Below are 114073 nucleotides of genomic sequence, written 5' to 3'. Positions count from 1 at the left end.
TGTCGCACGCACAGCGCATGCTGGATCTGCGTACCGAGATGCTGCGCGCCGCCAAAGAGCAGAACGCCATCCGCGGCCTGCTGCGTCTGGGGGTGGCTGAAACCATTGTGCAGACCTGGCTGCATGAGCTGATCGACAAGCTGCATCAGGAATACCCGGCTTTGGTCATCGAGATTCATGTCGACACCACCAGCGTGCTGCGCCAGCAACTGGCCAGCTTCCAGATTGATATGGCCATGATTGTGGGCGTAGGCCAGGATCCCAAAGAACAATGCATTCGACTGTGCGCTTATCAGTTAGGCTGGGTCGCCAGTCCCGAATTGAAGTTGCATGGCCGCAAAGTCAGCGTTTCCGAGCTAGGGGTTTACCCTGTAATCACCTATCCATCCGGTAGCGTTCCCTACCTCGCCACACGCGAAGCTTTGCTGCGTGCCGGCGTCAAATCCCCACGTATTTTTGGCAGTGCATCGCTAAGCACAATCGTGCAAATGACGCGTCATGCCATGGGCCCCAGCGTGCTGGCTCCCGAGGTCATAAAAGACGAGCTTTCCGAGGGAAAACTGCGCCTTTTGAAGGTGGATCAACCCCTGCCGGCCATCGAATTTTTTGCCTGCTGGATGGATTCTCCGGACAGTCATATTGCCCGCGTCGTGGCCAATCACGCCCAAGAAATCGCCCAGCAATACGTGCAGTCCGATAAGTAATCGTTATGGCCTAGGATTCAAACATACGATTGGACACAAATTATCTGATCGGTTGCAATCCGAGGCTGTGATCAACCCCCTTTGTGCGAGTGGTCATCATGAACCTGCAAACCCTGCCTGTGCTGGCGCCCGAGGCTGAAAAATGCCGCGAGCTGATCCGTCAAGAAACTCATACTGGTCCTACCGCAGGACTGGCCGCAGGCTATGTGCAGGCCAACCTGATGATTCTGCCCAAAGACTGGGCCGATGAGTTCCTGCTGTTTTGTCAGCGCAACCCCAAACCCTGCCCTTTATTGGCCGTGACGGAACCCGGTCAGTTTCAGGTGCCAACCTTGGGTGGCTCGATTGATCTGCGCACGGATTTCCCTCGTTACCGTGTCTGGCAGAACGGCGAGCTCAGCGCCGAGCCACTGAACATCGAAGATGTCTGGCGCGATGATCTGGTGTCCTTTCTGATTGGCTGCTCCTTCTCCTTTGAAGAAGCGCTGCTGGCCGACGGGATTGATGTGCGCCATATCAGCGCGGGTGTGAATGTGCCCATGTATCGCAGTTCGATCCAGACCCAGGGCACACAGCGCCTGTCTGGCCCGCTGGTGGTATCGATGCGCCCCATGCGTGCGGCCGATGCCATTCGTGCCATTCAGATCACCTCGCGCTTTCCGTCCGTGCACGGTGCCCCGGTTCATATCGGCGACCCGTCCCTGATTGGAATCAGCGACCTGCAACAACCCGACTATGGCGATGCAGTGCCAGTCGGCCCCGACGAATTACCCGTTTTCTGGGCTTGCGGCGTCACCCCTCAAGCCGTTGCTGCCCAGGCCAAGCCGCAGTTTTGTATCACGCATGCCCCTGGCCATATGTTGATTACCGATCTGCCCAACACACGGCTGGCCGCGCTTTAAGCAAGTTTTGACCGACACAAAACCGGTCACCCCTTTGGTTTCAATATGCAGCCCCTGCAAACAGGGAGCGCACTCTATCAACCATACAGCTGGACCGCTATTAGGAGCACCTTATGAAAAAAATCGTACTGACCTCCCTGGCTTTGGGCTCGCTGGCCCTGGGCTCTGCTGCCATGGCCCAGGAACTGCCCAAGACTTCTTTGAAAGTTGTCGGTGGCTTGAGCAACCTGACCGCCTACCAGAACACCGAGCAACCCTTCTGGACCAAGAAAGTACCTGAGCTGTCCGGCGGCCAGATCACGGCCGATATCAAGGGCTTTAACGACATGGGCCTGAAAGGTCCTGAAATCATGCGCTTGATCAGCCAAGGTGTGATTCCTTTCGGTACCGCCACCCTGGCTTACTTTGCCAGCGACAACTCCATTAACGAAGCGATCGACCTGGCGGGCCTGGCTCCCGATATTGAAGTGGCCAAGAAGCTGACCGACGCGTTCACTCCCGCCTACGAACAGTTCTACGCCAAGAGCAACGTCAAGGTTCTGGGCTTTTCCACCTACCCTGCCCAAGTTCTGTTTTGCAATGGCAACTTCAATGGCCTGAGCGACCTGAAAGGCAAGAAGGTGCGTACCAGCAGCCGTACTCAGGCTGAATTCGTTCAGGCTCTGGGCGGCAACAGCGTAACCATCCCATTTGGTGAAGTGGTTCCTGCCCTGCAAAACGGTGTGGTCGATTGCGCCATTACCGGCTCCATGTCCGGCTACTCGGCCAAGTGGTACGAAGTCAGCTCCAAGCTGTACGAAATGCCCATCAACTGGAACCAGCAGATTCACGCAGCCAACCTGGGCACCTGGAACAAGCTGGACCCCAAAGTTCAAGAGTTCCTGGCCAGCAACATCAAGGCCATGACCGAAGAAATCTGGGTTGCCGCTGCCAAGGAAACACAGGAAGGCTATGACTGCAACACGGGCGCCGACGCTTGCACGCAGCCCGTCAAAGGCAAGATGACTCTGGTCAAGCCTACCGACGCTGACCGTGAACTGCTCAAGAAAGTCATGAGCGAGACCGTGGTTCCCAAGTGGGCCGAGCGTAGCGCCGCCGACACCGTGGCTGCATTCAACACCAGCCTGAGCCCGATCCTGGGCTTCGAAGCCAAGAAGTAAATCTGTACGTCCTGCCTGCCACCAGACTCACGGTGGCAGGCTGCCTGTACCCCAGGCCCCTCCCTCCTAGACCCTGTACGGGGTAGACATCATGGAAAATACCGAAAAATTCGCCATGCTGAACCGTTTGCTGTCCGCCGCCACATCCCTGTCGCGCGTCGCCATCTGGTTCGCAGGCAGCCTGACATTGATCAGCGCCCTCTACATCACCGCGGACGTCCTGTTCCGCAAATTCAGTGGCAGCTCTCTGGGCGGCTCGGATGAACTGTCCGGCTATGCCTTTGCCATCAGCATTTCATGGGCACTGTCCTTTGCCACCCTGCAACGGGCCAATATCCGTATCGACGCCATCTACCAGCACTTACCTGTTCGTCTGGCTGCCCTGCTGGACTGGATTGCTCTGGTGGCCCTGTCTGTTTTCATTGTCTACCTGACCTTGTACGCCACCGACGTGGCCGGCCTGTCCTGGACCAACCAGTCCACCGCCAACACCGCCATGGGCACTCCCTTGTGGATTCCCCAGTTCCTGTGGGTGGGCGGCCTGATCTGGTTGTGCGTCGTTCTGGCCTTGATGCTGCTGCGCTCCAGCCTGGCCCTGATTACAGGTGACCTGGCCGGTATCCAATCCCTGTGCGGTATCCGCAGCACCCAGGAAGAAGCCTCTGAAGAAGCCGAGGCTGGCAAACGCATGGTGCAAGGAGACGCCAAATGATTACAACCGCACTGACTCTCTTGCTCGTTCTGATCGGACTGAGCATTCCCGTGGGCGCTGCCCTGGGTGTTTTGGGCCTGATTCTGGACCCGCTGTACTCCATGCTGCCCCTGACCGGCGCATTGGGTGAAATTTCCTGGGGCACCAGCAACGAGTTCCTGCTGGTGGCCATTCCCCTGTTCATCATGCTGGGCGAGATCCTGCTGCGCTCGGGCATGGCTGAACGTATGTACAACGCCATGAGCCTGTGGCTGTCCTGGCTGCCCGGCGGCCTGATGCACGCCAACATTGGTGCCAGCGCCCTGTTTGCCGCCACCTCCGGTTCCAGCGTGGCCACTGCCGCCACCGTGGGCACCGTGGCCCTGCCGCAAATCAAGAAACAAGGCTATAACGAGCCTCTGTTCCTGGGTAGTCTGGCCGCTGGCGGTACCTTGGGCATTCTGATTCCGCCTTCGATCAACCTGGTGATCTACGGCGTACTGACCAATACTTCTGTGCCCAAGCTGTACTTGGCCGGCATCATCCCCGGTTTGGGTATGGCCTTGCTGTTCATGTTGGCAATTGCTGCTGCATGTATGGTCAAACCCAAGTGGGGCGGTGCGAAGATCAAGGCCTCCTGGGGACAGCGTTTTGCCAGCCTGGTGCATCTGGTTCCACCACTGGGTATTTTCCTGCTGGTCGTGGGCTCGATTTACGCCGGGATTGCCACTCCAACCGAGGCTGCTGCCCTGGGTGTGGTCGGCGCCTTGATTCTGGCTGCCTTCTCGGGCCGCATGAGCTGGAACATGATCAAGGAAGTGCTGGAAGGCACCATGAAAGCCACCGCCATGATCATGCTGATCGTGATCGGTTCGGCCTTCCTGAACTTTGTCATGGCCGCCACCGGCCTGACCAACGCACTGACCGATGCCATCACGGGCCTGGGTGTCTCGCCCATGGTCATGCTGCTGATCATTGTGGTGTTCTACCTGGTGCTGGGCTGCTTCATGGAAACCCTGTCCATGATGATCACCACCATCCCTATCGTGGCTCCCATCATGATCGCCCTGGGCTTTGATCCGGTGTGGCTGGGTATTGCCATCATCATTCTGGTGGAAGTGGCGCTGATCACTCCGCCTGTTGGTCTGAACCTGTTTGTGGTCCAGAGCCTGCGCAAGAGCGGCAGCATGAATGACGTCATGATTGGCAGCCTGCCCTTTGTGATCATGCTGCTGGCCATGGTGGGCCTGCTGGCTATCTTCCCGGATCTGGCTTTGTGGCTGCCACGCCTGTTCGGTTAATCCCAATCTGTCTTTGAGTAAACGAGTACTGCTATGCGTTTGACCTTTGAACTGGCCCAGGCCACCCACACTGAAATCATCGAAGCTGATTTGCAGCACTGCATCGTGGCCGGCTGGGCTGGCCGCGATCTGGCTGCCATCGAGCACCACATTGAAGAGCTGGCCGAACTGGGCGTACCACGCCCTAGCTCGGTGCCTTTGTACTACCGCATCGCCGCCAACCAGATGATCCAGGATGCCGACATCCAGGTCGTGGGCTCCGGTTCGTCCGGCGAGACCGAAGTGTTTGTGTTCAACCACCAGGGCCGCCTGCTGGTCAGCCTGGCCTCGGACCACACGGACCGCGTGCTGGAAGCCCACAGCGTGGCCCTGTCCAAGCAGATCTGCGCCAAGCCCGTTGCCCGCGAAGCCTGGTTGTTCAGCGATGTGGCCGACTACTGGGACGAGCTGATCATCCGCGCCTACATTCAGGAAGACGGCAAGGAAGTCCTGTACCAGGATGGTCCCTTGTCCACCCTGAAGAACCCGCTGGAGCTGATCGAAGGCTACTTCCAGTCCACCACCATGCCTGAAGGCTTTGGCATGACCTGCGGTACCGTGGGTGCCATTGGTGGCATTCGCCCTGCTACCCAGTTCACCATGGAACTGTATGACCCCCGCCGCGAACGCAGCATCCGTCATACCTACGTAACCGAAATCCTGCCTGAAGTAGCCTAAACTGGCCCAGCCCGCCCCACCCATTTATTTTGCGAGTGACCCATGCTAGCGACTATTACCGAACTGCAACGTGCTCTTGATCGTGGCGAAACCACCTCGGTCGAACTGACCCAGCAAGCCCTGGACCGTATCCAGGACGAAAGCCGTGACGGCGCTGCCACGTTCATCGAAGTGTTTGCTGAACAGGCTCTGGCCGCCGCCAAAGCCTCCGACATTTTGCGCGCTGCCGGTTTGAGCCGCTCGCTGGTTGAAGGTCTGCCCATGTCGGTCAAGAACCTGCATGACATCGCAGGCTACATCACTCTGGGTGGGTCGGCTGTACTGAAAGACGCCGAACCGGCCGAACAGAACGCCACCATTGTGGAGCGCCTGCTGCGCGCCGGTGCCATTCTGATCGGCTCCACCAATATGACCGAGTTTGCCTTCTCCGGTCTGGGCATCAACCCCCACTACGGTACGCCTCGTTCCGTCTGGGACCGTGACAATGCCCGCATCCCGGGTGGTTCGTCCTCCGGCGCCGGTGTCGCGGTTGCCCAGGGCATGTCGGTTTTCTCCATTGGTACCGACACGGGCGGCTCCATCCGTATCCCTTCGGCCTTTAACGGCCTGACCGGTTTCAAACCCACCGCCGAGCGCGTTCCCAGCGAAGGCACCATGCCTTTGTCGCGCAGCCTGGACTCCAATGGCCCTCTGGCTGCCTCGGTAGAGTGTTGCGCCATTGTGGACTCCATCCTGACCGACCAGCCTTACGTGCCCGTGGCAACGCCTGCCCTGGACACCTTGCGTCTGGCCGTGCCCAAGACCTTTGTCTTTGACGGCATTGATGAAACCGTGCGTGCTGCTTTTGACCGCGCCATCGCCCTGCTGCGTGAGCAAGGTGCTGTGGTTGAGGAAATCAACTTGCCCGAGTTTGACCAACTGCCGCAAATCAACCGCAAAGGCGGCTTTGTCTGCGCCGAAGCCTGGTCCGTGCACCGCGACACCCTGCAAAGCAAGGGCGAGCAATATGACCCACGCGTGGCCTCCCGCATCCTGCGCGGCAAGGACATCGATTGCGCCGACTACATCGAACTGCAAGACACCCGCCAGGCCTGGATCAGCGCGGTGGAAAGCCGTCTGGAGCGCTACGACGCCGTCCTGATGCCTACCGTGCCCGTTGTCGCTCCCCGCATTGCCGATCTGAAAGAGTCGGACGACGTCTACTTCGCCACTAACGGCCTGGTCCTGCGCAACCCCACCCTGATCAACTTCCTGGACGGCTGCGCCCTGTCGCTGCCTTGTCATGCCGCTGATGAAGCCCCTGTGGGCCTGATGGTGGCAGCCCCTGCCTACCACGACGAACATCTGCTGGCAGTAGGTTCAGCAATCGAACGGGTATTACCCCTGCGCAAACGCTAATCCAGTAAGATTTACGTTCCTTCCAGGACGGCCATCCGGCCGTCCTTGTGCTTTTCGTCAGGAGCCTGTCATGAGCACACCCCAGTCCTCCTCCTTGCCCCAGACCCTGACACCCACGGTCTTTCCCTTGGCGGGGGTGCTCATTCTGATTCTGTCTTCCTGGGCCCTGTCGGGTCTGGATGCCAGCGGCAAATGGATCATGGGCTTTGGCGTGCCCCTGCTGGTGATGTGCTGGTTTCGCTACGTCATCCATCTGGGATTAGTGCTGGCGCTGGTCTTGCCGGTCAAGGGCCGCAAGATCCTGCGCAGCTCCCGCCCCAAAGCACAAATTTTGCGTGGCACAGTGATGATGCTGTCCACCTTCTCGTTTTTCAACGCCTTGAGCTATCTGCCTCAAGCCGAAGCCACCTCCATCAACTTTCTGGCCCCTTTGCTGGTGCTGTCTGTCGCCCCCTGGATTCTGAAAGAGCCACCGCGCATCAGTCGCTGGGTAGCTGCCGGAGTCGGCTTTCTGGGCGTGCTGATCATCATCCGGCCTACCGCTGGCCTGCACCCAATAGGGGTGCTGTTTGGCTTGATGACCGCCTGTCTGTTCGCCACGCAATTTATCGCAACACGTCGCGTGGCCGTGGACAATTCGCTGACCACCCTGATCTGGAGCGGTGCAGTCGGCAGCATCTGCTTGACCATTGCCTTACCCTTTTTACTGCCCGCCGCCCTGCCTGCCTTAAAAGAGCTGAGCTTTTTCCAATGGTTGATTCTGATTTCGACCGGACTGTGGGGTTGTCTGGGCCACCTGCTGCAAATCCAGGCCTATCAACGCGCCTCGGCGTCTTTGCTGGCCCCGTTTGTGTATCTGCAAATTGTGGCCGCAGCCGCGCTGGGATGGCTGATCTGGGGTCAGTTCCCGGATGTCTTTACCTGGATCGGGATTGCTGTGGTGTGTACCAGCGGCATTGTGATTGGGACTCTGGAGTGGCGGCGCCAGAACAGATCTGGCGCCTGAGTCCAGGCGGCAAGGCTTAGCGAGACTGCCAGCCCTGCACAAAGACGGCGACGGGCTGACGCTTGGAACCGGCTTTTTGCAGCTCCAGCAAACGCAACACACCTTCCCCGCAAGCCACGTCAATGCCTTGGGCACTGACGTTCAGAACCTCACCAGGTTCTGCTGAATGCTTTTGCTCTAGCGCCTGAGCGCGCCAAACCTTCACGGGCTGCTCCAAACCGGGCAGGGACAGGGTGGAGCCAGGCACTGGGTCAAACGCGCGAATACGGCGCTCCAGTTCCTTGGCCGGTTGGCCTAAATCCAGCACCGATTCGGCCTTGGACAGTTTCTCGGCGTAGGTCACGCCTTCTTCTGGCTGGGGAGTCGCCTGCAAGGTGCCATCACGCACTTGCTGCAAGGCTTCCAGCAAGGCCTGTGCACCTAGCTGCGCCAAATCGTCATGCAGGGTTGCGGCACTGTGATCATCACGAATCGCCAGCTCGCTGCGCACCAGCATATCGCCGGTATCCAGGCCTTCATCCATCTGCATGATGGTAATGCCCGTGGCCGCATCACCCGCCTGAATTGCACGCTGAATCGGTGCCGCACCGCGCCAACGAGGCAAGAGGCTGGCATGAATATTGAAGCAACCATAGCGCGGCAGCTCCAAAGTCCACTTGGGCAAAATCAGGCCGTAGGCTGCCACCACCATCAGGTCCGGCTGTAAATCCAGCAAGGTCTGGCGGGCCTGGGCTGCTTCCTCGGGATACTTGCCATCCAGACGCAAGCTATGCGGCTGCAGCACCGGGATATTAGCGTTCACAGCGGCTTGCTTGACCGGGCTGGGACTGAGCTTCATGCCACGGCCAGCTGGACGGTCTGGCTGCGTCATGACCAAAGGAACATCAAAGCCCTGCGCTAACAGAGCTTCCAGGGCGATACGGGCAAAATCCGGGGTGCCGGCAAAAACAATACGCATGGCGACTATTGCCCTGCCTTCAGTGCTTCACGCTGCTGCTTGCGCAGACGGCTGCGGATACGCTCACGCTTGAGCACGGACAGGTACTCCACAAACACCTTGCCATCCAGGTGGTCCAGTTCATGCTGAACACACACGGCCAACAGGCCATCGGCTTCTTTCTCGTACCACTCGCCTTTTTCATTCTGGGCCTTGAAGCGAATATTGGCGGCGCGCTCAACCTTGTCGTAGGTATCAGGTACAGACAGGCAGCCTTCTTCGTAAACCTTCAGCTCTTCGCTTTTCCAGGTGATCTCAGGGTTGATCAGCACCAGCAATTCATTGCCGCTTTCCGATACGTCAATGACCACCACGCGCTCGTGCACGTCAACCTGCGTCGCGGCCAGCCCTACGCCGGGTGCGTCATACATGGTCTCGGCCATATCCTTGACCAGTTTGCGAATACGGTCGTCGACCTCCTGCACGGGTTTGGCAACCGTGTGCAGACGTGGGTCAGGAAATTTAAGGATAGGAAGCAAAGCCATTGTCATGTCCGAAGAAAAAGCGATAAGTCGATATAATAAAACAAGTTTCAGGGCGGCACCCGATTGCCCCGGCAGCATATGAAGCCCTAGCCCACAAAGCGGCAGTCACACTGGATACAAACGTCCGGGCCACACAGAACAAAGATCGGTTTCGTGCCACACTACCTTATGCCTGATCATTTTAGCTCGGATGAAATCTCGGAAGAATTGCGTGCCTGGTTGCGCCTGTCGCTGGAGCCAGAGCTTGCGCCCGCCCAGGCCCGGCAATTGCTGGCTGCCTGTGGACTGCCACCGCAAATCTATCAAAGCTCGGTTCAAACCCTGTCGCGCCATCTTCCGGCCGAACTGGCCGTGCAACTAAGCCAGGAACCACTGGACGAGCTGCAGGCGCAGATTGAACAAGCGGTGGCATGGCTCAAGCAAGCCAATCACCATATCGTGACGCTGGCTGACCCCACCTATCCCGCCTCCTTGCTGGACCTGCACGACGCACCTCTGCTGCTTTATGCCAATGGCGATCTGGGAGCCTTGCAACGCAAAGGACTGGCTATTGTGGGAGCCCGCAATGCCACCCAATCCGGCCAGGAAATCGCGACAGATTTTGCAGCTACTCTGGCCGCCAGAGGCTGGTGTATCATCAGCGGCCTGGCTAGCGGCATCGACCAGGCGGCACACAAAGGAGCGTTAAAAGCCGGCCCTTCTTCCGCAGGCACTATTGCCGTGATGGGGACGGGGCTGGACTTGGTCTACCCGGCAGCACACCGCGATCTGGCTCATCAGATCAGCGCTCAAGGTCTCTTGCTGAGCGAGTTTCCTTTGGGCACCCGGGCCATGCCCCATCACTTCCCACGCCGTAATCGCATTGTGGCTGCCTTGGCCAAAGGCGTACTGGTGGTTGAAGCGGCCAAACAAAGTGGCTCCCTGATCACGGCCCGTCTGGCCGGAGAATTAGGCCGAGAAGTTTTTGCCATTCCCGGCTCCATTCACTCCCCTTTGGCTCGCGGCTGCCATGCCTTGATACGCCAAGGTGCCAAACTGGTGGAAAGCGCCCAGGATATTCTGGATGAACTGGGCAATGTGCAAGGCGACTTCAATCTGGATACGGCTCCACAAACTGGTTCAAAACCCAATCCTTATGAAGCCTTGCCCGAGGAATTACGCCCTATTCTTGAGCGCATTGACTTTGCGCCCCTCAGCCCCGAACAGCTGATGCGGCGCACAGGCCTGCTGGCGACCGAACTGCCCGCCGTTCTGGCTGAACTGGAGCTGGCAGGCTGCATCGAGCCCCTGGCAGACGGACGCTTTCAACGCTTGAAACCTTAAAGACCATAGGGCAGTTCCTAGGACGCCAGCCCTGGCCTTCAAGAGGTATCATGACGATTACGTAAGGGCCTTCCAGCCCCAGCCATCTACCCCTTCAGGAAACTTCATGTCATACCCATCGCGCGTCAAGATTGTGGAGGTCGGTCCTCGGGACGGCCTGCAGAACGAAAAAGAATTCATCCCCACCGACATCAAGGTCGAACTGGTCAACCGCTTGTCCCACGCCGGTTTTGTGAACGTGGAAGCCGCGTCCTTTGTCTCGCCCAAATGGGTGCCGCAAATGGCGGACGGCGCAGATGTAATGGCTGCTATCGACCGACGTCCCGGTACGATTTATTCGGTTCTGACCCCCAATATGCGTGGTTTTGAAGGTGCCCTGGCCGCCAAGGCTGACGAAGTGGTGATCTTTGCCGCCGCCAGCGAGGCATTTTCCCAGCGCAATATCAATTGCAGCATCGAAGAATCGCTGGAGCGCTTTGCCCCGGTTGCTCAGGCTGCCAAAGAAGCCGGTTTGCGTCTGCGCGGCTCCATCAGCTGTTCTTTCGGCTGTCCCTATGAAGGCGCTGTGGCTCCCTCCAATGTGCTGAAAGTGGGCAAACGCCTGATCGAATTGGGCTGTGACGAGATCGACGTGGCCGACACCATCGGCGTAGGCACGGCCCGCCAGGTGTATGACGTCATGCGCATGGTAACCGAGCACATTGACCCGGCTCATGTGTCCGGCCACTTCCACGATACCTACGGCCAGGCCATCGCCAATATCGTTGCTTCCATGCAAGCTGGCATCCATATTTTTCACAGCTCCGTAGCCGGTCTGGGCGGCTGCCCCTACGCCAAGGGGGCAACCGGCAACGTCGCCACTGAAGACGTTCTGTTCCTGATGCAAGGCCTGGATATTGAAACCGGCATTGATCTGAACGCCGTGGTAGACACGGGACAATGGATTTCGGCTCATTTGAAGCGTAAATCGGCCAGCAATGCCGGTAACGCCCTGGCCGCCCGCAAGCAAGGGGCCGCCGCGTGCTGATGAGCCAAGCTCCCTCGAAAGAGGAAATTGACGCTATGTTGAAGGATCTGGGCTCGCTCCCCATTCAAGGCCGTTCCTGGCCCAAATGGGTGGCGGCCAGCGCCTGGATTGTGCTGGCCCTGATCGGCGTGCGTTTCGCGCTGGTGGCCAGCTCCCCACAAGGCGCTGCCATCAGCCCCGTCCTGGCAGGCTGTCTGGTCCTGCTGTTTACCGGCCTGATTCTGATTGCCTGGCATATGTGGCATGGCATCACCACGATTGATCAGAACGGTATACGCCAGAACTGGATCATGAAGCGGGAAGTGCAATGGCAAGACATCCACTTTGCCAAGTTTGTGCCGTTGTTCAACTCCAAGCGCCTGATCTGCTTTACCCGGCGTGGCCGCCCTGTGATTTTCCAGGGTGCCACACAGGATCTGCAAGTGGCCTTTGCCAAGATCTCGCTGGTATTGCGGCGCAAGAGCTAAGTCTCCCTGTTTGCCCCATACGGCTTGCCATATCGGGGGAAACAATGCTGGACGTCTCCCATCCGAAAACCGTGTACTGCAGTTACGTAGCCTATCTATCGCCGTGTTCCAATACACGGCGATACATGCACCAAGGGTTCAGGGCAGCCCATATCGCCAGGGGGCAAAAAGCACAAAGCTCATCAACGTCATAACCCCCAGATCGATCAGTAAATAAAAAAGCAGCCCTCAAAGAGAGCTGCTTTTTGCATATCGCGAATCCCGAAAGGATTAACGAATCGGCAGACCGTAGATCAGGCCACCGTCAATCCACAAGGCGTTCAGGCCACGTTCGATTTGCAGGGGGCTGCCTTTACCCACGTTGCGCTCGAAGGACTCGCCGTAGTTACCGACTTGCTTGATGATGTTGTAAGCCCATTTCTCGTCCAGGCCCAGGTTTTTACCAGCACCGGGAGTCACGCCCAGCAAACGCTGGATGTTGGGGTTGTTGCTCTTGAGCTTCTCGTCCACGTTGGCAGCGGTTACACCCAGTTCCTCGGCGTTGAAGCTGGCCTGAATGGACCATTTCACGATATTCAGCCAGGCATCATCACCCTGACGGACGAATGGGCCCAGTGGCTCTTTGGAAATGATTTCAGGCAGTACCAGGTAATCATCGGGGTTCTCCATTTTGGAGATACGGATCGACGCCAGACCGGAAGCGTCGGTAGAGAACACATCACAGCGGCCAGCCACGAAAGCGTTAACCACTTCGTTGAACTGCTCGATTACTACAGGCTTGTACTCAACCTTGTTGGCACGTGCCCAGTCAGCCATGGTGTTTTCGTTAGACGTGCCAGTCTGCATACAAACCGTGGCACCGTTCAATTCCTTGGCGCTGGATACGCCCAGTTTCTTGGACACCAAAAAGCCCTGACCGTCGTAGAAGTTGATACCGGCGTGGATCGCACCGACAGCGGTGTCACGCTGCTGGGTCACGGTGGTGTTACGAGCCAACAGATCAATCTCACCGGACTGCAGAGCCGTAAAGCGCTGCTGCGAGTTCAAGGGCACAGCCTTGAATTTGCTGGCGTCGCCCAGGGTGGCGGCGGCTACCGAGCGACACACGTCGATATCCAGCCCCGTCCACGTGCCCTTGTCATCAGGGGCAGAAAAACCGGCAAATCCGGTGGTCACACCACACAGCACGTGACCGCGCTGTTTGACGTTGTCCAGGGTGTCGGCCTGGGCAGCAGGCATGCTGGCCATCAAGGCCAGGACTACAGCAGAAACTGGCACAAAGCGCATCGGGCTCTCCTCAAAGATATAGGTATTGACTATTTTCCAGCATAGTACCGCAGCCCGACTGCTACTTGTGTGCATATCTACATGGCTAATTAATCGTAGCTGCGTTGGTCCTCGATGACTTTACCATCCCGAGGCAAGGCTCCTGGCTCCATGAACTCCACCTGAGCACGCAATTTGGTAATTTCACGAATCGAGTCGGCCAAAGCGCTTTCCAAGCCCTCAGGCTTGGCGGAGACTTCAACTTGGAACACCATCTGATCCTGGCCGCTGGCACCACGCACCACCAAGCGCGCCTGGCCCAGTTCCTTGTGACGCAGACGAATCTGCTCCACCTGCCCTGGATGCACAAACATGCCGCGCACCTTGGTGGTCTGGTCAGCCCGCCCCATCCAGCCGCGAATACGCTGGTTGGTACGACCGCAGGGAGACTGGCCGGGCATGACAGCAGACAAGTCCCCTGTCCCGAAACGCACCAGCGGATAGTCGGGGTTAAAGGAGGTCACGACGACTTCGCCCACTTCACCTGGCGCAACAGGCTGGCCGGTGCCGGGACGCACAATTTCCAGAATCAGGTTTTCATTGAGCACCAAGCCTTCGCGGGCCTGTGTCTCATAGGCAATCATGCCCAGATCAGCGCTGCCGTAGGCCTGATAGCCCGCCACGCCGTGCTCGCTGAACCACTTTTGCAAGGAAGGCGGATAAGCTTCGCCAGAGAACAAGGCCTTGCTCAGCCCAGGCAGTGCAATCTGCATGGACTGGGCTTTTTCCATGATGATCTTCAGAAAACTGGGTGTGCCGGTATAACCATGCGGGCGCAAATCGGCCATGGCCTGCACTTGCTGTTCGGTTTGACCTACGCCACCTGGAAATACCGTGCAGTCCAGGGCATGCGCAGCGGTCTCCATCATGGAACCAGCCGGGGTGAAGTGGTAGGAGAAGCAGTTAAAAATCAGTTCCTCGCGGCGGAAACCAGCCGCGTACAGTGCGCGCGCAAAGCCCCAATAATCCGGGCGACGGCTTTCTGGCTCGTACATGGGACCGGGCGAGGCAAACACCTTGCGGGCCGCACCCCAGGCAATGGAGGAAAAGCCCCCGAATACAGACTGCGCGTAATCAGCCGATGGCCCGCCCGAGCGAGCCTGCTCGCGCGCTTCCAGCTGGGCTTTCAGCAGCTCGCTTTTACGAAACACCGGAATGGCCAGCAGATCCTCGCGGCTGCGCACGGCGGCCAGATCAACCGAACCCAGTTGCTTGGCAATCGCAGGGGCTCCTTGCGCGGCCGCTTGCAAGACCTGCGGCAAACGGGACAGTAAATCGGCTTCGCGCTCGTCCGGTTCCAGGGTTTCGCGCTCGTCGTAATATTCGCTCATCTCTCCTCCAGTGGGATGAATTGGCATTCAAACACTCCCGCGCCCAGCCGACGTTCTGTCCGCAGACAGACGGATGTCGATACCAAGCTCTGCTACCACACCCCGTGTAGCCAGAAGCTGCCCAAAACTAAAAACGTCAAAAGGGGTCAGGGCGGCACCTTGTGTGCATCCCGATCGATGGCCTGCTCCTGTGCTGATCCTGCTACTTTCAATACAGGCCAGGCCCTGCTGATACATTGGAAATCCTTGGGAGTTAAGCCAGCCAGCGCTTGCGTCGTCGATAAAATTTATTGTCGCGAAAGCTCTTGCGCTCGCCCCCGGACACACCCAGATAGAACTCCTTGACGTCTTCGTTCTCGGCCAAGGCCTGGGAGGGTCCATCCATCATGACGCGGCCGTTTTCCAGGATGTAGCCGTAGTCGGCATACTTCAGGGCCACGTTGGTGTTTTGCTCGGCCAGCAAGAAGCTGACGCGCTCGCGCTGATTCAGGTCACGCACGATCTCGAAAATTTCTTCCACCACCTGCGGTGCCAGGCCCATGGAGGGTTCATCCAGCAAGATCATGCCCGGGTCGGCCATCAAGGCACGGCCAATGGCACACATTTGCTGCTCCCCGCCCGAGGTATAGCCGGCCTGACTGGTACGGCGCTGCTTCAGACGCGGAAAATACTGGTACACCTTGTCCAGCTCGGCGCTTAAATCGCCGCGTGACAAGGTACGGGTATAAGCCCCGGTCAGCAGATTCTCTTCAATGCTCAAGTGCGCAAAACAGTGGCGCCCTTCCATCACCTGCACCACGCCGCGCTTGACCAGATCAGCCGGAGTCAGTTGGTCAATACGTTCGCCACGCAGATGGATCTGGCCTTTGGTCACATCGCCGCGCTCGGCACGCAGCAAGTTCGATACGGCCCGCAAGGTCGTGGTTTTACCGGCACCGTTGGCGCCCAGCAAGGCAACAATCCGCCCTTCCGGCACGCGCAAGGACACACCCTTGAGCACCAGAATGACGTGGTTGTAAATCACTTCGATGCCATTGACGTCCAACAAGATGGGCGTCTCATCCACTTGGCCTACGGTCTCACTCATAATCTTCCCCACGCAATGCAGTGCCCAGGGCGAACCCTGGGCGCCTGGGTTTAGCCTTCGCAGGTGCGAGGCGTAATTTTCTTCTCGGCGGCGTATTTAGCCGACATTTCCTTGACTAAAGGATCGACAAACTTCTTGTCGGACTGATACCAGTCGGACACGACGTCGAACTTGCTGCCGTCCCACTGCACAATACGGGCCCAGTCATCACCCATGTGGTTGTTGCACGAGGTTTTGACGGGACGCATGATGCCTTCAAAGCCCAGCTCTTTCAGACGTGCTTCGTCCAGATTCAGGTTCTCGAAGCCCCAACGCACTTGCTCGGGGGTCATGTGCTGACCTTTACCGAACTTCTCTTGTGCGGTGCGAATCGCTTCAACCTGCATCATGGAAATCATCATGCCGCGGGTGTGAGCCAGCGTGCCGACGTACTTGTCACCGTTTTCAGCGCCTTTGCCTTTGGCGTGCATCTCGCGCACAGCGTCATGCACCGGACCGTCCCCAGCACTGTTGTGAATGGTGATGCCCTTGTAGCCCTTGGCGGTCTGGCCCAGATCGACCACATCGCTCTCGGAAGCTGCCCACCAGATGCCGTAGATCTTGTCGCGTGGGTAACCCACAGCCTGAGCTTCACGGATGGCGGTAGGCGTCATGATCCCGGCGCTCCACAGCAGGACGAAGTCAGGACGGTTCTTGCGCACTTGCAGCCAGGTGGATTTCTGTTCCACGCCAGGGGCGGTCACAGGGTACAGATCCAGCTTGAAGCCTTGTTCCTTGGCACGGGCCTGCAACAGGGCGATAGGCTCCTTGCCGTACGGCGAATCGTGATAAACCAGAGCAATGCGCTGGTCCTTCAGCTTGTCCTCGCCCACTTGCTTGGCGATGTCCTGGATCATGACGTCAGCCGCAGTCCAGTAGGTACCCAGCAGCGGGAAGTTCCACTCGAATACCGCACCGTTCGCCGAGTGCGACAGGCCGTAGCCCATGGTCTCAATGGTGACGCCATCCACAAAGGCCTTGTCGGTCAGGGCGAATGTAATGCCCGTGGACTGGGTGTCAAAACCAGACGCCCCCCCGTTCTTGCCTTTCATGCGCTCGTAGCACTCTACGCCGCGGTCCGTGGCGTACGCCGTTTCACACTCCTCGTATACCAGCTTGACGCCATTCACACCGCCGTCACGTTCATTGACCAGAGCCAGATAGTCCAGCTTGCCATCGGCCCATGGAATACCCAGTGGGGCAAAGGAGCCGGTGCGGTAGGTCAGCAAGGGAATGTACTGTTCCTCGGCTGCTACAGCGGCTGTACTCATGGTCAGCATTGCAGCGCAAGCACTCAAACCGAGCACAGCGCGTTTCAGTCGTGTTGTCATCTCCTGGTCCTCCGATAAGTACCATTTGTCTAAGTACCCCGTCCCGATTGGCGGGGCTGTTGTTGTAATGAACTGCCTACCTGCTGTTAATGGGGGAAGGGCCACAAGCGCAGCTTTTCCTTACCAATACTCCAGAGTCGAGCCAAACCGTGCGGCTCCACAATCAAGAAAAATACGATCAGGGCACCGAATACCATGTGTTCAATATGCGAGGCGGTATCCACGCCAATAGACACACCAAACCAGTGCGGCACGTTGGTCAGGAACACGGGCAGCAAGACCATGAACGCGGCACCGAAAAAGCTGCCTACGATCGAGCCCAGACCACCGATGATGACGATGAACAGCAACTGCAAGGAGCGGTTCAGGTCAAAGGCCAGCGGCTCCCAGGAACCCAGGTGCACAAAGGCCCACAAGGCACCGGCCACACCGATGATGAAAGAGCTGACGGCAAAGGCGGTGAGCTTGGCGTAGACCGGACGAATACCAATCACTTCTGCGGCCACGTCCATGTCACGAATAGCCATCCATTGGCGGCCAATCGCACCACGCACCAAATTCTTGGCCAGCAGAGCAAACACCACCACGAAGATCAGCACGAACAGGTACTTCTGCATGGGGGTTTGAACCGGCAAGCCAAAGGCGCTCAAGGCAGGCACCGACACGTTGCCCGAGGGCGAGTAGTTCGTGAAGAAGGCAATACGCAGGAAAGCCCAATCCACAAAGAACTGTGCGGCCAGGGTTGTGACGGCCAGGTACAAGCCACGGATACGCAAGCTGGGAATACCGAAAGCCACGCCCACCAAGGTGGCGAACACGCCGCCCAGCAGGATCTGCAGGACCAGTGGCAGCTCCGGAATACGGACACCAAAGTTCCAGGCGGCATACGCGCCCACAGCCATGAAAGCACCCGAACCGATGGAAATCTGGCCGCAATAGCCCACCAGAATGTTCAGGCCAATCGCTGCCAAAGACAGGATCAGAAAGGGGATCAGAATAGCTTGCAGGAAGTAGTTGGATGCCATGGCTGGCACCAGCAGGAATGCCACCAGCAACAAGCCCAACACCACATAGCGATCCTGGCGGATGGGAAAAATCTGCTGGTCAGCCCGATAGCTGCTTTTGAACTGACCATTTTCGCGGTAAATCATATCGACTCCACCTCAGACGCGATCAATAATCTTCTCGCCGAACAGACCTTGTGGTCGGAACAGCAAGAACACCAGGGCCAGCACATAAGCAAACCAGATCTCGATGCCGCCACCTACATAAGGGCCCAGGTACACCTCGGACACCTTCTCGCCCACACCAATAATCAGGCCACCCACAATAGCGCCGGGCACCGAGGTCAGACCACCCAGAATCACCACCGGCAAGGCGCGCAGCGCTGCGGTCGACAAGGTGAACTGCACCCCGTATTTGGAGCCCCAGATAATGCCGGCAACCAGAGCCACCAAACCGGCTACGGTCCAGACCACCACCCAGATACGGTTCAAGGGGATACCAATGGATTGCGCTGCCTGATGATCGTCCGCCACCGCACGCAGGGCGCGGCCCACGCTGGTGTATTGGAAGAAGATGGCCAGGGCCACAACCAGCAAGGCCGCCACCACGGCCGAGCTCAAGTCTTCCAGACTGACCAGAACACCGCCTTCAAACATGGACTCCAGAATGAAAGCCGGGTCTTTGGGCATGCCCACATCAATGGAATACACGGAGCTGCCAAACACGATCTGACCCAGACCGTCGAGCAGATAGCTGATACCGATCGTGGCCATCAGCAAGGTTGTGCCTTCCTGATTCACCAGATAGCGCAGCACCCAGCGCTCAATGACGACGGCCAGCACAAACATCAAGATGGCCGAGACAATGAAAGCCAGCACATTGCCCAGGATGCCCGGCTCCATGCCCAGCAACTGCGGAATCCACTGGGACAGACGGGCCATGGCCAGCGCGGCCACCAGCACCATAGCGCCCTGTGCAAAGTTAAAGACACCCGATGCTTTGAAGATCAGCACAAAGCCCAGCGCGACCAGGGCGTACAACATCCCGCTCATCAGGCCGCCCAGCAAAGTTTCAAGAAAAAATGCCATGTCCGTTCCCCTCAATGGCCAGCGCCAAGATAGGCGCGGATGACATCCGGATTTTGTCGTACTTCGTCCGGTACTCCGTCACCAATTTTCTTGCCATAGTCCAGGACCACCACACGGTCCGAAATATCCATGACCACACCCATATCGTGTTCAATCAAAACAATCGTGGTGCCGTACTCTTCGTTCACATCCAGAATGAAACGGCACATATCCTGCTTTTCTTCGATGTTCATGCCCGCCATGGGCTCATCCAGTAGCAGAATGCTCGGTTGCATCGCCAGTGCCCGCCCCAGGTCAACCCGCTTTTGCAGGCCGTAAGGCAAGCGTCCTACCGGCGTTTTGCGGTAGGCCTGGATTTCCAGAAAGTCGATGATGCCTTCCACATATTCACGGTTGCGAATCTCTTCACGCTCGGCACCGCCCAGTCGGAAAGCCTGGGCAAACACCCCGCTTTTCATGTGCAGATTGCGGCCGGTCATGATGTTGTCCAGCACACTCATGCCCTTGAACAGAGCCAGGTTCTGAAAGGTGCGGGCAATGCCCTGCTCGGCGGTGTGACGCGAGTTCATGCGGGCATAACTCTGGTCACGCAAGACAATCTCGCCTTGTTGTGGTGCATACACGCCATTGATGACGTTCAGCATGGAGCTTTTGCCTGCGCCGTTCGGGCCAATGATGGAGCGGATCTCGTGTTCACGGATGTTGAACGAGATGTCGGTCAGCGCTTTCACACCACCAAAGGACAGCGAAATATTCTTCAAATCCAGTACCACTGGGCCAATGCGACGGCCCGGCATTTGCGCCTCACTCATCATGCGCTCCTTGCTGCTGCGTCTGTCATGCGCTCAATGTGCAGGTCTGCCGAAATGCGACCGCTGCGCCCATCCTCAAACTTCACTTCTGTCTCCACAAACTGCCTGTCCAGGCCATTGAACAGGGCGTCGACCAGAACCTTGTACTTTTGCGCGATAAAGCCGCGACGTACTTTGCGGGTACGGGTCAGTTCATCGTCATCGGGGTCCAGCTCTTTATGCAGAATCAGGAAGGCACTGATGCGCGATCCGGCCAGCTTGGGATCATTAGCCAGATCAGCATTGACCTGAGCCACACAATCCCGAATCAGGGCATAGACCTCGGGTTTGCCGGCCAGATCGGTGTAACCGGCATAGGGCAGGTTGCGACGCTCGGCCCAGTTGCCCACGGCTTCCAGATCAATATTGATAAAGGCACACACTTCCTCCTGACCATCGCCAAAAGCCACGGCTTCCTTGATGAAGGGGAAAAACTTGAGCTTGTTCTCGATGTACTTGGGTGCAAACAAGGAGCCATCGGCCAGTTTGCCCACGTCCTTGGCACGGTCGATGATCTTTAGCTGACCATCGGTGTCCAGATAACCGGCATCACCCGTGTGGTACCAGCCGTCCTCGGTAAAGGACTCGGCGGTGGACTCGGGGTTGCGGTAGTACTCCTTGAACAGGCCGGGGCTGCGCACCTGAATTTCACCGTTATCGGCCACACGAATTTCCACGCCTTTCACAGGTGGGCCTACGGTGTCGGCACGCACATGGCCGTCTTCCTGGACGCAGACGAATACCGAGGTCTCGGTAGCGCCATAGAGCTGCTTCAGGTTGATGCCAATGGAACGGTAAAAGTCGAACAGATCGGGTCCGATGGCTTCACCAGCGGTATAGGCCACACGCACGCGGCTCATGCCCAAGGCATTACGCAAGGGGCCGTAGATCAGGATATTGCCCAGGCCATAGCACAGGCGATCCCACATCCCCACGCCGGGACGCTTGTCCAGAATCTTCACACCCACACGATGCGCCAGAGACATGAAACGCTTGTACAAGGCGCGCTTCAGGGCACCGGCATCTTCCATGCGGATAGTCACTTGCGTGAGCAAGCCTTCCAGCACGCGGGGAGGCGCAAAGTAATAGGTCGGGCCAATATCATGCAGGTCGATGGACACGGTTTCGGGTGACTCAGGGTGATTCACCGTAAAGCCCGTGACCAGGAACTGCGTGTAGGAAAACATGTTCTGCCCGATCCAGGCGGGAGGCAGATAAGCCAGCACTTCCTCGGCATCGGTCAGCGATTCCAGTTCCTGAATGGCCAGGCCACGATCCACCAGAGCGCCGTGAGTCAGCACCACCCCCTTGGGCTTGCCGGTGGTGCCGGAGGTGTAGAACATGGCGGCAGCATGGTCAGGCGTAATAGCCTTCCAGATACGTCGCACACAGTCCGGATCCCGCGCCAATTGCAGGCGGCCCTGCTCCATGACCTGCTCGATGTATTGCAGCTGCTCTTGCTGATAATTGCGCAGACCGCGTGGGTCGTCATAGATCAGCGCATCCAGATCGGGGCACTGATCCCAGACTTCCAGCAGCTTGTCGACCTGCTCCTGGTCCTCGACCACGGCCACGCGTATGCTGGCATCCAGCAATACGTGCAGCATTTCCTGGGCTACCGCATCCTGATACAAAGGCACGGGCACAGCGCCCAGCATTTGCGCCGCCATCATGGCCAGGTACAGGCGCGGGCGGTTTTCACCGATCACCGCGACGTGCTGACCGTCTTTGACACCCAGCCCGGCCAGGCCCGCAGCCAGTTGCTCGGCCTGTTCGGCCAGCTCCTGCCACGTCCAGGTCTGCCAGATTCCCAGGTCTTTTTCGCGCATGGCAACTTTGTTGCCGCGCACCTGGGCATGGTGTTCTATCCAGGCTGGGAAGGTGCCGGGTAAACCCGCTACCTGCTCTTTATCCATCCGCACAACCATGTCTCCTCCGAATTTTCCCGGCTTGTTATGGTCCAGGAGGCTGCTTATGATTGCGGCAGAAGGCAGATGTTATGCCCTCAAGCTATTTGCAGCCTGTTAATAATCAAGTTATCGGCTGCCCGTCCCGAAGATTGTCACGGACATGACATTCGACCTTTATCGAGGGTTAATCCTCATGCATGTTGTAGATGCTTTATCGGAGCGAGCCGCCTGGTTTCGCTTGTTGACACCCGAGCTGCAAGAGCGTGTCCGCCGCGACACACTGATCACCGCATACGAGGCCGGGGCCATCGTCGAACGCAAGGGAGAACGCGCCACCGCGTGGATTGGCGTGCTCTCGGGTTTGCTCAAAGTGTCGGTAGGAAATTCCGAAGGCAAGATCGCTTCCATGACCGGGGTACCTGCCGGTGGCTGGATAGGCGAAGGCTCCTTGCTGAAAAACGAAGAGCGCAAATACGATGTGGTCGCCTTGCGCGACAGCCAGGTGGCCCGCTTGCCCGTACACAGTTTTAACGATTTGCTGGACCAGAGCATTGCTTTCAACCGCTACCTCCTGCATCAGCTCAATGAACGTGTGGCGCAATTTATCGGCAAGGCGGAATACAACAGCCTGTCTACCCCCGATGCCCGCGTGGCACGCTGTCTGGCAGAGCTGTTCAACCCGCTGCTCTACCCCGGAAAAGGTCTGCGCCTGGACATTACCCAGGAAGAGATCGGCTACCTGGCGCGTGTGTCGCGCCAACGAGCCAACCAGGCCCTGCGCCAACTGGAAAACGAAGGGCTGTTGTTGATCAAGTATGGTGGCGTCCAGGTGCTGGACCTGGACGGCCTGAAACGTTACGGCGATGAATATGCCGCCTGATTATGCGGCCACTGTGGGCCGCATCAAGGTCAATCCATACGGATGCCCGCACGCTCGATAACCGTGGCCCATTCAGCCCGTTCACGCTGGGCGTAAGCCTGGAATTCATCGGGCGTCATGGGCATGGGTTCCACCCCCATCTCGCGAATACGCTGGTCCAGCTCGGGCGTTTTCAGGGCCTGCATCAAGTCCTGGCTCAAGCGTTGACGGGCGCCTTCGTCCATCTTGGGTGGGCCCACCAAACCTTGCCAGGCATAGGCATAGAAGTCGGCAATACCCGCTTCGGCCATGGTTGGCACATCAGGCAACAGACTGCTACGCTCGGGCGTGGCAACCGCCAGCACTCGCAGTTTGCCGGCCTTGATGTTGGATAGCGCTGCGGCGGAATCCACAAAGGACATATCCACCTGGCCGCCCAGCAAATCCTGAATGGCGGGTGCAGCTCCCTTGTAAGGAACGTGCACGATCTTGGTATCCGTGCGCTGCTTGAACATCTCCAGAGCCAAATGGTGTGGAGAGCCACTGCCAGCGGACGAGGACGTCAGCTTTTCAGGTTGTTTACGCGCTGCTTCCAGCAGATCGGCCACGGTTTTATAGGGCGACTCCTGTGGCACTGCCAGCATCAGGGGGAAGCGGGCCAGACCGCCCACATAGGTGAAGGCAGCCGGGTCGTATTGCAGCTTGCTGTACAAAGAGGAGTTAAAGGCCAGCGTGCCTGAATCAGCCGTGCCTACGGTATAGCCATCGGGCTTGGCATTGCTGACGTAGGTTGCGCCAATAATGGTGGCGGCCCCCGGTTTGTTTTCCACAATCAAGGTCTGGCCCAGGCTGCTTTCCAGCTGCTTGGCGACCAGCCGGGCAATCACATCTGAACCGCCACCTGCGGGATAAGGGACTACCCAGGTGACGGCAGACTGGGGCCAGTCTGCTGCCAAGGCCGTTCCTGTCAGGCTGGCGCTTAGCAACAGCACACCGGCTCCAAAGTTCTTCCAATGCATGATGTCTCCTCCATGCGTGTAGACAGCGCTTTTGGCGCTATTTTTTTAAGTTTTAAGCATCCCGTCCGGGATGCGCAGAGACATTATGCGCGGACAGCCCTGCACAGGGCATTAGTAACGATGCGGATATCGATTAGCTGTAATCGCGTGCGCCAAACAGGGCCGAACCCACTCGCACTTCAGTGGAACCTTCCTGAATCGCCAGCTCGAAATCCCCGCTCATGCCCATGGACAGGCCTTGCACCTGTTCATGGCCCAACTCCACCAGACGATCGCGCCACTGGCGCAGGCTGGCAAAGCAGGCGCGAACTGCCTGGGGGTCATCGCTATTGACGGCCATGGTCATCAGACCGCGGACCTTCAAGGTATCGAGCGAACGCAGGGACTGCATGAAAGCGGGCAGTTCTTCAGGTGCCAAACCAAATTTGCTGGGCTCGGGCGAGGTCTTGACCTGGATCAGCACGTCCAGGCTACGCTGCTCGTGTTGCAGGTGTCGATCCAGGGCCTGAGCCAGGGACAAACGGTCCAAAGACTGTACTTCGCTGGCTAAGCGTGCAATATCTTTGGCCTTATTGCTCTGCAGATGGCCTATCATCACCCACTGCACCGCGCGATCGGCCAGCTCTGCCTGCTTGTCTCGAATCTCCTGAACCTTGTTCTCGCCCATTCGCGACAGGCCCAAATCCAGGGCTTGAGCCAGCACGGGCACAGGAAAGGTTTTGCTTACCGGTAAAAGAGCCACCGCATCCGCAGGGCGGCCGGCCTGCAAGCAAGCCTGTTCGATACGTTGGCGCAATTGCGCCAAGCGACCAGAAAGGGAAGAGTCAGAAGAAGCCATCAATGCACACGCACCCAGATAAAACCATCGCAAACGCTGCAAACACAACAGCGGCCATTTCCGATAGCATAACTGTTGCACACGGCCACCGCTAAGCCCATCCACAGCGTGTTTGCCAGGTTCTGCGTCTGTGCGCAATCACACGTCTTCACTGTGTACTCGTATCCCGTTTCCCCAACCTTATCGAGGAGCTCATGACAGATCGTCCCACCCATGCTTTGCCGTCATACCTGAACGCCGACGACGTCGGCCCGTGGGGTATTTATCTCGAACAAGTGGAGCGAGTCACTCCGTATCTGGGCAAACTGTCCCGATGGGTTGAAACACTCAAGCGCCCCAAGCGCACGCTGATTGTAGACGTACCCATTGAACTGGATAACGGCACCGTGGCCCACTTCGAGGGCTACCGCGTTCAGCACAATACTTCCCGTGGCCCAGGCAAGGGCGGCGTGCGCTACCACCAGGATGTCACCCTGTCCGAAGTGATGGCTCTGGCTGCCTGGATGTCGATCAAATCGGCTGCCGTGAACCTGCCATTTGGCGGTGCCAAGGGCGGTATTCGTATCGACCCGCGCAACCACTCCCAGGCCGAACTGGAGCGCATCACCCGCCGCTACACCAGCGAAATCGGTGTGATTATTGGCCCCAACAAGGACATTCCAGCCCCGGACGTGAACACCAACGCCCAGACCATGGCCTGGATGATGGACACCTACTCCATGAATGTCGGTGGCACCAGCACCGGCGTGGTCACCGGCAAGCCTGTCTCCCTGGGCGGTAGCCTGGGCCGTGTGGAAGCCACTGGCCGCGGCGTGTATACCGTGGGTTGTGAAGCGGCCCGCGACGCCGGTATCGACCTGAATGGCGCCCGCGTCATTGTGCAAGGCTTCGGTAACGTGGGTGGGACCGCTGCCCGCCTGTTCCAGGAAGCCGGTGCCAAGGTGCTGGCCGTACAGGATCACACCGGCACGGTATACAACCCCAACGGTCTGGACGTACTGGCCTTGCTGAACCACATGGAACAGCACAAAGGTCTGGCCGGAGCGCCCAATGCCGAGGCCATTTCCAACGAAGACTTCTGGCATATCGAAACCGATCTGCTGATCCCGGCCGCTCTGGAGGGTCAGATCAACAAGAACAATGCCGACCGCATCCGCGCCCGCATCGTGATCGAAGGCGCCAACGGCCCCACCACCCCGGAAGCCGACGACATCCTGAACGACAAGGGCGTGACCATTGTTCCGGACGTGGTGGCCAACGCCGGTGGCGTGACCGTGTCCTACTTCGAGTGGGTCCAGGACTTCTCCAGCTTCTTCTGGACCGAGGACGAGATCAACAACCGTCTGGAAATGATGATGCGCTCGGCCTACACCACGGTGGCGGCGGTTGCCAAAGAGCACAACGTCACCTTGCGTACGGCTGCCTTTATCGTAGGTTGCGCCCGCATTCTGGAATCTCGTCAGGTACGCGGCCTGTATCCATAAGGTCATAAGGCGGCGTACCCGGTTTATGCCGCTTTTTATGAGCAAAATACAGCGCTTGTGCAAAAAAAACAGGGGGAAAGCGGTAGAATCGGGGCATCCAGGATATGACACCCGTATGAAACCCTTACCCCCTTTCTCTTTGACCGCAAGGACGTTGCTGTGAATAACAATGACCTGAACGCGGCGGTCCAGGTACGCGACATCCACAAACGCTTTGGCACCAACGAGGTGCTCAAGGGCATTTCCCTGCAAGCTCACAAGGGCGACGTGCTCTCCATTATTGGAGCCTCCGGCTCGGGCAAAAGTACCCTGCTGCGCTGCATTAACCATCTGGTCGTCCCCGATCAGGGCGAAATCCAGATCGGCAATGACATTTTGCGCAGCCATCGCAATCGCAAGGGCATTTGCCAGACAGACAATCCGCGCCTGTTGGAACAAGTCCGCGCCCGCTTGGGGATGGTGTTTCAGAACTTCAATCTGTGGTCGCACCGCACGGTGCTGCAAAACGTCACCGAAGGCCCCATCCATGTCAAAGGCCGCCCGGCCCGTGAAGCGGCGGAATACGCCCGCGAACTGCTGGGCAAGGTGGGCCTGAGCAACAAATGCGATGCCTACCCGGCCGAACTGTCCGGTGGTCAGCAGCAGCGCGTGGCCATTGCCCGTGCGCTGGCCATGGACCCGGATGTCTTGCTGTTTGACGAACCGACTTCGGCGCTGGACCCGGAAATGGTGGGCGAAGTTCTGCGTGTGATTCGCCAACTGGCCCAGGAAGGCCGCACCATGATCCTGGTCACCCACGAAATGAATTTTGCGCGTGACGTCTCTTCCGAGACCATTTTCATGCACAACGGCCTGATTGAAGAACGTGGCCATCCCAAAGATCTGTTCGATAGGCCACAATCCGAGCGTCTACAGCAGTTTCTACAACCAATGCAGTAAGATCATCGCTTCGTGAATACGACACCGGCTGGAAAACCAGCAGGGCCAATACGGCTCTGACCAGCCTATCCACAAAGGAGAGCCAGACCATGAGTTTCCTCAGCAAGACCCTGATCTGTGCCAGCCTGGCCCTGTTGGGCTCCCAGGCTGCAATGGCAGACACCCTGAAAATCGGTACCGAAGGCGGTTACCCACCATGGAGCATGGTGGACGCAGCCGGTAAAGTCACCGGCTTTGACGCCGACGTGGGCGCTGCCCTGTGCAAGGAGCTGAACAGCGATTGCAAATTCATCGTGCAAGCCTTTGACAGCCTGATTCCTTCGCTGGATGCCAAACGCTTTGACTTGATCATCTCGGGCATGTCCTACACCCCCGAGCGTGCCAAGCGCGTGAATTTCAGTATTCCTTACGCCGTTGAAGACGCCATTTTCGTTCTGCCCAAGAACAGTGAACTGGTCGGTGCCGACAACGAACAAGCTATTTTTGATGGTCTGGCTGGCAAAACCATTGGCGTTCAAGGTGGCACCACTCACGGCGCTTTCCTGTCCAAGAAAGCCCCCAAGACCACCGTCAAGAACTACGAGACCCTGGACCAGATGCAAATCGATCTGGACGCCGGTCGTCTGAACGGCACCTTTGCCGACCTGACCTCCCAGTCCAAATTCCTGCATAAAGTCGGCGAGGACAACTTTGCCCTGTCCAAGCTGGTCATCAAAGGCTCTTCCGACCCTGAAACTCTGGGTTATGGCATTGCCGTCGGTATTCACAAAGACAATGCAGAACTGAAAGCCAAGGTTGACGCTGCCCTGTGCAAGCTGATCGACGATGGCACCGTCAAGACCGCCAGCGAAAAGTGGTTTGACATCGACATCGCCAACTACGAGATCTGCAAGAAATAAGTCGAGAAGTACCACTTGATGCTAGAGACCATTTTTAATGTGCTGCGCGAAGGCTGGGGCTGGATGTTCCTTCGCGGAGCAGCAATGACCTTGCTGATCTCCGTTTTGGGCATGGCCCTGGGCGTAGTCATTGGGATTACAGGAGCCAGCATCAAGACCAACGGGCCACGCTGGCTGCGTGGCCCCGTTAGCCTGTACACCACGGTTGTTCGCAGTATCCCCGAGCTGCTCATCATCTACCTACTGTTTTTTGGCTCGGTCCAAGTCGTCTCCGATCTGGCCGATTTCATGCGCATGGAAGATGTGATGACGCGCTGGTTCCCCGCACTGGTCGGCATTTTGGCCATTGGCCTGATTGCAGGCTCGTACAGCGTGGAAGTGTTTCGCGGTGCCTTGCAAGCCATTCCCGAAGGCCAGATCGAGGCCGCCAAAGCCATTGGCATGTCCCCCTGGCAGCGCCTGCGCCGCATTATCCTGCCGCAAATGTTCTGGTACGCCCTGCCCGGCGCCAATAACGTCTGGCAAACCGCACTGAAAGACACGGCTCTGATCTCCCTGGTGGGTCTGGTCGAGATCATGCGGGCCGCGACCCTGGGAGCCGCCAACACGCGCGAACCCATGGCCATGTACCTGATTGCAGGCGTGCTTTATTTTCTGATTGGTGCCTGTAGTCAGGCCCTGTTTTTGCTGGCCGAACGCTATACCGGCAAAGGCATGAGAGCCCAGGCATGATTGATCTGGAATTATTCAATACCACCGTCGAAACCCTGTTCAAAGGGTTTGGCATGAGCGTGTATATCGGCCTGTGGGGCATTGTGCTGTCGCTGTTCATCGGCCTGTCACTGGCCCTGATGCGCCAGTCTCATAGTCGCATTTTGCGCAGCTTTGCCTTTAGCTACAGCACGGTATTTCGTGGCACCCCATTGCTGGTGCAGTTGTTCCTGCTGTACTACGGTGTGGGCACCCTGAGTTTTGTAAAGGACTCACCCACGTTGTGGTGGCTGTTCAGCGACGGCATGCGCTGCGCGATTCTGGCCATTGGCCTGAACAGTGGCGCCTACGTCAGTGAAGTCTTCCGGGGCGGTTTTCAGGCTGTGCCAGTGGGCCAGATCGAGGCAGCCAAGTCCATCGGCATGTCCGCCTGGATGCGCTTTCGTCGCGTGGCGTTTCCTTTGGCGATTCGCCAGGCCTTGCCCGCATACAGCAATGAAATTGTGCTGGCCATCAAAGGCACCAGTCTGGCCTCGACCATTGCCGTCATGGACCTGACCGGTCATGCCAAACGCTTGATGAACCAGAACTACGCCATCATCGAGACCTTTGTTATTGCGGGTCTGCTGTACCTGCTGATCAACTTTACCCTGCTATCGGTGGTGCACCTGGTCGAGCGCTGGTTGAAAGTGCGCCGTTAAACCGGCGCCACCCCAGGCTCTCCGCACCCCCTAGCGCAACAACTGGACGCGGAGCACCCTCACATGCCGACTCGCCCCAAACTGGCCCTGGTAGGCACCGGCGGCACGATTGCCGCCACAACCCAATCCAATCTTGGTCTGACGGACTACGACATCACCCAGGGCGTAGAAACGCTATTGCAAGCCGTGCCCGGTATCACCGAGCTGGCCGATCTGGAATGCCATCAGATTTTCAACGTGGACAGCCGGGCCATGGGCTCGCTGATGCTGCTGGAGCTGTCCCACAAGCTCAATGCTCTGCTCGCACGACCGGACATCAACGGCGCGGTCATTACCCACGGCACCGATACGCTGGAAGAAAGCGCTTTTTTCCTGCACCTGACCCTGAAAACCGACAAGCCTGTGGTCATGGTCGCGGCCATGCGCCCGGCTTCGGCCTTGAGTGCCGACGGTCCACTGAATCTGTATCAGGCCGTGCAAGTAGCCTGCTCTTCGCTGGCACAGGATCAAGGTGTACTGGTACTGCTGAACGACCAGATACACAGCGCCCGTTTCCTGAGCAAACAACACACCACTCAGACCAGCGCCTTCGGTTCACCCGATGCCGGCCCCTTGGGTCTGGTTGCAGGCGGGCAGCCGCGTTTCATGATGCGTACGCTGCTGCCCCATACGCACAGCAGCCTGTTCGATGTGCGCTCTTTGCACAGCCTTCCTAAAGTGCAGATTTTTTACGATCACCCCGATACTTTGGCCGAACTGTACCGCCACGCAGCACAAAGCGGTGTGCAAGGCATTGTGGTGGCGGCGACTGGCAACGGCAGCCTGACCCCCGGAGCCTTGGAAGGTGTCAGCCGGGCACACCGACTAGGCGTGGTGTGTGTGCGGGCTTCTCGCATCCATGCAGGACCTGTGACAGACAGTGCGTATGACCAGGATCACAACACCATTGCCGCGCATTACTTGCCTGCTCAAAAGGCCCGAATTTTATTAATGCTGTGTCTGGCTGCTCAACTGGAGCACGATGAGATAGAGGCGGCTTTCCGCAACTATTAAGGTTCGGGCTTTCGCCGTCGTCCCTTGGACTAGCTGGCTAGATAAAGGGCACCAGCAGCAAGACTGGCTGTGGCTGTGGCTGTTCGACAATAGCGTACTCAAGCGCAATGCCAATAGGCTCAAGCCAATTCCAGCTGCCGCTGACTGCTGAAGCGTCTTTGCTCACCCGTTATGGGGTCCACAAAGGCAATGTGCCGAGCCAGCAACTGCAAGGGCTGGCTGAAATCGTCCGCGTCACGCTCCGGCAAAAGCTCAGGGTAGAACACATCATTGATAATAGGTGCCCCCAGGCTGCTCAAATGCACGCGTAACTGGTGCTTGCGGCCACTTTTGGGACGCAGGCGGTACAAGGCCAGCTCCTGACCCTGCTCATCCTGCCAGTGGCGTTCGCAAATAATTTCGGTGCTGCTATTGGCCTCGCCCTCAACCTCACACATGACAAACTTGCCGGGCACTTCTTTCATGCAGCTGCTGTACAGCAGCCCATTTGCCAGCTTTTCCTGAAACGGCGCGACCGCTTCATATTCTTTCTCGATCCCGCCCTGCTGAAACAGGGACTGGTAGGCCCCGCGAGCCGCAGGATCACGACAAAACAGCAAGATACCCGCCGTTTCCCTGTCCAGCCTGTGAATGGGGCTGATGCCATCCTCTCCGAAGTCCCGCCGCAGACGAGTCAGCGCGGTTTCGTACAAGTAGCGACCGCCCGGCGTTGTAGCCAGAAAGTGCGGCTTGTCCACAGCAATCAGACGCTCATCCGCGTATAGAACGGGCATATCGAAAGGGACGACCGCTTCGTTTTCCACCATGCGGAAGTACCATAACCAACGATCGGGCTGATAAGGCGAACCAAAATGTTGCGGCACCCCGTCCTGATCCAGAATGTCGCCTCGTGCCAGCCTGTCCAACAGAATCTCGGGGCTGACATGGGGGAAGCGTTCCAGCAAGAACTCCTCCAGCAAGTTCCAGTGCCCGCGCGGGCACCATACTTTGCTGGGGCTGACCCCACCGCGCGAAGGGACAGGCGGCGCACTTGTTGTTGGTGTCATTACAAAAACCAAATAGAAAATGGCCCGCTATTGCAGCGGGCCAGACATCCAGAGCCATCAGTGTACTACCAGCCACCCTCAGGGCGGCTGGCTCGCTCAGCTCTGGACTGCAGCTTGTGGGATGGCATCAAGACGCATCCGCCGGCCTTGCCTTAGCCACAGCCAGAGCAAAATCAGGAACGCGGGAATATAGACCCAAAACTCGGACGGTCGATCTGGATGAGGCACTTTCACCTCCAGAATATCCCAGCCCTGCTCCCACCCGGCTCTAAGCGCTGAACTGCCAAAAGCGACCGATGCCACTTGCGCCGTATCTCCAAAAGCCATCACCGTCAGCCCTGCCTGAGACAAGCGCTTGCTGGCCGCTGCCAAGCCGGTCGCCTCATCTCCTTGCGGCAAGCCGGGCAATGATACAGCCACTGTTTTCTGCAAGTCTTTACCCTCCAGATTCATCCCCGCTAGTTGCACCACCAGATTGCCTCCGTCCGGCGTGTTCTGAACAATCTGCATCAATTCTGATGGGGGACGACTCTGATACTTTTCGCTGATATGGTCCATGAACCAATCGGGTCGGAACAGCATGAACGTCACCAACAAGAGCAAGACTGTCTCCAGCCAGCTTGTTTTGATGCGCAGCCATCCCATGGTTGCCGCTGCAAATGTCAGGGAAGCCACGGTCGCACCCACCACGACCATAATCAACTCCCAGACACTATGTATGCCAATCAACAAGAGCATGGGATTGAAGATGAACATGAAGGGCAGCACGGCTGTACGCATGGCATAGGTCACGCCCTGCACCCCTGTCTTGATCGGGTCCTCCCCTGAAATGGCAGCGGCTGCAAAAGTGGCCAAGCCCACAGGCGGGGTGATGTCCGCCATGATCCCGTAATAAAACACGAACATATGGACGGCAATCAGCGGAATGATCATGCCGCTTTGCGCCCCCAGCTCCACCACCACCGGCGCCATCAAGGTAGCCATCAGAATGTAGTTGGCAGTGGTAGGCATACCCAGGCCCAAAACCAGACACACCGCAGCGGTAAAAAACAGCATGACCAGCACATTGCCCATGGAGACCAGCTCCACAAAGGCTGTCATGCGCAGGCCCAGACCCGTCAAGGTGATAGCACCCACAATCAAGCCGGCCGTCCCGCAAGCAATACCGATGCCCACCATATTGCGGGCACCTTCCTGCAACCCCACCCAGACTTCACTGACGCCTTGGCGCAATGGCTGAGCCGTCGCCTGCTTGCGGAACCAGGCAATGATGGGACGCTGGGTTGCCATCTGGAACAACATGGCCACAACGGCCCAGAAGGCCGACAGGCCCGCGGACATCACTTCTACCGTCAGGCACCAGACCAAAATGCCGATAGGGATCAGAAAATACAAACCGGCTCGCACCGTTGGCCAAGGCTCGGGGCGCACCGGTGTGTTGACATTGATATCGGTGGGCAGGTCCTCGTGGTCTGCGGCCACTTTCAGCAAGAACACGTACAGCACCAGCAGCAGGAACAACAGGATCCAGATAGCGGCGGCACCAGCTACCGCCTGAACCCCTACGCCTATCCAGTACACCAGTCCCATCACAATCAAGGTGCCCGCCGTACCCATGCCCCAGCCGGCTAGCTTCTGCATGAACGTTCTGGGTTTGCCCGATGCCATCATCGGTTGTATTCCCAGCTTGAGCGCTTCCAGATGCACGATATAAAACAACGCGATATACGAAATGACCGCGGGCAGCAGCGCATGCCGAATGATGTCGGTATAGGGAATGCCAACATACTCAATCATCAGGAAGGCCGCCGCTCCCATGACAGGCGGCATGATCTGGCCATTGACGGAAGACGCCGTTTCAATGGCCCCGGCCCGAATACCGCCGTAACCGGCTTTCTTCATCAGGGGAATCGTGAAAATACCGCCCGTCACCACATTAGCAACGGAGGAAGCAGACACAATGCCATTCACCGCCGAGGACACCACGGCAACCTTGGCAGGCCCCCCACGCAAATGCCCCAGCAAGGCAAACGAGACCTGCATCATGTAATTGCCCGCCCCGCAACGATCCAGCAAGGAGCCCAGCAATACAAAAATAAAGATATAAGAAACCGAAACGCCCAGTGCGACCCCATAAACCCCTTCGGTAGTCAGCCACATATGCGAGACCAGGCGCTGCAATGAAGCACCGCGATGAGACAGCGCATCCGGCAACCAGGGGCCGAGAAAAATATAAGCGATAAAGATCAGTGCCAACACGGCCATCGGCGCGCCCAAAGAGCGACGTGTAGCCTCCAGCAACAACACCAGGCCAACACTGGCCACGACCACATCCATTGTGGTCGGGATGCCGGGGCGCATGGCCAGTTCTTTATAGAAAAAGAACAAATATGAGCCGCAAAAAGCAGCGATCAGGGCCAGGACCCAGTCATGAATTGGAATACGATCCCGAGCCGACGTTTTGCGTGCAGGGAAAGCCAGATAGGCCAGAAACATGGCAATGCCCAAATGCAAGGCACGCGCCTCAGTGTCATTGAAAATGCCCAGATTCAGGGCAAAGGGCAGCGGGGAAGCGTACCAAAGCTGAAACAAGGACCAGCCTATGGCCGCCAGAAACAAAACCATGCCCGCTGCGCCCGCAACAGTGCGCCCGCCCCTGTCTACGTCTGCAACCAGCTTTTCCAGTTCTGCCGTTTCATCCTGTGTCAGGGCAACGTCCGGCCCCATTTTCTTCTGTTCTTGTTGTGTCATTTGCATATGTCTCCAGGAAAGTCTGGTTTGAAGCGCCGATGCAGCCGGGTCAAACGACCAAGCACCGATCACCTGGGCCAGGCAGCCCAGGAACTCCAAACCAGAAGCAAGACCACTGCCGGTGCGGTGGCACTTGCGACCAGGCCAGCGTAGCCAGCCTGGCCAATATCAGGCCGCCTTACAGCAGCCCTTTTTCCTTGAAGTACTTTTCAGCCCCTTTGTGCAAAGGAGCAGACAGACCGTTCTTGACCATGTCTTCTTTTTTCAGGTTTGCCAATGCAGGATGCAAACGCTTGAAATCATCAAAGTTGTCGAACACGGCTTTGACGACGTTATAAACGGACTCTTCAGGGACATCCTCCGACGTCACAAAAGTCGCTAAAACACCGTAAGTTTGGACATCGTCTGGGTTGTTGGGGTACAGACCACCCGGAATGACGGCCTTGGCATAGTAAGGATAGGTTTCGACCAGTTTTTCTACAGCAGGCCCCGTCAGAGGAACCAGCTTGGCGCCACAAGATGTGGTCGGGTCCTGAATATTGGCCGAAGGGTGCCCGACTCCATAGATGAACCCATCAATCTTGCCATCACACAGGGCTGGACCATGTTCGTCCGGGCGCAGTTCGGAGGCCAGCGAGAAAAAGCTGTTATCCAGGCCCATTGCCTGCAACAACTGATCCATCGATGCTCGTGTGCCCGAACCCGGATTGCCTACGTTAAACCGTTTGCCCTTGAAGTCGTCAAAGGTACTGATATTGGCTTCTTTGCGCGACAACACCGTAAAGGGTTCGGGATGGATGGAAAACACCGAGCGCAGCTTGGTGTAGGCACCGCCGTCCTTGAACTGCCCTTCGCCGTTATAGGCGTTGTAGCCCACGTCGGACTGCACCACCCCCAGATCCAGTTCGCCCGCCTTGATGGTATTGACGTTAAACACCGAACCGCCGGTAGACTCGACAGAGCATCGCACGCCATCGGTCCCACGGTCTTTATTCACCAACCGGCAAATAGCTCCGCCGGCCGCGTAATACACCCCTGTCACCCCACCCGTTCCAATGCTGACAAATTTTTGCTGGGCACTGGCCGGCAAAGGGCTCAATAACATGGCACATAAAGCGGCGGCTGTGCTTGATGCCAACACCAGTTTCTTACCTGTTTTCTTTGCAGTGTGCTTCATCTTTTGTCTCCCTTGGGGTGGACCCCATTTGAATTGCCGGAATGTCCGGTTTACTTTCTATCGTGGTGCTCAAGGCGGATTGGTGACAGCAACATCACCATCCTGCCAATAAATCTCCTGACGGCGAAATGAGGACTCCAGCTGCGCAAGACGCTCTACCACTGTCTTGCCGCCCTGTGCAGCGATACGAGCCAGCAGATGTTCGGCTACGGTCACAGGCCCTACCAAGGAATGAAAAAAGCTGGCCATGGGCTGCTTGCCCGTATGAGGATCAAACAGCAATACATGCTTGGCACCTTGTGCAATGGGTGACAAGACGCTATCGGTCAGGGCCACCACGGTCGTGCCACGCTCCACCGCAGAGCGAACGCTGTTCACGACGGCCTTCACATACGGAGCCTGGCTGATCACAAGCAGCACGCCACCACTTTCCAGGCCAGTCTCCAGCTCCACCAATACATCTGCGGCACGGTTAAGCAACACCCCGTTGCCACACATCAGTTGATAGGCGTAATGCATCTGGAAGGCGCAGGCAAAGCTGGCGCCCGCTCCTAGAAAGCCAACCTTGGGTGCCGCCAGAATGGCTTTGGCACACGCATCCAGGCTACCTGCCGGATTAAGCCGAAGGACAGACTCCACCGCTGCCTCCTGCTGCTGGCCCAAGGCCTGGGTCTGCTGTTCGGCAGCGCGACTACCTTGCAAGGATTGAGCCCGCGAAGCCATGGTGTCGTCATTGCGATGCAAGGCTTGTTGAAACGGCGCCCGGAAACGATCGTAGCTGTCATAACCGGCAGCCCGTGCCAAACGCAGCATCGTGGCGGGAGCCACTGACAAGGCCTGAGCTTGCCTGCGCATGGACCAAAGGCTGACCTCAACAGGATGGCGCTCCACCCACTGGGCAGCCCGAAGCAACTCAGGCGTCAATTCTGGCAAAATGCGTTGCAGTCGCAGCAAAGGTTCCATTCGGCTTCCATCGACGTTCTGCTGGAAATAAAACGAATGGTAATCTGAACCGACTAAAAAAAAACAAGTGTTTTCCTAGGGTTTGCCCGCAAACTATCTGGCACGTAACCACTTGTTTGTCGGTGAAATGCGCCCAACCAGCTTCTGCCGTCAACGCTGCCGAGCTAGCGTATATCAAAAAAATCGTAGCGTTTGTCTGTGTAAGAACGCTGGATATCTACCTGCTCGACCTGGGCCTGTTCAGGGCCGATATGCAGCCAGCTAACCATCTGGTCAATCGCATCCGTACTGCCCTGCAACACCAATTCGACCGAGCCGTTGGCCGCGTTACTGACCCAACCTTTGACGCCGTATAGATGAGCATGGCGTAGCGCACTTGCCCGAAACCCCACCCCCTGCACCCGGCCTTTAACACACACTTCTACCGTTTCACAATCCGCCATTAGCCTGCTCCCTGCTATTTGTGCCCGAAATGTGGCAGCATCCGCCCCGCATCTCAATATTCAGTTAAATTAGTCGCATCATTGTTGCATGACCGCACCCGCCCCCGCTTACCTGCTTTGTGCAGCCTCTACCCTATGAATTTGCCCCGCCTTTTTACTCTATCGCTGCGCAGGGCAATGTACGTGCTAGGCATGCTGGCCGCTCTGGGGTTCGTCGCCCCCGCCGCCCATGCTGCACCGCATTCCCAGCAGCATATTGTGCGCGTGGGTATTTACGAAAACCCACCCAAACTGCTGCTGGACAGCCAAGCCAGGCCCGGCGGCATCATGGGCGAACTCCTGCTGGAGATTGCCAAGCGTGAAGGCTGGACTCTGGAAGCCGTGCAATGCGACTGGCAGCAATGCTTGAATGCCCTGCAAAATGACTTGCTGGATATTGTGCCCGGCCTGGCTTATTCCCCTGAGCGCGCCGCCCTGTACAGCTTTCACAGTCGCGCCGTGCTGGAGGACTGGTCTCAGATCTTCACGGGTAAAACCACCCATATCGGTGCACTGAACGACTTGAATGGCAAGCGCATTGCTGTCATGAGCGGAACTCTGCAACTAACCCAGCTCTACAATATTTTGCAGAAACTGGAGCTGGGTTCCAAGCTGGTCATTACTGATTCCCAATACAACGCCCTGAAACTGGTCCAAAGCAAACAGGCCGACGCGGCCGTAGTCGGCCATTTGTTTGGGGTGCGTCACGCGGGCGAGCACGGCCTGAAAACCGCCCCCATCAGGCTGGAGCCGACCAATACCTACTTTGTCACGGCCAAGGACCGCCACCTGGACCTGCTGGCCGCCATTGATACCCACATCAAGCAATGGCAAGACAACAACGACCCGTTTTACACAGAAACACTGAACCAATGGGGCCTGCGCCTGATCGAGAAACCGACCAAGCCCTGGATTATCCCCGCCTTGCTGACACTGGGTGTCTTGCTGACCATTGCCCTGCTGACCGTCACCCTGATGCGCATTGGCCTGCGTCGTCAGCGCAAGAAACTGGTCCGTACCGAACACCATCTGCATACGGTACTGGATGCGATTGATGCGTACGTTTACATCAAGGACGATCAGTTTCGTTATCAGTACGCCAACCGCAAGCTGTGCGAAGACCTGAACTACACGACCGTCAGCATTGTGGGCAAAACCGACCAGGATTTGTACGCTAACAAGCAGACTATTAACGAGTTTCGCCATAACGACGAGCAGGTGCTGTACAGCGGTGAACGCCTGGCCGTGGAAGAAGTGGTACGCGACCGGAAAGGCGATATACGCGCGACATTCTTTTCCATCAAAATGCCGGTCAAAGACCCCGAGACCCGGCAGACCAGTCTGTACTGTATCTCCACGAATATCTCGGCCCTGAAAGCCACGCAGTCAGAGAACTACCGGCTGGCTTTCTATGACCCGCTCACCGAGCTGCCCAACCGCCGCCTGCTGCTGCAGCGTCTGGAACGTCACCTGCAGACCATAGAACCGTACAAACGACCCGGTGCGCTGTACTTCCTGGATCTGGACCGCTTCAAGCACATTAACGATGCACGAGGACACGCGATTGGCGATGCCTTGCTGCGCAAAGTCGCGCGCCGTCTGTCCTTGATGATTGATCCCCAGGACATCGTGGCCCGCCTGGGCGGAGACGAATTCGTCATCCTGAAAATCCTGCATCCCGGCACTGTGCGTGACTGCTACAAGGAGGCCCTGGAGTTTGCCGAACTGGTACGCACCCGTCTGGAAGAGCCCTACAGCATCGAAGGCCACTCCTACCTGAGTAGCAGCAGTATCGGCCTGGCCCTGATCACCGACAGCACCCTGACCTCTGAGGACCTGATGCGTCAGGCCGACACCGCCATGTATCGCTCCAAGGAGAATGGCCGCAACCAGATCACCTTGTACGAACCTGGCATGCAAGAGGCGCTTGAAGAACACCTGAGCCTACAGCACGACCTGCGATTTGCCATTGGTTCGGATCAGTTGCGCCTGTTTGTCCAATCCCAGTACGACAAGCAAAACCGCATCAGCGGAGCCGAAGTGCTGCTGCGCTGGCTGCACCCGACACGCGGCATGCTGACACCCAACCTTTTTATTCCGCTGGCCGAAAGCACGGACTTGATCACCCCCTTGGGCGACTGGATCATGGCATCCGTCTGTGATCTGCTGCTACAGACCCAGGAATGCAGCTTCCCCATTTCCATCAACGTCAGCCCGATTCAGTTCCGTCGACCCGACTTTGCCCGCCGTACACGCCAGATCCTGGAGAGCAGCGGCGCTCCCGCCCACCGCCTGATCTTTGAAATTACCGAAGGCGTGCTGATGGAGGACTTTGCCTCTGCCAACAGCATGATGCGAGAGCTGAAAGACCTGGGCATCCGCTTTTCCATGGACGACTTTGGCACAGGCTACTCTAACCTGGCCGCCATCCGCCGCCTGCCTCTGTACGAGCTGAAAATGGACCGCAGCCTGATTCTGGGCGTACCCATGGAACAGGAAGCCAACGCCATTGTGCGCACCGTTCTGGCGATGGCAAGACAGCTAGGCCTGCATGTCGTGGCCGAGGGTGTGGAAAACGAGCAGCAAAAAGAATTTCTGCTGCGTCGCGGCTGCCATGCATTGCAAGGCTATCTGTTCAGCGCACCGCAGTTGGTGGAGCAGTGGCTGGAGCTTATTGAGCAGGATGATGGCGCTCAACCATAAAAGCCATCGACCGCACTAAACCAGCCTCAACGCCCTTCAGCCAGTTCAAAAACTCAACCCCAGGCGAAACAGCAAATAGGCCAAGAATAACGTCAATATTTGCATATCGTATAGCGATCATATACACTATACAAATGATTAAGAGCTTCCGACACAAGGGTCTTCAGGCTTACTTTGAAACCGGCTCCAAATCCGGCATTCAAGCCAAGCATGCTGTTCGCCTTCAGATTCAGTTAACGGCCCTGCACTCTGCTACTCAAGCGGAAGATATGAACGCCCCCGGATGGAAGCTCCACAAGTTATCTGGCAAAAACCCCAAAGGCCAATCTGTACAAGATCACTACACAATATCGGTTAGCGGAAACTGGCGTCTAACCTTTTACTTTGAAGGCGAAGACGCTGTTTTGGTGGACTACCAGGACTATCACTAGGAAAACATTATGCGTATGCACAACCCATCCCACCCCGGCCCAGTCTTGCGGGAATACTTGGGCGAACTCAGTGTCACTGAGGCGGCATCCCGCCTTGGCGTAACGCGTGCAGCCTTATCGCGCATTCTCAATGGTTCTGCCGGTATTTCGGCAGACATGGCCTTACGCCTGCGCGACGCCCTTGGAACCAGTGCCGAAATGTGGATCAACATGCAGTCCCACTACGATCTTTGGCAGGCAGAGCAAAAGCCAAGGCCCAAAGTCGTGTCCTTTCATGGACCTGCTCATGCCTGAGCGACGACGCGCGGAATAAACAATAAATCGATGTGAGCTACACGGCGTACTCGGACGCCATGTGCTTTTTCGGCCTGCAATCTACCCTATATCCTCAAGCCTGCTCCAGATTAGGTATCTGGCTCTTTGTCCTGAACTGGCTCTGCCTCTTCCGGCAAGACCCAATCCAGACGTTCGTGCTCTATATCCGTATGCAAGGGCTCAATGCCAGGTTGAGTGCGTTTAGCCCTGGCCGATAGCTCGGCAAAGCGGCTGACTTTGCCGTACAAGCCTTGCTGGCCGGCCAGTGCAGTCACCGTGCTGTTGTAGTGTTTGCCCGCCTGCCCCAGGGTTTCGCCCAGCTTTTTCAGGCGCTCGGCCAGGATGGATACCTGGTTGTAGATATCACCTGCGCGCTGACTTAATTCATGGGCTTGCTCGTTGCTGCGCACCATCATCCAGATATTGGCTACGGTACGCAAAATAGGCAGCAAGGTTGTGTGCGAGACCATCAGGACGTTCTTGCCCAGGCCGTAGTCAAACAGGCCATGATGATGCTGCAAAGCCTGCATATAGGCCGCTTCAATGGGCACGTACATGAACACGAAGCCGGGGCTGTTCAAGCCTGCCAAGGCGCTGTAATCCTTGGAGGCCAGATCATCAATATGATTGCGTAGCGCTTGCACATGCGCTTGCAGGCTTTGTTGGCGTTCCTCGTCAGTCTCAGCGCGGATAGCGCGGTCGTAATCCACCAGGGATACTTTGCAATCAAGCACCAGATGCTTGTCCTGCGGCAGGTGCACGACGAAGTCGGGGTATCGCAAGCGGCCTTGCTCGTCGCGGGCCTGCCATTGTGTGTCGAAGTGGACACCTCGTACCAAACCGGCCACTTCCAGCGTTTTTTCCAGCTGAGTTTCACCCCAGTTGCCAGTAGTCTTTTTGTCGCCCTTCAGCGCCACCGCCAGGGAGTGAGCCTCGGCACTCATGCGCAGGCCCATTTCCTGCATGCGCTGCAGTTCCAGACTCAAGGCAGTCTGGCCTTTGACAGATTCATCGTGCACTTGATTCACACGCAACTGGAAGCCTGCCAATTGCTCCCGGAATGGTCGCAGCATTTCATCCAAAGTGCGCTGACTATCCTGACGCAGGGTCTGTCCTTTAGCCTCCAGAATCTGCTGGGCCAAAGACTCGAACTGCAAACGCATCTGCTCGCGGCTATGCTCCAGGTCCTCTTGTATGGCCTGATTGCGCATCTCCTGAGCCTGCAACTGGGCATCGCGGCGTATCAGCTCTTTGTCCAGCTCCACTGCCCTATCCTGCGCATCCTGAGTCTGCTCCTGAGCATGGGCCAGATCTTGTTCCAGACGCGTGCAGCGATCTTCCAGTGCCTGCTCGATAGGCGCACTCATGCGCGCCCGCAGCCACAGCCCGATCAGCAAACCCAGCGCCAAGGCGACCAGGGCAATCAGCACATCCAAGCCCCTCAAATCCAGCTCCATCTACCGTACTCCTGCCCAGCACCGCTCGCTCAGGAATGCCCTGGCGGGTCTGTCTGGCTAAGCCTGCTATTTAACCGTATAACGCTGGTAATTTATACACCCTTTTTCAGTCTTCTTCGAAAGAGAGCGGGATGTTTTCATCCAGCCTGCATCCACAGAAAACCTGCAGCCATGCAGTCACATCCAGATAAAACTGGACGCTAAATCCCGTATTTGGGGGACAAATCAGAAACGTCTGCTCGTTAGGATGGGGAGGTCTCTGATTTTTATGTCTTGTCATGAACTGGATCAGCAATGCACGGATCGTGGCGATTTTCTCTGTCGTCTGCCTGCATATCGCCGCCTACGCCGTCCTGAATGCCGAGTTGGGCACCGCCAACTGGTGGAGTGGCAATCTCTACGATGCCGCCACCCGCTGGTGTGTGCCTGTCTTCGTCATGGTCAGCGGTGCGCTCTTGCTGGAGCCTCGTCCCCAGGAAGGCATGAAGCTGTTTTATCGGAAGCGAGCATCGCGAGTCTTGCTGCCGCTGCTGTTCTGGACCGCTTTCTATCTGGGCTGGACGGCCTTCAAGCAGCATTGGTGGACGCCGGACGCGGACCCCTATCCCTATCTGGAGCGGCTGCTACAGGGTCGGCCTTATTTCCATCTCTGGTTTCTGTACATGATTGTGTTCCTGTACCTGTTCACGCCCTTTTTGCGTCGCATGGTTCAGAACACCAACTTGAAGCAGCTGGCTGCGCTGACCGGAGCGGCGTTTGTGCTGTCCGCCCTTAGCACCCTCAGTAATCCGGATTTGAACACTCACTCTGCGCCCTTCTTTACCTGGTTCCTGTCCTATCTGCCCTATTTCCTGCTCGGTTACCTGCTGCGCAAAGTGCCGGTGAATGTGCCCCGCTGGCTGACTATCACGGTGCTGCTGGGCAGTATCGTGGCAACGGCCTGGGGCTTTTATGCACTGGCTATCACGCACGATAGACAAACGGGTGCGTACTTTTATGATTACCTGAGCATCACCGTCATCCCCATGTCCATCGCACTGATTCTGCTGCTGCGTGACTGGGATCAGCCTTTGATCAACTCGCGTATCAGTGCCCATCTGGCGGAGCTGACCTTGGGGGTGTATTTGATCCACCCCTGGCTGATCGACCTGATGTACCGCTACCTGTTCACGGCACTGGATTTCAATGCGCTGTGGTCGATTCCGGTGCTGGCGGTAGCTATTTATGGGCTATCCCTGTTGCTGACGGCGGGCTTCAAAGCGACGCCGGTTTTGCGGGCAACCGTCTAAAAACAAATACGTCAAAAAAAATGGGCAAGCTTCCAAGGGAAAACTTGCCCATCTCCATCTACTGGTACGCAATCATCGCTACTGAGTACTAGCGGCCAATTACCCAGCGCCAAACGTTCAATACCACGCCCTGCTACCGTAAACCCATGACCGGCCACGGACAATTGATTGCCACGTACCCATCATCCGCTTCAAGGTCTAAGGACGAAATGGAGCATCATCAATAGGCGAAGCCTCGCCTGTCAGGTGAGCCGCCAGAATCGCCGCGCAGCCGCAAGCCAAGGTGAAGCCCAATGCGCCGTGGCCTGCATTCACCCACAAGCGACCGGCCAGCTTGCTGGCCCCCACAACGGGCTTGCCCGAAGGCGTAGCAGGGCGCAAACCGGCCCAGGTCTGCGCCTGCTCCAGCGGCAGTCCAGGGAATAGATCCTTCACCTGTTGCTTCAAAGTTGCCATACGGGCAGCGGGAATATCCAGGCCATCAAAACCAATATCTACCATCGCTGCCATACGCAGCACTTCACCCAGACGGGCGTACACAATGCGCTGTTCGTAGTCGGTCACGCTGATAGCCGGCACGGCCTGATTCAAGCCTTCCAGAGGTAGGCTCAAGCTATAACCCTGCAAGGGGTAGATCAGGGGACGGCCACCCAGCTGACGCAGCAAAGGCACCGTGCCCATACCGCTGGCCACAACAAACTGATCCGCCTGTATCTCGCCTTCAGCGGTTTGCACCGCACGAATATCACGCCCTTCCATCACGAAGCGCTGCACCGGCGTGTTCAACTTCAACTGGTAGTCGCTATCGTTTTGCATGCGCTCATGCAAGGCCACGGAAAACAGATAAGCATCGCCCGCTTCTTCGCTAGGTGTGTATATCGCCCCCTGCAAGCGCGAGCCCAACGCCTGCAAAGAAGGTTCCAGCTCCAGCACTTGGGCTGCTTCCAGCACTTGTTGTGACGATCCCATATCCGCCTGCAATTGCGCCTGTTCACGCGCATGCTGGAACGGGCCGGGACTGCGGAACACAATCAATTTGCCATTATTTTGATGGGCAAACTCCAGATTGAAGCGCTCTTGCCAGTCGTGCAGGATATCGCGGCTCAGATAGGACAAGGTCAGCATCTGCGCGGTAGTACGGCGCACCACATCGCCTCGGCAGGCTTTCAGAAAATGCAGCAGCCAGCGCCACTGCTGCGGGCTCAACGCAGGCTTGAAGCGCAGGGGCGAGTCTTTATTCAATAACCAGCGTGGCAAATCCTTGAACACACCGGGATCGGCCAGGGGGGCCACATAGCTGTAGCTCAGTTGTCCGCCGTTGGCAAAGCTGGTCTGTCCGGCTACTTGCGAACCGGCTTCCAGTACCGTGACCTTCACCCCTTTCTGGCGCAACATGAACGCGGTGCTCATTCCAATGACACCGGCGCCGATAATACATACATGCATGGAAATACCCCCAATAACTGGCCTCTATTGTCTTGGGGGTCGCTGCAGAGCGCCAATGAATAGTTGGCGCACTCCATAACCCTGGGTTATGGAATCAGCGTTCTACTCAATCCGGAAAACGGCAGTCCAGCAGAGCCTGCCGGATGTGGTCCAACACACGTTCACGCGAGCCAGAACCGGCATCGTCGTGAGCCGTCAAAATGCTGACTGGAATTGGCAAAGGCTCGGGCAGGCGGTGTATGGCAAGGCCTCGGCCCTGCATGGCACGGGCCGTAACCAGATCCACCAGGGCCTCGCCCACCTGTTGTAAAACCAGGCCACAAGCCACGTAATGAGTCTGCACGCGCATGAAGGGCGCAACATCGGGGACATAGCTTTGCAGCAGATCTTCCACCATCGCACCGACAGGATCGTCAGCGTCCAAAGCGATGAAAGCACGCTCGGCCATCTCCCCCCAATGACGCAAAGGCGCAACGCCCGGCAAGGTGACGTGCACCAGTTCGGTATGAGCCAGCACCTGCTGTTGCACTCCGGAAGATTCGCCCTGATCAAAGCTCATCACCATATCCAGGTCGCGCGTTTCCAGAGCTTGCAAGAGCTCCCCGCTGTGATGGGTGCGCAGCTCGAAACTCATGGCCGGATGAGCCTGACGACAACGGCTCAAGGCCACCGGCAATAGCTCCAGACCAAACGCCGGGCTGCTGCCAATACGCCACAAGCCTTCATGGTGAGAGCGCAGATTACGCGCCAGTCGGCTGACGTCATCCAGGTTCTGATGCAGACGCGCAACGTAGGGAGCCAGAATACTGGCCTCACGCGTGGGGATCAGGCGGCCACGCACACGGTCAAACAAGCGAAAGCCCAGCTGCATTTCTGCGGTTGCCAGCATTTTGCTGGCCGCAGGCTGAGAGATATGCAGCAACTGCGCCGCCTGCGTCAAAGAGCCGCCACGGCAAATCGCATCAAAAATTTCTACATGCCGCCACCGCATCGACTGGCCCTCCTGCTACGTGCTGGTCTGAAAACGACTTATTATCCTGCAACTTGGCCTGACATAAAACGCGTCAGCCCCCTGGGCTTACTTGGTATCCTATAGCCCTTTGAGTCTTTTGCCGTGCGCCAGGCGCCGGGCGAGCTTATGGCTGCCAATCCTTATAAAAAACGCGAACCCAATATCCGTGAACAAGTCTACGGCATGCTGCGCCAGGACATTGCCCTGGGCAAAATCGGCTTTGATGTGCGGCTGGTGGATAACGAAATTGCCGCCAGCCTGAATGTCTCGCGCATGCCGGTGCGTGAAGCCTTGCTGCAACTGAAAAACGAAGGGGTGCTGGAAGGGACGTCGCGTGGCTTTGTGCTGCGGGTCTACACCGCTCAGGATATTGAAGATATTTTCTCGGTGCGCCTGCTACTGGAGCCACCAGCCGCCAAGCTGGCCTGCATGAATCAAAGCAGAGTGGGCATGCTGGCCATGGAACAGGCCCTGAGCCGCATTGAAGCCACGCATCAGCAGGGCGACCCTATCGACAACATTCAGGCCAACTGGGCGTTCCGCAGCGCTTGGATCAGCATGGTGCCCAACAAACAACTGGTCGATACGATGGCGCGTCTGCATGATCAGGCTGATCAGGCCCGGATTGCCTGCCTGCAAGACCCTCAATTCCGTCTGGAAACCATGCAGCGAGCCAAGGCGATTTGTCGGGCCTTCAGCGAGCGTCAGGAAGAACAGGCGGCTCATCTGATTATGGAAAATCTGGTCATTTGCTGCTCGGCTTACTGCCTCAAACAGGCGGAGCTGCTGGCTTAAGGGCTTGGCGTCAGCAGGAAGCTGCAAGGCAGGCGGTGATTGCCGCCGTCTATGCTTCCTGCTCAATCACCGGCAATACAAAGCCCCGGCTGTAACCCATAGACAAGGTTTAGCCCTTCAGCCCAAGCAACTGTCTTGTGTGTTGAAGACAGTGTCCCTTCATGGTTCCGGACAGCCCACACACAACAAAAAAAGGCGCCGTAGCGCCTTTTTTCTTCAAGCCATCACGTCTTAGTCCAGCGTGATTTCCAGGGCCTTGATGGTTGGTCCCATGGCTTGAGCATCGTGCTCGATCAGGTCAGCAAACTCTTTGGGCGTGGAAGGCTCGATCTGGATGCCGAAGTCCACGAATTTCTTGACCACTGCATCCTCTTTCAGGACAGCCGTCAGTTGCTCGGTCAGGCGGGCTACGTCTTCATCAGGCGTACCAGCTTTGGCCGAAATACCCCACCAGATGGTGAATGCCACATTGGGGATACCGGCTTCGGCAATGGTAGGCACATCTGGACGCAGAGGGCTGCGCTCCGTTGTCGCTGCGGCAATCGCGCGCAGGCGGCCATCTTCCAGGAAGCCACGGCTGCCCGTCAGCACGTCAAAAATAAAGTCGATCTGGCCGCTGACGGCATCAATCAACGCTGGGCCTGCGCCCTTGTAAGGCACGTGCACCAGACGAGCGCCGGTTTCTTTACGCAGCATCTCGCCCAAAAGGTGAGTGCCGGTACCCATACCGGGCGAACCGTATGTCAGCTCCTGCTTCTGCCCTGCAGCCACCAGATCCTGAACGGTCTTGAAGGGGCTGTCTTTATTGACCAGCAGGAACACAGGTGCCTTGGCAGCCAGCGTCATGGGGATCAGGTCGGTAGCTACGTCGTAATTCAGACGCTGGTACAGGTGGCGGTTCAGAGAGTAAGCACCGCTATCGGCCAGGAACAGCACCGTACCCAAAGAGCTGGGGTTGGCGTTTTTCACTACGTTCATGGCAACCTGGGCACCCGCACCAGGGCGGTTTTCCACGATGACTTTCTGATCAAAACGCGTGCCCATTTCCTGGGAAATCACACGCGCCAACTGGTCAGCCGCACCGCCCGGTGGGTAAGGCACAACCAGCGTCACATTCTTGTTTTGAGCATGGGCCTGTGCACCCAACATCAGCGCACAACACGTTGCCAACTTAAGCCATACCTTCATTGTTCTATCCCCGTTGCCCCTGTGGGCTTATTCAAAGTCATTGTGAAGCACATTGGCTCAAACACGTGAGCCTGGCCTGCTTTTTGCTGATCGACTGTCGTCCATAAACCTGATCAACCGTCTTGCTGGCCGTACTTCCCTGGCCTGCAAAACGCCTCCTTTTTCTGTCCTTGCTCCGCCCCTGGTTTGCGCGAAATACCACTGCCTGGTGAGCTCTGCTACTTCGGGTTTTTCCGGTGAAGGACAGGAATTTCAAAATAATATATTGCAGTATACTGTTTGCAGGATATTAGTAATTTCACCCATGCATATCGGCTTGCCGCCTTGATCGCGCGTTGGCCGGGAGACAGATTGATCATGCACGCCCATTCCATTCCAGCTTCTGAATTGCCGCTGTTTTCAATACCTGCCACGCAGCGCACGGTACCCGCCCTGTTGCGCCTGCGCGCAGAGCGCATGGGTGATGCTCCGCTGTTTTCAGACCGCAACACTCACTACACCGGCCAGCAAACCTTGCAGAGGGCCGCTGCCAGTGCCAGCCGATTGAGCCGCGCCGGTATCAAACGTGGCGACCGTGTTGCCTTGCTGTGCACCAACCGCCACGAATTCCTGGATATGGTTCTGGGTTGCGGCTGGCTGGGCGCGATTGTGGTGCCTATCAATACGGCCTCGCGCGGGGCGCAGTTGCAGCACATCTTGTGCAATAGCCAAGCCAGTTTGCTGGTAGTGGAAACGGATCTGACGCCGCTGCTGGCCGATGTGGACCTTGGCGCTACCGCCGTCCAGCAAGCCTGGTTGATTCAAGGCCAGGAAGCGGCACAAACACTGGCGGTGAGCACCTGCGATCTGCCTGCTTTGGGCGATTACTGCGAGCCTGCCGATATAGGCCCCGGCGATACGCTGGCCATTCTGTACACCTCCGGCACCTCGGGCCCTTCCAAAGGCGTTCAGTGCCCGCACGCCCAGTTCTACTGGTGGGGCATTTACACTGCCAGCAAGCTGGGCATGAAGCCCGATGATGTGCTGTACACCTGCCTGCCCATGTTCCACACCAATGCCTTGAACACGTTTTTCCAGGCTCTGGTCAGCGACGCCTGCATGGTGGTGGACAAGCGTTTCTCGGCCAGCCGTTTCTTCGACAATCTGTATGAAACCGGCGCCACGATTACCTATCTGCTAGGCGCAATGGTGCCTATCTTGCTGTCCAAACCTGAGACGGCGGCAGAGAAGCTGCACAGGACGCGCATTGCATTAGGCCCCGGTGTTCCCGAGCAATTTCATAGCCAGTTTCTGGAGCGCTGCCGCATGCATCTGCTGGATGGCTTTGGCTCTACCGAGACCAACTATGTGATGGGCCGTGGCATTCAGGAACAGCGCAATGGCTATATGGGCCGCGTCTCTGAAGGCTTTGAGGCGCTGGTCGTGGATGAGCACGACAATCCCTTGCCAGACGGTGAAGTGGGCGAGCTGTTATTGCGCGCCGATGAACCCTACGCCTTCGCGCTGGGATACTACGGTCAACCGGACAAGACAGTCGAAACCTGGAAAAACCTGTGGTTCCACACGGGTGACCGCGTCGTGCGCGATGCGGATGGTTACTACCGCTTTGTGGACCGCCTGAAGGACATGATTCGCCGTCGTGGTGAGAACATTTCCTCCTACGAAGTCGAGCAGGCTTTGGCCAGCCATCCTGCGGTCCATACGGTTGCTGTCTATGCCGCCAAGTCCGAGCTGGCCGAAGACGAGGTCATGGCCATGATTGTGTTGCGTCCGGATTGCACGGTCAGCTGCGAGGAGCTGCTGCAGCATTGCGAGCGCCGTCTGCCCTACTTTGCGGTGCCGCGCTTTATTGAGTTTGCCCAGGTCTTGCCCACCACGGAAAATGGCAAGATTCAGAAGTTTGCCCTGCGTGATCGCGGCATTGGTCCCGACACCTGGGATAGAGAAAAAGCAGGCTATCAGGTTCGCCGCTGATGGCTGCCACAGGAATTCAATATGACGCCTAATTTCAATCTGGACACGGTGCGCCTGCTGGGCGCAACCGAGGTCACCTACACCCGGCGTGGTCAGCTTGGCACCTCCGAGCTGCTGGCCCAGGCTTTCAAACAGGCCATTGCGGCTGCCGGCGTAAAGGCCAGTGATATTGACGGTTTAGGGGTAGCCTCGTTCACCCACGCTCCCGATCGGGCTATTGATCTGGCCTGGAAGCTGGGCTTGAAGGTAGGCTGGATCATGGATGACAGTAATGGCGGCGCCAGTGGTCTGAATATTCTGCAGCACGCTATTCGCGCGGTTCAGGCAGGTGATGCCCGCTGTATTGCGATTGTGGCCGGGGATCATTTTCAGGCCAAGGACTTCCAGCAACTGGTCGAGAACTACAACCAGACGACCTACGATCATTTGCGCCCTTTAGGGGCTGGCAGTCCGAATCATCGCTTTGCCATGCTGACGGCGAATCAAATGCGCAAGCTGGGTTTGGAGCGAGAGGACTACGCAGCGCTGGTGATGCACCAGCGGCTATGGGCCAGCATGAATCCGGGTGCTGCGTATCGCAGTCCCATGAGTCTGAATGATTATTTGAATGCGCCTCAAGTAGCGGATCCTTTGACGCGACTGGATTGTGTGCCGGTGGTGGATGGAGCCAATGCCTTGATAGTGACGCGCGCGGATCATCCGGCAGCGCAGAATCAGCCGGCGATTACGGTAAAGGCTTTACGCAGTTTTCATAATATTGATGATCAGCAAGGCGATGGCTTGAGCACGGGTTTGGCGGCTTTGGCTCCGGCTTTGTGGGCGGATTCGGGGCTGAGTCCGGCTGATATGAATGTCCTCAGTATTTATGATGACTACCCCGTCATGGTTCTGGCGCAATTGCAGGATTTGGGCTTCTTTCGGGCTGATAACGCCAAGCAGTTTATTCACGAGTCGATTGCAACGGGACGTGTGCCTTTGAATACCTCTGGCGGGCAATTGTCGGCTGGGCAGGCCGGGGCTGCTTGCAGTCTGCATGGACTGGTGGAGGTGATGCGTCAGTTGAGCGGTCAGGCGGGGGAGCGTCAGGTGGCGCAGGCTCGTTACGGTTTGGTCACGGGATACGGCATGGTGGAGTATCGCTATGGCATGTGTTCAACGGCTCTTGTTTTGGAGGCCTTGTGATGAGTCCTTCTGTATTTCGCTGTGTGCAGTGTGATCATCGGGTGTTTCCGGCGCGGTTCTTGTGTCCGAAGTGTCATGGGGATGAGTTTGAGGCGCAGACGTGTGCGTCTGGTGTGGTCACAGAACTGACGCGTAGTGCCATCTCTGGCGAGGAGCCAAGCGTGTATATGCTGGCAACGGTGACCAGCGATGCAGGGCCGGTGTTGATTGCTCGTGTGCTGGATGAAGCAGTACAGCGGGGAGATAAGGTCGCTTTGGCTTTGCGGGATGGCGGGATCTATGCTGATCCTGTGCGAGAGTAAAGGCAGTTTCTCAACTGCTTTCCTTGGAATGGCTCGATTGGATGGGGTTGGGTTTAGATGCCCAGCGTGTAGAGATCGGGATGACTCAAGGCTTGGAGTCAGCCACTGTTCGAGACGATGAAGAAGGTGACTATAAGACGCTGATTGAGGGGCTGTCCGGGTGTCGGGGCTGGCAACTTGCCGGCGCTGCGCGCCGGTGCCCTGGTCAGATAATCGCTACGGGCGCACCTTGAACTCGTCCGGTGGTTTGTCCCCCGGACAAACCACAAGCGTCGGACTCAAACAGCAAGGTGCTTGCACCCCTGCGCAATTATCTGCCTGCGGCAAGTCACCTGATCCGCCCCAACACCCGGACAGCCCCTCAATCAGCTCACAGCATCTTTTATCGGACGATTGTTGATTGGGGTTTGAATGCTTCGACTTAGTGTTCTTAACGGGATCGCTGATCGTAGAAATGATTGATCGTAGAGCTGCTTGATGAAAGGGATTACTTGGAAAGATAGGAGTAGACAGTCGCTGTCGGTACGCACACAACCTGCGTCCTGCTCACCTCCAAAATCGATCTCAGCAACAGGCAGAAAGATCGTTAAAGTTCTTATGCGCCGCTCCCACATAAATCACTTTGTTGCACATAGATATGCGGCAAAAAACTGTCAACGCTATCGAGCATAAAAAAACCTCAGTTTGGCATCTGCCGAACTGAGGTTTTTTTTGTTTTGGAAAGCTTTTCCAGACTCTGGCTTTCTTCGCGGGACAACATCCTTATTGTCCCGCTTTCAGACTGCCTGCTCTGTCTTAGCCGATCAGTCCTGGCAGGCCCACGGCAATCCAGGGAACGAACAAGACCAGGGCCAGGATGCCGACTTCTATGACCAGGAAGGGCACGGCTGCTCGGTAGATATGGGGCAAACGGATGGACGGGGGTGCCACGCTTTGCATCACGATCAGCAACAGGCCAAACGGTGGCGTCAGCAAGCCAATTTCCAGTGCGATCAGGATCATTACACCCAGCCAGACGGTATCCACACCAGCGGCCAGAGCCAAGGGCATGAAGAAGGGCAAAGCGATCATCATCATGGAGATTTGATCCAGCACGGTACCGATGACCAACAGGACCAGCAACATGCACACAACCAGTTCGAAAGGCGACAGGTTGTAGTTCTTGATCATGCCCAGGAAGCCTGCGCTAGCACCGGAGAAACTCAGCAGTTGTGCGAAGGTGGTGGACGCAGCCAGGATGAACAGGATCACAACCGAGACTTTGGCAGTTTCGATCAGGCTTTTCCACAAGGCTTTCAAGGTCAGGGCACGGTAGGCGATGGTGGCGATCACCGAAGCCACCACGCCGATCGCGGCCGATTCAGTGGGCGATGCCCAGCCGGCCAGCATCGAGCCAACCACCGCAATAAAGATACCCAGCAATGGCACGACGTTGAACACGAAGGGTTTCCACAAGGCCCAGCCTTTCAGGCGAGTGGCTGGATCTTCGTCGCTCATGGGGGCGTCTTGCGGACGCAGGCGGCTGCGCACGACCACGTAGGCCAGAAAGCCTGCTGCCATCAACATGCCGGGCAGGATGCCGCCAATCAGTAGTCGTTCGATGGAAATGCCAGCCAGGCTACCCAGCATGACGGCCAGAGCCGAAGGTGGGATCAGCATGGCGATACCGCCTACTGCCATGATGGGGCCCATGGCCATGGTGGGGTGATAGCCGCGACGCAGCATTTCTGGCAGCATCACGCCGCCCATCATGGCGGTGTTGGCAATGGACGAGCCCGACAAGGTAGCGAAGGTCGTACCGCCCAGAATACTGACGATGGACAGTTTGCCCGGCACGCGCGAGATCATGCGTTCGATGGAGTCGATGGCTTTGAAGGCCAATCCAGTGTGGAACAGCACCTCACCCATCAGGACGAATAATGGGATAGGAGTTAAGGAAAAACTGCCAATAGAGGCGGTGGTGTTACGCGCCCATTGGGCCAAACCAGCCGCCTCACCCAGAAACAGCCACGCGCCCAACAAGTTCACGGACAGGAAGGCAAAGACCACCGGTGTGCCGATGGCCATCAAGAGAAAAAGTGACCCCAGCAGCAGGATCAAGGCCATGTGCCATTCCATGCTCAGACTCCTTGCTCAACAGGACGGGAAATCAGGCGACGCAGGAATTCCAGCGCCAGCATGGATGCACCAAACAGCAAAGGCAGATTCAGCCACCACTCCGGGAACACCAGGGCTTTAAATACCATGGCCCCTTGCTCGTGAGCATCCAGAGCGACGACGGCACATTGCCAGGCCAACACACCACAAACCACCAGACCCAGCAGGTTGGAGATTAGGTCCAGCAAGCGCTGGACAGACGTGGGCAGATTGTTGAACAGCACGTCGATACGGATATGACCACCCAGGTACAGCACCCATGGCGCTGCCACGAAGGTGGCAATGATCAGCATGTATTCGGTTACTTCCACGCTGGTGGACAGCGCGTCGTAACCCAGGTTGCGCAGCACCACGTCGGCACAAACCAGCAGGCTCATCAGCCCGAAAGTCAGCGCCGCAACGGCTCCGCAAGCGTTCATTAACAGGGCGTAAGGACGCCCCCAGGTCGTGTTGGAAGGCTGGCCTTCCGGGGCAGTTGCAGCAGACATCGCGTCTTCTCCGCAGATCAAAGTCACTGAAAGGGCGGGCATCTTGCCGCCCGTATGGCACCATCAAAAAGTGGACACTGTCCCCAAGGGCGCAATGTCCACTGTCAAAAACTACGTAATCAGCAATCTTGTTTAAGGCTGATAACCACCAAACAGTTCACGCAGTTGCGCGGCGTATTTGGGGCTGGATTTATCGATACCGGCCCAGCCTGCTTCGTAAGCCTTGGTACGCAAGGCACGAGCCACTTCAGGTTCCAGAACCAAGGCTTGCACACCGGCTTGTTCGGTGGCCGCTTTTTCATCAATTGCCATCTGGTGTTCAGTCACGTTCTGCGACTCCATCCACTCGATTTGCTTACGCATGAAGGCTTTCTGGTCTTCGTCCAGTTTTTCCCAGCTCTTCTGGTTCATGAAGAAACCCACTTCCACGTTGTAGAAGCCTGGCTCGACACGGTATTTGGTCTTTTCATGCCAGCCCATTTCCATCACACCCACGGAAGGCCAGCCATAGCCGTCAACCACGCCGCGTTCCAGCGCGGTGTAGACCTCGCCCGGTGGAATCTGCAGCGGCGTTGCGCCAATTTCACGGAAGAAGGACAGGTACACGGGCACGCCACGCAGCTTGAAGCCCGACAGGTCTGCCGAGGTCACAGGCTTGTTGGTATAGATGTGGTATTGCAAACCATCTGTCGTACGAGCCAGCCAGGTGATGTTGGCTTTCTCGCGGTGAATCTTGTCCATCAACTCATAGCCGCCGTTCTGACGCAGCTCGCTCATGGGTTTTTCTGTCAGCGTCAAAGCCAATGCTTCAGGCACCAGATTGGCGTGGAATACGGCTGTGGTATTGGCAAAATCAATCACGCCGGAACGTAGCGCGTTACCTACCTCGAAAGGAGGAATGGCCTCTGGACCACCAATCACGTTGATCTGCACCAGGCCCTTGCCTTCTGCGTTGACCTTGTCCACAAACTGTTTGAAGCGCTTGGTAAAGAAGGTGTCCATCGTAAAGACAGATACCGCTTTCAGCGTTACTTCCGCTGCCTGCGCGCCAGCCATTCCCAAAGCCAGCAAGGCCGCTGCCACCACCCGAGTTGTTTTATTCACCATGACGGAACTTCCGCAGAAAGGTTTGTTATGAAATTTTAGTTTAGATATAAATATATCAATAATCAATTATTTATAAGTCGGGGTTTTCACTAAGCGCGCTACGGGCCCATAAGGTCTGGCGCCGATATTGCACCTGAATTCTGTATGCGGACGGCCTGCTGTATCATCACAGACTTCTAGTTTTGTTGGCTTAAAAGGTATTACCCATGACATTTTCCGCTGTGCTGTTTGATTGTGACGGTGTGCTGGTAGACAGCGAACCAATCACGGTTCGTGTACTGCGGGATATGTTGCAAGAGGAAGGCTGGGTGATGACTTATGAGCAGTGCTATGACTGGTTCATTGGCAAGGCGCTACCCGACGAGCTGCCCACCGTGCGCAAGATGACAGGTAAAGATCTGGACATGGAATGGGTGATGGCCTTTCGCATGCGCCGCAACCACGCCCTAACCAATGAAGTCATGGCCATTCCCGGTATTCAGGACACGCTGGATGCGATCTTGCGCGACAAGCCCGGCATGATTGCCTGCGCGTCTGGCGCAGACCGCGCCAAATTGGTGCTGCAATTAGGCCAGACCGGCCTGCTGGATTACTTCGGCACCCATATCTATAGCGGCGCTGAAACGCCACGCAACAAGCCTTACCCGGATGTCTATCTGGCCGCCGCTCAAGGGCTGGGCGTTGACCCGCAACAATGCCTGGTCGTGGAAGACAGCGTGACTGGCGCAAGTGCAGGCTTGGCCGCCGGTGCAACCGTGCTGGGCTACTGCCCGGTTCCTGACAAGGAGGAAGAATTGCGCCGCCTGGGTGTGCGTGACACCTTCCGCCGCATGGACGAGCTACCCGCTTTGATTGCCAAGTTGGAGCAGGAACGGGTACAACGCTGATTCACAGCGAAACAATAGAAAAGGCGCTGTGTTTTAGGCAGTTTCTTCAAAAGAGGGAGATCCCACCTTTTGGAACTGCTCAAAACACAGCGCCTTTTTTGCCGCCAGACCGTCTTAAGACTCGGTGCCGCCAATAAAAAGCCCCCTCGGGCGGCAGCAAACCGAAAAGCGTAGTGTGGGGCCTTTTTTCTGTTGCTTAGTCTTCCAGATGGAAGGTGTGCAAAATTCTATGCAGCACAGGGGCAATAATCAGACCGAAAGTCGCGGCCAGTACCAGACTGATATACGCGCCATAAATGGCAAAGAATACCTTGCCAGCCCACGTTTCAGGCAAGGCCATCGGCCCCAGCCCACCGACCATCATGGCGGCATTCAAGGCCGCATCGTGCCAGTGCACATTCTCTTCAAACCACATATGGCCCAATGCACCCAGCATCAGAGAAAAGGCCACAAAAACAATACCGATAAGGGCATGCGCCAACAGGCGCTTGGCAAATTGCCACCCCGTAATCAGGGGCTCATCACGTGACTCATACATGTCATTAAAGAGTATTAGCCTGGACCGTTAAAGAAGCTAACCATTGGCTGACCTGCAAGGACAAGGCATCTGTGGCCTGCCCAAATGCTTCAACCACCTGTGGCACGGCCGTGCCGACAACATCCTGTTGAGCGACAAAGCGACGGGTCTGAATCAACTGGCCCGAGCGCTGATCGCGCACTAGCGCATCAAACTGAATCCGTACCCGTGGGGCGCCCTGAATATACTCGACCTGGAATGCTCCCAGCGTCCCGCCCACTTCCACATCAGCAATGACAGATTCGGTATCCAGCACAACCGCCCGGAACTGAGCCGAGTCACGCAAGGCATCGGCCAGTCGATTACGCAACAAGGCGGGCACATCGTCACCCCAGCGTACGCCTTTGTAGGCACTTAGCTCGTTACCTTGAGGCAGAACCGTAATGCGCGAGCTGGCCAGCAGGCGCTCGGCGTGGGGCCGGTTCACCTGAATAATCAGGCTCTTATGCGAAGCGGGCGCTTGCTGGGCCTTCAAACTGGTAGCGGGAAGCTGATAATACGTCAGGGATTCGGCCTGAGGCAGGACCGAGCAGGCGGTGGACAAGACGGCCAGACCGACTAGCGATACCTGCAAGAAACGACGCACAACAGTGGGCATCATGGTGTGAACTCCTGTAATTTGTCGCGACCCAAAAGGTAGCCGGCTGGATTATCTTCCAGACGGGAGGTGACGGCACGGAAACCGGCCAGCACCTGACGCAATTCACGCAAGGCGGGTTCGATCTCGGTCAGACCCTGAGCACCCCGGCCAATAGCGGCCGAATTCTGCTCCAACAGCTTGTTCAAGCTTTGTGTGGCACGGCTGAAATCCTCCATGGATTTCTGGATGGCATTCATGGCTTGCGTACCCTGACGGTCTACCAGACCTTGTGTAGACGACAGCAAGGTGGTGGCTTGCTGGCTGGCCTGGGACAACTCCTTGACCAAGGATGGCACGCCTTCGCTAGCGGTCGAGAGCTGGCCCATCAAGGCTTCCAGCTTTTGCAAACTGGCGGACAGGGACTTGGAGTTCTCGGACGACAAGAAGGTATTGGCGTTCTCCAGCAGCTTGGAAATTTGCGTCATCAACTCTTCACCACCGGCCATCAACTGAGCCAGAGGGGAAGGCGAAGCCACAATCATGGGCAGGTTATCGCCGGTGGCTTCCAGCAAGGGGCTGTTCGGTGTCCCCCCGCTAAGTTCGATCACGGATTGGCCGGTAATGCCAGCCAGTGCCAGGCGAGCCTGGGTATCTTCGTGAATAGGGATGGCGGCCTGAATTGACACTTGCGCACGCACACGCTGCAAGTCGTTCGGGTCCAGGCGCAGCGAGCGCACCTCACCAACCCGCAAGCCGTTGTACTGCACGGCGCTGCCACGAGACAGACCACGCACACCTTCCAGAAAGACAATATCGTAATCGCGGGTCTCGGCATCTTGCCCCGCCTTGGCCAGCCAAAGCGAGAACAGGACAGCAGCCACAGCCACTACCAAGGTAAAGACCCCGATCAATACATGATGGGCACGCGGTTCCATTAACTATGCTCCTGACGACGGTTTTGGGCCTGTTCGGCGGCCCGTCCCCGTGGACCGTGGAAATACTCCCGGATCCAGTCGTTATCAACTTGCTCTACGCGCGCCAATGTGTCGTTAACCAGCACACGCTTTTGCGCCAGCACGGCCACTCGATCACAAATGGTGTAGAGCGTATCCAGATCGTGTGTAACCAGAAACACGGTCAATCCCAGCGCATCGCGCAAGGTCAAAATAAGCTGGTCAAAATCCCCCGCACCGACCGGGTCCAGCCCGGCAGTGGGTTCGTCCAGAAACAGAATTTCCGGGTCCAGTGCCAGAGCACGTGCCAGAGCGGCACGCTTGATCATGCCACCGGACAGCTCTGCCGGGTATTTGGTGGCCGCGTTGGCCGGCAAACCCGCCAGAGACATTTTCATGGCGGCGATATGTTCTGCAGAAGACCGGGACAAGCCAATATGCTCGATCAGGGGCATGGCAATGTTTTCCACCACCGTCAGCGAGGAGAATAAAGCCCCTTGCTGGAACAGCACGCCTAAACGACGCTCCAGCCGCGAACGGGCTTCGGGCGACAACGTGCCTATTTCCTGATCAAAAATGCGTACTGTACCGCCAGTAGGTGGGCGCAATCCCAGAATGGAGCGCAGCAGCACGGACTTGCCCGTGCCGGAGCCGCCCACCACACCCACGATTTCACCAGGATACACATCCATATCCAGATGCTCGTGCACAACGTGATCGCCAAAGCGATTGTCCAGGTCACGTACTTGAATAATGGGACGAGCGGTGGCCTCTACCATCCCATCTCCATGAAGAACAGCGCTGCCAGCGCATCAATCAGGATCACGATAAAGATGGACTGCACCACCGCCGAGGTCGTGTGTTCACCCACGGACTGTGCGCTACCGGTCACCTTGAAGCCTTCCTGACAACCGATGACGGCAATCAAAAAGGCAAAGATCGGGGCCTTGGCCATACCCAGCACAAAGTGCCGCAAATCAATATCCTGATTGAAGATATTGATGAACATGGTGGGTGAAATATCTAGAATCAGGGCGCAGACCAACCCACCGCCAAAGATCCCGGCCACCATCCCCACGAAAGTCAAAATAGGCATGGCCAGCAACATGGCCAGTACACGCGGAATGACCAGAATCAGCATGGGATTCAAGCCCTGGGCGCGCAAAGCGTCGATTTCCTCGTTCGCTTTCATGGAGCCGATCTGCGCGGTAAAGGCACTGGCGGTGCGGCCTGCCATCAGGATGGCGGTCAAGAGCACTGCAAATTCACGCAAAAAGGAAAAGCCGACCAGGTTTACGGTGTAAATGGTGGCACCAAAGTCCGCCAACACCGTCGCCCCCAGAAACGCAATCACCGCGCCCACCAGAAAAGTCAGCAAGGCCACAATAGGGACGGCGTTAAAGGCCGTCTCTTCCAGCTGCGCCACAATCGACGTAACGCGCCACTGGCTGGGCCGCAGCATGTTCAGAATCAGGGTTTCCAGCGTCAGGCCGATAAAACCCAACAGCTCACGCACATTGCGCGAAATGTGGACCATGGACAGGCCCACGCGTTCGAACAAATCTGTAATGCCCCAACGCGCCGGAACCAACTGCTCATGGTCCATGCGGCTCATCGCCTTGGCAACGGTTTGCAATAATTGATGGCGCTCTTTGGACAAGCCTTGCGCACTGTCCAGCGCCGCCTGCACACGCTCGGCACCCAGCCATTCGCACAGAACTTGAGCTCCCGTGGTGTCCAGGGACTTCAGTTCGCTGAAATCCAAAGACCAACGGCCCTGCTTGTCACTGAGCGAGCGCAAACTGCTTTGTAGCGCTTCGTAGTGACGCAAGGACCAATCGCCTAGCAATTGCAGCTGGCCGGAGGAATCTGTACGAACATACAGAGGCACGGACGTATTCATGCGCATAGTCTAATGGATTTGCTCTGAGAGCTTCCATAGCGCCGGCTACTTTTTCATGCTTTGCATGAAAGCTTTCCAATATCGATACCATGCACGGAGCTGCTCAGTTCCACGGTCCAGCCAGAATTTCGGCAATAATCCACTCTAGATCCTGATCCGGGACTTTGTTTCGCACCGCGCATTCCCAAACTACAATCGGGCGCCAGCCCGCCGCGATCAGGTCATCCATATTTCTCTGGTCACGCACAGCATTGTCCGCAAATTTTTTTTGCCACTTTTCCTTATTAGTGTGTGGCATTGTTGCGTACTTGCACCCTGAATGCTGGTGCCAAAAACATCCATGTACAAAAATCACAACCCGGTATTTGGAGAGCACAATATCAGGACTTCCAGGCAGATTCCTGGCATGTAAACGGTATCGAAAACCTCTTCCGTGCAGAAATCGCCGCAGGCGAACTTCCGGCCGTGTGTTTTTTGAGCGTATCCCCGCCATCATTCTTGAACGGGTAGCAACATCGACTACATCCATGGTTCCTGGTATCCTGGATAAATTCTTGTGGTATCCATTTAGCAAAGCAGACTGTAGTGAACTTCGAAAAACTTACAAAACCAATTCCAATCGTTGACCTTTTTGCTGGCCCGGGCGGCTTGGGCGAAGGCTTTTCATCGCTGCCCGACGAGCCATTCCGAATTGCGGTGTCCGCTGAAATGGATGAAGCAGCACACTCGACACTAAGACTGAGGGCATTCTTCCGTCTATTAAAGCGACGGCAATCTGACCAGTTTCTGCAGTCATACTATCAATATTGTCATGGGCTGACGCCACTTCCCTATGATGCTAGCAATCGGGACATATGGGATGAAGCGGGAACAGAAGCACAGCGGCTGACGCTTGGCAATCCTGCCGATAATCAAAAGCTAGATGAGCAAATCAGCAAGGCGGGCATTGATTCGCGCACACCATGGGTCCTGATAGGAGGCCCTCCCTGTCAAGCATACTCGCTTGTCGGAAGAGCTCGAAATCGGGGAGAGGTAGACTACATACCAGAGGAGGACCATCGTCATTTTCTCTATAAGGAATACCTGCGGATCCTGCAAAAACATCGCCCTGCCGTCTTCATCATGGAAAATGTCAAGGGCATACTTTCTTCCTCTGTTGGTGGGCAGCGGATCTTTCACTCCATCCTGCAAGACTTGACGGATCCGGACTCGGCATTGAAATCCCCATGCTCCGGCCAAGGCTATCGAATTTACTCCCTGTCCTGTCAGACAACCTTCGGTCGAGGTGACGACCCTGCATCCATCAACGCTCATGACTTTGTGGTCAAGGCAGAAGAGCATGGAATTCCACAGGCTCGACATCGCGTCATTCTCATGGGGATTCGTGAAGATATTCTGAAACTCGGTATACAGCCGGACTGCTTGGTAGTCGAACCTCCCGTTTCGGTTTCGGATGCGATTGGCAACTTGCCGCCCTTGCGTAGCGCTTTAAGCAGGCAAACAGATAATGCGGAACAATGGAAAAAAACTGTCGTCCAACACCTCGTTGAGCTGGAACATGCAGCGTCCTTGATTGAAGGACCAAAAATGACCCGGATCAGGGAAGCACTCAAACGCACATCCCAGACCCTCAAGGTCCTTCCCCGAGGAGGTCTGAGAGTGCCCAAACGTTCATCAGCATGTACCGATCGATCAGAACTCGATCGCTGGTATGAGGACGAGCATCTCACTGTATGGCTCAATCACGAGGCGCGTAGCCATATGACGAGTGATCTGCGCAGATACGTATACGCTGCTGCTTTTGCTGAGGGAGTCGGGCGGTCGCCAAAAGGACATCAGGACTTCACACTCGACGGTTTACGTCCTAATCATGACAACTGGGAAAGCGGAAAATTCGCTGATCGCTTCCGTGTGCAACTTGGAAACTTGCCTGCTACCACCGTAACCAGCCATATATCTAAAGACGGGCATTACTTTATTCATTTCGATCCCAGCCAATGCCGCAGCCTAACAGTCAGGGAAGCAGCCCGTCTGCAAACATTCCCGGATAACTACTTCTTCCAAGGCAACAGGACTCAGCAATATCATCAGGTAGGCAATGCAGTCCCACCTCTCCTGGCCAACAAGATCGCGAAAATAGTGCAATCCTTCTTTCAACAGATCGGACAAGCAGAGCCGCGTTCTACACTACGTCCTTACGAACAAGGGAAATTACCCTGAGAGCCTCCATAGCGCCGACTACTGCTTCTGCTTTGTGGACAATTAAGCAGGCTGTAAGCAGGTCAAACAATCCGGCAACATTTCCGCTATATAAATACGCCCATCCAAACCGGCGGACAGGCCGTGCCCGTACACGCCTTGTACCCGGCAACGTCCCACCAAGGTGCCCGAATCCGGGTCGAACAAGGACAGACTGGCCGTTTGGTCACTAACTAGCACCGCACCGTCTGTTTGCACAGCTACCGCCATGGGCTTGTGCATGGGGCGCAGCTCACCCAGATAACGGCCTTGCCCATCCAGATGCTGGACACGGTTGTTCTCCCGGTCAGCCACCCAGACCGAGCCGTCGGCGGCACAGGCCAGCATATGGGGGGTGCTGAACTGCAAGGGACCAGAGCCCGGCGCGCCTAATGCCGCCAGCCATTGGCGTTGCGGGTCAAAGCGATGGACCACCGTATTGCCGTAGCCATCAGTGACCCATAAGCCCCCGTCGGCGCACTCGACCGCATGCGTGGGATGGTTGAAAGGCTCTTGCCAGCGAGGCTGCTCGGGTTTGCCCAAACGCCATTGCTCATTGCCTTGGGCGTCCAGCGCCAGAACCTGATGCCCGTCCAGATCCGTGACCAGCACCCCACCTTGCGGCCGGGCGCTGATATGGTGCGGACACAGAATTTCCTCCAGGGACCAGCGCGCCGACACCTGCCCATCCGGACCAAGCACCAGCACGCAGGCCGGGCGACGCAGCAAGGCCGCGATGCGTCCATCAACCAGCACCGCCACACTGGTGATGCTGCTGATGTCCGCCTGAGTCCAGGCGCGCTCTACCTTGTAGCGCTGAGAACCCAGAGTTACGTAAGCCATTGCCATCTCCCATCCCCCTTACATGGCGTTGGGCAAGACCATGACGATTTGCGGGAATATCGTCACAATCACCGTGGCCAGAACCAGCACCAGGAAGAAGGGGAAGGCCATGCGCACCAGCTCGAACAAGTTGCGCCCGGTAATGCCCTGAATCACGAACAAGTTAAAGCCGATAGGCGGGGTGATCTGCGCCATCTCCACTGTCAAGATCAGGTAAATACCAAACCAGATTGGATCAATACCCGCAGCGATCACGGCAGGCAGCAAGACCGATGTGGTCAAGACCACAATCGAGATGCCATCCAGGAATGCCCCCAGAATGATGAAGAACACCGTCAGCACTGCAATCAGCGCGTACTGGCTCAGACCCAGGGAGCCGATCCAGGCGGCCAGATTCGCAGGCAGTCCGGTAAAGCTCATGGCACTGGTCAGGTAAGCGGCGCCGATCAGGATGAAAGAAATCATGCAGGAGGTCCGTGCCGCCCCCAGCAAACTCTCCACAAAATTCTTCCAGTTAAGCGATCGTCCAAACGCAGCGATGACCAAAGAGCCGATCACACCCAGCACCGCGGCTTCGGTGGCGGTGGCGATACCGCCGTAGATAGAGCCGATCACCGCCATAATCAGCAGCACCACGGGCAAGAGCAAGCGCAGACGGCGAATTTTCTCGCCCCAGGTCAAGGTTTCGACATCAGCAGGCACACGGTCCGGGTGACGCAAGGACCAGATCGCGATGTACAGCGAGAACAGGCACATCAGCATGATGCCGGGCAGCACCCCCGCCACAAACAGGCGAATGATGGAAACCTGAGCAGCAACGGCATACACAATCATCACAATGGACGGTGGAATCAGCAGGCCCAAGGTCCCTGCTCCGGCCAGGGAGCCAATGCTGATGCTGTCGTCATAGCCACGCGCTTTCAGCTCGGGCAAGGAGATGCGCCCGATGGTCGCCGCCGTTGCCGCCGAGGAACCACTGACCGCGGCAAAGATACCGCAACCAAACGTGTTCACGTGCACCAGTCGCCCAGGCAAACGCTGTACCCACGGCCCCAGGCCGCTGAACATGTCTTCAGCCAACCGCGTTCGATACAGAATTTCCCCCATCCAGATAAACAGGGGCAAGGCCGTCAAGGCCCAACTGGCCGAAGAGTCCCAGGCCTTGGTGGCAAAGATAATGCCCGCCGGTGCATCGGCATACAAAATGATGGACAAGATACCGCAAGCGATCAGAACCAGCGCCACCCACACGCCACTGGCCAGCAAGGCAAGCAGAACCACAAACAGCACTATTGCCTGAGATAAATCAGCCATGTTCAGTTGCCTCCAGTGTTTGACCTTGCGCCGCGTGCAGCAAGCGCCGCAACAGCATCAAGGTCAACAATCCCAGACCAATCGGCATACCCAGTTGCGGAATCCACAGCGGTACCGCCACCATGCCCTGGGCCACTTCCTTGTAGATAAAGGACTCATAAACAAAATGAGCCGTCTCCCAAGTGCACCAGGCGGCCAGCACCAGACCAATCGTGGTGGCCAGCAGCTCGTACGGGCGATGCAAACGCTCGGGAATCACCTGCAGCAAAAGCGTGACGCGGATATGATCCCCGCGCAACATGGCATAAGGCAGTGCCAAGAAAATAGACGCCGCCATAAACCAACCCGCAAAGTCATCCGAGGCGGGTATTTGCATGGAAAACAGGCGCGCCACAATCTGCGCAGTCACCACAACCCCGATCAAACACAGGAAGAATGCGGCCAGTGCGCCGCAGACTCTGGCCATACGCTCCAGAACGATCATGGACGCACCCCTTGCTTATGGTTGACGGTAAGCGTCAAGCAACTTCTGACCATCGGCACCGGCTTTCTTCAGCCACTCTTCGGTCATGGTTTGGCCAATCGCGTGCATTTCGCTGGACAGTTTTTCGCTGAGATTACCCACTACCATGCCTTTATCCGCCATGGTTTGCGTCAACTTGGACGTTTGCTCGCGCGACATGGCCCAACCCCGTTCCTCGGCACGTGCACCCGCATCCAGCACGGCTTTTTGCACAGTTTCAGGCAGGCGCTGGAAGGCGCGCTTATTGATGATCACAAAGCTTTGTGGAATGAAGACCTGGGCGTCGTAGTAATACTTCACGTAGTCCCAAGCCTGCGAATCCACCCCGGTTGCGGGCGAAGTCAGCATGGCATCAATAATGCCGGTAGAAAACGCCTGAGGCACTTCGGGTGTTTGCACCGTGGTGGGCACTGCTCCCATCAAGGAAACCAGGCGGCTGGTAGCGGGGCTGTAGGCACGGAAACGGACACCGGCCAGATCAGACAGCTGTTCCACCGGCTTTTTGGTGTAAATGCCCTGCGGTGGCCAGGGCGAACCATAGACCAGGACGATGCCCTGCTTGTCCAGACGCTCGGCCAGGAAGGGGCGAGTGGCTTTCCACAGTTTTTCCGACTGATCAAAGGACGAGGCCAGGAACGGCACACTATCGACCTCGAACAAAGGATCTTCGTTGCCAATGGCCGCCACCAGCATTTCACCAGCCTGGACCACACCTTGCTGTACACCGCGCTTGACCTCGGGGCGCTTGAGCAGCACCGAGTTCGATTGCACGTTGATATTCAGTTCCCCGTTGGTGGCCGCCTTGATGTCTGCCGCAAACTCACGCGCGTTTTGCGTCAGGAAGTTGTTATCAGGCTGCTCGGTACTCATGTTCCAGTTGGTCGCCGCCTGCGCGGTGCCAGCCAGCGCCAGAACGCAAGCCATGGAAAGTAGTTTTTTGATCATGATGTCGCTTCTCCCAAGAATTGAGGTGATGGCCGCCTTATGAGCGGCTTGCATTCAGATCCCGTGACTGCAGATCCCACAACAAAGAAAACTCGGATACATCGTTGGTCGCCACCCCCAGATCCTGCTGCAAACGGGCAGCCAGGGTACGAGCAGCATTCAAGGTGGTCAGATCCGCCACCAGGTAGGGGTCCAGGCTGCGCTGCTGCGTATCCTCGGACGGCAAAGGGGTCGAAAGCTCTGGGTCTGGCGTCAGCACACGCAAGGCCAGCAGGCCATCGGTTTGCTCCAGATAGGCTGAACTCTGAGCTGCCAGCACATCCAGTTGTGCTGCCTCCGGCAAACGCACCAGCAAGACCACGGCCCCGGTACCAACCCCTCCCAGCAAGGACACCGCCATCACGCGCCGCTGGGTATTGCTCATGCGGGCAAAGTTGGTATTGGACCAATCCGTTTGCTGCTCAAAGGCCTTCTTGTATTCTGCCGTCCCAAAAACCCGCAGGGACTCGGTGCGATACAAGGCCAGATACTTGCGCCCGGCGCCTTGGCGCACATAACGGCGCGACCATTGAAAACCCGGTATGGCTGCGCGTTCAGCCATGTGCTCGCGCTCATACCATTGATTGAAATCCTGCTCATGCTCTGGGGCGATGTCTGTCCAGATGAACAGTTCCCCCGGCGCATCACGATCAGTGCGAAAAGTAGCAGACACGACAGCCCTCCCGAATCAAGGTCATTGCACACTCTTTGTGGGAGTGTCCAACGGCTGCCAAGCAGATTCCAAACGGTTTATTTCAGCCTGGGGCAATAAGAAAAAGCGATCAGATCAAGCGAATGGCGCGGTATATAGATTATCAAGCAAGCCCACGCTCAGTACACATGCGCAGGCAAGGGGAAAACCCTCAAAGGCTAAATCGCGAAGACACGCGTGTCTGGCGGGGGTAAAGCCAGGCCAGGATGCTGGGCAGCAAAATGGTGCATGCGCTCCAGCGCCACGCCAATCACCGCTTGAGCGGTCTGCGTTAAAGGGTCGGGCCGCCAACTGGCGACCAGGCGCAAATCAGGCAAGGCATGTTCGCAAACAATTTCCTGGTACAGACCGCTGTCCAGCTGACGGCTGACTGCCGCCAGGGGCAAGGTGGCAATGCAAGGCTGGGCTTCGATCAATTGCGTGCTGGCGGCAATTGAAGAAACGTAGTGAATCCGGGCCTGATCCACAGGCAAGGGCTCAAGCAGCTGCACCAAGGCCAGATGCGGCTGGGAACCACGAGGGAAGGTCACCAAAGGCCAGCGTTGCACCAGCTCCTGCAAACCGCTGCGTACCGGCATGGACTCATCGGCCATGCATACCCAGCCCATGCGCATGGAGCCCATGGGCAAGTTGCGTATGCCGTCCCCCATGATGGGGTCAGTCTGCAAGGCCACATCAATGGTGCCGCGCTTGAGCAAGTCGTGAAGGCGCAAGGTGGACTCGGCGGTCAGCTCAATTTCCAGTTCGGGGTAGAGCGCATGCAGCTGACGAATCAAATCCTTGAACCAGGTATGCACAATGGACTCGACCACGCCCAGACGCACCCGTCCACTCAAGCGGCTGGAGCCTGCCAGAGCCTCACGTAAATCGTGTTCCATGCCCAGCATCTGCTCGGCGTACTGCATCAATTTTCGACCTGCGGGAGTCAGGCGCAGATCGCGGTGGCCCCGCTCGAACAGGGTTTTCTGGAACTCGGCTTCCAGGGCTGCAATCCGCCCCGACACGGCGGCTTGTGTCAGATGCTGCTTGTTCGCTGCCGCGCGGAAACTGCCCAAACGGGCAATCCAGATAAAGGTTTCTAAAAAGCGGATATTCATGCACCTGTCCTTTCAGGCTTCATCAGGGCGGCCAGATGATATTGGCTACGCAGCTCTGCGGGAACGGACACGATCAGACCGGCACCATCACCCACAAAGGCCTGCGTGGGCAAAGCATGGCAATGGGACTGATCGGCGGCAATCCGCGCATGGCGCAGCAAGGACACATGCGGGCGAAAACGACGCGGCGGCTGCGTCCAGCCCAAAGCAGTCAGCTTGGCCCAGATCTCATCATGCCACTGCTGCAAAGCGGCCATTGCCTGAGTTTGCGACTCGTCCGGCCCGGCCCACACTACCCTTGGTTTCTCGAATACATCCCGTATGGTCAGATCCAACTTGATCTGCGGCACCGTCCATTGCGCCATCTGTGTCGCCAAAGTCTGCAGATCCGACACACGGCTGCCGTCCAGAAACGCCAGGGTCAAGTGAAAGTGATCAGGCTGCATCATCCGCCCGCCGTAAATCGCATGTGCGTGCAGCGCCTGCTCCGCCAGCCAGGCGCGGGTTTGCGCGTCTGGCCACCAGCCGATGAAAGCGCGAAAAACGTGTTCGGCACCTGAGTGCTTCAGGTCCAGAATGGGCAAGGGAATCGTCATCAGCAAACCCTCAAACAAGGCAGATCAGAAAGCGGGGCGTCTAGCCTAGGCCCTGCACAGGCGACGCGCCAGATCGTACACAATATCCAGAGCCGGCAATTGCGTACGGCCCGACAGGCGCACCAAGGCATAGTGACCGGACAAGGATGAAGAGAACAGGCCCAGCGGCACCAGATCACCAGCATCAATATCGCGCCGTACCGCCGCCAGCACACTCATCAAGACCATATCGCTATCCAGCACCACATCGCGCTGAATGCTGAAGCTATCACAACAAAAGCGTACAAAGCTGTCGGGATGGCCTTGGGCGCCAAACTCGGCAATCAGACGGTCGGTCAAATCATCACTGATCACGGAGCAGGCCACGGGATACTGGCTGATCGCAGCAAAGTCCAGCGACTCCAGCTGCAACAGCGGGTGGCCTTTGCGTACCAGCATATCGCCTTGCATGGCGGGCAAATACTCAATATCCAGGCCACGCACATCGGTCACCGCGCTGACGTCCAGCACCACCATATCGTAGCGTTCCCGGCGCAAACCTTCGATCAGTTCCAGCGTGCGGCCAATCACCGCGTCCACACGCAAACGCGGGTACTCGTCGAGCAGCGCCACCATGCACGGATGCAGCAAGACCGCAGCGGGGGTCGAACTTAAGCCTAAGCGCAGGCTGCCTGCGTCTTCGCCCTGAAGCAGGGCCAGCTCGCGCTGCAAGGCACGGCCTTCCTGCAAAACCCGGGGAGCTCGCTCCAGCAGTACCCGACCATAAGGCGTCAAGAAAATGCGCTGACTGCTGCGATCAAACAGCGGCACACCCAGCTCCTGCTCCAGAGCCTGAATGCTACGGCTCAAGGCAGACTGGCTTAAGTGGACAGCTTGCGCGGCCCGGTGAAACGTACCGTGTTCGCAAACGGCCACAAAGTGCCGCAGCTTGCGAAAGTCCATGCTTGTCCCCTTGCTGACGCTTGAGTCGGCTTATGCACAGACCGCATCAACTTGATGATTTTTTGGCGTTTGAGCCGCGCATTGTACCTGCATAGAATGGCTTGGCCACTTGGATGGCCCTACAAAAACACCGGAGACAAACATGACTGATTCCCCAACGCCGCTGGGTACACGCCGCCGCTTTTTGAAAACCACCGGACTGCTGTCGCTGGCGGGTATGGCCCCTTCCCTGGGACGCCAGGCCTTCGCAAAAACCGCTCCCGGTCCGGGCACGGCTCAAGACATCATCATGGCCGACGCGTTGACTCTGTCGGGCTGGATCGCACAACGCCAAGTCTCCTGCCGCGAAGTGATGGTGGCCTATCTGGACCACATCGACCGTGTGAACCCCAAGGTCAACGCCATTGTGTCCCTGCAAGAGCGCAGCGGCCTGCTGGCCCAGGCCGACAAGCGCGATCAGCAACTGAAAGCAGGTCAGTACATGGGCTGGATGCACGGCATGCCCCAGGCACCCAAAGATCTGGCGGCCACGGTCGATATTGTCACCACCAGCGGTTCACCGATTTTCAAGGACTATCTGCCCAAACAAGATGCCATTGTCGTGGAGCGCGTGCGGCAATCCGGTGCCATTCTGATCGGTAAAACCAATACCCCGGAATTTGGCCTGGGGTCGCATACCTACAACTCCGTGTTCGGTACCACCGGCAATGCCTACCAGCCCGATCTGTGTGCTGGCGGCAGCAGTGGCGGGGCCGCCGTGGCCCTGGCCACCCGCATGTTGCCCGTCGCTGATGGCAGCGACATGATGGGCTCCCTGCGCAACCCCGGTGCTTTCAACAACGTCTACGGCTTTCGCCCCTCCCAAGGCCGCGTGCCCTATGGCCCGTCCTCCGAAGTGTTCTTCCAGCAAATGGGCTACGAAGGCCCCATGGGCCGTACCGTGTCCGACCTGGCCATGCTGCTGTCCACCCAGGCCGGTTTCGATGCTCGCGCCCCGCTTAGCATCGGTCAAGACCCACAACAATTCGCCGGGAAACTGCAACGCGACTTCAAAGGCACCCGCATTGGCTGGCTGGGCGACTACAACGGTTATCTGCCTATGGAAGCCGGCATTATGGACCTGTGCCAAAACGCATTGAAGAGCTTTGAAGCCATAGGCTGCACCGTTGAAGCGGCCCAGCCCGACTACTCCATGGAGCAGCTATGGCAAACCTGGCTGACGCTGCGCCACTTCACCGTAGCCGGAAGCGCACAGGGCCTGTACGCCAAACCGGAACTGCGCGCCCAAATGAAGCCTGAGGCGATCTGGGAAGTAGCGGGGGGCCTGAACCTGAGCGGGGCGCAGGTCTATCAAGCCTCCATCAACCGCAGCAAATGGTACGAAAGCCTGCGCAAGCTGTTCCAGACCTACGACTATCTGGTGCTGCCTACCGCCCAGGTCTTCCCCTTTGCTGGCACCACCCACTGGCCTGGCGAAATCGCCGGGCGCAGAATGGACACCTACCACCGCTGGATGGAAATCGTGATCGGCGGCTCTCTGGCAGGGCTGCCCGTCATGAACGTGCCTGCGGGCTTTAACGAAGCCGGATTGCCCATGGGCTTGCAGATCATGGGCCCTGCCCAGGCCGATATGGCGGTGCTGCAGCTGTCCTACGCCTATGAGCAGGCCACACAGTGGGTGCAAAAGCGTAAACCTGCCTTGCTGACTTAAGCAAAGCTGATTACACACCATCCATTTACAAAACCTGACGTTTTTAACTGTTTCAAAAACGCAAAACGATAGACGCCTAAAAACTCCATACCTAAGATAAGCAGAGCGGTCCGAATCCCAGACCGGCAAACACAGAACAGGAGTAGCACGATGGGTATTATCTCCATGATTATTGTGGGCTTTATCGTAGGTTTGCTGGCACGAGCCATCATGCCTGGCGATCAAAAAATGGGATGGATAATGACCACCATCCTGGGTATTGTCGGCTCCTTTGTCGCAGGCTACCTGGGACAAACCATGGGCTGGTACGTGCCTGGTGAAGGCGCAGGCTGGATCGGTTCCATTGTGGGTGCCATCATCGTCCTGTTTGTCTACGGACTGGTCAGCAAGAAAGCGTAAAACGCCGTATAAATACAAAACAGCAGCCTTGCAGCTAATGTGATTGGCGATCCGAAACATCACCACACACGGCTGGAAGGCTGCTACACAACCATTTGCTAGTCTGCATGAGGCTCGATTCGCCGATACCTGTCGATACGCGACTCTGACTCACAGAAAAAATAGACAATAAGTCATTGACCGCCAGCGCGTGAACACAAAAAGCCTGACGCTCCCGGAGCCAGTCATGCCCTACACCATCACCTTGAGTCGCATTTACGACGCCGTCCATGAGCCTGCCGGCAAAGCGGCCCGTGTACTCACAGACCGCCTCTGGCCACGCGGCCTGAGCAAAGGCGAATTGGGCGACATCCAGTGGCTGCACGAGGCCAGCCCCACAAGCGAATTACGCAAAAGCTTTCATAAGGGCGATATTTCGCCAGAACAATTCCAGCGTCGCTATCAGGAACAGCTCAAGCACGACCCTGATTCCTTGCTCTCCTTGATGAAGCTGGCCCGCAAAGGCGAACTGCAATTGCTAACCGCCACCCACGACCCGCAAACCTCGTACCTGACGGTGCTCAAACAGGCTGTGATTCAGGCTTTGCTTGAAGAAGATCGCATACACGACGGCAATGAACCCAGCTCGCCGGTTTGCTATGCGCACTTAATGAAAGATGAAAAGAAATAATCCGGGGTTTGTTATTCCTGCGCCTGCCCGACAGCGTTAGCATTCGGCCCATTACGCGCCCCCAGCAAACGCTGCACCAAGCTCTGCACACAGGTCTCCCGCCGCGAATCCGGCGCATAGTCTGAGCGCAAGGTAGACCAGGTCGGATGTATCCGTGCCTGCGCCAGTTCCTCCGGCAGGCCTTGCGCCCGCCAGACATTCAATTCCCGCTGCAAGGCCTGATCGAAATTCTCGGCATCAATCTCGCCCAGGCGAATCGGCGTCTGTGCGGCATGACCGCGCCGCTCCAAAGCCGCAATCAAGCTTAGCTGCCGCACGGCCAGCAAACGCAGCACGGCATCATCCACGCTAAGTTCCGTCTCGCCCCGCAACTTGCCCATCAAACGCTGGCCCCACTTATCCGCGCCTTGCCACAAACCACCGGCCAAGGCGCCCAGCACCGTCCCGGTTCCCAGGCTCAGGCCACCTGTCATCACATCCAGCGTGGCGCCTGCCATGGCACCTGCGGCCACACCCTTGCCCAACTGCACGCCAAATTCCTTCAAAGCCTGGGGATCAAACAAGTCCATGCCCCAACGGCCGCCCTCGAAATGCAGCAAATCCGCCACCACATCCTGACGGCCAAAGCTGTAGCGCTTGAGCAAAGCCTGCACACTCTTGGCCTCGCGGGCCAACACCGGCTCCCTTAGCTGCTGTGCCGCCAGCTCCATGGACTCCTTGTCCGAGGGTGTACTGACACGCCAGGCCGCCACATCAATCAACAGCTCTGCCAGCAAGCGCAAGGCATCCCGCCGCCGCAATGCTGCCTGCTGCGCCAAATCCACCTTCAACTGCTGCAACACCCCAGCATGCGTCTCCAGCAGCACCGCCAGCTTGTCGTACAGCAAGGCCTCGCCATCCAAAGCCGGTGCCACCGTATCGAATTCCGCCAAGGCATGCAGACCCAAGCGTGCCAAGGCACTGCGCCATTCCTGCACCCGCGCCTGCGGACTACGAACGAAATTGAGTACAGGCAGCAAAGGCCGCCCGCTATAGGCCAGCAAGGTCAGCTCGTCCTTATGCTTGCTCAAGACCGGATCGCGCGCATCCACCACATACAAGCCTGCATCGCAGGATTGCAGCTTGCGCAACACGCGCGCTTCTTGCTCGAAACGGCCCTGTGCCGCTGGGGATTCCAAAAAACGACGTACCCGCTCTGGCCCATCAATACGTTCACCGGCTTGGCTGAGCTGATCCATGAAGTCCAGCAAGGCCATGCTGTCTTCCAGACCGGGGGTATCGAACAACTCCACCAAAGCCTCGCCGTCCACCGTCAGCCTGGCGCCTTCCACATGCCGTGTGGTGCCAGGACTATTGCTGACCTGGCCGAACTCCGTATCTCGCGTGAGGGTACGCAGCAAAGAGGTCTTGCCCGTATTGGTGTGACCCACCACCGCCAGCGTCAAAGCCGCAGCACTCATGATGGCTCCTTCAAAGACAAGTCAGGCCATTGATCGTGAATCTGCCCAGGCGCAAAGCCTGCCGCCACTAAACGTTCATGCCAGCTACGACGACGCGTTTGATCCGGATCGGCCATGGCTTCATCCAGCAACACCACATCGGACTGCTGGGCCAATTGTGCCCATTCAACCAGCGTTGCCACCACCCCGCGATCCGGCGTCTGAGCGGCATCACAGACCATCAACAAATGACGAGGGCTGGCAGACTGCAAGCGGCCCAGAATATCCAGACGCTCGGCCCGCGAGTCCACCCGCCCCAGATCCTGCATCTGCGCCTGCATGAAAGCAGGGGGCCAGCTATGTTCTGGTGGCAGCTCCAACCCCACCACACACAAGGCATTCGCCTCCAAGGGAGGGTGGGTGTCGTTTTGAATACGGGCCACTCGATCGGGCGAGGCCAGCTCATCCACACCGGTGGGCTCACTAGCGGGCATCAGGCGCGGGCGCAGCTCCGCCAAACCCGGCAAGCTGTCATCCAGCGTCAGACGCGCTGTATGTCTGCGCCATTGCCACAAGCTCCAGCCCAAAGCCAGCACACGAGGCAGCAAACCGTAAGTCACCACGGCACCCAATAGCCAGCTGGACCACAGGGCCTGAGCCTGGGCATCGAGCATTTGCAGGCCATCGCTGCTACGTATGGTGAGGGTATCGGGCAGGGCAAAGCCCAACAAGGATGGCAGGGCGCCCAGGCCTTCAACCAGCCAGACAAAGGTATCCGGCGTCAAAAGCGTGGTTTCCCAATTGAAGTGATAGCGGCGTGAGGCCAGCAGTAGCAGCAGGGTACTCAGGGCCGACAAAAAGGCCAACACCCACAAGCTGTGGCTGATCAGACCGGCCAACCAGGATTGGCTGCCCCGGCGCGCCAGCACGGCGGCAAAAGCCTGGGGAACCAGACTGGCGTCGCCTTTGACGAAGCGGCGACTGAGCCACCACCAGGCATCACCGGCCCAACTGCCTGTGCCGCTACTTTTGCCCGACCAGGCCAGGCTGAACAACCAGAAAATAAAAGTCAGTAGGTGCAGACCCAGCAACGCACCCAAAGCCGTCACTACATTCACGGCTCGACTGCCATCGCCCAATGCACCCGCGGCTGTCCCGGCCCCGGCCAGCAAAGCCAGCACCGCCATGGCAATCAATAGAAGGCGGGCAACACGCCACCAGCGCGTCCAGGCTTGTTCCAGCCCATCGCGTCGTGCCAGCGCCAAGGCCCGAGCCGACACACGTTGGGCAAAGGAGCCGCCGGCCGCCCGCGCACGGCGCGATTCAGACAGGTCTTCAACAGGCCCCCACAGGGTCTCGCGCAAACGTATGGCTTCAACCAGAGTTTGCTGCTGCCAGGAGCCGACGGATTCAGACGGTTTCATGGCACTGGCCATCACTTAAAGAAGTACAGGTTCGTCAGGCAAGGCATTGACTGCCGCCACGCCTGGAGTCTGCGCCGGAGCGCCTTGCTGCAAGACGGTTTCAATCGCGCTGACAGCAGCCAGCAAACCAGACAAGTACTCACGCGAGGCCAGATCTTTTTCCAACTGCTGACAGATCTGTGTCCATTGAGCCTGATCGGCCTTGATGCCCCGGTCTGCAATGATGTGGATACGGCGCTGACCCAAGGCCAGATACAGCAAGACGCCGGAGTTCAAGGGTGTGTCCCAGACACGTAAACGACCGAAGACTTCAAGGGCACGCTGGGCGCTATCGGCTTCATGGGCGGGCAAAACCGCTTCAATCGCCACGACCAGTTCACCACTATGGTTCTCTTCACCCTTGCGGATCTGCTCAGCCAGATGGCCCAACATTTCGGCATTGAAATGACGACGGCGCAGCCATTGGCCTTGTACCGATGCCCAACCCGACAATTCTTTCCAATTCACACTCATGTCGCTCCCCTGTGGCCTTACCAACTACCGGAAGCGCCACCGCCGCCGCTACCGCCACCACCGCCGCCGCTGCCTCCGCCAAAACCGCCGAAGCCACCACCGCTGCTGCCGCCATTCCCGCCAAAACCACCGGAGGAATAACCACCCAAGCCGCCAATGACACCACCCCGGCGCGAGGCACGCCCGGAACTGGACTTGCCGCCTGCCCCAAAGAGTCGGCCAATCATGCTCAAGCCTGCACCGACAACAGCGGCAAGCAGGGCCAGGCCAATACTGCCCGACACCACCAGCGTGAACACACCAGCAGCAAAGGCGGCAAACAAAGGCGAAGCAAAAAATACAATCGCGCCTACAGCCAGCAAAGGCTCCCAGAACACACCTTCTTCACCCGACGAGGTGACAGGGGCATTTTTAGGAGGAGGGGGAAGCTCTTCGCCGTTGACCAGACCCACCAGACTATCGGCCGCGGCCTGGATACCGGCGTAAAAATTACCTTCGATAAAACGAGGCGTCATCTGTTCGCGGATGATGCGCCCCGCCTGCAAGTCCGTGACCGCGCCTTCCAGACCATAGCCGGTCTGAATACGCATACGGCGATCATCCTTGGCCACCAGCAGCAAGATGCCATCGTCCACTTTCTTGCGGCCAATTTCCCACTGATCAAAGACACGCAACGCGTATTGTTCGATGGTTTCTTCGCCTGTGGTAGGTACCATCAGAATCACGACCTGCGCGCCCTTTTCCTGTTCCACGGCTTTGAGCTGCTGGTTCAGGGCGTCTTTTTGATCCGGGCTAAGGGTGCCCGTGGTATCCGTTACCCACCCCGCAATGGCGGGAATCGGTTCAGGTTTGGCCTGCGCCTGCGTCCAGGGCCAGCACAGCAATAACAAGGCCATCAACAAACCACAGGCCCAGGCCAGCCTGCCAGAACGTGCAGACCCAGGCCCAGCAGTCAGTGCAAGATCGTGCACGTTCATGACTCCACCTCCAGAATTAATCAATACCCAGCAGGAGCGGGGGTCGCAGGGATATCAAACTTGACCTCGGGGTCACGCGTGATTTCGCTTTGACGATCCACACCGTAGTTTTCCTTGACCTTGTAGCCAAACAGCTTGGCGGTAATCAGGGTAGGGAACTGACGGATGAACAGGTTGTATTCCTGCACCGTCTGTACATAGCGGCCACGTTCGGTGGCAATACGGTTTTCCGTGCCTTCCAGCTGCGTCATCAAGTCGCGGAACAGGCCATCGCTTTTCAGTTGCGGGTAGTTTTCCGACACGGCGATCAGACGCGATAGCGCCGAAGACAACTGATTCTGGGCTTCCTGGAAGCGAGCCATCACTTCGGGGTTGTCCAGATCATCCACTTTCATCTGAATGGTGCCGACCTTGGCGCGCGCCTCGGTAACCTGCGTCAGCACCGCGCGCTCGTTCACCATATAGGCATTGACCGAGCTGACCAGCTTGGGCACCAGTTCGGCGCGGCGCTCGTATTGATTCAAGGTTTGCGACCAAGCGGCCTTGACCTGCTCGTCCAGGCGCTGGATCTCGTTATACCCACAACCCGACAGCAAAACCGCCACGCTGCTGATAAAGACCCATCGTATCCATGATGTCATGATTTTTTTCCTGCAAAAATAAGCAGATAAACAACAAAAACGGGTTACGACCCATTTGCTCGGGCACGTGCCAAACAGAGCCCGGCGGTGCGTGCACGCCAAGCGTAAACCGCGTACCGCAGCATAACAAGTACGTCTATGGCGGCGCTTAACAATTTCTGTCAAATCCGGCAGGGCAATCCGCCTGACCGTTTACGTTTGAAGCAGGTTGTTTTAACGCTACCGCTCAAAATGATACAAGATGGTCAATGAGGATTTTTACTAATTTCACGCTATAATGGCAGATTGCGCAGCGCACCAATCACTGCGCCTCTTGCAGCAGGCGGCGTTCTTGCCCCTGCCGTGGCATTGTCGCCATAACAAAACACCTTAGCCTGGATTGGTAGGGCCCCAAAGAGGGCTTTTGGGCTAGTCACTGGAAAATTCTTGGACTCTCAAATCACTTTTGCCTCTCTTGAGCTGGCAGAACCTCTGTTGCGTGCTGTAACCGACGCAGGCTATACCCACCCCACCCCTATTCAAGCCCAGGCCATCCCCAAGGTCATTGAAGGTGGCGACCTGTTGGCTGCCGCTCAAACCGGCACCGGCAAGACCGCAGGCTTTACCCTGCCTATCTTGCACCGTCTGCTGAACAACCCTCAGCAAAACCGTAAACCAGGCCGCCCACGTGCGCTGATCCTGGCCCCTACCCGTGAACTGGCCGCCCAGGTTGAAGAATCGGTACGTTTGTACAGCCAGCACACCCGTCTGCGCTCGATGGTCATGTTTGGTGGCGTGAACATCAACCCCCAGTTCCATGCGCTGCGCAAGCCCCTGGACATTCTGGTAGCCACTCCTGGCCGTTTGCTGGACCACGTGCGTCAACGCACCGTGGACCTGACCGGCGTGGAAATCCTGGTGCTGGACGAAGCCGACCGCATGCTGGACATGGGCTTTATCCGCGACATTCGCAAGATCATCAGCCTGATGCCGGTTGATCGCCAGACTCTGCTGTTCTCGGCTACTTTCTCGGACGAAATCCGTGAACTGGCCCGTGGTTCGCTGAACAACCCTGACGAAGTGGCCGTTGCTGCCCGCAACACCACCAACGAACTGATTACCCAGCAAGTGATTCTGGCTGACCAGGCACACAAGCGTGACCTGCTGAGCCACATCATCCGCGAAAGCGGCTGGAACCAGGTTCTGGTGTTCTGCCGCACCAAGCACGGCGCCAACCGTTTGGCCGAAAAACTGTCCAAGGACGGTATGGCCGCTGAAGCCCTGCACGGCAACAAGAGCCAGGCGGCTCGTACCCGTGCGCTGGCCGGCTTCAAGAACGGCAAGGTTGTGGTACTGGTTGCCACCGACATCGCCGCACGTGGTCTGGACATTGATCAACTGCCTTACGTGGTCAACTTCGAACTGCCTAACGTTCCTGAAGACTACGTTCACCGCATTGGCCGTACTGGCCGTGCCGGTAGCGAAGGCGTGGCCCTGTCGCTGGTAGATCGCAGCGAAATGCGGTTGCTCAAGCAGATCGAGCGCATGACCCGCAATCCTATCGAACGCATCGTGGTGGAAGGCTGGACGCCTCCTTCGCGCGCCGCTCTGGCTGAAGAAGCCAAGGAAGACACCTACGCAGAGCGCCGCTTCAACAGCGCTCCTGGCGCTCGTGCTCCTGGTGCCCGTCGCCCTAACGGTGGTGGTCAAGGTCGCTCCGCTGAAGGCCGTGGAGGCAATGGCGAAAGCCGTCCACGCCGTCCTGGCAACGACAACCGCCCACGTCGCAGCGCCGCTCCTGGCGGTGCAGGCGGTGGCGCAGCCCGTGCTGGCCAAGGTCGCCCCGGTGGCCGTCAAGACAGCCGCGGCCCGAACCGCAGCAACCGCAGTTCTGCCCAAGCCAAAGCCTAAACCCTGAAAAGGGGCTGTGCCTGCCAAAGGCGGGCACAGCGCCCGCCTTTGAACCGAGCACACCATGGCACTGAGCACCTGGCTCGCCTTTTTCGCGGCTTCCTGGGTTATTTCGTTTTCACCTGGCCCAGGTGCGATTTCCTCCATGTCCTCCGGCCTGAAATACGGCTTCAAGCGTGGCTACTGGATGGCGATAGGCCTGAATATCGGGATCATGATCCAGATATTCATCATCAGCCTGGGATTGGGCCAAGTCCTGGCGCGCTCGGAACTGGCGTTCACCACGCTTAAATGGTTGGGTGCCGCCTACCTGATTTATCTGGGCTGGAAGCAATTGCGCACCGACGCCATGCCGGTGCAGGTCACAGGTCAGGAACCCAGCGACTTTCGTATTCGCGATTTGTTGATACGGGGTTGCCTGATCAATATCACCAACCCCAAGGGTCTGGTATTTTTGCTGGCCATCATGCCCCAGTTTCTGGACTTGAACCGGCCCATGCCGCTGCAATACCTGCTGATCGCCATGACCCTGTGCTTTACGGATCTGGTGGCCATGGGTTGCTACACGTCGCTGGCCGCTCGCATGTTGCATTTGCTGCGTCAGGCCAGCCATGTACGGCTGCTGAACCGCGTGTTCGGTTCGCTATTTATTCTGGCAGGGACGGTATTGGCCAGCGTGTCGCGTTAGCCTTGTGCACGCATCAGCTTGCCCCCAAGCCCTGCTTTACGGATAATTCGCTCACTGTTTTCCACGCGCCAGACCGGCGCTGCCACAAGGATTTTCAATGTCGTCCGGTGACATACGCTCTGAAGTCAAGAAACGCCGCACCTTTGCCATTATTTCTCACCCTGACGCGGGTAAGACCACACTGACAGAAAAACTGCTGTTGTTCGCGGGTGCGATTCAGATTGCAGGTAGCGTCAAGGCCCGTAAAGCCAGCCGTCACGCCTCCTCGGACTGGATGGAAATTGAAAAGCAACGTGGTATTTCGGTGGCCTCCTCGGTCATGCAGATGGAATACCGCGACTGCGTGATCAACTTGCTGGACACCCCCGGTCACCAGGACTTCTCCGAAGACACCTACCGTGTGCTGACCGCCGTGGACGCCGCCTTGATGGTGATTGACGCGGCCAACGGTGTGGAACCGCAAACCATTCGCCTCTTGCAAGTGTGCCGAGCCCGCAATACGCCCATCATCACTTTCGTGAACAAGCTGGACCGCGAAGTTCAAGAGCCGCTGGATGTGCTGTCGGAAATCGAATCGCACCTGGGCATGGAAGTAGTGCCGTTTTCCTGGCCTATCGGGATGGCACGTCGCTTTGGCGGTGTGTTCAATCTGCGCGCCAATCATATGCGTGTGTTCAAGCCCGGTCAGGAACGTCATGGCGAGGATGAAATCATCCCCGGCCTGGACAACCCTGTGATTGCCGAACGCTTTGGCGAGCCCTTTGCAAAGGCTCAGGAAGAAATCGAGCTGCTCAATGCTGCAGCGCCCGAATTCGACCTGGACCTGTTCTTGCAAGGCAAGCAAACTCCTGTGTTCTTTGGTTCGGCCATCAATAACTTCGGTGTGCAGGAAGTGCTGGACGCCCTGGTTGACCTGGCGCCTGCTCCTGGCCCACGCGCTGCCTTGCAGCGCGAAGTGCAGCCTGACGAGCCCAAGTTCAGTGGTGTGGTGTTCAAGGTGCAAGCCAATATGGACCCTGCCCACCGCGACCGCGTGGCCTTTGTGCGCGTGAGCTCCGGCCACTTCAAACGCGGAATGAAACTGAAAGTGTCCCGTACCGGCAAGGAAATTCGCCCCAATAACGTGGTGTCCTTCCTGTCGCAACGCCGTGAGCTTCTGGACGATGCCTTTGCTGGCGACATTATCGGTGTGCCCAACCACGGCATCCTGCAATTGGGTGATGTGCTGACCGAAGGCGAAAACCTGCAATTTACCGGGCTGCCTTTCTTCGCCCCCGAACTGTTCCAGTCCATTGAGGTCAAAGACCCATTGCGCACCAAGCAATTGCGTACCGGCCTGACCCAGCTGGGTGAAGAGGGCGCCATTCAGGTGTTCCGTCCCCATATGGCAGGCGGCATGATGCTGCTGGGCGCGGTTGGCCAACTGCAGTTTGAAGTGGTGGCCCACCGCCTGAAAACGGAGTACGGTGTGGAAGCGCGCCTGTCGTCCAGCCGCTTCAATATGGCTCGCTGGGTAACAGCCAAAGACCCCAAGGACATGAAGAAGTTTATCGAGACCAACGCGGGCAATATTGCTTACGACGTGGTCGAGGCCATTGCCTTTTTAGCAACCTCGCCTGCGCAGTTGCGCGTGGCTCAGGAGCTGAATCCAGGCATTGAATTCCACGCATTACGTGAACATGGTGGACACGTTTTCGGGGATGCCGTCTAATTCTGTCACAAGAGCAGGGCCGACATTTCGCTACAATGACGGCTCTTTTCTTTTAATTACGCGCATCCGGCCGACCGGATTGCCCCTGATTCAACCGAGACATCGCTTATGCCCTGGCGTTTTATCATTGCTGTCTTGCTGCTGGCCGCAGGTGCTTCAGTGTGGGGCGGCCTGGAACTGGGGAACTGGCTAATCGCGCACGGCCCTGAAAAGTCCATGGCGGTCAGCACCCCCGACCCGTCAGACTTGCCTACGCTCGATGCCGATGGCAAACCCTTTACCGCGCAACCGCCGCAGCCTTTACCCAATGGTCGCCTGGGAGTGCCACAAGCACCCACCCCGATCGCTTGGGAAATCGACACGTCTACGCTGACGGAAGAAAAGCCACCTATTGCCTTGGCCACCACGTCCATTTCGCTGGAGCAGGCCATTCAAATTGCCATGACCGAGCAGAACCGGGAGTTGCAAGGGATTGCTCGCGTAAACCTGGGCGGCTCCGAGCCTATCCAGCCGGTAGATGTAGGCACGCCCCCACCACCGCCACCACAGGATATTCAAGTGGCCGGCAACAATAACGGTGCCTGGCAGGCACAACTGCAGCAAGAGTTGAATGCCTGTAGCCAAAAAGGCTTTTTCGATCGCCCAAGTTGTTCCTGGGATGCTCGCAACAAGTACTGCGGTCCGAACAATGCCTGGGGCAAGGTGCCTGGCTGCCCAAGCAAGTCCTTCTAAGCTGTCTGTAGTCGCTTCCCAGGCTACGCTGCCTTTGCAATTGAAGGCTTCGTATCCAAAGCAGGAAGCTGCCAAAGACAATAAAAAAGCACCCGTTAGTAACGGGTGCTTTTTTTTGGTCTGACCAAACAAAGACTTATTCGTGGTCGCCCATCTGCGATTGCAGGTAGTTTTGCAGGCCCACTTTTTCGATCAGCTCCAGCTGTGTACCCAGCCAATCGATGTGCTCTTCGGTGTCGTCCAGAATCTTCAAGAACAAATCACGCGACACGTAGTCGCGGGTGGACTCACAGTACTCGATAGCCTCTACCACGGTCTGACGGGCAGCCTGTTCCAGCTTCAGGTCACAGCCCAGCAGTTCAGGCACGTTCTCACCGATCATGATCTTGTGCATGTCCTGCAGGTTGGGCAGGCCGTCCAGCATGAAGATACGTTCGATCAGCATATCGGCGTGCTTCATCTCGCCGATGGACTCGTCATACTCGTGTTTGCCCAGCTTGTTAAAGCCCCAATGGTTCAACATGCGAGCGTGCAAGAAGTATTGATTGATTGCTGTTAGTTCGTTCTTTAGCTGCTTGTTCAGATGCTGAATTACCACTTTATCGCCAAACATGCTGTTCTCCTGTAAATCTGACGGCGCTCCCCCCAAGGAGCCGCCGAGCCCCCACAAATGCTGCTCACGCCACAGATCGCACGCAGGCGCGATGCAGGCAAAAACACAGTGGGGGATGAATGTGACAGGCTACCATGCACGCATGTGCCATGGCTTAAAAAACAGCTAAACACCCAGAAAGCGTTGCACTTTTGGGTTAGTAACAGGACCAATAACAATCATTCCCACTAGCAATAGCGGGAATGGAAAATCCTGATCAAAAACACGCGCTTAGGCGCGGCAAACAAGACGGCCGAACTCAGGGGCAGGGATCAGGCTGTCGTTGGCAGCGTAATCCACCCGGGCGGTTTCAAGACTGGCAATCATGGTCTGATTGGCATAGCGTCCGCCGGGCAAATAGTCCTGAGCCGTCTCCGCGCAACAGCCACAGCAAGACGCCACGCCAAGCTGACCTTGCAGGTCTGCCAGGCTGGAAGCGCCGCCACGTACTGCTTCTTGTACTTGACGCTCGGTGATCGCGTTACATATGCAGATAAACATGAGAACCATTATTATCAAGAATCTTGAAAATATCAAGAGTCATTCTCATTAAGAACTGTATTACACCGATAACGCCTTGGAAACGGCTTGCAGCCTGCCCTTGCGGTCTTGGTCTGAAAACGACAGTCGCATCAATTCTGCAGTAGATGGTCCATCAACAAGCGCGCGGCGGGCGACAAGCTATAGCGGCTACGCACGCACAAGGCCACGCGGCGTGAGGTCCAGGGCTCCTTGATCACGCACAAGGCCAGGCCCAGGCTTTGTACATAGGATTCGGCCACAGAACGTGGCAACACGCCAATTCCAAGCCCCGCCTCAATCATGCGGCACTGGGCATCGTAACTGGTCACCTGCACGCGGCAACGCCAGGTGCGCTCCAGCTCGCTGGCGGCGCGTAACAGCAACAGATTGGGGTGACTGCCGGTATGCATACCTACGTAGTCAAAATCCAGCGTGTCGGCAAAGGCCAGTTCTCCCCGTCCTGCCAAAGGATGGGTAGCAGGCACCAGCAACACCAGCTCGTCCTGGCGATAGTCGTAGTACTCCACCTCCGCACTGCCTACACCGCGTATCAGCACGCCCAGATCGGCATTGTTATCGGCCACCGCCTGGGCCACTCCCGCACTGATACGTTCCTCCAGCGACACCCGCACTTTGGGATGCCGCGCCATAAAGGAGCTCAAAGCCTGCGGCAAAAACTGCGTGATGGACGACAGGTTGGCCGCAATCCGCACATGCCCAGTGGCCCCGCCGGCAAAGTCGCGCATCAGCGCGCCCATGGCATCCATATCGTCCAGCAGGCGCTGGGACATGGCCGCCAATGATTTGCCCGCTGCCGTCGGATACACACCCTTGTTGCTGCGCTCGATCAGGGCTGCGCCTAGTTGCTGCTCCAGATCGCTCAGGCGCTTGCTGACCGCGGCAGGCGCAATATGAAACTGCTCGGCCGCCCCCGAGATGGTGCCGCGTTCCAGCACCAATAAAAACAGCCGTAAAGATTTGGGATCGATGTTCATAAGCCAGTATTCCATCCTAGGAAGGGCGGGTCGACAAGCACTCTGCCATCATCAATTGCGATAGCACCATCGCAATTTGACGCTGTACTCACGTCATTAGCGATGACAGACTACGCACATAATACGGAACCTGATTATTTAAGTCAGGAATAGAGAGTGAGGGGAGAAACAAGATGCGCGACAGCGACAATCTGAAAGGGGGCTTTGACGGCACCCTGCCCATGGGGCAACAACCGGCTTTGGTCGTTATCGATTTTCAACGCGGCTTTACCGAGCCTGGCTTGACGCCACTGGCCTCGAACTGCGACAGCCAGATCGAACAAACCAACACCCTGATTCGCGCCATGCGTGGCAAGGGTCGCGTTATTTTCACCATCATCGGCTACGAAGCCCATCTGGCCGACGCCAATCTGTGGCTGACCAAGGCCTCGTCCTTGCGCTGCCTGCTGCGTGGTTCGCCTGCCTGTGAGCTGGACCCGCGGCTGGACTACGACCCCGAACAAGACATCATCCTGTACAAGACCCAGGCTTCCGCCTTTTACGGCACGCCGCTGCCCGCCTTGCTGGCCCATCAGGGCTGCGACATGCTGATTGTGGCCGGTGCCACCACCAGCGGTTGCGTGCGTGCCAGCGTGGTGGACAGCTTGCAGTCGGGATTTGCCCCGTTCGTGGCTGAAGATGCGGTGGCTGACCGCTCGGCAGCCCAACATCGCAGCAATCTGATCGATATGGCCAGCAAGTACGCCGAAGTCCTGCCCTCGGCAGACTTGATCGCTCATCTACACACGCTTTAAACGCGCAACAAAAAAAGAAACCACAGGAGACTCTCATGAAAAAAGCCCTGACAGCGGCGATGGCCGCCTGCACCCTGGCGCTGGGCATCTCGCCCGCCCAAGCCCAAGAAGTTGAACTGACTTTCTCGACCTATTTGCCTCCGGCCTACGAGTACGCCTGGAAACCCATCGAGAACTTCGTTCAGACCGTGGAAAAAGAAAGCCAGGGTCGCATCAAGATCAACGTGTTCCATTCCGGTCAGTTGTTCGATGGCTACGAGGAGCTGCCAGCCTTGTCGCGCGGTGACGTGGATATCGTCAACATGACCAGCACGTACCCCAGCGGCACCGTGCCAGCGCTGAACATCTTTACCCTGCCATTCCTGTTTGACAGCACGTCCCACCTGAAGCGTGCCCTGGATCAAGGTCTGTTCAAGCTGGGTGCCGAGCAGGAACTGCGTGACACCCACGATGCCGTGGTGCTGGGCCTGGCTCCTTGGGATCCGTACGAGTTCTACAGCCGCAAGGCACCCATCAACTCCGCCGCGGACATCAAGGGCAAAGTCTGGGCATCCACCAGTTCCATGGACGCACGCGCCCTGCAACTGCTGGGGGGCTCGCCTACTGGCATGCCATCTTCCGAGCTGTACCTGGCCTTTGACCGTGGCGTGATCGACGCCACCCCACGTCCCTTGCTGACTGGCATTGGCCGCAACCTGTATGAAGTGGCCAAATATGTCTCCATCGCCAACTTCGGTATTGATGTGTCCGTGCTGACCATCAACCGCAAGAAATGGGAATCCCTGCCCCCCGATCTGCAAGAGATCATCAGCAAGGCCGCCCGCCAGCGCGACGAAGAACAGTTTGAACGCGTGAACGCCTTTGTAGGCCAGGCCCTGCAACGCTACGAGCAAGCCGGTGTGACCATCAACCGTGTTGAGCCCGCTCAACTGGCCGAAATGCGTCAGCAAACCCAAGCCGCCATTGATGAATGGAGCAAGCAGGTTGAGAACGGTCCCGCCTATCTGGAACTGATCGAGAAAACCCGCCAGCCCTGATCACGCGTGACTGCGCGCCGGACCACAAACCGGCGTGCATCCCTCGTGTGGAGACACCATGAATCCACTTATTCATTTTCTGGGCGCATTTGCGCGCGGTAGCAATCGGCTCGCCATTCTGGTGGCCGAAGTTGCACTGGCCGCTCTGATGATTGCCTGCACCTATGGCGTCATTGCACGCTACGTCTTTAATAGCCCCAGCATCTATATCACCGAAGTATGTGTGTATTTGCTGCTGGTCTGCTCCTGGCTGTCCATCGGCTGGGTTCACCTGGAAAACCGCCACGTCAGCGTGGAAGCCTTCCATATGCGCTTCTCGCCACGCGGCCAGCGCCTGGCCACTTGCATTTCGCAGCTGTGCATCTTGTTCTTCTGCCTGGTGCTGTTGTGGGCCGGTATTTCCGTGGTGGAAACAGCGATTGCCCGTAACTACCGCTCGGCCTCCATGCTGCGCTTCCCCCTGTGGATTGCCTACGGCATGATCCCGCTGGGCGGCACCTTGCTGGGCCTGGCTACCCTGCGCCAACTGTTCATTCCGAACAGTGTGGAATCCAACGACAGCATCAAGGAGTTCTGACATGGATTCCATGCTCATTTTCAGCCTGATGATGGCCTGCTTTGCCATCCTGATGGTTATCGGCACCCCCATTTTTGCCGCACTGGGTGTCGCCAGTATTTCCGGCATTCTGATGAAATCCGGCCTGGGCGGCCTGGACGTCATTCCCGCCACTTTGCACCGAGGCATGGCCAGCTATTCCCTGATCGCCATTCCGCTGTTCATTCTGATGGGTGAGGTCATTGCCCGCACCAGTATTGGCGGCAAGCTGTATCAGCTGTTCTATCTGTGGCTGAACCGCCTGCCCGGTGGTTTGGCTGTAGCCAGTGTGGGCAGCTCGGCCGTTTTCGGTGCCATGAGCGGGGTCAGCGTGGCGGGTGCCGCCACGATTGGTCGCTTTGCCATCCCAGAAATGCTCAAGCGTGGTTACTCGCCCAGCCTGTCTGGCGGCACGATTGCTGCGGCCGGTGCCCTGGCTTTGCTGATTCCACCCAGCATTGGCTTTGTGCTGTATGGCGAAATGGCGGATCAATCCATCGGCAAGCTGTTCATTGGTGCCTTGCTACCCGCCTTGATGGTCACCGTCATGATGGTGATCTATGTCGCTCTGGTTGCGATATTCAAGCCAGAGTCCGCACCGCGCAATTCGGAAGTCGTTACCTGGGCACAGAAACTGGCCGCCCTGAAAGACATCTGGGCTGCTTCCTTGCTGATTTTGCTGGTGCTGGGCACGATCTATCTGGGCATTGCTACCCCGACAGAAGCCGCTGGTATTGGTGCTGCAGGGGCATTCATCATTGCCATTGCCTACAAGGAAATGAACTGGCGCACGGCCTTGCAGATCCTGCGCTCCACCGCCGTCACCAGTGGCATGATTTTGCTGATTCTGGCCGCAGCGCTGCTGTTTGGCTACATCATGACCCGCTTGATGATTCCGCAAAAGCTGGTGGCCCTGATTACGGCATCGTCTCAGCCTGCCTGGGTCATTCTCCTGTTTGTGCTGTTGTTCCTGATTGTCGTGGGCATGTTCCTGGATATTGTTTCTCTTATCCTGATCACCACACCTGTTTTACTGCCTGTAATTGTGGCGCTGGGCTACGATCCATTATGGTTTGGCATTGTGATGATTATTGCCTGCGAAATGGCCGTCATTACGCCGCCGGTGGGTTTGAACCTGTATGTGATCAAGGGCATTGCCCCACAAATATCGCTACAGCAGATTACACGCGGGGCTCTGCCCTTTGTGGTACTGGAAATTTTGGCGATTGTGATTTTGACAATCTTCCCCGAAATCATTCTTTGGTTACCCAGAACGCTTTAAAAAATAAAACCCGCTTCATGCGGGTTTTTTTAATTTTCCATCCACGTTTTTTACGATGGCAGCATAATATTTGATTGCTTTTCTACTTTCTTTTTCTATCCCAGAATCAATAACTGGAGGAAACAGAAATGGATAAGAACAGCTTTACCGAACCCCCGCTCAAAGGCATCAAAGTCCTGGAGCTGGGTTCCTTGATTGCCGGCCCCTATGCCGGCAGCCTGCTGGCCCAGTTTGGGGCCGATGTCATCAAGATCGAACCGCCCGGCAAGGGCGACCCGCTGCGCCGCTGGCGGCAGTTGCACAAAGACACCTCCCTGTGGTGGCGCGTGCAAAGTCGCAACAAGCGTTCCATTGCGCTCGATCTGCGCCAGCCCGAAGGCCAGGAGATTGCTCGTGAACTGGCCCTGCAAAGCGATATCGTCATTGAAAACTTCCGCCCCGGCGTGCTGGAACGCTGGGGCCTGGGCTGGGAAACGCTGCACGCACTGAACCCACGCCTGATCATGGTGCGCGTCTCCGGTTATGGGCAGGACGGCCCCTACCACCGTCGTCCCGGCTTTGCCGCCATTGCAGAATGTATGGGTGGCCTGCGTTATGGCACCGGCTATCCGGATAGGCCCCCTGTACGAGCCGGTGTCAGCCTGGGCGATACGCTGGCTTCGCTATACGGCACTATTGGTGCGCTGCTGGCCATGCACCATCTACGTCAGGAAGGCGGGCAGGGGCAGATGATTGATGTGGCCTTGTATGAATCTGTCTTTGCCATCATGGAAAGCCTGATTCCAGACTATCAACTGAACGGTCATCAGCGCGAACGTACCGGGGCCAGCCTGCCCGGTATCTCCCCCTCCAACACCTATCCCACCGGCGACGGTAAATGGGTAGTGATTGCCGCCAATAGTGACGCGATTTTCATCCGTCTGATGCAGGCCATGAACCGTCCTGATCTGGCCAGCGATCCACGCTTGTCCGACAACGCCGGACGTGTAGAACACAGCGCCATGCTGGACCAGACTATTGGCGACTGGACAGGCGCCCGCAGTCTGGAAGAGGTACTGAGCGTGCTGGATCAGGCGGAAGTCCCCAGCGGCAGCATCTACACCGCCGCCGACATACTTGATGACCCGCATTACCAGGCCCGCGGCATGCTGGAGAAACACTCCTTGGAGGACGGCCAGGAACTGACCATACCCGGCATCGTCCCCAAGCTAAGCCGCAGCCCCGGTGCCACCCAATGGTTGGGGCCGGAGTTGGGTGAACACACAGACAGCATCCTGCAAGAACTGGGCATGAGCCCGGAGCGCCGCCAAGCTCTGCGTGAACAAGGAATCGTGGAATGAGTACCGTGTTATTAACTGATGTCACCTTGCGTGACGGCCTGCAAATTGTGCCACGCTGGGTGCCTACGCCGGACAAGCTGCGTATCGCGCAAGCACTGCCTCGATGCGGCGTGCGCAAGATAGAGCTGACGTCCTTTACCTCACCCAAAGCCATCCCATCCCTGGCGGATGCCGACGAGCTGGCTCGCCTGACCGCGCGCGCCCCCCAAGTCTGCTACACCGCCCTGGTTCCCAATCTGCGCGGTGCACAGCGTGCTTTAACGGCCAATATGGACGAGCTGAACTTTGTATTTTCGGCCTCTGAAGCGCATAACCAGGCCAATCTGCGCATGAATATTGCGCAATCACTGACCCAGCTGGAGCAAGTGCTGGAAGCGGCGGGCAAAACGCCAGTCAACGTGTCCCTGTCCACCGCTTTTGGCTGTCCCTTTACCGGCGCCGTCGCCCCCACGCACGTGATTGCACTGATGCAGCAAGTGCAGCGCATGGGAGCCAGCTCCGTCAGCCTGTGCGATACCACCGGCATGGGTTCGCCCGTGGATGTAGAACGCCTGACTCAGGCTGCCTTGAGCTTATATGGTGAACAAGGCGTCACCGGCCATTTCCATGACACCCGCGGGCTGGCTCTGGCCAATGCCTGGGCCGCATATCGCGAAGGAGGGCGTCGGTTCGACGCAGCCTTGGCCGGTTTGGGCGGTTGCCCTTACGCCCCCGGTGCCAGCGGCAATGCCAGCCTGGAAGATCTGGCCCATATGTTCCAGATCAGCGGTGTGGAAACAGGCTTGAATCTGGAAGCACTCCAGCCCTTAGCCGAAGAAATCGCAGCCCTGACGCAAGAGCCCATTCAAAGTCGCCTGCACAAAGCGGGACCCGCCTACGCCTTGAAGGTCTGCCAACCATGAGCACGGCCCGCACCCTTTTTCAAAAGCTCTGGGATGCACATCGCGTTGCGACGGTAGACGATGAGCATGATCTGATCTACATAGACCGCCAGTTGTTGTACGAAGTCACCAGTCCACAAGCCTTCGAGAGCTTGCGCTTGGCCGGACGCCAAGTGCGTCGCCCGGAAACTGCGCTGACCACGGTGGACCACAACGTGCCCACGCGCCGCCGCAATCAGCGTCTGGAAGACCCGTTGGCGCAGGCACAGATCGACCAGATGGAGATCAATAGCCGGGAGTTTGGCCTGCGCTACTTTGGCCTGGATGACGAGCGCCAGGGCATCATCCACGTGATCGGACCCGAGCAGGGCATGACCTTGCCCGGCTCCAGCATCGTGGCAGGAGATTCCCATACCAGCACGCATGGCGCGTTTGCGGCCTTGGCCTTTGGCATTGGCACCTCCGAAGTGGAGCATGTTCTGGCCACGCAATGCCTAGCCGCAAAACGCATGCGCAGCCTGCAGGTCGATGTGCAAGGTGAACTGCCAGCCACCAGCACCGCCAAGGATCTGATCCTGCACATCATTGCCCGCCTGGGTGCGGATGGAGGACGGGACTGTGCCATCGAATTTACCGGCCCCGCCATCCGGGCCTTGTCCATGGAAGGGCGCATGACCTTGTGCAATATGGCGATCGAAGCGGGGGCCCGTATTGGTCTGGTCGCTGTGGACGACAAGACTCTGGACTATGTGCGCGGTCGCCCCTTGGCACCGAAAGGAGAGGCCTGGGACAAGGCAGAGCAGTACTGGCGCACGCTGATCAGCGATGAGGGCTGCCAATACGATCAACACTTGCAGATCGACGCCACGCAGGTCGCCCCCACGGTTACCTGGGGCACGTCCCCCGATATGGCGGCAGCCATCGACCAGCTTGTACCTGATCCATTAGCCGCTGCCACGGGCAAACAGGCTGATGCTCAACGCGCCTTGAACTATATGGCTTTGCAGGCCGGCCAGCCGCTGGCAGGCATCACCATAGACCGGGTGTTCATCGGTTCCTGTACCAACGCCCGTATTGAGGACCTGCGCAGCGCCGCAGCCATGGTCAAAGGCAAACGTGTGGCCAGCACGGTGCTGCAGGCCCTGGTCGTCCCCGGCTCGGGTCTGGTACGTCGTCAGGCCGAGCAGGAAGGCTTGGACCAGATTTTTACGCAAGCCGGTTTTGAATGGCGCGAGCCGGGCTGCTCCATGTGCCTGGGCATGAACGAAGACCGCCTGAACCCGGGCGAGCGCTGCGCCTCCACCTCCAACCGTAATTTCGAGGGCCGGCAGGGCGCCTTGGGACGTACACACCTGATGAGCCCCGCCATGGCTGCTGCCGCTGCAATTGCGGGCCATCTTGTCGATATCCGTAACTGGGACGCCGCATGAACACACCTTTTACTTCCGTGCGCTCGCGCCTGATTGCGCTGGACCGCGCCAACGTAGACACCGACGCTATCTTGCCCAAGCAGTACATGACATCCTTGTCGCGCACTGGCTTTGGACAATATGCCTTCGACAACTGGCGGTACGCGGACATTGGCTACCCCGGCAAACCACTGGACGAGCGTGAACCCATCAACAGTTTTTGCCTGCATCAGCCGCACGTCCAGGGAGCCCAGATTCTGCTCGGACGCGAGAACTTCGGCTGCGGGTCCAGCCGTGAACACGCGGTCTGGGCGCTGAAGGACTTAGGCATTGCGGTGCTGATCGCCCCTTCATTTGCCGACATCTTCCGCAATAACTGCTTTAAAAACAGCATATTGCCCATCCAGATGGCTGCGGAGCAAATTGATGGTTTATTCACCACAGCCACACAAAATCCGTGGGATGAATGGACGGTAGATCTGGAGGCCTGCATGTTGATCGGTCCCAACCAGCACATCCGTTTCCAGGTGGAGCCTGAACGCCGCCACCGCCTGCTGCTGGCGCTGGACGATATCAGCGTGACAGAGCAAAAAATGGGTCAGATCCAGGCTTACGAACAACGGCGCCGGGAACAGGAGCCCTGGTTATTTAGCTAAGCATGATAGATAGAGGGGCAGCGGCGGAAGGGGACTTCTGCCGCTGCCTGCCTCCCGCCCTCGCAGTCGCAGTCGCAGTCGCAGTCGCAGTCGCAGTCGCAGTCGCAGTCGCAGTCGCAGTCGCAGTCGCAGTCGCAGTCGACAAGTATCGAAACACAGTTCCAGCCTGTTCAAGTCACAAATAGAAGAATTTCTTGAGCCGCTCCCTTATTAGCCAGGAGCCATCACCGCTCCCTTGCCTCCCCTTGCCAAACAAAGATCACCTGTTCTTGCCAAAACTGTTCCATGGGACGCACTCCCACCCTCGCGTCAGACGAGGCCTCTATTTTGCTCAAAAATCCCTCTGAAACCCTGATTCCGGCGCGGTTTCGGAGCGAAATCGACTACGCCGCCTCCTTATACCCATAAGTTTTTTAGGGTCGTTTTTATATCACAAAGGCGCCTAACTGCTTGAAGCACCTACAAGCAAATGCTACAAATGAAACATTAATGAGAATCATTTTTATTTATATTTAACTTACAGATCCATGCGCATTTCTCATCTTATTGGCCTGAGCCTGCTCAGCGCGGGCAGCAGTTGGGCTCAATCTTCCGATGCTCCCCCAGTTACATCTTTGTCCACCATTGAAGTCAAAGCCAGCGAATACATTGACTTGCCGCCCGCTTATGAAGGCAATCATGTCGCTACCGGCGGCAACCTGGGTTTGCTGGGCAACCGGGATGTCATGAACACTCCCTTTAGCACCATCAACTACACCAGCGACTACATCGAAGATCTGCAAGGTCAGGAACTACGCATTCTGATCAGCAAGAACGACCCTTCCGTGCAGACTCCCGGTGCAGGTGGAACGGGCGGCAAAGACACCATGTATATACGGGGTTTCCGTGCCGGTGACGTGTCTCTAAATGGTTTGCAAGGTTTGACCAGTGGCCGCCGCGTGATGGCCATCGCAGAGCGTTTAGAAATTCTCAAAGGCCCCTCTGCCGTGCTGAACGGCATGAATGCCAGCAATGATGTGGGCGGCTCAATCAATCTGGTGTCCAAGCGCGCCACGGATGATCCCATTAGCAACGTCACCCTGTCCTACATCCAGCCTTCCCAATTCGGGACGCATCTGGATCTGGGCCGCCGTTTCGGGGAATCCAATGAATTGGGCCTGCGCTTGAACGGCGTATTCAAGGACGGCGAGGGCGTGGTGGACCACCGCACCAATCGCGACAAGCTGATTTCTCTGGGGGCCGACTATCGCCTGGGCACAGTCAAACTGTCTGCCGACCTGTACCACCTGGAAGAATACATTTCCGGTCTGAACCGGGGCGTGCGGCTGGCCAAGGGGCTGGACAAGAACCCATTGCCCTCACCACCTAAAGGCAATGTCTTGCTGGGCGTACCGTGGGCGGCTGGCCTGACGCGTGAAACCACCGCACTGGTACGTGCAGACTGGGCTGCCAACGACAAGTTGGCCGTCTACGGTTCTGCGGGTTACAGCAAGTCCGAGATGAGCAACTACAACACCAAGGGCAGCACCTTGCTGAATGAGCAAGGGGACCTGAAACTGGCTGCGACCCGTCGCAACAATACTGGCTACAACCTGGCCGCCAATAGTGGCCTGTTCTACAACTTCGACACCGGCTCCGTGCACCACACCATCAGCGCCGGAGTGGACTGGAATCGCAAAAGCTCACGCAGCGACAACACCTCCATCAAAGGCTGGTCCGAGACCATCAATATTTACGACCCAGACTACCCGGCTCGTCCCTATGTCCCCATGAATGGGCTAAGTGCGCCTAACGTCAGCTATCTGTACAGTGCAGCGTTAGCCGATACCCTGTCTTTTGCGGATGGCAAATATCAGCTGACGCTGGGCCTGCGCCAGCAGTGGGTCAGCACCAAAGACAAAAGCGGCAAGAGCGACAACTACAGCAAGAATGCACTGACGCCCACCATTGCCGGTGTCTGGCAATTGCGTGACGACTGGATGCTGTACGCCAACTATGCCGAGGGTCTGACACAAGGAATGATCGTCGGTGACGACTACGCCAACGAAGGCCAGATCTTCGCGCCCCAGAAAACACGTCAATACGAAATCGGGATGAAGTACGACAGCGGGGATTACGCCCTGACAGCGGCCCTGTTCGACATCACCCAACCCAATAGCTACGAGAGCGCTGAACGTTTCAACGGCAAGCCCAACCTGAGCTACGACGGCCGTCAGCGCAACCGAGGGGTCGAAGTGCAGGTCTTTGGTCAAATTGCCGAGAACTGGCGTTTGACCGGTGGTATTGCCTACCTGGACCCCAAGATTCGCAAGGCCAGCAACCCGAGCAACGAAGGGCGTATGGCCGTGGGCCTGTCCCGCTGGGTCGCCAAGGCCGGAATTGAATGGGATACGCCTTTTGTTCAGGGCCTGACCTTGAATGCCAACCTGCACAGCCAGTCCAAGCAATATGCCGACGCCAGCAACAGCTACTACATGCCAGGCGTGACCACCTATGACCTGGGCATGCGCTACAAAACGCGCTTTGCCGGCAAGGAAGTGACCTTGCGCGCCAGCCTGGAAAACGTGGGTAATAAGGCCTACTGGGTCGTGCCCTTGAGCAATGGCCAAGGTTCGCCACGTACCTTCCTGGCTTCAGCCACCATGAAATTCTAAGTAGACCAGCGATCCCCCTGCCATCCAGTTCTCCGTCTGGCTGGCAGGGTCTAACTCCGCTTTTGCAGGGCCTGTTCATGCGTGTATGCAGGCCCTGTTTTTTTTGTTTTGACAGGTCTTGTCAGCTAAAACGGTGAGCCTCTGGGCCCACCAAGCATCTTTGAGCTGCTATGGCGTGTCGTCCCTAAACGCCAGCCGCCGCCCGCATCTTGCGTTGTGAAGCCGGTGCCAAACCTTCCGCTTCCCGGTACTTCGCCACCGTACGGCGCGCCAAAGTCAGGCCCTGAGCCTGCAAGAGGTCGGTAATCTGCTGGTCCGACAAAGGCTTGGCTGGCGACTCGTCACGAATCATCTGCGCGATCTGTGCCCGTACCGAAGCCGCCGACAGATCAGCCTTGCCATCAGCACTGGCCAAGGCCACGGTAAAGAACTGTTTAAGCTCCATCACCCCATGCGGTGTTTGCATGTACTTTTGCCGCGTTGCGCGAGAAATCGTGGACTCGTGCAAATCCAGCTCGGCTGCCAGATCGGCCAATTGCATGGGTTTGAGCGCCGACACACCTTGCGTGAAGAAGTCCTGCTGCATCTGCACAATCGCTTGGGCCACCCGCAAAATCGTCACGAAACGGCTGTTAACGCTGCGCAGCAAGCCGGTGGCTTTTTGGCGCTCTGCCAGCAAGGCAGGGTGCGCTTCAATTTCATAATCGTGCAGATTCACCAATTGCAGGCGCGGCACAGCCAGGGGATTCAAGGCCGCCTGCCAATTGTCCTTGCCGCGAATCAACAGCACATCGGGTACCACATAAGCCGAGACGTCCTGCGTCCAGGCCCGCCCCGGCTTGGGGTCCAGCTTCAAGACCAGATGATGGGCGCGCTCGACCAGCTCGGCCGAATAGCGGCCGGCACAGCGCTGACGCAACTGACTGGGAGAGGCCAGAATGCCGACATGCTCGCGCACCAGATAACGGGCGCAGTCGAGCAAGGCAGGTTCCAATTGCTGAGCCTGTTGCATCAGTTGCAAGTCCAGGCACTCGGCCAGATCCCGCGCACCGACACCGGCCGGGTCCAGGGACTGCACCTGGGCCAGCGCACAGCGCAAATCACTTTCATCAATATCCAGCTCGTCGGGCAGGCAGTCCAGCACCTCTTCCAGCGAGACGGGCAGGTAGCCGTTATCGTCCAGCTCATCGATCAATAACTGGGCCAAAGCGCGGTCACGGTCGCTCAAACGCAACAGTCCCAGCTGCTCGCTTAAATAAGCCGCCAGGTCCTGGGCAATGGCCGATTCGGGAGTCCAGTCAGGGTCGTCCGAATCCCCCTGATGCTTGGGAAACTCAAGGCTCGCCCACGAGGATTCCGCCTCGCCCGAAGCGGCTTCGGGCAATGGCTCGGCGGCGACATCCGTCTGCACGTCCAGACGTTCCAGCAAGGGGTTATCCAGCAAAGCCTGAGCCAACTCCTGCTCAAGCTCGGCCCCCGATAGCTGCAACACTTTAATAGACTGTTGCAATTGCGGCGTCAAAACCAGCGTTTGCTGCTGGCGTAAATCTAGTGACTGACGCGTAAGCATAGGTACAATCGTTTCCATGAAAACTGACAACGCCCAGACACCCACCGCCAACGATAGTCAGGCTCTGCGCAGCACACTGTTCAAGCTGTGCGCCACGGCCACTATTATCTGCACCGTAGTCACTATCGTGGTCGCCATTATCTGGTGGGACCTGCTCAACCGTCTTATCAGCTTTGGGCGTGGCCTGGATTACTCCGGCCTGCAGGCCTTGAGCATTCAAAACCTGGCGCTGATCAAGCAATACAACCCGTTTTTCTGGTGGACGGTAGTGGGCGTCATAACCCTCATTATTGCCTATCTTTTGTATGGCTTCGTACAAGGGGTCATGCGACGCAACCAGCAACGCATTATCGACGAGTCCACGGTGGCTCAACTAGCCCGATCACTCAGCCGTCCGGCCCGTGAAGTGATTTTGTGGTGCTGGCCCGACCAGCGCAGCCCGTTGACTGTGGGCGATTTACAACGAGCCCATAGCGAGTTGCGCTCCGGACGTTTTAGCAAAATCGAACTGGCCGAGCAGCAAAGCCGCCTGCTGCAAGCCGACTACGAACGTCACGAGCCACAAGCCTAAAGCTTGCCTTCCTGTTTTTTTTGTGTTTGACTAACGGTCATGACTCACGCACGCCAATTCTCCTACGCCTGCCAAGGTTTCAGCCCCGCCGCTGAAGCAGCCTTGTCGCGTTCCGTGCGTGAAGGCCGTTCTTCGGCCCCTGCCTCCAGCCTATCCCAGCTGCTACTACTAGCGTCCGGTTGCCGGGCCTAGTGTCCCGTGGCAGTTCGGCAGCCAATACTCAGCCACATCTACGTCATTTGTGCCGCCACCGGCCTACGTAAATGCTGCAATCGCTGGTGACGGCAAGAAGTAATCAACACTTTTTGTCCGACAGGTATCCCCATGGCAATGCTGAAAAACCCCTCTCAAAAGTATCGTCCTTTTGTCGCCTTTGATCGCGACTTCGCTGAACGCACCTGGCCTTCCAAGCGCATTACCAAAGCGCCCATCTGGATGAGCACGGACTTGCGTGACGGCAATCAGTCCCTGATCGAGCCCATGAACGTGGCTCGCAAACTGCGCTTTTTCGAGCAACTCGTCAAAATCGGTTTCAAGGAAATCGAGGTCGGTTTCCCATCCGCATCGCAGACCGACTTCGATTTCGTTCGCAAGCTGATCGACGAAAACCGCATTCCTGAAGATGTCACCATCATCGTCCTGACGCAGTCGCGCGAAGACCTGATCAAGCGCACGGCTGAAGCGGCTGCCGGTGCCAAACGCGCCATCATTCACTTGTACAACGCTTGTGCCCCCGCCTTTCGCAAGATTGTTTTCAACTTGAGCAAGGACGAGATCAAGGAAATTGCCTTGACCGGTACACGCCTGGTCAAGAACGAAGTGGCCAAGTATCCGCAAACCCAATGGGGTTACGAATACTCGCCCGAAGTGTTCAGCACTACCGAGCCCGAATTTGCTCTGGAGGTGTGCAACGCCGTCGTGAAAGCCTGGGGTCCAGCCGCTGACGAACGTGTCATCCTGAACTTGCCCGCCACCATTGAGGCCACCACGCCCAATATGTACGCCGACCAGATCGAATGGATGCACAACAATCTGGAACAGCGCAGCAACGTCACCTTGAGCGTGCACCCGCACAACGACCGTGGCACTGCGGTCGCTGCCGCTGAACTGGCTGTGATGGCTGGCGCGGACCGTATCGAAGGCTGCTTGTTCGGTAGCGGCGAGCGCACCGGCAACGTTTGCCTGGTGACCTTGGCCCTGAACTTGTACACCCAGGGCGTGGACCCTGAACTGGACTTCTCGGACATCGACGAAGTGCGTCGCACCGCCGAGTACTGCAACCAGTTGCCCGTGCACCCACGCCACCCTTACGCGGGCGATCTGGTCTTTACCGCTTTCTCCGGCTCCCACCAGGACGCCATCAAGAAAGGTTTGGCCCAGCAAAAAGCCGACGAAATCTGGGAAGTCCCTTACCTGCCTATCGACCCGGCCGATCTGGGCCGCAGCTACGATGCGGTGATCCGCGTCAACAGCCAGTCGGGCAAGGGCGGTGTGTCCTACTTGCTGGAACAAGAGCACGGTCTGGTCTTGCCACGCCGCATGCAAATCGAATTCAGCCGCGCCATTCAGCGCGTCACCGACTCTTCCGGCAAGGAAGTGACGCCTGCAGATGTGTACGGCATTTTCGAATCCGAATACCTGAACTGCAAGAAGCACTACAAGCTGCTCAAGCACAACATCATCAGCCAGCCTCACGCCGACAGCGGCCAGCAATTCACGATTGAAGTGGATGTGGAGCACGACGGCCAGGTTCGCACCCTGAAGGGTTCGGGCGAAGGTGCAATCTCTGCTTTTGTGAATGCCTTGGATCTGTCCATCAAGATCATGGACTACAACGAGCACGCCATCGGTTCCGGTGCTGAAACCCGCGCTGCCGCTTACGTGGAAATGCGTATCGGCGACAGCCCATCGGGCTTTGGTGTGGGCATCCACGCCGACATCGTGACTTCCTCCTTCCTGGCGATCTTGAGTGCGGTCAACCGCCACACCATCGCCCAGCAAGAAGCTGAAGCCACCACGGCTTAATACCGTCTTCATGTCGCGACTTGGGTGGTGATCCCACCCAAGCGCCCGCCCGGTTCACCATAACCGCGCCTGACCCGCTTTCGCAGCCCGGCTTATCGTCGCTCTGCCCGCAACCCGCCCACAAGGCGGGTTTTTCGTGGGCGGGCCATTAGTCTGTGGCCCCACACCGTAGATAAACCGGACTGGGCCAAGTCTGACCGGACTGGACCTGGTCAGCTTGACTAGCCCGGTTGGTTCGGCTGTTCGGCTGTTCGGCTGTTCGGCTGTTCGGCTGTTCGGCTGTTCGGCTGTTCGGCTGTTCGGCTGTTCGGCTGTTCGGCTGTTCGGCTGTTCGGCTGTTCGGCTGTTCGGCTGTTCGGCTGTTCGGCTGTTCGGCTGTTCGGCTGTTCGGCTGTTCGGCTGTTCGGCTGTTCGGCTGTTCGGCTGTTCGGCTGTTCGGCTGTTCGGCTGTTCGGCTGTTCGGCTGTTCGGCTGTTCGGCTGTTCGGCTGTTCGGCTGTTCGGCTGTTCGGCTGTTCGGCTGTTCGGCTGTTCGGCTGTTCGGCTGTTCGGCTGTTCGGCTGTTCGGCTGTTCGGCTGTTCGGCTGTTCGGCTGTTCGGCTGTTCGGCTGTTCGGCTGTTCGGCTGTTCGGCTGTTCGGCTGTTCGGCTGTTCGGCTGTTCGGCTGTTCGGCTGTTCGGCTGTTCGGCTGTTCGGCTGTTCGGCTGTTCGGCTGTTCGGCTGTTCGGCTGTTCGGCACCAGAGCGTAAAGCCAATGCTCGCGGCACAGTACAGATGGCTGTGCCAATATGCCTCTAAACGGCCAATCTCACCACACGGCGCTTGCCCCCTGTTTAGCCGCAATCCACTTGAAGACGGCTGAAGTCCTTGGCGCGCAGCTTGTCCTCTTCAATAAAGGCCATCAAGCGGGCACCATCTTGCCAGCACCAGTTCAACTCATCATGGGACTGCAAGGTCAGCAGTGAACGCCATGGCGACTGACTGGGATACTCGTCCTGCGTCGGCGTAGGGTCATAGCCCAGGCTGTCCCAAGAGGGGCGACCCAGCAGATAGTCGCGCGGCAAGTCGCCGCTTTCTTCCAGCTCCTCAAACCAGTCATACAGCTCGTCCATATCCACTGGCCAATCCTTGCGCAGCTCTTCATGGCGAGGAATATCAATGCAGTTTTCGAACAGCACTTCCCGACTTGCTGTACCCCAATCATGAGGGGCCTGAAGTTCTTGAAAATCAGTGGTGTCCGGCCAGTAAAAAGCCTTCAGATAGTCCTCATCGCGCCAGAAAATGACGTCTTCCTGATCCATACCGTAAAACAGCGACAGCAGCCCGCTCGTGGGCAAATTCGCTGGGCGATCCGGTCCTTCCGGCAGCTCCGCAAAATTGATCTGGCCGACAAATAAATATTCACCGTCCGGATGCTCGGGCCAAGTAAAGCCTGGAGGAACCATAGGTTGGCCACCAAAGCGGCTTTGCAAAGGCTGACCCTGGCCTTTCCCCAAACGGATCGCAATCGCCGGTTGCGCCAGGTCCAGAAAATACTGTTTATGCGCTTGCAGCACAGGTGAGGCATCAAGGTACTTTTCTAGCGTGTTCAGATCCATGGCGCTGGGAAGGAAGAAGTTGAAGATGGTGCAGGCAAGGATAAGGGTGTCACAGCACACACGGCAACCCTTGCCGAAGAATCAGAAAGAAAAAAAACCGGCCCAAGAGCCGGTTTTTGTTTGCCTTGCCGCAAATCAGTATGTGACCGCCAAACCCGGCAAATCCACAGTAACTTGCATGGAGCCCACCGCTTGCAAGCAATGGCGTGCAAATTCCTGGGCGCGCTCATCGTCTTGCGACAACAGCGTGTAACCCAGGGCATCGGCCACGCCCATAATCTTGTCCAGCAACAGCACTTTGCCGCTGGCCCGCAGGGGTTCACAGCCAAGCTCTTGCCAGGTGCGATCAAACCAGTCACGCGATTGCTTGCCGCTGTCCGCATCAATGGTTTGTATAGGAGTGACCAGCTCTATGTGCTGGCGAGGACTAAAGATCACAAGCACCATAGCGCTCATAGACGATCTCCGAAAAAAAATAGATCAACTTTGGAGCTTAAGCAAAGAAGGCCTGCCAAATTGTCGGCAGGCCGACATTCCAGGGACTACCAGGAGCTATCAGCCGGTTCCCACATCACCGGCACGCCAGTGTTATTCGCCTGGCGCAACATATCCAGCAAAGGATAGGCGCGTTGGCTGAAACTCACGGCCTGTGAAATCGGGTGTTCCTTTTCATCGTCTTCGTCCTCGTGGGGCGAATGCTTGTTTTCCCGGTCCTGCCCGATCGCTCGCTCAATATTGCCAATAGCTTCGGACAGTTGCTCTGCCGTGAACACGCCACGCTCGGGCAAACCATCAGGATAGGAACGCCCCGCGGCCCGGAGAATAGGCATGGCATGTTCAGAGAACATCAGAACATCGGCGGCGGCTTTGCTTTTAAAGACGACTAGCATACGGTTTCTCCTTATGGATCTTTGTGTTTCCGATTCGACTTTCAGGATACACACCCCTGCAAGATAGCAGGATTTTCCCCGTCTTGGAGAGTCCTTCATGCCTGCCGCGTTTCTGTCATGGTTAATCTTGCTCTTGACTACCTTGCCGTCCCTGGCCTGGTCACAAAGCTCGCTTGAATGCCCATTGCCTCCATCTTCCACCCGCTGCGCACCAGCGGCCGCCTTGGGAGAACAGGTCGAGCCCGCAACGGATATGGGTCTGCTCAATCCAGTGGATTTGCTCAGCGGACAAAAATACCAAAGTGATACAGACCTGCCGCTAAGTCAGGCCTGGCCTTTGCTGCAATTGCAGCGCCATTGGAATGGGCAAGGGCGAAACCCCACGCCGACACTTGGGCAAACTGGCTGGGCCTTGAATTACGACCTGCAATTGCGGCAGCAAGGCCATGCCTTGTTCATGCCAGATGGAAGGCAAACGCGCTTGTACCCACCTGCACAGCGGCAAAGTTCGGGCTGGTTCTGGCAAGGGCCGAATGGTTTGATTCTGCGGTTTGATGAGCAGGGCTGGTTAATCCATGTGCGTATATCTACTCAGCAGTGGCTGGATATAGAACGTTTTGCAGGTACGCATCCACAGGCGTATGCGGTTAACACTGTGCGTAATCATTTGGGCCAAGCGCTGGTGTTTGACTGGGAAAGCCAAGCGCAAAAGACGGTGTCGCTACCAGGGATGGAACAGAGCAAAGAACCAGGACAAAACCAAACTCAAGTTCAGGCATCAGGACAGGTTCAATCCCAAACTAAAACCAGTTCCCTGACCCATGTCACAAGGGCGGTAAGGGCAGCGGGAACGGCCGCAGTAGCAGCAGCGACGACGGAGGCAACTACGGCTACGGCTACGGCTACGGCTACGGCTACGGCTACGGCTACGGCTACGGCTACGGCTACGGCTATCAATATTAAAACCCCGGCCGGGCCGTTTCGCTTGCTTCTGGAACAGCAGGATCAACAAATCTGGCTGGCCAGCGTCAGCCGTCCGGACGGCATGCAACGTCTCTATCATCCAGCCCCCACACCTTGGTCGCACCGTTTGGGTGGCAGCAGCCTGCAAGCACCGGGGCAAGCCCCTCAGCCAATCCAACAATGGGAGTACGACGCCCAAGGCCGAGTCAATAGGTTGATCTCCCACGCCTTCAAGCAAGACTGGACGGCACGCTATGAGCCGGGTCTGAGCGAATGGTCCATAGGTACGGAGCGACATCGCTTCCATTACCGAGACCATCAAGGCCTGCAGCGGCTACAAAAACTGGAAAGCCGCTTGTGTAGGGACTGTCCGGCCCACAGCACGGAATGGCAATATGACCCACAAGGGCGCTGGTTGCAGGCCGGACCTTGGACAGCGCAACGCCGGGCAAATGGAACGCTCTCTCGACTGGAGAAAAGGCAGGGCGGCTGGGGAGCATTACGTTTGGAGCTGGATGAAAAAGGGCGCTTGCAAAGCTGGGCCACCAGCCAGCATGGAAGCGAAACACGGCGCTGGAACCCGAATGGCAAACTGACGTACCTCGAATATGCCGAAGGAGGCGCGCTCCAAATTCAATACGACCAACAGGGACGCCTGAGCAGTCTTGAGCATCAGCAAGGTCAGGACACTGAACGCAGTGAGCTGGACTGGCTCGGGCCTGGCGCGCTGCGTATTCGTCATCCCACAGAAACGCAATGGCTCAAATTGCGGGCCGGTTTACTACAAGAGCGCCGTTTGGAACGCCGCCATAGTCCCGGCCAACGCTGGACCGAGCGCTTTGAGTACGACGAGCAGCGCAAGCTGACGCGGCACACCCTGCCGGAAGGTGGCCAGCTACGCTATCACTGGGACAAAAGCGGACGATTGCTGTCTCTGGAGTGGATCAAGAAAACCGGGCAAAGCCAGACCGTGATCCACGCACAAGAGGTGGGCTATGCCTGGGGCAATGGCCTGCAACTGATCAGCCATGCGAACAGCACCGGGCAAGCGGTGGATTTGATGCTTTTGCAGCCGGATGGCAAACCTGCCTGGACACAAGCCCGCCGTCTGGATGCCCAAGGCAGGGTGCTGGAGGATCGTCATGAATACCCGCTGCTACAGCAAACCCGTCATTGGTTCTTGCACTACGACGCCCAAAGCCGGCTCATCGCTTTCCGCCAGGACCAGACAGAACCCGAACAGTGGCTGGCCTGGAGCCACAACGGTGGCCTTGCTGCACGCCACCCGAAGCCAGCCGCCTCCATTCAGCGTTCTCCCTCCGGCACGGCGAAAGCCGTCGGAAACCTGAATCTGGACTACGGCCCCAACCGTCGCTTGAAGCGTGTGCAAACAGCAAGCTCCACACTGGTCGAATACCGGCACGATGCCTTTGGCCAACGTATCTGGCGCCAGCAAGGCAATCAGGAGCGTGCCTTCTTCTTTCACGGCCAGCAATTAATGGCTGAGCTGGATTTACCAGCTACACCCGGCCAGCTCATTTCCCGGCGCTATCTGTATGCCGGGCTGACACCAATAGGCATGATTGTTTATCAGCCAGACGGACAAGGGCAGCTGTATTACCTGCATAGTGATTTGATGGGAGCTGTGCGGCTGATTAGCGATCAGCAAACCCAGCCGGTTTGGGCTGCCGACCTGAACCCTTTAGGACGGGCCGAGCCTTTGCTTGAAACCCTGGAATTCAACCTACGCCTGCCGGGGCAGTACGCGGAATCGGCTACCGGCTGGCACGACAATCTCTTGCGTACCTATCTACCCGATCACGGGCAGTATCTGGAAGCGGACCCGTTGGGGCCCTGGCCACAAACCCAGGCCGTGGGTTACGCACAGCAACAGCCTTTGCGTCATATTGATCCCACCGGCCTGCTCCTGTTCGCCTTTGATGGCACACGACAGGCTCCTATTACCAATAGCAATGTGTGGAAACTGTCGCAGTTGTATCAGGATGGGGCGGTGCATTACGCCGCAGGGCCGGGGGATCCAGTCACCCTGAACTGGGATGCACTGACTGCTTGGCGAGCGGGGCAGATTCTGGAGTCGCAATGGAACAATTTTCTGAATCGCATGCAGGAACAAGGCCCGGCTCCTAGCGCTGTACCCGTGGACTTGCTGGGTTTTTCTCGGGGAGCGGCATTGGCACGAGACTTTTCCAATCGAATTCTGGACCACGTGCAGCAGGGCTGGTTTGTGCTGAATGATCCGCAGCGCGGCGCCATCCGTGCCTGCATCACGCCCCGTTTTTTAGGGCTGTTCGACACCGTGGCCCAGTTCGGGCTGGGAGGCGGCAGCAACTCCCAATACCGCCTGGGTGTGTCTGACGCCTGGAGCTGGGTTGCTCATGCCGTCGCCATGCATGAACACCGCGCCTACTTCCCTTTAAGCGCCCTGGCAGAGGCCATGAACACCGTGGAAATGCCTTTTATCGGCGCGCACAGCCAGATTGGCGGCGGTGTGCTGCCGGATGAAAACGAAGAAACCATCAGCGATCTGGATAAGGTAGCGCTGGCCTGGATGCATTGGCAGGCCAGGGCGACGGGCCTGACGCTGGCGGAACTGGCGCACACCGACCTTAGCGTCCTTCACCCTGTATTACTGGACATGCGCCTGCCTGGGCTGCGACTGACGAAAGGCAGTTTGCGGGGTGTGGACTATCACGGAGCGGGTCGAAACCTGATGTATCAGGACCTGCATCCACGTCTGGGGCAGGCTACCCAACAATCCATTGAAACCGTGATCAAACGCCATAACAGCTGGCGCATCCGTCCCGGAAATCAAGTGGGTTGGGTAGACATGGACGCTTACGATACGTGGTTACATAACCACCTGGGATGGGAGCGCTAGGCTTCTTGAAAAGAATTTGGCGTCAAATCACGCTATCATGTGGGGCTATCCGGCGGGCCAATGTCGCGCCTTCCATCTGGGGCGTGTTCCACACGCCGCAGTTGTCTTTCTACCAATCCAGACCTTTCCTATGCTTGCTGAGCAACAATCTCAATTAATCGCCTGCCTCCAGGCTGCCGTCCGTGCCATCTTGCCCCAGGCTGAACCCAACATCACGCTGGAGCGCCCCAAAGTGGCTGCGCACGGTGATGCTGCCTGCAATATTGCCATGCAACTGGCCAAACCAGCCGGTCGCAACCCGCGCGAGCTGGCTCAGCAAATCGTCGATACCCTCCTGGCTGATCCGAACGCCGCCGCTTTGCTGGCAGGCGCGGAAATTGCCGGCCCGGGCTTTATCAACTTTCGTCTGTCCACCGCCACGCATCAGGCCGTCTTGAAGACCATTGCTGAACAGGGCGATAACTTCGGTCACCTTGCTCCTACCCAGGAAAAACTGATGGTGGAGTTCGTGTCGGCCAACCCGACCGGCCCCTTGCACGTGGGCCACGCCCGCCAAGCCGCGCTGGGCGACTCGCTGTGCCGCGTATTCAGCTCCCAAGGCTACGACGTAACCCGCGAGTTCTACTACAACGACGCCGGTAACCAGATCGACAACCTGACCACCAGCGTACATGCCCGTGCCCGTGGCATCGAGCCCGACAGCGAGCAATTCCCCGCTGACGGCTACAAGGGCGACTACATTCTGGATATCGCCCGCGACTACCAGGCCGGTGCAACGGTTCAGGCTGCCGATGGCGCCTCCGTCACCGCCAGTGGTGATCTGGACAATTTGGAAGACATCCGCCGCTTTGCCGTGGCCTACCTGCGCCGCGAGCAGGATCTGGACTTGCAGGCTTTCGGCCTGAAGTTCGACAACTTCTACCTGGAAAGCTCGCTGTACACCTCCGGCAAGGTTGAAAAAACCGTGCAGGCCCTGATCGACGCCGGTCACACCTACGAGCTGGACGGCGCGCTGTGGCTGCGCACCACGGAACTGGGCACAGGCGACGACAAAGACCGCGTAATGCGCAAATCCGAAGGCGGTTACACCTACTTCGTGCCGGATGTGGCCTACCACGTGGCCAAATGGGAGCGCGGTTTCCACCACGCCATCAATATTCAAGGCTCCGACCACCACGGCACCATCGCCCGTGTACGCGCTGGCCTGCAAGGCCTGGGTCTGGGCATTCCCAAGGAATTTCCGGCCTACATCTTGCACAAGATGGTCAAAGTCATGCGCAATGGCCAGGAAGTGAAAATCTCCAAGCGTGCAGGCAGCTACGTCACCTTGCGTGACCTGATCGAATGGGTAGGCCAGGACGCCGTGCGCTTTTTCCTGATCCAGCGCCGTGCCGACTCCGAATTCGTATTCGATATCGATCTGGCCCTGTCCAAGAGCGAAGAAAACCCGGTTTACTACATCCAGTACGCCCATGCCCGTATCAACTCCGTGTTGAACCAGTCGGCAGAACTGCTGGATCAGGTTCCTCAGGCCGACATCACGCCTTTGACCGCCCCCACCGAAATCGCCCTGCTGCAACGCCTGTCCGAATACCCCAATGTGCTGGCCCAATCCGCTCGCGAATTGGCTCCTCACCACATTGCCTTCTGGCTGCGCGACTGCGCGGCGGACTTCCACTCCTGGTACAACGCCGAGCGCGTGTCGGTAGACGACACCACCTTGCGTCTGGCCCGTCTGCGTCTGGCCCAGGCCTGCGCCCAAGTCATTCGCAATGGTCTGAACCTGCTGGGTGTGTCCGCACCCGAACGTATGTAAACCCATAGGCAGATATGGCAAGAGCACGTAAAAAATCCAGTAGTTCCGGCGGTACGTATACCGGCATTCTGATTGGCCTGATTCTGGGTCTGGGCGCGGCGGTCGCCGTTGCCCTGTTTGTCACCAAAGTGCCCATGCCCTTTGTGGACAAGGCCAGCCGGGACAAACCTACCGTTGCCTTGCCTGAAGGGCGAGACTTGCTGGACCCGAACCGGGACCTGTATGGCAGCTCCAGTGGACAAACTCCTCCGCCGGGCGACACCATTCCCGGTTTGACCTTGCCCCCCGTGAATTTGCCCAGCATCCCGTCCAAGCCTGCTGCACCGGACGCCTTGGGTGATCTGATCGCCACCTTGCCCGCCATGGGCACGGAACCAGCTCGCCAGCCAGAGACCCGCAATACCGCTCCTGCGGTAACGCCTCCGGCCACAACGCCTGCCGCTCCAAGCACCCCGGCACCGGCCACCAGCAAACCCGCCACACCAGCTCCGGCTGCGCCCCCGGCGGCGACCAAGCCAGCCACCACCTCCACCCCCTACTACCTGCAAGCAGGCGCATTTCGCAACAATGCGGACGCCGAAGCCATGAAGGCCCGCTTGTTGATGCTAGGCTTTGACGCTTCAGTGCAAAGTGCACAGGTCAATGGCAGCACGGTGAACCGGGTACGCATGGGCCCCTTCAAGGGCATAGACGAAATGAACCGGGCACGCAGCCGTCTGGCCGAGGAAAAAATTGATACTTCGGTGGTCCGGCCCTAAGCAATTTGTGCCAAAGGCAGCCCCAAGGTGAACTTTTCCGCCATTGCACAGGTCATAGACCTCATCTTCCCCATTAAGGAAATTGATTCATGAAGCTGAACGCATTGTTTGTACGATCCCTGGTCGGTGCCAGTCTCTTGGCTGGTGCGACCTTGTTGCCCGCCACCAGCGCGCTGGCTCAACAAGCCGACCAAGGCTACGTTACCCTGCCTGCGGCTCAGCCCTCGGACAGCGTCGGTAAAACCGAAGTGCTGGAGTTCTTCTCCTACAGCTGCCCACACTGCGCCATCCTGGAACCCAAGGTCGAAGCCTGGTCCAAGACCCTGCCAGACAATGTCGTGCTGCGCCGTGTGCCTGTTGCCTTCAATGCCGGCATGACTGATCTGCAAAAGCTGTACTACACCCTGGAAGCCATGGACCGTCTGGACCTGCATCCCAAGGTGTTTGAAGCCATCCACCAGAAACGTGAGCGCATTTTTGATGCCAAGACCATCACGGCCTGGGCAGCCGCACAAGGCGTAGACAAGGCTCGCTTCGAGCAAACCTTCAACTCCTTTGGCGTGCAGACCAAGGCCAATAAAGCCAACGAACTGTCCAACACCTACCAGATTCAGGGCACACCTAGTCTGGCAGTAGGCGGCAAGTTTGTGACTTCACCTGCACTGGCCAATGGTTACGACGAAAGCATCACCAAAGCTCAAGAGCTGGTGAAGATGGTCACCAACCGCTAATCAGCGGTTTGGCTGAGCCATACAGCCAAGGGCCCTCAAGACTGGATTCGTTCCGGTTTTGAGGGCCCTTGGCGTTTCTATATCTGTGATCTATTAGCTGCCGGTAACTCGTAAGTAATTCGATAACAGCGGCTTACAAGAAGGTACGGGATTCCAACGTCATTGCAAGTCTGGGCCATTTATTAAAGCCAGGGTGCGTCCCTGGCTGGAGCAGTCAGTGAAAGGCCTAAGCCTGCGCCGCCGTCTCAAAAGCCTGCGTCAGGTCAGCGCACAAGTCTTTGGTCGATTCCAAACCGATATGCAGGCGCACCAGACTGTCCTGGCTGTCCTGCCAGTAGCTATGACCACTTAGAAACGCCGTATCCACCAACTGCACCAGGCTTTCAAAACCACCCCAGGAAAAGCCGATACCAAACAGGGTCAGGGCATCTACGAATGCGCGTGCCTGCGCATTGTTCAGCTTCAGTTGTACCGAGAGCATGCCATTGGAGCCCGTGCAGTCACGTTGCCACAAGGCATGGCCAGGATCTTGTGGCCAAGCGGGATGATAGATACGGGTGACTTCAGGGCGGCTATCCAAGAACTGGCACACGGCCAGCGCATTGGCGGCGCTTTCACGCATACGAATAGGCAGGGTACGCACACCGCGTAATGCCAACCAGGCGTCATCGGCACTGATGGAAAAACCCAGCGCATAGTGGTTGTCGTGCAGGCGTTTGTTGATGGCTGGATCTGCGGACATGACTGCACCCAACATCAAATCGGAGTGGCCTGCCACATACTTGGTCCCAGCCACGATGGACACGTCAAAACCCAATTCCAAGGGACGGTAGATATAGCCCGAGCCCCAGGTGTTATCGGTAACCAGCAGCAAATCGTGCTTGCGACCAAACTCCGCCAAGGCAGGCATATCCAGCATTTGCATCAACAAGGAGCCGGGTGACTCCACGTACACCATGCGGGTATTGTCCTGCAGATGACGTGCCATTTCCTCGGGGGTCGGTGCACAGAACGTGGCCTGTATGCCCATGCGGCGCAACACGGTCTTTTCCAGATAACGCACCGGACCATAAGCACTGTCAGCAATCAGCACGTGATCGCCAGAATCCAGCAGTGCCAGCAAACCCAAGGTAATCGCTGCCATGCCGGACGGTGCCAGCAAAGCCTGGGTGGCAGATTCCAGCTGACAGAACACCTGCTCCAGTGCAGCGTGGGTATCCATGCCCGAGCGCCCGTAGGTAACCGAGCGTTTTTCAGGATCTGCCTTGTCCGCCTGGGCTCGATCCAGAGCGTCCAGATTGCGAAAGCGCACCGTACTGGTGCGCATGATGGGCACGGCCACCGGCGCCGCATCGGTATGCGGATCGAACGGGGCCAGACCCGTATGTTGCAAGGCGGTGTCCAGGGCGAGATCAGAGCTCATAGTGTTGGCAGGCGGTAGCAAGAAAAGCTCTACGCTACCACAGGCGAGCGGGCCCGGTCGCCTCTGCCAACAGTCGCTATATTGCCCCCTCTTATTAAGAGGCGCCCCAGTGTTTAAATGCGCTGGAAACGGTAAACCCCATCCTCGCCCATCTCACGACGCAAACGATCATCAAAATACAAGGCGTGCAGGTGAGCAATGGCCTCGCCCATGGCAAAGGTCATCTGATGCGAGTCCAGCTTGCGATGAAAGAGCACAGGCAGAATATCGGCGGCGGTACAGGGCTGGGCACAGGCTTCCAACACTTCTTCCAGACGCTCGGCGTGATGCTCCTGCTGCTGACGAATGCGCTCGTGCATGCCACGGAAAGGCTTGCCATGCGAAGGCAACACCAAAGTATCCGGGGCCAGATCCTGATAGGACAGCAGGGAGTTCAGGTACAAAGGCAAGGGATTCGCAAAGGGCTCGGTATCGAACACGCTGATATTGGTGGAGATACGCGGCAAAAGCATGTCACCGGAAATCAGCACCTTCAGTTCTTCACAGTACAACGACATATGCTCGGGAGCGTGGCCGTAGCCCACGATCAAACGCCAGGGGCGACCGGCAATCACCACACGCTGACCATCCATCAAGCGCACAAAACGCTCGGGCACCGAAGGCACCATCGAAGGGTAGTAATCCCCACGGCTGCGAATCTGTTCACGGGCTTTCTCATCTTGCAGGCCGTGACGGACAAAATACGCTTCTGCCGCCACACCATTCGGGCCACCGGCCTCCGCGCCAGTCTGGCGTCCACCTGTCCCCGACCACAGCCTGGCGGTCGCGTAGTCCGTCATGCTGATCCACAAAGGTGCATTCCAGCGCTGGCACAACCAGTCCGCCAAACCGACATGATCCGGGTGCATATGGGTAACGATCACGCGCAGCACGGGCAAGCCTTCCAGCTCGTTCTGGAAAACCTGTTCCCACAGCTCGCGCACTTCGGGACGGGCGACGCCACAGTCCACAATGGTCCAGCCCTCGCGCCCCTCGATTTGGTCGCGCAATAGCCACAAATTGATGTGATCCAGCGCAAAAGGCAAAGGCATACGCAGCCAACGCACCCCCGGCGCGACTTCCAGGCTGCCACCCGCTGGGGGCAGGGTATCTGCCCAGGGATAACTCAATTTTTGTTCGTTAGGATTCATGCTCGCTCCAATGAATGGCTCTTGTAGGGCGTAAGGGCTGTCCATACTAAAAGGCCCTAGTTCCCTCTCTAGCTCTATGGCATGATAGTTTACGTTTACGTAAATCACACTAAAAATGACAACGACAACCTGGACAATATCGGATCTGGCGCACGAGTTTGGCATCACGCCTCGCACCCTGCGCTTCTATGAAGACCAAGGGATCTTGAGCCCGCTGCGCCAAGGTACACAGCGCATTTATCAGCCCCGCGATCGTGCCCGCCTGAAGCTGGCTCTGCGTGGCAAGCGCCTGGGGCTGCAGTTATCGGAGATTCTGCGGCTGATCAATATGTATGAATCCCCGATGGACACGGCTTCCCAGCTTAAGCACTATCAGGAGGTATTGAACGAGCATCGCCTGCGCCTGGAGCGCCAGCGGCAGGACCTGGATCAGACCTTGCAGGAGATTCAGGACCAGCTCGACATCTGTCACACCATGAGCGAACAGTTGAAGTTGGAGTCCCGATAAGGGAAAACCCATATATATGACGTTTACGTAAACGTAATATAAATACAATTCCACAACCCATTTATTTCCACGGAGTGCCTCATGAGCCTGCCCGGCCTGAATTTCGATCTTGGCTCCGACCTGGACATGCTGCGCGACGCTGTCGCCGACTTCTCCCAGGCCGAAATTGCCCCTTTAGCGGCTCAACTGGATCACGATGACCAGTTCCCCATGCACTTGTGGAAGAAGTTCGGTGAGATGGGTTTGCTGGGCATGACCGTCAGCGAAGAATACGGTGGTGCGAACCTGGGCTATCTGGCCCACATGATCGCAATGGAAGAAATCTCCCGTGCCAGCGCCTCGGTGGCTCTGTCCTACGGTGCGCACTCCAACCTCTGTGTGAACCAGATCAACCGCAACGGTACGGAAGCCCAGAAGCAGAAATACCTGCCCAAGCTGATCAGCGGCGAGCATATCGGTGCTCTGGCCATGAGTGAGCCCGGTGCCGGTTCGGACGTGGTCAGCATGAAGCTGCGCGCCGACAGAAAGGGCGATCGCTACGTGCTGAACGGCTCCAAAATGTGGATTACCAACGGCCCGGACGCTGACACCCTGGTGGTGTACGCCAAAACGGACCCGCAAGCCGGCGCACGCGGCATTACCGCCTTCCTGATCGAAAAAGATTTTGCCGGTTTCTCCGTTGCCCAAAAGCTGGACAAGCTGGGTATGCGCGGCAGCCACACAGGCGAGCTGGTGTTCCAGGACTGTGAAGTGCCTGAAGAAAACGTGCTGGGCCAACTCAATGGTGGCGTCAAAGTGCTGATGTCCGGCCTGGACTACGAACGCGCCGTGCTGGCCGGTGGTCCGCTGGGCATCATGCAAGCCGTCATGGACGTGGTGATTCCTTACATCCACGACCGCAAGCAGTTCGGCCAGGCCATTGGCGAATTCCAGCTGATTCAAGGCAAGGTGGCCGATATGTACACCACCCTGCAAGCCAGCCGCGCCCTGTGCTATGCCGTGGGCAAGAATCTGGACCGTCTGGGTGCAGGCCATGTACGTTCTGTGCGTAAAGACTGCGCAGCCGCCATCCTGTACAGCGCCGAAAAAGCCACCTGGATGGCTGGTGAAGGTATACAGATTCTGGGCGGCAACGGCTACATCAACGAATTCCCCACAGGCCGCCTGTGGCGCGATGCCAAGCTGTACGAAATCGGCGCGGGCACCAGCGAAATCCGCCGCATGCTGATCGGCCGCGAACTGTTCGCCGAAACCGCCTAAAAAGGCAGAGGCATGTCCAACCCTGATTTTGGCGAAACCACCGTCATCACCCCGGTTCAAAAACCGGGGATGACGGCTATCCAGGTGGCCCAGGCCATGCTGGATGGGTTCAATCGCCACTATGCGCTGTTTCGCTACAGCGCCCAGCGCGCCAAGTCTTTGTACGAATCGGGCGACTGGCATGGTATTCAGCAGCTCTCGCGCGAACGTATCGAGTACTACGCGACACGGGTGCGCGAATGCGCGGCCATGCTTAGCCAGAATCTGCGTTTGCATCAGCCCACGCCTTCCGATCCGGCGCATCTGGACGAGGCCCAGCAGCAATTGTGGCTGCAAGCCAAGGCTGAATTTGTGCGTTTGCTGTCGGGCCACCGTCAGCCGGAATGTGCCGAGACCTTCTTCAACTCCGTCTCCTGCCGCGTGCTGCACCGGCACTATTTTCGCAACGAATTCATTTTCGTGCGCCCAGCCGTTGCCACGGATTATCTGGACGGCGCGCTGCCTTCGTATCGGGTCTATTACCCCACCGAAGAAGGTCTGGAAGCCAGTCTGACCAGTATGCTGGCCGACTTCGGTCTGGCCGCCCCCTTTGCCGACCTGCCGCGCGATGTGCGCATGCTGGCTCGCATGGCCGTGCGCCAATTGTGCCGCCGCCTGCCACGTGGCTACGGCTCGCGCATTGGCTCGGATTGCCAGATTCAGGTGCTGAACTCCCTGTTCTTCCGCAACAAGGGTGCCTATGTGGTGGGCCGCCTGATCAATCAGGGTGAAGTGCTGCCCTTTTCGATCGCTATTTTGCATCGCCCCTCGGGACACTTGTATATAGATGCCTTGCTGCACACCACGGACGACCTGTCCACGCTGTTCAGCTTTACTCGCGCCTATTTTCTGGTCGATATGGAAGCGCCATCGGCCTATGTGGACTTTCTGTCCAGCCTGCTGCCCCGCAAGCCCAAGGCCGAGCTGTACACCGCCATCGGTCTGCAAAAGCAGGGCAAGACGCTGTTCTACCGCGACTTTCTGCACCACCTGTCGCACTCGCACGATCACTTTGATCTGGCTCCCGGTATTGCCGGTATGGTGATGACGGTATTCACCCTGCCGTCCTACCCCTATGTGTTCAAGCTGATCCGCGACCGGATTCAAAAGCAGGGCATGGACCACGCCACGGTGCGCAGCAAATACCAGCTGGTTAAA

107 protein-coding genes (2 of these 107 only partly in view) are annotated in these 114073 nt (G+C 57.5%); 55 read left to right on the top strand and 52 right to left on the bottom strand.

Annotation, left to right across the window (positions count from 1 at the left end; all coding sequences use genetic code 11):
- The 8 genes from ACFPDR_RS18595 to ACFPDR_RS18560 form a co-directional block, all read left to right on the top strand.
- Positions 1-704 carry the 3' portion of a LysR family transcriptional regulator gene (locus tag ACFPDR_RS18595; RefSeq protein WP_009460118.1) on the top strand. The gene continues 196 nt to the left of window position 1, outside the view, so the window shows 704 of its 900 coding nt (coding positions 197-900); its start codon lies off the left edge, out of view; its stop codon occupies positions 702-704.
- A gap of 98 nt (positions 705-802) precedes the next feature.
- Positions 803-1606, top strand: a complete 804-nt coding sequence (locus tag ACFPDR_RS18590) for a putative hydro-lyase (protein WP_026483783.1) — start codon at positions 803-805, stop codon at positions 1604-1606.
- A 113-nt stretch (positions 1607-1719) separates the two neighbouring features.
- Positions 1720-2766: a TRAP transporter substrate-binding protein gene (locus ACFPDR_RS18585; RefSeq protein ID WP_009460120.1), complete on the top strand. Its 1047-nt coding sequence runs from the start codon at positions 1720-1722 to the stop codon at positions 2764-2766.
- A 91-nt stretch (positions 2767-2857) separates the two neighbouring features.
- The gene (locus ACFPDR_RS18580; protein WP_009460121.1) at positions 2858-3478 is read left to right on the top strand and encodes a TRAP transporter small permease subunit; all 621 of its coding nucleotides are present in this window, start codon (positions 2858-2860) and stop codon (positions 3476-3478) included.
- On the top strand, positions 3475-4758 hold the full coding sequence (locus tag ACFPDR_RS18575; RefSeq protein ID WP_035268536.1) for a TRAP transporter large permease: 1284 nt from the start codon (positions 3475-3477) through the stop codon (positions 4756-4758). Before ACFPDR_RS18580 ends, ACFPDR_RS18575 begins: the two co-directional genes overlap by 4 nt.
- 33 nt (positions 4759-4791) lie before the next feature.
- Positions 4792-5475, top strand: a complete 684-nt coding sequence (locus ACFPDR_RS18570) for a DUF2848 domain-containing protein (RefSeq protein ID WP_009460123.1) — start codon at positions 4792-4794, stop codon at positions 5473-5475.
- Positions 5476-5517: 42 nt separating this feature from the next.
- Positions 5518-6873: an amidase gene (locus ACFPDR_RS18565; protein WP_042484585.1), complete on the top strand. Its 1356-nt coding sequence runs from the start codon at positions 5518-5520 to the stop codon at positions 6871-6873.
- Positions 6874-6943: 70 nt separating this feature from the next.
- Entirely contained in the window at positions 6944-7879 is a 936-nt protein-coding gene (locus ACFPDR_RS18560; RefSeq protein ID WP_060186528.1) for a DMT family transporter, read from the top strand.
- A gap of 16 nt (positions 7880-7895) precedes the next feature.
- On the opposite strand, the gene fmt is transcribed toward ACFPDR_RS18560, so the two are convergent.
- Positions 7896-8837 carry a methionyl-tRNA formyltransferase gene (gene fmt, locus ACFPDR_RS18555; RefSeq protein WP_035268544.1) on the bottom strand — a complete coding sequence of 314 codons (942 nt, stop codon included), beginning with the start codon at positions 8835-8837 and terminating at the stop codon, positions 7896-7898.
- Positions 8838-8842: 5 nt separating this feature from the next.
- A complete protein-coding gene (gene def, locus ACFPDR_RS18550) occupies positions 8843-9361 on the bottom strand; it encodes a peptide deformylase (protein ID WP_009460127.1) in 519 nt (172 codons plus the stop codon).
- A 168-nt stretch (positions 9362-9529) separates the two neighbouring features.
- Between def and dprA the strand changes: the two genes are divergently transcribed.
- The 3 genes from dprA to ACFPDR_RS18535 all read left to right on the top strand — a co-directional run bounded on the left by dprA (position 9530) and on the right by ACFPDR_RS18535 (position 12178).
- Entirely contained in the window at positions 9530-10684 is a 1155-nt protein-coding gene (gene dprA / locus ACFPDR_RS18545) for a DNA-processing protein DprA (RefSeq protein ID WP_137431038.1), read from the top strand.
- A 106-nt stretch (positions 10685-10790) separates the two neighbouring features.
- Positions 10791-11711 carry a hydroxymethylglutaryl-CoA lyase gene (locus tag ACFPDR_RS18540; RefSeq protein WP_009460129.1) on the top strand — a complete coding sequence of 307 codons (921 nt, stop codon included), beginning with the start codon at positions 10791-10793 and terminating at the stop codon, positions 11709-11711.
- Positions 11711-12178, top strand: coding sequence for a hypothetical protein (locus ACFPDR_RS18535; protein ID WP_009460130.1), 468 nt, complete (start codon positions 11711-11713; stop codon positions 12176-12178). The genes ACFPDR_RS18540 and ACFPDR_RS18535 overlap by 1 nt, the downstream gene beginning before the upstream one ends.
- A gap of 270 nt (positions 12179-12448) precedes the next feature.
- On the opposite strand, the gene ACFPDR_RS18530 is transcribed toward ACFPDR_RS18535, so the two are convergent.
- The 8 genes from ACFPDR_RS18530 to ACFPDR_RS18495 all read right to left on the bottom strand — a co-directional run bounded on the left by ACFPDR_RS18530 (position 12449) and on the right by ACFPDR_RS18495 (position 22164).
- Entirely contained in the window at positions 12449-13465 is a 1017-nt protein-coding gene (locus ACFPDR_RS18530; RefSeq protein WP_021447094.1) for an amino acid ABC transporter substrate-binding protein, read from the bottom strand.
- A gap of 89 nt (positions 13466-13554) precedes the next feature.
- Complete coding sequence (locus tag ACFPDR_RS18525; protein WP_226349477.1) at positions 13555-14835, bottom strand: phenylacetate--CoA ligase family protein; 1281 nt, start codon at positions 14833-14835, stop codon at positions 13555-13557.
- Positions 14836-15088: 253 nt separating this feature from the next.
- On the bottom strand, positions 15089-15922 hold the full coding sequence (locus ACFPDR_RS18520; RefSeq protein WP_035268554.1) for an ABC transporter ATP-binding protein: 834 nt from the start codon (positions 15920-15922) through the stop codon (positions 15089-15091).
- A 50-nt stretch (positions 15923-15972) separates the two neighbouring features.
- A complete protein-coding gene (locus ACFPDR_RS18515) occupies positions 15973-17241 on the bottom strand; it encodes an ABC transporter substrate-binding protein (protein WP_009460132.1) in 1269 nt (422 codons plus the stop codon).
- 137 nt (positions 17242-17378) lie between these two features.
- Positions 17379-18443, bottom strand: a complete 1065-nt coding sequence (locus tag ACFPDR_RS18510) for a branched-chain amino acid ABC transporter permease (protein WP_009460133.1) — start codon at positions 18441-18443, stop codon at positions 17379-17381.
- A 12-nt stretch (positions 18444-18455) separates the two neighbouring features.
- A complete protein-coding gene (locus ACFPDR_RS18505; protein ID WP_009460134.1) occupies positions 18456-19385 on the bottom strand; it encodes a branched-chain amino acid ABC transporter permease in 930 nt (309 codons plus the stop codon).
- An 11-nt stretch (positions 19386-19396) separates the two neighbouring features.
- Positions 19397-20182, bottom strand: a complete 786-nt coding sequence (locus ACFPDR_RS18500; RefSeq protein ID WP_009460135.1) for an ABC transporter ATP-binding protein — start codon at positions 20180-20182, stop codon at positions 19397-19399.
- Positions 20183-20196: 14 nt separating this feature from the next.
- Positions 20197-22164: an AMP-dependent synthetase/ligase gene (locus ACFPDR_RS18495; RefSeq protein WP_052159208.1), complete on the bottom strand. Its 1968-nt coding sequence runs from the start codon at positions 22162-22164 to the stop codon at positions 20197-20199.
- 175 nt (positions 22165-22339) lie between these two features.
- Between ACFPDR_RS18495 and ACFPDR_RS18490 the strand changes: the two genes are divergently transcribed.
- Complete coding sequence (locus ACFPDR_RS18490) at positions 22340-23026, top strand: Crp/Fnr family transcriptional regulator (RefSeq protein ID WP_009460136.1); 687 nt, start codon at positions 22340-22342, stop codon at positions 23024-23026.
- A gap of 29 nt (positions 23027-23055) precedes the next feature.
- Here the strand turns inward: ACFPDR_RS18490 and ACFPDR_RS18485 are convergent, their stop codons facing one another.
- Positions 23056-24024, bottom strand: a complete 969-nt coding sequence (locus ACFPDR_RS18485; RefSeq protein ID WP_009460137.1) for a Bug family tripartite tricarboxylate transporter substrate binding protein — start codon at positions 24022-24024, stop codon at positions 23056-23058.
- A 133-nt stretch (positions 24025-24157) separates the two neighbouring features.
- On the bottom strand, positions 24158-24862 hold the full coding sequence (locus ACFPDR_RS18480; protein WP_170978573.1) for a YggS family pyridoxal phosphate-dependent enzyme: 705 nt from the start codon (positions 24860-24862) through the stop codon (positions 24158-24160).
- Positions 24863-25056: 194 nt separating this feature from the next.
- Between ACFPDR_RS18480 and ACFPDR_RS18475 the strand changes: the two genes are divergently transcribed.
- The 6 genes from ACFPDR_RS18475 (at position 25057) to ACFPDR_RS18450 (ending at position 30649) form a co-directional block, all read left to right on the top strand.
- Entirely contained in the window at positions 25057-26346 is a 1290-nt protein-coding gene (locus tag ACFPDR_RS18475; protein ID WP_026483801.1) for a Glu/Leu/Phe/Val family dehydrogenase, read from the top strand.
- Between the two features lie 159 nt (positions 26347-26505).
- Entirely contained in the window at positions 26506-27285 is a 780-nt protein-coding gene (locus ACFPDR_RS18470; protein WP_009460150.1) for an ABC transporter ATP-binding protein, read from the top strand.
- Positions 27286-27374: 89 nt separating this feature from the next.
- A complete protein-coding gene (locus ACFPDR_RS18465) occupies positions 27375-28184 on the top strand; it encodes a transporter substrate-binding domain-containing protein (protein WP_009460151.1) in 810 nt (269 codons plus the stop codon).
- An 18-nt stretch (positions 28185-28202) separates the two neighbouring features.
- Positions 28203-28916: an ABC transporter permease gene (locus tag ACFPDR_RS18460; RefSeq protein WP_009460152.1), complete on the top strand. Its 714-nt coding sequence runs from the start codon at positions 28203-28205 to the stop codon at positions 28914-28916.
- On the top strand, positions 28913-29596 hold the full coding sequence (locus ACFPDR_RS18455; protein WP_021447100.1) for an ABC transporter permease: 684 nt from the start codon (positions 28913-28915) through the stop codon (positions 29594-29596). The genes ACFPDR_RS18460 and ACFPDR_RS18455 overlap by 4 nt, the downstream gene beginning before the upstream one ends.
- 63 nt (positions 29597-29659) lie before the next feature.
- The gene (locus ACFPDR_RS18450) at positions 29660-30649 is read left to right on the top strand and encodes an asparaginase (protein ID WP_060186534.1); all 990 of its coding nucleotides are present in this window, start codon (positions 29660-29662) and stop codon (positions 30647-30649) included.
- Between the two features lie 119 nt (positions 30650-30768).
- Here ACFPDR_RS18450 and ACFPDR_RS18445 read toward each other — a convergent pair whose 3' ends face one another.
- The 5 genes from ACFPDR_RS18445 to ACFPDR_RS18425 form a co-directional block, all read right to left on the bottom strand.
- On the bottom strand, positions 30769-31695 hold the full coding sequence (locus tag ACFPDR_RS18445) for a pseudouridine synthase (protein WP_060186535.1): 927 nt from the start codon (positions 31693-31695) through the stop codon (positions 30769-30771).
- 96 nt (positions 31696-31791) lie between these two features.
- The gene (locus tag ACFPDR_RS18440) at positions 31792-34422 is read right to left on the bottom strand and encodes a TRAP transporter permease (protein ID WP_376911755.1); all 2631 of its coding nucleotides are present in this window, start codon (positions 34420-34422) and stop codon (positions 31792-31794) included.
- A gap of 202 nt (positions 34423-34624) precedes the next feature.
- A complete protein-coding gene (locus ACFPDR_RS18435) occupies positions 34625-35623 on the bottom strand; it encodes a TAXI family TRAP transporter solute-binding subunit (RefSeq protein ID WP_009460158.1) in 999 nt (332 codons plus the stop codon).
- 69 nt (positions 35624-35692) lie between these two features.
- Positions 35693-36586, bottom strand: coding sequence for a MurR/RpiR family transcriptional regulator (locus ACFPDR_RS18430; protein WP_026483806.1), 894 nt, complete (start codon positions 36584-36586; stop codon positions 35693-35695).
- A 164-nt stretch (positions 36587-36750) separates the two neighbouring features.
- On the bottom strand, positions 36751-37029 hold the full coding sequence (locus ACFPDR_RS18425; RefSeq protein WP_009460160.1) for an acylphosphatase: 279 nt from the start codon (positions 37027-37029) through the stop codon (positions 36751-36753).
- 177 nt (positions 37030-37206) lie between these two features.
- Between ACFPDR_RS18425 and ACFPDR_RS18420 the strand changes: the two genes are divergently transcribed.
- The 3 genes from ACFPDR_RS18420 to ACFPDR_RS18410 all read left to right on the top strand — a co-directional run bounded on the left by ACFPDR_RS18420 (position 37207) and on the right by ACFPDR_RS18410 (position 40496).
- On the top strand, positions 37207-39771 hold the full coding sequence (locus tag ACFPDR_RS18420) for an EAL domain-containing protein (RefSeq protein WP_321217648.1): 2565 nt from the start codon (positions 37207-37209) through the stop codon (positions 39769-39771).
- Positions 39772-39905: 134 nt separating this feature from the next.
- On the top strand, positions 39906-40202 hold the full coding sequence (locus tag ACFPDR_RS18415; RefSeq protein ID WP_035268575.1) for a type II toxin-antitoxin system RelE/ParE family toxin: 297 nt from the start codon (positions 39906-39908) through the stop codon (positions 40200-40202).
- Between the two features lie 9 nt (positions 40203-40211).
- Positions 40212-40496, top strand: coding sequence for a HigA family addiction module antitoxin (locus ACFPDR_RS18410; protein ID WP_026483809.1), 285 nt, complete (start codon positions 40212-40214; stop codon positions 40494-40496).
- Positions 40497-40606: 110 nt separating this feature from the next.
- Here ACFPDR_RS18410 and rmuC read toward each other — a convergent pair whose 3' ends face one another.
- Positions 40607-41974, bottom strand: coding sequence for a DNA recombination protein RmuC (gene rmuC, locus ACFPDR_RS18405; RefSeq protein WP_268378488.1), 1368 nt, complete (start codon positions 41972-41974; stop codon positions 40607-40609).
- Positions 41975-42252: 278 nt separating this feature from the next.
- Between rmuC and ACFPDR_RS18400 the strand changes: the two genes are divergently transcribed.
- Complete coding sequence (locus tag ACFPDR_RS18400; RefSeq protein ID WP_042484652.1) at positions 42253-43263, top strand: acyltransferase; 1011 nt, start codon at positions 42253-42255, stop codon at positions 43261-43263.
- 198 nt (positions 43264-43461) lie between these two features.
- On the opposite strand, the gene ACFPDR_RS18395 is transcribed toward ACFPDR_RS18400, so the two are convergent.
- Together ACFPDR_RS18395 and ACFPDR_RS18390 are read right to left on the bottom strand one after the other, a co-directional pair.
- Positions 43462-44709: a D-amino acid dehydrogenase gene (locus tag ACFPDR_RS18395; protein ID WP_376911739.1), complete on the bottom strand. Its 1248-nt coding sequence runs from the start codon at positions 44707-44709 to the stop codon at positions 43462-43464.
- A 106-nt stretch (positions 44710-44815) separates the two neighbouring features.
- A complete protein-coding gene (locus tag ACFPDR_RS18390) occupies positions 44816-45700 on the bottom strand; it encodes a LysR family transcriptional regulator (RefSeq protein ID WP_376911738.1) in 885 nt (294 codons plus the stop codon).
- 147 nt (positions 45701-45847) lie between these two features.
- On the opposite strand from ACFPDR_RS18390, the gene ACFPDR_RS18385 reads away from it, so the two are divergent.
- Positions 45848-46516, top strand: a complete 669-nt coding sequence (locus tag ACFPDR_RS18385) for a GntR family transcriptional regulator (RefSeq protein ID WP_376911737.1) — start codon at positions 45848-45850, stop codon at positions 46514-46516.
- Between the two features lie 231 nt (positions 46517-46747).
- Here the strand turns inward: ACFPDR_RS18385 and ACFPDR_RS18380 are convergent, their stop codons facing one another.
- Positions 46748-47704 carry a Bug family tripartite tricarboxylate transporter substrate binding protein gene (locus ACFPDR_RS18380; protein WP_026483815.1) on the bottom strand — a complete coding sequence of 319 codons (957 nt, stop codon included), beginning with the start codon at positions 47702-47704 and terminating at the stop codon, positions 46748-46750.
- Between the two features lie 357 nt (positions 47705-48061).
- On the opposite strand from ACFPDR_RS18380, the gene ACFPDR_RS18375 reads away from it, so the two are divergent.
- Genes ACFPDR_RS18375 through ACFPDR_RS18365 form a run of 3 tightly spaced genes read left to right on the top strand, consistent with a single transcriptional unit; the run spans position 48062 to position 51162 of the window.
- On the top strand, positions 48062-49678 hold the full coding sequence (locus ACFPDR_RS18375; protein ID WP_376911736.1) for an ATP-dependent acyl-CoA ligase: 1617 nt from the start codon (positions 48062-48064) through the stop codon (positions 49676-49678).
- 21 nt (positions 49679-49699) lie between these two features.
- The gene (locus ACFPDR_RS18370; protein ID WP_376911735.1) at positions 49700-50860 is read left to right on the top strand and encodes a thiolase family protein; all 1161 of its coding nucleotides are present in this window, start codon (positions 49700-49702) and stop codon (positions 50858-50860) included.
- The gene (locus ACFPDR_RS18365) at positions 50860-51162 is read left to right on the top strand and encodes a zinc ribbon domain-containing protein (protein ID WP_137431050.1); all 303 of its coding nucleotides are present in this window, start codon (positions 50860-50862) and stop codon (positions 51160-51162) included. The genes ACFPDR_RS18370 and ACFPDR_RS18365 overlap by 1 nt, the downstream gene beginning before the upstream one ends.
- Before the next feature lie 795 nt (positions 51163-51957).
- Here ACFPDR_RS18365 and ACFPDR_RS18360 read toward each other — a convergent pair.
- The 3 genes from ACFPDR_RS18360 to dctP all read right to left on the bottom strand — a co-directional run bounded on the left by ACFPDR_RS18360 (position 51958) and on the right by dctP (position 54914).
- The gene (locus tag ACFPDR_RS18360; protein WP_035268605.1) at positions 51958-53280 is read right to left on the bottom strand and encodes a TRAP transporter large permease; all 1323 of its coding nucleotides are present in this window, start codon (positions 53278-53280) and stop codon (positions 51958-51960) included.
- 2 nt (positions 53281-53282) lie between these two features.
- Entirely contained in the window at positions 53283-53807 is a 525-nt protein-coding gene (locus ACFPDR_RS18355) for a TRAP transporter small permease (protein WP_035268608.1), read from the bottom strand.
- A 132-nt stretch (positions 53808-53939) separates the two neighbouring features.
- Entirely contained in the window at positions 53940-54914 is a 975-nt protein-coding gene (dctP, locus tag ACFPDR_RS18350) for a TRAP transporter substrate-binding protein DctP (protein WP_035268610.1), read from the bottom strand.
- 206 nt (positions 54915-55120) lie between these two features.
- On the opposite strand from dctP, the gene ACFPDR_RS18345 reads away from it, so the two are divergent.
- The gene (locus ACFPDR_RS18345; RefSeq protein WP_376911734.1) at positions 55121-55801 is read left to right on the top strand and encodes an HAD family hydrolase; all 681 of its coding nucleotides are present in this window, start codon (positions 55121-55123) and stop codon (positions 55799-55801) included.
- 196 nt (positions 55802-55997) lie between these two features.
- On the opposite strand, the gene ACFPDR_RS18340 is transcribed toward ACFPDR_RS18345, so the two are convergent.
- The 6 genes from ACFPDR_RS18340 to ACFPDR_RS18315 form a co-directional block, all read right to left on the bottom strand.
- The gene (locus ACFPDR_RS18340) at positions 55998-56339 is read right to left on the bottom strand and encodes a hypothetical protein (RefSeq protein ID WP_009460191.1); all 342 of its coding nucleotides are present in this window, start codon (positions 56337-56339) and stop codon (positions 55998-56000) included.
- A 4-nt stretch (positions 56340-56343) separates the two neighbouring features.
- Positions 56344-56979, bottom strand: a complete 636-nt coding sequence (locus tag ACFPDR_RS18335; protein ID WP_035268616.1) for an ABC-type transport auxiliary lipoprotein family protein — start codon at positions 56977-56979, stop codon at positions 56344-56346.
- Positions 56976-57893, bottom strand: a complete 918-nt coding sequence (locus ACFPDR_RS18330; protein WP_035268619.1) for an MlaD family protein — start codon at positions 57891-57893, stop codon at positions 56976-56978. Before ACFPDR_RS18330 ends, ACFPDR_RS18335 begins: the two co-directional genes overlap by 4 nt.
- A complete protein-coding gene (locus ACFPDR_RS18325) occupies positions 57893-58690 on the bottom strand; it encodes an ABC transporter ATP-binding protein (protein ID WP_009460197.1) in 798 nt (265 codons plus the stop codon). The genes ACFPDR_RS18330 and ACFPDR_RS18325 overlap by 1 nt, the downstream gene beginning before the upstream one ends.
- Positions 58684-59820, bottom strand: a complete 1137-nt coding sequence (locus ACFPDR_RS18320; protein ID WP_009460199.1) for an ABC transporter permease — start codon at positions 59818-59820, stop codon at positions 58684-58686. Before ACFPDR_RS18320 ends, ACFPDR_RS18325 begins: the two co-directional genes overlap by 7 nt.
- 97 nt (positions 59821-59917) lie before the next feature.
- A complete protein-coding gene (locus tag ACFPDR_RS18315) occupies positions 59918-60343 on the bottom strand; it encodes a very short patch repair endonuclease (RefSeq protein ID WP_239054981.1) in 426 nt (141 codons plus the stop codon).
- A gap of 56 nt (positions 60344-60399) precedes the next feature.
- On the opposite strand from ACFPDR_RS18315, the gene ACFPDR_RS18310 reads away from it, so the two are divergent.
- A complete protein-coding gene (locus ACFPDR_RS18310; protein ID WP_239054980.1) occupies positions 60400-62034 on the top strand; it encodes a DNA cytosine methyltransferase in 1635 nt (544 codons plus the stop codon).
- Between the two features lie 42 nt (positions 62035-62076).
- Here the strand turns inward: ACFPDR_RS18310 and ACFPDR_RS18305 are convergent, their stop codons facing one another.
- From ACFPDR_RS18305 to ACFPDR_RS18270, 8 genes are all read right to left on the bottom strand, one after another.
- Complete coding sequence (locus ACFPDR_RS18305; protein ID WP_239054979.1) at positions 62077-62895, bottom strand: PQQ-binding-like beta-propeller repeat protein; 819 nt, start codon at positions 62893-62895, stop codon at positions 62077-62079.
- Between the two features lie 18 nt (positions 62896-62913).
- The gene (locus tag ACFPDR_RS18300; RefSeq protein WP_035268625.1) at positions 62914-64209 is read right to left on the bottom strand and encodes a TRAP transporter large permease; all 1296 of its coding nucleotides are present in this window, start codon (positions 64207-64209) and stop codon (positions 62914-62916) included.
- Positions 64202-64693: a TRAP transporter small permease gene (locus tag ACFPDR_RS18295; RefSeq protein WP_035268627.1), complete on the bottom strand. Its 492-nt coding sequence runs from the start codon at positions 64691-64693 to the stop codon at positions 64202-64204. Before ACFPDR_RS18295 ends, ACFPDR_RS18300 begins: the two co-directional genes overlap by 8 nt.
- A 15-nt stretch (positions 64694-64708) precedes the next feature.
- Positions 64709-65677: a TRAP transporter substrate-binding protein gene (locus ACFPDR_RS18290; protein WP_009460211.1), complete on the bottom strand. Its 969-nt coding sequence runs from the start codon at positions 65675-65677 to the stop codon at positions 64709-64711.
- Between the two features lie 37 nt (positions 65678-65714).
- Positions 65715-66389, bottom strand: coding sequence for a DUF4286 family protein (locus ACFPDR_RS18285; protein WP_060186544.1), 675 nt, complete (start codon positions 66387-66389; stop codon positions 65715-65717).
- 197 nt (positions 66390-66586) lie between these two features.
- Positions 66587-67525, bottom strand: coding sequence for a LysR family transcriptional regulator (locus ACFPDR_RS18280; RefSeq protein ID WP_009460222.1), 939 nt, complete (start codon positions 67523-67525; stop codon positions 66587-66589).
- A complete protein-coding gene (thpR, locus tag ACFPDR_RS18275) occupies positions 67522-68121 on the bottom strand; it encodes an RNA 2',3'-cyclic phosphodiesterase (RefSeq protein ID WP_376911732.1) in 600 nt (199 codons plus the stop codon). Before thpR ends, ACFPDR_RS18280 begins: the two co-directional genes overlap by 4 nt.
- 45 nt (positions 68122-68166) lie before the next feature.
- Positions 68167-69063 (bottom strand): LysR family transcriptional regulator, encoded by an 897-nt coding sequence (locus tag ACFPDR_RS18270; protein ID WP_009460224.1) that lies wholly within the window; start codon positions 69061-69063, stop codon positions 68167-68169.
- A 142-nt stretch (positions 69064-69205) separates the two neighbouring features.
- Between ACFPDR_RS18270 and ACFPDR_RS18265 the strand changes: the two genes are divergently transcribed.
- The 3 genes from ACFPDR_RS18265 to ACFPDR_RS18255 all read left to right on the top strand — a co-directional run bounded on the left by ACFPDR_RS18265 (position 69206) and on the right by ACFPDR_RS18255 (position 71843).
- Complete coding sequence (locus ACFPDR_RS18265; RefSeq protein WP_247966144.1) at positions 69206-70774, top strand: amidase; 1569 nt, start codon at positions 69206-69208, stop codon at positions 70772-70774.
- A 150-nt stretch (positions 70775-70924) separates the two neighbouring features.
- Complete coding sequence (locus ACFPDR_RS18260) at positions 70925-71173, top strand: GlsB/YeaQ/YmgE family stress response membrane protein (protein ID WP_026483834.1); 249 nt, start codon at positions 70925-70927, stop codon at positions 71171-71173.
- 226 nt (positions 71174-71399) lie between these two features.
- The gene (locus ACFPDR_RS18255) at positions 71400-71843 is read left to right on the top strand and encodes a DUF488 domain-containing protein (protein ID WP_060186546.1); all 444 of its coding nucleotides are present in this window, start codon (positions 71400-71402) and stop codon (positions 71841-71843) included.
- Positions 71844-71854: 11 nt separating this feature from the next.
- On the opposite strand, the gene ACFPDR_RS18250 is transcribed toward ACFPDR_RS18255, so the two are convergent.
- Genes ACFPDR_RS18250 through ACFPDR_RS18230 form a run of 5 tightly spaced genes read right to left on the bottom strand, consistent with a single transcriptional unit; the run spans position 71855 to position 76837 of the window.
- Positions 71855-73303, bottom strand: coding sequence for a DUF3482 domain-containing protein (locus tag ACFPDR_RS18250; RefSeq protein WP_035268640.1), 1449 nt, complete (start codon positions 73301-73303; stop codon positions 71855-71857).
- The gene (locus ACFPDR_RS18245) at positions 73300-74706 is read right to left on the bottom strand and encodes a DUF2868 domain-containing protein (protein WP_376911731.1); all 1407 of its coding nucleotides are present in this window, start codon (positions 74704-74706) and stop codon (positions 73300-73302) included. The genes ACFPDR_RS18250 and ACFPDR_RS18245 overlap by 4 nt, the downstream gene beginning before the upstream one ends.
- 15 nt (positions 74707-74721) lie before the next feature.
- On the bottom strand, positions 74722-75219 hold the full coding sequence (locus tag ACFPDR_RS18240; protein WP_035268642.1) for a TPM domain-containing protein: 498 nt from the start codon (positions 75217-75219) through the stop codon (positions 74722-74724).
- A 17-nt stretch (positions 75220-75236) separates the two neighbouring features.
- Entirely contained in the window at positions 75237-76196 is a 960-nt protein-coding gene (locus ACFPDR_RS18235; protein WP_081055431.1) for a TPM domain-containing protein, read from the bottom strand.
- A gap of 20 nt (positions 76197-76216) precedes the next feature.
- On the bottom strand, positions 76217-76837 hold the full coding sequence (locus ACFPDR_RS18230; RefSeq protein ID WP_009460247.1) for a LemA family protein: 621 nt from the start codon (positions 76835-76837) through the stop codon (positions 76217-76219).
- A 426-nt stretch (positions 76838-77263) separates the two neighbouring features.
- On the opposite strand from ACFPDR_RS18230, the gene ACFPDR_RS18225 reads away from it, so the two are divergent.
- From ACFPDR_RS18225 to ACFPDR_RS18210, 4 genes are all read left to right on the top strand, one after another.
- A complete protein-coding gene (locus ACFPDR_RS18225; protein ID WP_009460248.1) occupies positions 77264-78727 on the top strand; it encodes a DEAD/DEAH box helicase in 1464 nt (487 codons plus the stop codon).
- Positions 78728-78791: 64 nt separating this feature from the next.
- Positions 78792-79415: a LysE family transporter gene (locus ACFPDR_RS18220; protein ID WP_009460249.1), complete on the top strand. Its 624-nt coding sequence runs from the start codon at positions 78792-78794 to the stop codon at positions 79413-79415.
- A gap of 97 nt (positions 79416-79512) precedes the next feature.
- Positions 79513-81126, top strand: a complete 1614-nt coding sequence (locus tag ACFPDR_RS18215) for a peptide chain release factor 3 (RefSeq protein WP_035268647.1) — start codon at positions 79513-79515, stop codon at positions 81124-81126.
- A 108-nt stretch (positions 81127-81234) separates the two neighbouring features.
- Positions 81235-81858, top strand: coding sequence for a hypothetical protein (locus tag ACFPDR_RS18210; protein WP_009460251.1), 624 nt, complete (start codon positions 81235-81237; stop codon positions 81856-81858).
- A gap of 136 nt (positions 81859-81994) precedes the next feature.
- Here the strand turns inward: ACFPDR_RS18210 and bfr are convergent, their stop codons facing one another.
- The 3 genes from bfr to ACFPDR_RS18195 form a co-directional block, all read right to left on the bottom strand.
- A complete protein-coding gene (bfr, locus tag ACFPDR_RS18205) occupies positions 81995-82471 on the bottom strand; it encodes a bacterioferritin (RefSeq protein ID WP_009460252.1) in 477 nt (158 codons plus the stop codon).
- Between the two features lie 270 nt (positions 82472-82741).
- The gene (locus tag ACFPDR_RS18200) at positions 82742-83011 is read right to left on the bottom strand and encodes a (2Fe-2S)-binding protein (RefSeq protein WP_009460253.1); all 270 of its coding nucleotides are present in this window, start codon (positions 83009-83011) and stop codon (positions 82742-82744) included.
- A 131-nt stretch (positions 83012-83142) separates the two neighbouring features.
- Positions 83143-84027 (bottom strand): LysR family transcriptional regulator, encoded by an 885-nt coding sequence (locus tag ACFPDR_RS18195; protein WP_026483843.1) that lies wholly within the window; start codon positions 84025-84027, stop codon positions 83143-83145.
- A gap of 173 nt (positions 84028-84200) precedes the next feature.
- Between ACFPDR_RS18195 and ACFPDR_RS18190 the strand changes: the two genes are divergently transcribed.
- From ACFPDR_RS18190 to ACFPDR_RS18150, 9 genes are all read left to right on the top strand, one after another.
- Positions 84201-84821 carry an isochorismatase family protein gene (locus tag ACFPDR_RS18190; protein WP_026483844.1) on the top strand — a complete coding sequence of 207 codons (621 nt, stop codon included), beginning with the start codon at positions 84201-84203 and terminating at the stop codon, positions 84819-84821.
- Between the two features lie 35 nt (positions 84822-84856).
- Entirely contained in the window at positions 84857-85858 is a 1002-nt protein-coding gene (locus tag ACFPDR_RS18185; protein ID WP_376911729.1) for a TRAP transporter substrate-binding protein, read from the top strand.
- 58 nt (positions 85859-85916) lie between these two features.
- Positions 85917-86435, top strand: coding sequence for a TRAP transporter small permease (locus tag ACFPDR_RS18180; RefSeq protein ID WP_026483845.1), 519 nt, complete (start codon positions 85917-85919; stop codon positions 86433-86435).
- A 1-nt stretch (position 86436) separates the two neighbouring features.
- A complete protein-coding gene (locus tag ACFPDR_RS18175) occupies positions 86437-87735 on the top strand; it encodes a TRAP transporter large permease (protein WP_302357678.1) in 1299 nt (432 codons plus the stop codon).
- A gap of 128 nt (positions 87736-87863) precedes the next feature.
- The gene (locus tag ACFPDR_RS18170; RefSeq protein WP_376911728.1) at positions 87864-89075 is read left to right on the top strand and encodes a CaiB/BaiF CoA transferase family protein; all 1212 of its coding nucleotides are present in this window, start codon (positions 87864-87866) and stop codon (positions 89073-89075) included.
- Positions 89072-89977 carry a hydroxymethylglutaryl-CoA lyase gene (locus tag ACFPDR_RS18165; RefSeq protein WP_203145218.1) on the top strand — a complete coding sequence of 302 codons (906 nt, stop codon included), beginning with the start codon at positions 89072-89074 and terminating at the stop codon, positions 89975-89977. The genes ACFPDR_RS18170 and ACFPDR_RS18165 overlap by 4 nt, the downstream gene beginning before the upstream one ends.
- On the top strand, positions 89974-91386 hold the full coding sequence (gene leuC, locus ACFPDR_RS18160) for a 3-isopropylmalate dehydratase large subunit (RefSeq protein ID WP_376911727.1): 1413 nt from the start codon (positions 89974-89976) through the stop codon (positions 91384-91386). Before ACFPDR_RS18165 ends, leuC begins: the two co-directional genes overlap by 4 nt.
- A complete protein-coding gene (leuD, locus tag ACFPDR_RS18155; RefSeq protein ID WP_376911726.1) occupies positions 91383-92021 on the top strand; it encodes a 3-isopropylmalate dehydratase small subunit in 639 nt (212 codons plus the stop codon). Before leuC ends, leuD begins: the two co-directional genes overlap by 4 nt.
- A 527-nt stretch (positions 92022-92548) precedes the next feature.
- Complete coding sequence (locus tag ACFPDR_RS18150) at positions 92549-94675, top strand: TonB-dependent receptor (protein WP_060186555.1); 2127 nt, start codon at positions 92549-92551, stop codon at positions 94673-94675.
- 184 nt (positions 94676-94859) lie between these two features.
- Here ACFPDR_RS18150 and rpoN read toward each other — a convergent pair whose 3' ends face one another.
- The gene (rpoN, locus tag ACFPDR_RS18145) at positions 94860-96245 is read right to left on the bottom strand and encodes an RNA polymerase factor sigma-54 (RefSeq protein ID WP_009460262.1); all 1386 of its coding nucleotides are present in this window, start codon (positions 96243-96245) and stop codon (positions 94860-94862) included.
- A gap of 16 nt (positions 96246-96261) precedes the next feature.
- On the opposite strand from rpoN, the gene ACFPDR_RS18140 reads away from it, so the two are divergent.
- The 4 genes from ACFPDR_RS18140 (at position 96262) to ACFPDR_RS18125 (ending at position 99589) form a co-directional block, all read left to right on the top strand.
- Complete coding sequence (locus ACFPDR_RS18140) at positions 96262-96816, top strand: hypothetical protein (RefSeq protein ID WP_009460264.1); 555 nt, start codon at positions 96262-96264, stop codon at positions 96814-96816.
- 39 nt (positions 96817-96855) lie between these two features.
- Positions 96856-97008 carry a hypothetical protein gene (locus tag ACFPDR_RS18135; RefSeq protein ID WP_155624357.1) on the top strand — a complete coding sequence of 51 codons (153 nt, stop codon included), beginning with the start codon at positions 96856-96858 and terminating at the stop codon, positions 97006-97008.
- Positions 97009-97146: 138 nt separating this feature from the next.
- Positions 97147-98841, top strand: coding sequence for a 2-isopropylmalate synthase (gene leuA, locus ACFPDR_RS18130; protein ID WP_035269943.1), 1695 nt, complete (start codon positions 97147-97149; stop codon positions 98839-98841).
- A 217-nt stretch (positions 98842-99058) separates the two neighbouring features.
- The gene (locus ACFPDR_RS18125) at positions 99059-99589 is read left to right on the top strand and encodes a hypothetical protein (protein ID WP_376911723.1); all 531 of its coding nucleotides are present in this window, start codon (positions 99059-99061) and stop codon (positions 99587-99589) included.
- 84 nt (positions 99590-99673) lie between these two features.
- Here ACFPDR_RS18125 and ACFPDR_RS18120 read toward each other — a convergent pair whose 3' ends face one another.
- The 3 genes from ACFPDR_RS18120 to ACFPDR_RS18110 all read right to left on the bottom strand — a co-directional run bounded on the left by ACFPDR_RS18120 (position 99674) and on the right by ACFPDR_RS18110 (position 101328).
- Positions 99674-100438: a YwqG family protein gene (locus ACFPDR_RS18120; protein WP_203145222.1), complete on the bottom strand. Its 765-nt coding sequence runs from the start codon at positions 100436-100438 to the stop codon at positions 99674-99676.
- Between the two features lie 135 nt (positions 100439-100573).
- On the bottom strand, positions 100574-100894 hold the full coding sequence (locus ACFPDR_RS18115) for a hypothetical protein (RefSeq protein ID WP_009463574.1): 321 nt from the start codon (positions 100892-100894) through the stop codon (positions 100574-100576).
- Positions 100895-100980: 86 nt separating this feature from the next.
- Positions 100981-101328, bottom strand: coding sequence for a DUF1840 domain-containing protein (locus tag ACFPDR_RS18110; protein WP_009463576.1), 348 nt, complete (start codon positions 101326-101328; stop codon positions 100981-100983).
- A gap of 97 nt (positions 101329-101425) precedes the next feature.
- Between ACFPDR_RS18110 and ACFPDR_RS18105 the strand changes: the two genes are divergently transcribed.
- The 4 genes from ACFPDR_RS18105 (at position 101426) to ACFPDR_RS18090 (ending at position 108495) form a co-directional block, all read left to right on the top strand.
- Entirely contained in the window at positions 101426-105190 is a 3765-nt protein-coding gene (locus ACFPDR_RS18105; protein ID WP_376911721.1) for a phospholipase effector Tle1 domain-containing protein, read from the top strand.
- Between the two features lie 130 nt (positions 105191-105320).
- The gene (gene argS, locus ACFPDR_RS18100) at positions 105321-107006 is read left to right on the top strand and encodes an arginine--tRNA ligase (RefSeq protein ID WP_026483856.1); all 1686 of its coding nucleotides are present in this window, start codon (positions 105321-105323) and stop codon (positions 107004-107006) included.
- A 14-nt stretch (positions 107007-107020) separates the two neighbouring features.
- On the top strand, positions 107021-107764 hold the full coding sequence (locus tag ACFPDR_RS18095; protein WP_021447119.1) for an SPOR domain-containing protein: 744 nt from the start codon (positions 107021-107023) through the stop codon (positions 107762-107764).
- 89 nt (positions 107765-107853) lie between these two features.
- Positions 107854-108495: a thiol:disulfide interchange protein DsbA/DsbL gene (locus ACFPDR_RS18090; RefSeq protein WP_009463582.1), complete on the top strand. Its 642-nt coding sequence runs from the start codon at positions 107854-107856 to the stop codon at positions 108493-108495.
- A gap of 226 nt (positions 108496-108721) precedes the next feature.
- Here ACFPDR_RS18090 and metC read toward each other — a convergent pair whose 3' ends face one another.
- Together metC and ACFPDR_RS18080 are read right to left on the bottom strand one after the other, a co-directional pair.
- A complete protein-coding gene (gene metC, locus ACFPDR_RS18085) occupies positions 108722-109918 on the bottom strand; it encodes a cystathionine beta-lyase (RefSeq protein ID WP_083055219.1) in 1197 nt (398 codons plus the stop codon).
- A gap of 113 nt (positions 109919-110031) precedes the next feature.
- Positions 110032-111108 (bottom strand): MBL fold metallo-hydrolase, encoded by a 1077-nt coding sequence (locus tag ACFPDR_RS18080; RefSeq protein ID WP_376911719.1) that lies wholly within the window; start codon positions 111106-111108, stop codon positions 110032-110034.
- Between the two features lie 115 nt (positions 111109-111223).
- Between ACFPDR_RS18080 and ACFPDR_RS18075 the strand changes: the two genes are divergently transcribed.
- From ACFPDR_RS18075 to aceK, 3 genes are all read left to right on the top strand, one after another.
- Positions 111224-111616, top strand: a complete 393-nt coding sequence (locus tag ACFPDR_RS18075) for a MerR family transcriptional regulator (protein ID WP_009463587.1) — start codon at positions 111224-111226, stop codon at positions 111614-111616.
- Positions 111617-111697: 81 nt separating this feature from the next.
- Complete coding sequence (locus ACFPDR_RS18070; RefSeq protein WP_376911716.1) at positions 111698-112876, top strand: isovaleryl-CoA dehydrogenase; 1179 nt, start codon at positions 111698-111700, stop codon at positions 112874-112876.
- Positions 112877-112945: 69 nt separating this feature from the next.
- A protein-coding gene (gene aceK / locus ACFPDR_RS18065; RefSeq protein WP_238441792.1) for a bifunctional isocitrate dehydrogenase kinase/phosphatase crosses the window boundary here: on the top strand, positions 112946-114073 show its 5' portion. It continues 684 nt past the right edge of the window; 1128 of the gene's 1812 nt are visible here — the first part of the coding sequence; the start codon lies at positions 112946-112948; its stop codon lies off the right edge, out of view.

Source organism: Alcaligenes sp. GCM10023179, assembly GCF_042653705.1.
Taxonomy (GTDB): domain Bacteria; phylum Pseudomonadota; class Gammaproteobacteria; order Burkholderiales; family Burkholderiaceae_B; genus Alcaligenes; species Alcaligenes phenolicus.
Note: the sequence above shows the minus strand (reverse complement) of the source record. Positions and strands in the feature narration are given on the sequence as shown.

Bases quoted from the DNA above. Each gene is read 5' to 3' on its own strand.
- ACFPDR_RS18575 (WP_035268536.1), top strand. From the start codon at position 3,475: ATGATTACAACCGCACTGACTCTCTTGCTCGTTCTGATCGGACTGAGC.
- ACFPDR_RS18140 (WP_009460264.1), top strand. From the start codon at position 96,262: ATGAAAACTGACAACGCCCAGACACCCACCGCCAACGATAGTCAGGCT.
- ACFPDR_RS18465 (WP_009460151.1), top strand. From the start codon at position 27,375: ATGAGTTTCCTCAGCAAGACCCTGATCTGTGCCAGCCTGGCCCTGTTG.
- ACFPDR_RS18270 (WP_009460224.1), bottom strand. From the start codon at position 69,063: ATGGACTTTCGCAAGCTGCGGCACTTTGTGGCCGTTTGCGAACACGGT.
- ACFPDR_RS18385 (WP_376911737.1), top strand. From the start codon at position 45,848: ATGGCTGCCAATCCTTATAAAAAACGCGAACCCAATATCCGTGAACAA.
- ACFPDR_RS18305 (WP_239054979.1), bottom strand. From the start codon at position 62,895: ATGGCTTACGTAACTCTGGGTTCTCAGCGCTACAAGGTAGAGCGCGCC.
- ACFPDR_RS18080 (WP_376911719.1), bottom strand. From the start codon at position 111,108: ATGAATCCTAACGAACAAAAATTGAGTTATCCCTGGGCAGATACCCTG.
- ACFPDR_RS18150 (WP_060186555.1), top strand. From the start codon at position 92,549: ATGCGCATTTCTCATCTTATTGGCCTGAGCCTGCTCAGCGCGGGCAGC.
- ACFPDR_RS18445 (WP_060186535.1), bottom strand. From the start codon at position 31,695: ATGACACCAACAACAAGTGCGCCGCCTGTCCCTTCGCGCGGTGGGGTC.
- rpoN (WP_009460262.1), bottom strand. From the start codon at position 96,245: ATGCTTACGCGTCAGTCACTAGATTTACGCCAGCAGCAAACGCTGGTT.
- ACFPDR_RS18105 (WP_376911721.1), top strand. From the start codon at position 101,426: ATGCCTGCCGCGTTTCTGTCATGGTTAATCTTGCTCTTGACTACCTTG.
- argS (WP_026483856.1), top strand. From the start codon at position 105,321: ATGCTTGCTGAGCAACAATCTCAATTAATCGCCTGCCTCCAGGCTGCC.
- ACFPDR_RS18090 (WP_009463582.1), top strand. From the start codon at position 107,854: ATGAAGCTGAACGCATTGTTTGTACGATCCCTGGTCGGTGCCAGTCTC.
- ACFPDR_RS18460 (WP_009460152.1), top strand. From the start codon at position 28,203: ATGCTAGAGACCATTTTTAATGTGCTGCGCGAAGGCTGGGGCTGGATG.
- ACFPDR_RS18315 (WP_239054981.1), bottom strand. From the start codon at position 60,343: ATGGATGTAGTCGATGTTGCTACCCGTTCAAGAATGATGGCGGGGATA.
- ACFPDR_RS18415 (WP_035268575.1), top strand. From the start codon at position 39,906: ATGATTAAGAGCTTCCGACACAAGGGTCTTCAGGCTTACTTTGAAACC.
- ACFPDR_RS18070 (WP_376911716.1), top strand. From the start codon at position 111,698: ATGAGCCTGCCCGGCCTGAATTTCGATCTTGGCTCCGACCTGGACATG.
- ACFPDR_RS18560 (WP_060186528.1), top strand. From the start codon at position 6,944: ATGAGCACACCCCAGTCCTCCTCCTTGCCCCAGACCCTGACACCCACG.
- ACFPDR_RS18450 (WP_060186534.1), top strand. From the start codon at position 29,660: ATGCCGACTCGCCCCAAACTGGCCCTGGTAGGCACCGGCGGCACGATT.
- ACFPDR_RS18380 (WP_026483815.1), bottom strand. From the start codon at position 47,704: ATGAAGGTATGGCTTAAGTTGGCAACGTGTTGTGCGCTGATGTTGGGT.
- ACFPDR_RS18525 (WP_226349477.1), bottom strand. From the start codon at position 14,835: ATGAGCGAATATTACGACGAGCGCGAAACCCTGGAACCGGACGAGCGC.
- ACFPDR_RS18365 (WP_137431050.1), top strand. From the start codon at position 50,860: ATGAGTCCTTCTGTATTTCGCTGTGTGCAGTGTGATCATCGGGTGTTT.
- ACFPDR_RS18475 (WP_026483801.1), top strand. From the start codon at position 25,057: ATGACAGATCGTCCCACCCATGCTTTGCCGTCATACCTGAACGCCGAC.
- ACFPDR_RS18565 (WP_042484585.1), top strand. From the start codon at position 5,518: ATGCTAGCGACTATTACCGAACTGCAACGTGCTCTTGATCGTGGCGAA.
- ACFPDR_RS18585 (WP_009460120.1), top strand. From the start codon at position 1,720: ATGAAAAAAATCGTACTGACCTCCCTGGCTTTGGGCTCGCTGGCCCTG.
- ACFPDR_RS18185 (WP_376911729.1), top strand. From the start codon at position 84,857: ATGAAAAAAGCCCTGACAGCGGCGATGGCCGCCTGCACCCTGGCGCTG.
- ACFPDR_RS18230 (WP_009460247.1), bottom strand. From the start codon at position 76,837: ATGACATCATGGATACGATGGGTCTTTATCAGCAGCGTGGCGGTTTTG.
- ACFPDR_RS18335 (WP_035268616.1), bottom strand. From the start codon at position 56,979: ATGATGCCCACTGTTGTGCGTCGTTTCTTGCAGGTATCGCTAGTCGGT.
- ACFPDR_RS18345 (WP_376911734.1), top strand. From the start codon at position 55,121: ATGACATTTTCCGCTGTGCTGTTTGATTGTGACGGTGTGCTGGTAGAC.
- ACFPDR_RS18325 (WP_009460197.1), bottom strand. From the start codon at position 58,690: ATGGTAGAGGCCACCGCTCGTCCCATTATTCAAGTACGTGACCTGGAC.
- ACFPDR_RS18195 (WP_026483843.1), bottom strand. From the start codon at position 84,027: ATGAACATCGATCCCAAATCTTTACGGCTGTTTTTATTGGTGCTGGAA.
- ACFPDR_RS18240 (WP_035268642.1), bottom strand. From the start codon at position 75,219: ATGAGTGTGAATTGGAAAGAATTGTCGGGTTGGGCATCGGTACAAGGC.
- ACFPDR_RS18370 (WP_376911735.1), top strand. From the start codon at position 49,700: ATGACGCCTAATTTCAATCTGGACACGGTGCGCCTGCTGGGCGCAACC.
- ACFPDR_RS18590 (WP_026483783.1), top strand. From the start codon at position 803: ATGAACCTGCAAACCCTGCCTGTGCTGGCGCCCGAGGCTGAAAAATGC.
- ACFPDR_RS18290 (WP_009460211.1), bottom strand. From the start codon at position 65,677: ATGATCAAAAAACTACTTTCCATGGCTTGCGTTCTGGCGCTGGCTGGC.
- ACFPDR_RS18485 (WP_009460137.1), bottom strand. From the start codon at position 24,024: ATGCATTGGAAGAACTTTGGAGCCGGTGTGCTGTTGCTAAGCGCCAGC.
- ACFPDR_RS18115 (WP_009463574.1), bottom strand. From the start codon at position 100,894: ATGAGCGCTATGGTGCTTGTGATCTTTAGTCCTCGCCAGCACATAGAG.
- ACFPDR_RS18245 (WP_376911731.1), bottom strand. From the start codon at position 74,706: ATGAAACCGTCTGAATCCGTCGGCTCCTGGCAGCAGCAAACTCTGGTT.
- ACFPDR_RS18095 (WP_021447119.1), top strand. From the start codon at position 107,021: ATGGCAAGAGCACGTAAAAAATCCAGTAGTTCCGGCGGTACGTATACC.
- ACFPDR_RS18295 (WP_035268627.1), bottom strand. From the start codon at position 64,693: ATGATCGTTCTGGAGCGTATGGCCAGAGTCTGCGGCGCACTGGCCGCA.
- ACFPDR_RS18355 (WP_035268608.1), bottom strand. From the start codon at position 53,807: ATGTCTGCTGCAACTGCCCCGGAAGGCCAGCCTTCCAACACGACCTGG.
- ACFPDR_RS18265 (WP_247966144.1), top strand. From the start codon at position 69,206: ATGACTGATTCCCCAACGCCGCTGGGTACACGCCGCCGCTTTTTGAAA.
- ACFPDR_RS18165 (WP_203145218.1), top strand. From the start codon at position 89,072: ATGAGTACCGTGTTATTAACTGATGTCACCTTGCGTGACGGCCTGCAA.
- ACFPDR_RS18580 (WP_009460121.1), top strand. From the start codon at position 2,858: ATGGAAAATACCGAAAAATTCGCCATGCTGAACCGTTTGCTGTCCGCC.
- ACFPDR_RS18435 (WP_009460158.1), bottom strand. From the start codon at position 35,623: ATGAAGCACACTGCAAAGAAAACAGGTAAGAAACTGGTGTTGGCATCA.
- ACFPDR_RS18500 (WP_009460135.1), bottom strand. From the start codon at position 20,182: ATGCCGGGCCGTCGCATTGGCCCAGTGGTACTGGATTTGAAGAATATT.
- ACFPDR_RS18375 (WP_376911736.1), top strand. From the start codon at position 48,062: ATGCACGCCCATTCCATTCCAGCTTCTGAATTGCCGCTGTTTTCAATA.
- ACFPDR_RS18410 (WP_026483809.1), top strand. From the start codon at position 40,212: ATGCGTATGCACAACCCATCCCACCCCGGCCCAGTCTTGCGGGAATAC.
- ACFPDR_RS18400 (WP_042484652.1), top strand. From the start codon at position 42,253: ATGAACTGGATCAGCAATGCACGGATCGTGGCGATTTTCTCTGTCGTC.
- ACFPDR_RS18515 (WP_009460132.1), bottom strand. From the start codon at position 17,241: ATGCTGACCATGAGTACAGCCGCTGTAGCAGCCGAGGAACAGTACATT.
- ACFPDR_RS18540 (WP_009460129.1), top strand. From the start codon at position 10,791: ATGTCATACCCATCGCGCGTCAAGATTGTGGAGGTCGGTCCTCGGGAC.
- ACFPDR_RS18505 (WP_009460134.1), bottom strand. From the start codon at position 19,385: ATGGCATTTTTTCTTGAAACTTTGCTGGGCGGCCTGATGAGCGGGATG.
- ACFPDR_RS18075 (WP_009463587.1), top strand. From the start codon at position 111,224: ATGACAACGACAACCTGGACAATATCGGATCTGGCGCACGAGTTTGGC.
- leuC (WP_376911727.1), top strand. From the start codon at position 89,974: ATGAGCACGGCCCGCACCCTTTTTCAAAAGCTCTGGGATGCACATCGC.
- ACFPDR_RS18320 (WP_009460199.1), bottom strand. From the start codon at position 59,820: ATGCGCATGAATACGTCCGTGCCTCTGTATGTTCGTACAGATTCCTCC.
- ACFPDR_RS18455 (WP_021447100.1), top strand. From the start codon at position 28,913: ATGATTGATCTGGAATTATTCAATACCACCGTCGAAACCCTGTTCAAA.
- ACFPDR_RS18570 (WP_009460123.1), top strand. From the start codon at position 4,792: ATGCGTTTGACCTTTGAACTGGCCCAGGCCACCCACACTGAAATCATC.
- ACFPDR_RS18425 (WP_009460160.1), bottom strand. From the start codon at position 37,029: ATGGCGGATTGTGAAACGGTAGAAGTGTGTGTTAAAGGCCGGGTGCAG.
- ACFPDR_RS18255 (WP_060186546.1), top strand. From the start codon at position 71,400: ATGCCCTACACCATCACCTTGAGTCGCATTTACGACGCCGTCCATGAG.
- ACFPDR_RS18110 (WP_009463576.1), bottom strand. From the start codon at position 101,328: ATGCTAGTCGTCTTTAAAAGCAAAGCCGCCGCCGATGTTCTGATGTTC.
- ACFPDR_RS18215 (WP_035268647.1), top strand. From the start codon at position 79,513: ATGTCGTCCGGTGACATACGCTCTGAAGTCAAGAAACGCCGCACCTTT.
- ACFPDR_RS18510 (WP_009460133.1), bottom strand. From the start codon at position 18,443: ATGATTTACCGCGAAAATGGTCAGTTCAAAAGCAGCTATCGGGCTGAC.
- ACFPDR_RS18120 (WP_203145222.1), bottom strand. From the start codon at position 100,438: ATGGATCTGAACACGCTAGAAAAGTACCTTGATGCCTCACCTGTGCTG.
- bfr (WP_009460252.1), bottom strand. From the start codon at position 82,471: ATGTTTGGCGATAAAGTGGTAATTCAGCATCTGAACAAGCAGCTAAAG.
- ACFPDR_RS18390 (WP_376911738.1), bottom strand. From the start codon at position 45,700: ATGCGGTGGCGGCATGTAGAAATTTTTGATGCGATTTGCCGTGGCGGC.
- ACFPDR_RS18490 (WP_009460136.1), top strand. From the start codon at position 22,340: ATGCATGTTGTAGATGCTTTATCGGAGCGAGCCGCCTGGTTTCGCTTG.
- ACFPDR_RS18420 (WP_321217648.1), top strand. From the start codon at position 37,207: ATGTACGTGCTAGGCATGCTGGCCGCTCTGGGGTTCGTCGCCCCCGCC.
- ACFPDR_RS18480 (WP_170978573.1), bottom strand. From the start codon at position 24,862: ATGGCTTCTTCTGACTCTTCCCTTTCTGGTCGCTTGGCGCAATTGCGC.
- ACFPDR_RS18200 (WP_009460253.1), bottom strand. From the start codon at position 83,011: ATGTTTATCTGCATATGTAACGCGATCACCGAGCGTCAAGTACAAGAA.
- leuD (WP_376911726.1), top strand. From the start codon at position 91,383: ATGAACACACCTTTTACTTCCGTGCGCTCGCGCCTGATTGCGCTGGAC.
- ACFPDR_RS18175 (WP_302357678.1), top strand. From the start codon at position 86,437: ATGGATTCCATGCTCATTTTCAGCCTGATGATGGCCTGCTTTGCCATC.
- metC (WP_083055219.1), bottom strand. From the start codon at position 109,918: ATGAGCTCTGATCTCGCCCTGGACACCGCCTTGCAACATACGGGTCTG.
- ACFPDR_RS18520 (WP_035268554.1), bottom strand. From the start codon at position 15,922: ATGAGTGAGACCGTAGGCCAAGTGGATGAGACGCCCATCTTGTTGGAC.
- ACFPDR_RS18535 (WP_009460130.1), top strand. From the start codon at position 11,711: ATGAGCCAAGCTCCCTCGAAAGAGGAAATTGACGCTATGTTGAAGGAT.
- dctP (WP_035268610.1), bottom strand. From the start codon at position 54,914: ATGGTGAATAAAACAACTCGGGTGGTGGCAGCGGCCTTGCTGGCTTTG.
- ACFPDR_RS18530 (WP_021447094.1), bottom strand. From the start codon at position 13,465: ATGCGCTTTGTGCCAGTTTCTGCTGTAGTCCTGGCCTTGATGGCCAGC.
- ACFPDR_RS18170 (WP_376911728.1), top strand. From the start codon at position 87,864: ATGGATAAGAACAGCTTTACCGAACCCCCGCTCAAAGGCATCAAAGTC.
- ACFPDR_RS18395 (WP_376911739.1), bottom strand. From the start codon at position 44,709: ATGCATGTATGTATTATCGGCGCCGGTGTCATTGGAATGAGCACCGCG.
- fmt (WP_035268544.1), bottom strand. From the start codon at position 8,837: ATGCGTATTGTTTTTGCCGGCACCCCGGATTTTGCCCGTATCGCCCTG.
- ACFPDR_RS18260 (WP_026483834.1), top strand. From the start codon at position 70,925: ATGGGTATTATCTCCATGATTATTGTGGGCTTTATCGTAGGTTTGCTG.
- ACFPDR_RS18440 (WP_376911755.1), bottom strand. From the start codon at position 34,422: ATGGGGCCGGACGTTGCCCTGACACAGGATGAAACGGCAGAACTGGAA.
- def (WP_009460127.1), bottom strand. From the start codon at position 9,361: ATGGCTTTGCTTCCTATCCTTAAATTTCCTGACCCACGTCTGCACACG.
- ACFPDR_RS18180 (WP_026483845.1), top strand. From the start codon at position 85,917: ATGAATCCACTTATTCATTTTCTGGGCGCATTTGCGCGCGGTAGCAAT.
- ACFPDR_RS18340 (WP_009460191.1), bottom strand. From the start codon at position 56,339: ATGTATGAGTCACGTGATGAGCCCCTGATTACGGGGTGGCAATTTGCC.
- ACFPDR_RS18210 (WP_009460251.1), top strand. From the start codon at position 81,235: ATGCCCTGGCGTTTTATCATTGCTGTCTTGCTGCTGGCCGCAGGTGCT.
- ACFPDR_RS18280 (WP_009460222.1), bottom strand. From the start codon at position 67,525: ATGAATATCCGCTTTTTAGAAACCTTTATCTGGATTGCCCGTTTGGGC.
- ACFPDR_RS18220 (WP_009460249.1), top strand. From the start codon at position 78,792: ATGGCACTGAGCACCTGGCTCGCCTTTTTCGCGGCTTCCTGGGTTATT.
- ACFPDR_RS18430 (WP_026483806.1), bottom strand. From the start codon at position 36,586: ATGGAACCTTTGCTGCGACTGCAACGCATTTTGCCAGAATTGACGCCT.
- ACFPDR_RS18190 (WP_026483844.1), top strand. From the start codon at position 84,201: ATGCGCGACAGCGACAATCTGAAAGGGGGCTTTGACGGCACCCTGCCC.
- ACFPDR_RS18330 (WP_035268619.1), bottom strand. From the start codon at position 57,893: ATGGAACCGCGTGCCCATCATGTATTGATCGGGGTCTTTACCTTGGTA.
- thpR (WP_376911732.1), bottom strand. From the start codon at position 68,121: ATGACGATTCCCTTGCCCATTCTGGACCTGAAGCACTCAGGTGCCGAA.
- ACFPDR_RS18235 (WP_081055431.1), bottom strand. From the start codon at position 76,196: ATGAACGTGCACGATCTTGCACTGACTGCTGGGCCTGGGTCTGCACGT.
- ACFPDR_RS18135 (WP_155624357.1), top strand. From the start codon at position 96,856: ATGACTCACGCACGCCAATTCTCCTACGCCTGCCAAGGTTTCAGCCCC.
- dprA (WP_137431038.1), top strand. From the start codon at position 9,530: ATGCCTGATCATTTTAGCTCGGATGAAATCTCGGAAGAATTGCGTGCC.
- ACFPDR_RS18300 (WP_035268625.1), bottom strand. From the start codon at position 64,209: ATGGCTGATTTATCTCAGGCAATAGTGCTGTTTGTGGTTCTGCTTGCC.
- ACFPDR_RS18495 (WP_052159208.1), bottom strand. From the start codon at position 22,164: ATGGTTGTGCGGATGGATAAAGAGCAGGTAGCGGGTTTACCCGGCACC.
- rmuC (WP_268378488.1), bottom strand. From the start codon at position 41,974: ATGGAGCTGGATTTGAGGGGCTTGGATGTGCTGATTGCCCTGGTCGCC.
- leuA (WP_035269943.1), top strand. From the start codon at position 97,147: ATGCTGAAAAACCCCTCTCAAAAGTATCGTCCTTTTGTCGCCTTTGAT.
- ACFPDR_RS18360 (WP_035268605.1), bottom strand. From the start codon at position 53,280: ATGGAATGGCACATGGCCTTGATCCTGCTGCTGGGGTCACTTTTTCTC.
- ACFPDR_RS18250 (WP_035268640.1), bottom strand. From the start codon at position 73,303: ATGAGTGCTGCGGCTTTGACGCTGGCGGTGGTGGGTCACACCAATACG.